The following is a 115343-nucleotide window of genomic DNA, read 5'->3' on the forward strand; positions in this document are numbered from 1 at the left end:
TACTACACCACAGCGGATTTTTTGACTCAAAAGCACCGTCATCTCAAGCCCGCGGCATGTTCTTCCTTTCTCCGCCCATATCCGCCGCCCATCGTGCATATGGTATAACAGAGAGGAGAGAAGACCCCATGTTTCCACGCTACCGTCAAAAAACGATCCGAGCCAGAGCTGGGGTGGCGGTTCTCACTGCCGCCGCCGTGTTGGTGGCGATTTTGACCCTGTTTCTTTCGAACGAACGAAATGAGGCGAAGGAAATCGTGGACACGTTTTACCGCTATGAACAGGCAGGGGATTTTGGCAGCTCTTGGGAGCTGTTTCACCCGCTTATGAAAAAGAAATTCCCAAAAGACGTCTACATCCAGCGCCGCGCCCACGTCTTTATGCAAGACTTCGGCGTCGAGACGTTCGACTACCGCATCGATGAGGTGGAAAACCTGTCGTCATGGTCGATGTCTGATGAGAACAAACCGCTTCACGACGTGTATCGCGTCCGCGTCATTCAGACGTTCCATAGCGCTTTTGGCGTGTTCGAAATCCATCAAGACGTCTTCGTCGCCACAGAAAAAGGGGAAAAGAGCATTTTGTTCCCTTACCGCCCGTAACCCCCAACATCGATGCGGCCCCGATATCGAACGGGCGCCGCTTTCACCGCTCCTTCCATTCCTCGATGATCTCAAGCGTCCGATTCATGCCGACATTGTATATCAACAGCTTAAGCAAGTTTTCCCGCTCCTCTTTCGTAAAAAAGAGATCGCCGTCAATGATCTCAAGCGGGACAGGGGAGAGCTCGGCATACAGCTCATCATCAACCTTCTGTCCTTCCGGTTTTAGGACAAACGTTCTCATTCGCGCCATCCTCCTTTTTCACCTACACGTTTTGACAAGAAACACCCGTTAGGCAACGCTCCCTGTCAAGTATAGACTAACGCACAGCGCGTTCATGCGCCTAGCAGCCGCACTGTATTCCCATGCCATGCACATGAGACGCTCTTCCTATTGCAGCAACCTCATCCGAATCTTCTCATACACTAATGTATCATCAATCGGAGCTATTTTCTCCATCCAGCGAAAAAAAGGAGCGAAATGCCATGTACAAACATATCGTCAAACGCGGGGAAACGATCGCCTCCATCGCCCGCGACTACCGCACATTCTGTTGAGGCGCTCCTTCGCGCCAATGGTTTGACCGCCGCGTCCGTCATCTTTCCCGGGCAGGAGATCGTCATCCCCCACCTTCCGCCGAAAGGATCGATTCCCTACACGATCCACATCTCGATCAGCCGCCGCCAGCTGACGTTAAAACACCGGGGACGAACGATCCGCACGTATCCGATCGGCGTCGGGAAAATGGTCACCGCCACGCCTGTCGGCGATTTTGTCATCGTCAACCGCCAGCCAAACCCGGGCGGTCCGTTCGGCGCCATGTGGCTCAGCTTATCCAAAGTCCATTACGGCATCCACGGCACGAACGACCCGTCCTCGATCGGCAAATACGTATCCAAAGGCTGCATCCGCATGCACAACAAAGACGTGCTCGAACTCGCCTCCATCGTCCCGAACGGAACAGAAGTGTTTATCCGGCCGTGAGGGCAAAACAGCGTCATTCATCCGTCTGTTCTGAGTCACAACCCGTTTTATTTTTCAAGAAGATGTCATTCACTCCCACCGAACGAACACCGTGTTTCCGCTCACGATGGCAGCTGACAATCGATCGGGCAAGTAGTATAATTAGGTCGAAAGCGAATGGAGTGAAGACGATGCCAGGCGGGATCTCGCATCACGCCAAAGACATTTTGTTCAAGTCGCTGAGCGCATTGTACCAAAACCAAGCCCTCGATGTATACGGACTTCACGGACTCCCACGGATCAAAGCACTGCTTCCAAACGAATTTCCGTCTGTACGGGCGGATGAACGGCGCGCCGACACCGTGTTTCTTCTCGAAGACGATTCCATTTTGCTTCTGGAATACGAAAGCAACGAACGATTTCTCGACAACCATTTAAAGTATCTTGATTATGCCTGCCGCATCCTTCACACATACTATCAACAGGAAAAACGAATCCGCCCGATTCGCATCGTTGTGATCTACACAAGCGATGTCACGACCGCCCGCGAACGGCTTGACGCCGGCGATGTGTTTCTTTCATCCAAAGCGGTGTTGCTTGGCGAATTCAACGGCGATGCGATTTTCCATGCCATTGAAGAAAAAGTCCACAACGGCGAACCGCTCACTCCGGAAGAAACGATGAAACTCATCCTCGTGCCGCTCATGCACACCCGCTTCGACCGGCAAACGATGATCGAAAAAACGATCGAACTGGCGAAAACGATCGACGACGAACCGAAACAGCTGCACATCATCGCCGGCGTCCTGACCGCCACAGACAAATTCATCCTATTTCGCGCAGGAGACTCCCACTTCAACGACCAAAGGGAGTAAGTGGGAGAGGAATGCGCGTTCCCCCTTTCTTTTGTGGTATGATAGAATAAAGACGTGGAGAAAACCGTTCAATCAAGGCACTCCAATAACGGCTGCTCGATGTATGGAGTTGGTTGCAGGAAACGTTGTAACCGTAAAACATCGAGCGTAGGTCTGTCTGTTGTGTGTGGAAGCCAAGTACTGCCAACAGACACACCGAGAGAATCGGTAACGATGCAGGCATGACCTGCGTCGTTGGGTAGTCGTCAACCTGCCCCCTGATGCAACCCCAAATCAAGGAAGGAGGACGAAGTCCGTTTGCACTTCTGGGGAGTTGCAAGCCCCCACTTCAAGCGTTAGCGAAGTGGGGGTAGTTGACCGACCGGTCATACGCCGAAAAAGTAAAGGAGTGGATCAAAATGAACAAAGTGTTTCGCCTGTTAGTCGAAGAACTTGAACAAGAAAGAGAAGAAAGTGATGCAGGAAAAAGAACAAGCGGTTAAGCAAGCCGAAAAACAGAAAGCCATTGAAATCGCCAAAAACTTCCTTGATGTCTTGTCCATCCACGAAGTGGCGAAACGGACCGGCCTGACCGTCGCCGAAGTCGCCGACCTTGCAAAGGAAATGGACAAATAGGCAGCACAAAAGAGCCGCAACCGCGCGGCTCTTTTCATCCTCCCTTTGCTGCTTGGCAAGATCTCAATTTCTTTTGTTTCCTTTTTTTCTTTTGTTTCTCCAGCCAAAATAGTATAATGGATATAAACATCAAGGAGGAAAAGAAAAATGAGTACTTTGTCCCGCAAAACAGAAACCCGAAAGACAGCCCCCCCACCTCTTCACGAAACTGTACTAAGCGACAACGTTCGACGTTATGTAGAATTGGTCCAACAGTCGCTTGAACTTGAGAAGCGAAAAAAAGAAATCTATTCCAACCTAAGCGACCAGGAAAAACAGAGCGTACGGCATATTCTTACCGAAATGGCGGAACAAACAATTCCAGATGATCTCCATGTCCGCGATGTGGCTCTTCTGCTTGATGTCACGCCGCAAATGGTGCGCCGTTATTGCGCAGAAGGAAAAATCGAGGCTTACCAACGGCTTGGAGACAGTGGAAAATGGATCATCCCGGCCGCACAGTTTTTTCACCACCCAAACTGGCCTTCATTTCTCCAAATGAGAGAACAGCTGAAAAGCCAGTCGATTCGTATCGCGGAAAAAATGGAAAAAGAGTTTGGAGAATAGGAGAAAGTTCTTCATGAGCGGAAACGGCACGGAAACAAAAGCATATTTGCTGGATACAAACGTATTCCGATACAAGTCAAGCCCATCTGCCCACACGAACCACAAAAAAGCCGCCAAGCGTTTTTGGAAAGATGTTTTGCAGGAAGTTCGCCATGAAGAGGCTGTGCTCTATATCCCTAAAGAAGTCATCCGAGAGCTTGAATTGCAATCCTACACACTTGGCGAAAAGGAAAGGCAACGGATCTCGGAATTGTTGGAAAATATAACGATAATGATTCCCGATTGGACAACTCCCGATATGGAACATCAAGTAAGGAAAATGGTGGCTTATATTCGCTCTGAATACCAGAGGAAAATCAATGCCATGAGAGACATGGAATACGGCAGCGTGTCTGATGCCCGTATCCTGCTAACCGCTTGGCAATACGACTGCATTCTCGTCACAGCCAATATAAAAGATTTTGCGCTTTATCCTCTTCTGTTTCCTCAACACGAACATAGACTGCTTAATCTTTTATCAAATGATTATATCATCATTTCCCCGAGCATATATGACACCATTCATCATGACCCAATATTCACGGGCATGCTCCAAGAATTGAATGACTTCATCAACAGATGATTTAGACCGCATCGTCTTCCTAAAAGCACAACAAAGTCATTTCTCTATTTGGCCGGTCGCCAATGGCAAACCGCAGAGCCGATCAAAACGAAACAAGCATTCCTTGTTATCACTTCCTCCCAGAATGATGTTCCTGATGCCGGAAACAACAAAGCGAATCGGCCTGACCGTCGCCGAAGTCGCCGATCTCGCGAAGGAAATGGACAAATAGGCAGCACAAAAGAGCCGCAACCGCGCGGCTCTTATCACTGGTCTTTTCCCTATGGCTCTTGGCGTGTGGAACAAGCAACAGTCGGACTTTTCCCTTGGCCTTTGGCCGCCAAAGCGAGCGCACGTCCTAGTGTGTCAATCCCTCTACTCGCCGCTTGCCAATCTCTGACGGGCCTCATCCGTTAACAACAAATACGGACGGCGTTTCCCCTCCTCCTGGCGCATCACTTTCTCCGTCCACGGGTGAAGCAAAAACAGCCCTAACTTTAGACGGGATTCCGGGTCCACCATTTTTTGCCGCACGCCATCTTCATGGGCGATGAGTTTTTCAATCACGTTGAGCATCGCCTTCTTGCTTAGAAACACTTCCTTTTCCTTCGAACTCAAGCGCACGGTAATCCCTTCATCGGAAAACGAGACGACGCGAAACGCTTCCTTCCCTTTGAACGTCGATACGACTTTTCCTTCGTACAGTTCAACCAACAACGATTTCCACATGTTCTCGGCAAACGTTTGTCGATCCATCCGTTTCACCCCCTATCCTTCTTTGTCCCTCATTCCATTCGCCCCATCCGCACCGCTCGAACTGAACGAACGCCGAACATCCGCCAATTGCAACGCCAGTTTTTCCAATTCATCAGCGCAAACGATCGCTTCCACAAACCGCTTCGGCAGCTGGCTGTATCCGATTTCCAGCCCTTTCAGTCCTCCCGCAATGGCTGCAATCGTATCGCTGTCTCCACCCATATTCGCCGCCGAAATGACGACATCTTCGAACGAGTCACAACGGAGCAGCCAATGCAGCACCCACCCCATCGTATGGACGACATACCCGTCAGGAGGGTAGACAGGCGTCACCATAAGCAGCGGCTCATAACGGGTATGCTCCACTTCTTTCCGAATCGCCTTGGCGAGCGGCTCTCCTTGAAGCACCCGAAAGGCGACGCGGTTGTAAATCAGGCACGCCTCTGTCGCCCGTTCGTCCGCATGCGTCATGCGGGAATGCAAAGCCGTTATTTCTTCCATCTTCTCTTGGTCCGCATATGCCAGCGCGATCGGCAAACAGCGCATCAGTGACCCATTGCCTGCACATCTTCCCCCTAACTCCTCGCAAGCCTGCACCGCGGCTGAAAACCAGTCGCCCTGATACCGCCTCAACACCGTGCGGATGATGATGCCGACATCGGGCGGGTCAGTCTCGTACCACCGCCAAAACTCTTCGCCAATGTCATGAATCGGGCATGTCGGATCGCGAATAATCCCCCGCGCCACCGCGATCGTCATCGCCGTATCGTCCGTTACTTCCCCGGGCTTCAAGTCAAGGAAACCGCCGCCAATGATGTCCGTCACCTTTCCATACTTACGGCGGACGTCATCAGCGCTCATAAACTCCGTCGTCGCCCCAAGCGCATCCCCGATCGCCACCCCAAACAAGCCACCTTTGATTCGATCCAGCACCCTGCAGGCTCCCCCCTTCTCTATGTGTCAACTACCCCCACTTCGCTAACGCTTGAAGTGGGGGCTTGCAACTCCCCAGAAGTGCGAGCGGACTTCGTCCTCCTTCCTTGACTTGGGGTTGCATTAGGGGCAGGTTGACAACTGCCCAACGACGCAGGTCATGCCTGTGTCGTTCCTTCAACGATGTACTCTATTCCTTTTCGTTGAAGGTTCATAGCACCAATGCGGTCATCGTTTAAGGTGTATCCGCATGTTCGACAACAAAAGGTGTGTGTACGCTTGTTTCGATTGGCTTTTTCCGTATGACCACACTTTGGACATGTCAAAGAGGTGTAATGCGGAGCAACCACCATCACTTTTGACCCATGCAAACGTGCCTTATACTCTAACATTTGACGGAACTGATAGAACGCCCACGATACAGTTTCATATCGGTCATGGATACGTACACGTTCTGTTTTTTCACGAATGCCTGTTAAATCTTCTAATACAAAAAGGGTACGTTCTCCATATTGACGAACGAGTGCCTTCGTGACAGCATGGTTCACATCCGTCATCCAACGGTTTTCTCGTTGTCCGATTGTTTTCAACTTCCGACGCGCAGAAGCCGTCCCTTTTTGCTGGAGGGTTTTTCGCATTCGTTTGTACTTCGCCCGCATATGCTTGATTTTTCGTCCGTTAAAAAAGGTAGTTTTCCCTTGCGAATCATAAGCTGCTGCAAGAAAGTTAACCCCTACATCGACACCGACCACTTGGCGAATGTTGTGTTCATCTACGGTCGGAATTGTTTTAGTCATGGGAATGTGCAAAAAGAATTTGTTATGCTTATAGACGAGTTTGGCTGTGCCAAACGTCCATGAGCCATCAAAATATTGTTCCATGCCTTTTGGTTCGAATGGCACTTTGATTCGTCGCGTATTGACAGAAAATAACCCTTGAACAATGGAGTAATCTCGATTCCAAACGAGATCATATTCAGGCTTTTTAAAGCGAACCAATGTCCATTCATGACCATTGCTTTTTAGGGAACGGTATCTAGCGATCACCGTTTTAATCACAGATTGCGCCATTTGTGAACGCAAAGCGTAGTTTGATCGAAGTAGACGATAGGTCATGTCGTGTAACTTGGCTTGTGCAAGCACTTTTGTGTCAAAAATCACAACAGATACAGCGTTGCACGCTTGTCGATAAGCGGAAAGGGTGGCTTTCAATACTTCTGCTTGTTCCGCTGTTGGGTAAATTTTTATTTTGGCTGTTAACGTCATGTCCATTTGTCTCACCTCTCTTTCACTAAATATATTTAATATATTATATCACCTCCCCCACTTACTCCCTTTGGTCGTTGAAGTGGGGGTCTCCTCGCCAAAGACGATGAACGGCCTCAATTGTCAAAACCATCGATTGCGATCCATCGCGGTTGCACACCACACTGCCCTAAAGGTCTTCAGGCCGACGTCAAGTTATTCCCCGGATTCCCGTCCGGATTCGTCCGCTCATAGCCGCCGCCCTGTTCCTCGGTCAAGTTCACATCAGTATTCCCGTCGCCGTCGCGCCAATATCCTTCAATCCACTGCCCGTCACGCCAATGTCCTTCCACCCAGTGTGGGCGGACATGATGCGTTCCCGGACTTTCGTCTGACTCGACGGCCGCAGCTGCTTCAAGGGACGCGGAACTGACCAGCTGACTCTGAACATCTGCACCATGGGTTTCCAAGTTCACATCTTCACTCCCCTCGACCCCATCACCGTAGTCTGCCCCATCGATCATGTCGACAATTCCTACGGCCAACGTTCCGATCGCCGCCGTTTTGGCGATGCTGGCCAGCCCGTTTTGCACCTTTTGGACGTCATCATCGCGCATCCCCTCATACACTTCCTTGCCGCTTTGGTATGTATGTTTAGCGGTCTCATATACGCCTTTCGCCGTGCGTGAAATCGACTGGCCGATGCTCTCGATCCCCCTCTCAATCTTCGCCTCGTCCTTTTGGATAAGGCCGGAAGCCGTATTCCACACGCCGTCGACTGCCTGGCCGAACGTGTCGCCAGCGAACTCAGACGCCTTTTTCACCCCGTTTCCGACCTCTTTGAGAAAGCGGCTGTCCGCCAGTTCGCCGACTGCGTTTACCGCCCCTCCAATCAATGCCCCTGTTGCTTTCCCTGCTAATCTGCCAAGTTCCCGAAACGCACTCAATGAAGTTCCCTCCATGTCCGTCGATGTAGATGTCCGTTGTTTAATTTCGACCTTTTTCCTCAGAACCCTTTTCCTTCCATAAAATTTTTAAGAACGAAGGCCCAGGACATAGAGACTTCCCAGCATTCCGGTGTTGACTAGTTCACAGATTTTTTCCCATAAATAAACCGCCCTGTCATCAGGACGGATTTCCCGTTGGCATATGGTTCGTTATACGATGTTCGTTTCCATAGATTCGCCAATCCCTCCTTTTAAAACTGTGTGACATCATCGCTCAACACGGAAAAAAATCAAGGCGTTATACAAAAAAGAGCGCTTTAGACATTATCGAGAGTTTGGTCATCATGCCGGTGTCGTAAGAAATTCCCGCCTCATACCATGAAAAAAACCTTCTATAGGGAAGGTGTATTTGGCATGCCTATCTTTATATATTCTCACGGTCACAGCCTCCAAAGATGAAAAGTGAAGCCTTGGAGCTACTCGCTCCAAGGCTTCACTTGATGGCTATGCAGGGGCCCTCATTTCCCATCACCATGATCCCGTTTCCGCTGGCGGCACCATTTCCGGATCTTTTTCAATTCCCGCTTGACGTTGATCATCTCATTATGTATTTTTACCCAGTCTTTTTCCCCCAACAATCTTAGGTCGATCATTTTCAAATGATCCCATGCTCGTTGAACCGTTTGTTCATCATAATTCCCAGGGTTAGTAATGATGTCTAAAAGCCTCTCCTTCGTATTGCCTAAACTTCTTATGATTTCTTTTAAATATTCTATTTCCATTTGTCTGCTGTCCAGCAGCCAATGTATCTGTTCCTGTTTTTCCATCAAGCTTTCCCCCTTTGATCTCCCCGCGGATACGTCGTTCCAAGGCATTTACCAAAAAAGATCCTAAAGGTCCTTTTCCTTGAAATATAAACCAAAACCTCTCCCCTACAACATCCGCCCATCCCGTTCACTCCACTTTCTTGCCCATCACCCGCTCGATCATCGCAAGCAGAGCCAGCCTTCTTTTTTCAAAAAACTGGTCAAAATCATCCGCTCTTATGGATGTCACATCAATGACATGCGTTTGCAGGATGTCATCCAACACCGTTGCCGAAATGCCGTTCCTCTCCTCCAATTTCTTCAAATATACACTTGGAGCATCACGGCCAATCATCCGATTCGTTTTATAGGACAATGGAGTTTTATTCATAATACAATCGTACTTCGCTTTCTCAATCCCTCGTTTTTCACAATAGTCACGAGGGAAAATATGGTGAATATCAATCGATTCGCCGTAATACGTCTGAATATCAATCGGCACCCCAGATAAGAAATCCCGCGCCCCTTCCCTCATGAGCAAGGCGTGCAACCCTTTATAAGCGGCGCTGTTTCGCGTGCGCAGCGTGAAGAGACGGTCAGCGGCGAAATGGGCATCCCGCACCGTCGTCGGCTCCGCACCGCCGCGAATCCATTCGACGACTTCCACCACGTCACGGGCAATCCGCGTCTCCGTCGCTCCTCCGTATAGTTCACCCAATACGCCACACCAATACCAGCGGGCAATTTGATCACGGACATGGACATTATGCGCTTCTTTCCCTAGTTCTACAAAAATGGCTGCCAGCGGGATCAACTGAGTGCCGTACGGCAAATCTCGCGCGGAAAACACATGCTGCTCATGCAAAAATTGAGCCGCCTGAATAAACCCTTCCGTCACCCGATCCGCCCATCTTTGGTAATCCGCCAACGTCAACTGCAAGATGTCGCGCCGCTTGCAACTGACCGCCACGCCGTCCCCCGCTTTTCGTCGATTGTACGTGGCCAACAACGCAACTGCCTGCAGGAAGTCGGTGCTGCTGATATCGGCCAACACTTTGTTGTAAATTTCTCCAGATCTCTTTAATTTCGCTTCCTTCTCTTCCCAATCATCCCTTAGCTTGAAATCTTCCGCCGCAAATGTGGCGGTAAGAAGCTCGAAGACGGTCAGAGAGACGCCCCCCGTGTTTACATTCTCAAACACTTGGCAAACCGCTTCTTTCGGAGTCGGCTTCCGAAGCATAATAACAGGCACTTGATATTGCTGAAAACGAGGAAATACATCCATCATGAGCTTTTGCCATTTCAACGACCGTTCCGCAAGCCTCGCTGGATCCGAAAAATAGCGCGTCTGCCACGCCAACAACCCCGCAGGATCGAAAAGCAAATTCACCGGAAGCATTCCCGCTTCGCATTCTTTCTCCAAGTCAGAACAATCAAGAACAACCCTCCCTCCCGGCCCGCGAATGATTCGATCTTCCGGGACGCTGACAATCGTTTCTTCCCGCTCGACGCTCGGATCTAACATTTTGTCAATGTCAATATAGTAGAACCGTTTGATTGCCTTGTCTCTCTTGTCTCTTGTCGCTACAGGCGCTTTCAATTTCAATGATTGAAACAACGCCGTCAGCCGCTGTTGACCGTCAAGAATCAGCCGTTCCGGTTCCACTTGGTTCACGTTATCGACCCCTTCGATCGGCCTTGAGGCAAAACGGACATTCGGATTTCCCGTCTGGAGCATCATCACCGCACCGATCGGATAAGAGAGAGAAACACTGATCAACAGATTTCGAATCCGCTCGTCATCCCAAACCCAGCCTCTCTGAAAATCAGGAAGCTGTGTTCGGCATTCTTGAATGCTCTCAAGCAAATCAAGCAAACTTTCGACCGTACTGTCAAACGTGGTAATCGTGCTCATATCCTTCCCCCTCGTTTCATGAAAAACCCTACACTTCCATACGATTTAATCGACCAATATGCCATCATCCAATGCATATTCCTGTTGCTTTCCAAAAAACACTTTATTCTTTCGACAATGGCATTCTTGTTCCTCCTGCCGCGCAACGTTTGGCAGAAACATCCCCCAGCCAACGAAAATTCGTAATTGAATATAGACACAAAATATTGTATATTTATAAACATACAATGACGACTGATCGCGAGGGATCCCAATGCAAATCGACCATGCCGTCACGAGCGATGTCAAAGACATGCACGCGCTCATCCAACACTATGCAAAAAAAGGACTCGTGCTGCCCCGCTCGCTGCTGTCCATCTACCAGCACTTGCAATGCATGTATGTCGCCAGGGAAAACGGTCAAATCGTCGGCACCGCCGGGCTGCATATCCTAGGGCACGATCTCGGGGAAGTGCGTTCGCTCGTCGTATCTCCTGACCATATGGGGAAAGGAATCGGCCGCCTGCTCGTTGACCATATTGCGAACGAAGCGGCCAGACTCGGGGTGAAGCGGTTAATATCCTTTACTTACCAAGTCGAGTTTTTTCGAAAATGCGGGTTTGAGATCGTAGATAAATCAACACTGCCGGAAAAAGTGTGGATTGATTGCGTCAACTGCCCGAAACTGGACTGTTGCGATGAAACGGCGATGATAAAATACATTTGATCCCCCTCCCACCCGCATGGCGGGAAAGGAGGGAGAGCCCTTGGAAAAACCTTTTCCCTTCGCTGTTTCGTTCTCCATACCCTTCACTAGAAAAGCGAATGTTCGAAACTGACAAGCCATCTTTTTTATGCCCTGAAGTTCCGCGGCTGCGCAGAACGGTTGTGTTCGTTTTGCATCAAACATCAGCCCTGCCCCCCCATTCAGGAGGAGATAATGCGCGTTTGTTTCAATTGTTCAATCAAATGTTGCACCTCATATTTTGCAACCTTTGCATAATATACAAAAAATAACGAAAATATTCACATAAAATCAAGTCCTAATGTTTATGTCAAATACGGCTCCCATCCAGTGCACTTAAGCTCTAGAAAATAGAACCGCTTTGCCCCCGGCTCGTGCGCCCCAGCCGCATTAAAGTAGCGAAAGATGATATAGTTGAGTCCATGCCAGAGGCAAAATCGGCCAAAACTAATGGATTTGTTCGTTAATCATATGAAAATTAATATTCACCGGTGTGAACTACCCCCACTTAATTTTCTAGCGAAAATTTGAAGTGGGGGCTTCCAAAGAAGTTTGACTGCTTCAAGCAATCCTTATTCTTTGAGGCGTGTCCACTTCGCCGCTAGAGCATAAGACACTCAGGTCTACAGCTTTACTTTTCTTTAAGATGTTTAATGCGCCATTGACATCAGCATTAATTAGTTCAGGCATTTCATATTTGTACTGAATCTCAAAGAACCTGGCATGATGCTTAGGAATGATTTCAATCTGCTTAATCTTTTTGTCCAGTAACACAGGCGGAATCGTTATCGTGATAGGCTTGTGAGTCTTTTTAAATAGGCGAGAATACGGTATCGTGAATTTGTTGCCGTCTATACGAATCTGGCCAATGATCAGTGAATGAAAGCCATCTTTTTTAAGATATTTTGGAATACTGATAGCCTTGTGGTCATATTTTCCTTGTTTGGCAAGACTGATCAAACCAAAGAAAGATTTAAAGGCTTCATTGACCTTTTTTAAAATTTGCTGTGCCATGTTGCTGTTTAACAGCTTATAGTTTTCGTTAGTTTTTGCAAGATGATAGTTTTTCTCATAATTAAGAAATTCCTTGTGTTCAAAATAGTATTGTCTGACATGGTACAATCCGACGTTGTACATGTTCTTGGCAATATGGCACAGTTCTCGAAGAGTCAAGTATTCTTCTTTGGTCAAACCATTTAGCTGTTGTTTGATACAAAAATACATTTTTTTCACCTCCCATCTAAACTATATTATACTATATTTTACTGAATCTATCCTATTTTCAGCAAAATATAGTTAAGGCGATTCATCTCCCACTTACTCCGCTTCGCTTCGTTGAAGTGGGAGTCTTCTCGCCTAATTAAGATAAATCGGCCCGGAAACACGATTTCGATACGCTTGAATTTGTTTCGGACTACATGTGCAATAGCGCGTTCTTGAGCCTAAATATCCACACGGACACGGATTCATCGCCCCAAGCAAAATAAAGTCCGCAGGATATGTCACCGTCGACGAAATACGGCTAATCGTCACTTTCCCCGTCTCTAACGGCTGGCGAAGCATATCCAGCGTCTTTTTCGCAAATTCCGCCATTTCATCGAGAAACAAAACACCGCGATGTGCCAGCGACACCTCGCCAGGCTTTGGGTGCGTTCCCCCGCCAAGTGACATACTCCCACCACCTACGCTTCGCTTAGAGGTGGGGGCTTCTCGGGTAATCCCATCTCATGATGGGAAGTTGACCGAGCGATCCCCGTGTGCCCCACGGTTCGAGGACAAATTAGACGATCGCCAATCGTTTCATGCCCTCATGTTTGATATTGATGGCCGCATTGACGTCCCTGTCGCTCTCGAATCCACATTCACAACGGAATGTCCGTTCAGAAAGCGATAGAGACTCCTTGACTCGACCGCAACACGAACACGTTTTGGACGAGGGGAACCATTTGTCGATTTTGATCAGCTTCTTCCCCTGTTCGGCCAGCTTGTACTGAAGGAAAGTGGTGAACATGCCCCAGCCGTTGTCATGAACGCCTTGACCGAAATGGAGGGCTTGTGACATCCCTTTCATGTTGAGATCTTCGATGACCACGCAATCATACCGTTTCGCTAATTTGTGCGACTCCTTATGCAGAAAGTCCTTGCGCTGGTTGGCAATTTTCTCATGCAGCTTCGCTACTTTCAGACGCTGTTTGTGCCAACGATTCGAGCCTTTCTTTTTACGAGACAATTTACGCTGTTCTTTCGCTAATGTTTCCAATGCTTTGCGATAGAATCGAGGATAATTGGCTCTCTTACCCTCGCTATCGACATACAACGTACTCATGGAAAAATCAAGCCCAACCACCGTTTGTACTTCTTTTGGGGCAGGTTGATGTTCGTACTCTGTGAGAATAGAAATATAGTATTTTCCTGTTTTGGTTTTCGTGATCGTACAAGACTTGATGATATGGTGGGCAGGGATCTCCCGATGTTGCTTGAGCTTGATCCATTTCAGTTTGGGCAGCTTGATATAGCCATCTGAAAGCTTGATGTTGCCATTTACCATATTTGTGGTGTACGACTGTTTCGCCTTGCGGTTTTTGAACTTGGGAAATCCAGCGCGGCCAGAAAAGAAGTGTTGAAATGCTTTCTGCAAATTCAATTGGGCGTTTGCCAGCGCAAGGCTGTCCACTTCTTTTAGCCAAGGAAACTCCTTTTTGTACTTGGCAGGGGTCGGACATGTTTGCTGTTTCAAGGATTCTTGATCGTCCTTGAACTTTTCAAACATTTGTATGCGCTCTTCAAGCATTTTGTTATACACGAAACGGACACAACCGAAGGTTTTGGCGAGCAGTTGTTCTTGTTCTTTTGTTGGGTATAGACGGAACTGATAGGCTTTGTTTGCCATATCGACACCACATCACTTCATACCTTGATTTTCGATATATTTTTTCTATAACTGATTATATTGTAATACACAAAAAAGAGACAATTTTAGGCTATACCTAACCGAAATTCATCTCCCACTTTCACTTCTTTTAGAAGTGGGAGACTTCTTTCGGAAAGATGTTAAAGAAACCGATGAAGCGGAATGATGCGGATGACGAAAAGGCGGATGGCCGCTCTCGATTTTTTCCCCTGCCAGCTGGTACAAACTGATCACCTCTAACTGCGCATCATGAGTAAGGCTCGGCAAAATCGTCGGAAACGTTTCCGCCAACAAACTTTTCCCGCACCCAGGCGGTCCAACCATTAACACGTTATGTCCGCCTGCCGCTGCGATCTCTAATGCTCGCTTTGCTTGATGATGGCCAATAATCGATTGAAAATCCCGATGATGCTTTCGCGGGGAGTCTATGATTTCAGGAGTGCGAAAAGCTGGGGATAACGAAAGAACACGTTGTCCTTGCAGATATTGCACCGTTTCTTCCAATGTCTGAACAAAGATACAATCGAGATCTTTCAAATGATGAAACGGAAGTGTGGGATCATACGGAAGGTATACTTTTTGAAAACCGAGCTTCTTTGCTGCCAATATCGCTGGAAGCATGCCATCCACCGGCTGAATCGCTCCATCCAACGATAACGAACCTAAAAACGCTGCATCGGGGGAAACCGGCGCTGTCAGCTTGCCCATTGCCTTCAAAATCCCAATCGCCATCGCCAAATCAAACATCGGGCTATGCTTTTTCCGCTCCGGCGGAGACAAATGAACAACAAGCCTTTTATCAAAAAAGTCGCATCCGAAAGCATAAAGCGAAGCAAGAACACGTTCCTTTGCCTCTTTCACCGACGCATCCGGCAACCCAACAATCACCATCGCCGCAATCCCAGGCACCTCCTGCACCTCCACCTGCACCCGATACCCTTCCAACCCCCTCAACCCAATGCTTAAAATCTTCACCGTCACTCATCCATCCCTCCCAATCACAGAACATTAGTTCTCACCTATCATTGTAATACCCTTCCATTTATCCTTCAATTACCAATATTTCGACAAATTTCGGGTGGTGACAGGCACCAAACCCAATCCGTTCGCCTCGGTCGATAAACACGCGCACATCCAAACAGCTTGTCTTGCCATCTTCCATTTCTTTCGCATATACAGAAATACAAACGCTCCATTCGTATTTCTCGTCGGTCCTTGTATTTCTCTTTCTGCACGGCCAAAGAGGTGAAGGATACCGTACACAAATATATTCGTTTTTATAACCGCCAACGTTTCCAAAAGAAATTAAACAACCTGAATCCTTATAAATATAGGACTCAGGCTGCTTAAATGTGCTTTTTTATCCCTGTCTACTTGACAGGGGATTCTTCAGAATTAGGTTTCCTTTTGAAAAATACGAAGTAAAACCGAGTTCTTATCGAATTCATATCCTACCTCATCTTGTTCTTAAAATTCTCTATTAAGGATTTTGCGGAATCGGATAGTGTTGCACTTTCCACAGTAGTTACTAACATTCCTGGAAAATAGTTTTGATAAATCTCCATTTTTTCTAACCATCTTTTGTCATAACTCTCTACGCCAATCATACCTAGATGCTCCCAATATATTTCCTTATCCCCTAGGTAGATAGTAAAATCAGGCTCAATCCATTTATCTTCGTCATAAAACAATTTCTTTTCGTATTCGTATTTTATGTTCTCTTGGTACAGCATATTAGCAATGATTACTTCCGATTTTGACCTTACATAATCGCCTTTTAATGTCTTGTATATTTTATTTACTTTATGCTTAGGGACTCCGAGATATAAGCCAATTTCTTGATGCAGTTCCTTCGAGGATACGTACCCATCCAGTAAATATGTTAAATAGTCAAGAAGCCCGTGTTTATACTTTCTTTTCTCCTCAATAGAGAAAGCCAGTTCTTCTAACTTGTCTTCCGGAAGGTTTTCAAAGTGGTTTCTAACAATCAAACACTTGTCGAAGTTCTTGGATAGCTTTGCTGTCCCATTTAATACCGAAGCGTATACAAGATCATTTATATAGCTTGGCGCTAAACCGCTCTTCTTAATTACACTAATGGTTCCTTTAGTTTTGGTACAATCATACAGCTTTTTTAGTTCCTCAACACGAATGTCTGTAAGCATTTTTAGGTTTGTGAATCCTTTAGACTCGATTGTTATGAAATGATGATCCAAAAAGTAAGGAAGACACTGTTGTATCTCTTCATCATCAAAGTATTGTAGTGTTTTAATTCCTTTTTCATTATTGGTAATCTTCTCATAAACTTTCTTGAGTTGTTCAATGGTTGGTAACGATTTATCGATAAAATGAGACTTTCTTACCTCTATATTTTTATTCGTGTACAATACATAAGCAATAGAAGCTTGACCGTCTCTCGCTGCCCTGCCAACTTCCTGATAGTACTGCTCTACTGATTCCGGAATCATAAAGTGGATCACAACCCGAATATCAGGTATATCAATTCCCATGCCAAAAGCATTTGTTGCGAATATAACGTCGATTTCTCCTTTTTTATATGAGCGAATAATTTCTTGTCTTTCTTTTGCAGACATTTCACCGTGAAAATGAGCGGCTTTATATCCTTTTTGAATCGCTTTTTCTGTTAATTCCTCGGTGCCCCTTTTATAGTGTTTTCGATAGATATAGACTAACACTTTTTCATGTTTATGTATTTGCAATAACTGCCAAAGCTTTTCTTCTTTCTCCTCTTCATTCGTAAACTTCAAAACTTTTAATTCAATCTCAGATCGAATCAGCAAATCGTTTTTAATAACATTATTGTTAGTAATTTTAAATTGCATGCATATGTCCATAATTTCTTTCGCATTTAATGTTGCTGTCAATCCTAGGATTCTCGGCCACTCTTCCCCTTTGTAAATATTGTTTAAAAAGTCTGGTATCCTTTTATAAAAAGGGCGGAAACTGAAGCCCCATTGACTCACACAGTGCACTTCGTCAATTGCAATTAACTTTATTTCATTTCTTCTTGATTTGATGCAGTATTCAAAGAACCCGTCCGTTGAAATTCGTTCCGGACTTACGAATATAAAATCAGGAGTGATTTCCTTATGATAAAACTTCTTGAGCATATCCGTCTGTTTATTAGGGGATACTCCTCCATGAATAGTTAAAACTTCATAACCATGCTCTCTAATTTTATCAGCTTGTTCATCGATCAAAGCAATTAACGGGGAAATAACAATTGTAATTCCATTTAAAGCCAAACCAGAAAGCCAATAAATAAGGGATTTTCCGCCACCAGTTGGCATAATACATAGAGTATTACCACTTTCCACTACATTTCTTACTACATCTTTTTGGAAATCTTTCAATGAAAATTGATTAGCAAGTTTAGGGAAGAAACGTTCATACAAACGATCCACATCAATAGTAGCCATCACTCTCATCCTTCACCTTCGCTTTTAGAAAGTCAATCTCTTCCGCATGATTTTGGGCAATAAAACTGAGAAAAGAATTTAAAATTACATATCGGTATTCACTGCTGATATTCACACCGTACTTAACCGCTTCCTTCTTTAATAGTAAGTACACCTTCAGAGCATAGAAGGCAAACAAGTCGTAAGGATAAAAGTAGTTTTGCTGTGTCGTGCCCTCTTCTACATTAATCATGAGAAACTCAGAGTCTTCGACACAGCCGAACGTTTTTTTGCTCGTTAAATACCATAATGCCCAAATAGCCTCTCTGCTACGATTAGGAAACGCAAAAGGGAAAAGCTTATAGAGCATATGGCTTTTAATACCACCTCCAATTACACCAGATACGGTGTAATCTTCCCTGTCCAAATCAGAATAATCCTAATTCCCTAACATCATCAATTAATTCATATTGATCCGCTTTATATACATCCTTCACATATCTTTGCGCGAAATCATATAGGTTCTTTACTACCCTTAGCATGTCATTCGGATCGGCTAGTGCAAAAGCCTTACGGAACTTGTCTAATTCTGTCGCTTTTTTATTTTGAAGAGTTGCGCGTATAATAGGACATTGGTTTTTCAATACACTATTTTTAAAGTAGGAAGGATCGTCTTCATATTCTTCTAGCGCATCTTCATCGAGTATATCTAGGTAACTCTGTCTGTCTTTATGAAAAGACTCTATACTTTCTTTTACAATGTTGCGAAACGATTTTGCATAATCCTTCCTTCTCCTTTCTACAACTTGACTGCGGCTGCCAAAATGTTCTGCAAGTTTTATAAAATTTTCATTTGATAGCACCCGACCGGCTTCCGTTTCGATGAACTTTTCAAAATAATGTGGGAAATTACTTCTAATTTCACACAAAACTTGCTCAATATGATCTTTTTCGTAACAAATATCTTCAATGTGGTTTGGAAAATACATCGTTAATTGTTCCCTCCCAATGCTATTACCGTACAAAAAGATGAAGAAGCAGTCTATTAGCATCACTGAATACCAATACTACTCCCTACTTGCTAGTTGTTGACGCGCTTGCGCTTTCAATCGCAAATACGAAACGTTTGTCTCACCTTTCAACCACTTCACCTTCTCCGTCCATGGAAGGAGAGAAAGTAATCCTAACTTTAACCGCTATTTAGGGTCGACCATTTTTGACGTACGCTATCTTCATGAGTGATTAACTTTCGGATTGCATTCATCATGTCCGTTTTACTGAGAAACACCTTTGTCCTTCAATGTCAGACTCACGAGAATTCACCCATCGGAAAAGGAAGCGATTTGAAACGTTTCTTTTCCTTTAAACGTGGAAACCATTTTTCCTTCATAAAACTTGTCTAAAAGTGCTTGCCACATTTTTAAGACCATTGACTGCTTATTCATTTACTTCCCCTTCAACATCAATGGAAGCCCTGTATTTCTTTTCGACAGCCGTTTCCTATATTCCTTTCCTATCAAGCATTTTTTGTGAATATTTGACTGTTACTTATGTACTATCTAACCAACATAATTTGCCGACCGTTTTTAACTGAGGATAAGCCCATTTCAGCTCTCTATTATTAAACGTACCGAATATTCGGTTAATTTAAGACAAAAAATAACCAGGCCTCCCTCACCATAAGGGCGGCCTGTCTTCCTTACGCGTTGTGGCTATGCCACTTCCACGCGCTTGCAATAATCTCCTCAAGCGAATATTCCGCTTTCCAGCCAAGTTCTTCGTAAATTTTTTGCGAGGAAGCGACAAGGCGCGCCGGGTCGCCCGGGCGGCGGTCAGTATATTCAATAGTGGCTTTGCGGCCGGTGACTTTTTCACATGTTTCAATCACTTCTTTGACGGAATAGCCTAAGCCGTTGCCAAGGTTGTAAATGGCGGTTTTCTTTTTGCCTGACAATAAAGCTTCCAGCGCTAAAATATGCGCCTTCGCTAAGTCGGTGACATGGATATAGTCACGAATGCATGTCCCGTCTGGTGTATCATAGTCCGTACCGAAGACGGAAATTTTGTCGCGCTGGCCTAACAAATGCTGCAAGACAAGCGGAATCAAATGTGTTTCCGGGTTATGGTCTTCGCCAATTTCCCCCGACTCGTGCGCCCCAGCCGCGTTAAAGTAGCGAAGGACGACATAGTTCAAACCATACGCAGAAGCAAAATCCGCTAAAATTTGTTCGATCATCAACTTTGAGCGGCCGTACGGATTAATTGGATTTGTTGGGCAATCTTCCGTAATCAATTTGACATTCGGAATCCCATACGTCGCCGCGGTTGACGAGAAGATAAAGTTTTTCACATTATACTTTAGCATCGTCTCTAGTAACGTTAAGGTAGCGGCAACGTTGTTTTGATAATACTTCAGCGGATTCACCACCGATTCGCCGACTAAGCTGTTCGCCGCAAAATGCATGACGGCTTGAATCGGGTATTTTTCAAAAATCGGTTCAAGGTCCGCTTTGTTCCCTAAATCCCCTTGCACAAACACCGCGCGGTCATCCACTAAATAGCGATGACCAGTCGATAAGTTATCAAGCACAATTACTTGCTCTTTTTCCACTAACTCTTTCACTAAATGACTGCCGATATAACCGGCTCCGCCGACAACGAGAATCATATACAATCCCCCAATTATACATTAACGATTTGATGGACCATCGTCATTACTGCGTTTTCTAATTCGGTAACAAGTTCTTCGCTCTCTTGTAACGATGTTCCTCTCACGCCAAAGTAAAACTTCGCTTTCGGCTCTGTGCCTGATGGACGCAAACAGAACCATGCGCCATTCGCAAGATGATATTTCAACACGTTCGAACGAGGCAAGTCAATCGTCTGTTCTTCCCCAGTCGCCACGATGGTACGCTTGCTTATCAAATAGTCTTCGATCGCGACAACGCTAACGCCAGCGATTTCTTTCGGCGGTTCTTTGCGGAAGGCCGCTAAAATGTTCGCGATTTGCTCGGCGCCATCTTTTCCTTTTAACGTTAGCGAGCGCAATGATTCACGATAGTAACCGTATTTTTCAAAAATCTCTAATAACCCTTCATACAATGTTTTTCCCTGCGCTTTATAATAAGCCGCCACTTCTGCGGCAAAAATCGCCGATTGCACCGCATCTTTGTCGCGGACAAAGTCGCCGATTAAATAGCCATAGCTTTCTTCATAACCGAATTGGAACGTGTATTCTTTCGTTTGTTCAAACTCGTTAATTTTCTCACCAATAAATTTAAACCCTGTTAACGTATCAATTGTTGGCAATCCATAATGCTCGGCAATCGCGCGGCCGATTTCCGACGTCACGATCGTTTTCACAACGACACCGTTTTTCGGCAAAATTCCTTTTGCCTGCTTTTGTGATAATAAATATTCCAGCATCAACGCACCCATTTGGTTGCCTGTTAAAACGACATATTCACCATCTAAATTTTTCACCGCGACACCAAGCCGATCCGCATCCGGGTCGGTCGCCATTAAAATGTCGGCATCGATTTTTTCACCGTATTGAATCGCTAATGCAAACGCGGCATGCTCTTCCGGATTTGGCGAGGCAACAGTGGAAAAGTTCGGGTCTGGAAGTTCTTGTTCTTTTACCACCGTCACGTTTTCAAAACCAAATGCTTTTAAACCAGCGCGGACTAACTTATTGGCTGTGCCATGCAAAGGAGAAAAAACGATTTTTAACTCTTTCGCCACTTTCGCAACCATTTCTGGATTGAGTTGAATCGTTTTTAATTGCTGAAGGTAGGCTTCATCGATTTCTTCGCCGATATAGGTAAGCAATCCGTTTTCCAGAAGTTCTTGCTCGCTTGCTACTGCAACCGTCAATTCATTTTCGACCGCATTGACGTATTGAATAATCGCATCCGCCACAGCTGGCGGGATTTGTCCGCCATCTTGGCCATACACTTTAAACCCGTTATACTCCGGCGGATTATGGCTTGCGGTAATGACAACACCGGCAAACGCCCCAAGATAACGAACCGCAAACGACAGCTCTGGCGTTGGACGAAGCTCTTTAAATAAGTACGCTTTAATCCCATGCTTCCCAACCGTCTTTGCCACTTCCAACGCAAACTCCGGCGACTTATGGCGGGAATCATAAGCAATCACGACACCGCGCGCTTTCGCTTCTTCGCCTTGTTCAACGATGTAACGAGCGAGTCCTTCCGACGCTTTGCGAATGGTATAGATATTCATTCGATTCGTACCGGGACCAATTTCCCCGCGCATCCCGCCTGTGCCGAATTCTAAGTTTTTGTAAAAGCTATCTTCAAGAGCTTTTTCATTATGCTGCATGGAAATCAATTGTTGTTTCAATTCTGCATCTAGCTCTGGATAGGAAAGCCATTTTTCTACTGTTGCTTTATATGGCATCTTTCTGTCCCCTCCTTTGTTGTTTACGGATGTGATACAATTCCTTTGATTTGAAACGTTCCAATTTGAATAAAAGAGAAGAACGTATCGGAAAACGCAAAATCAGTCATAAATAAATAAATAAACTGTAGATGAGCAAATTTGCTAACATAAATTTACAAACTAAACAAAAAAGGAGACATGAACCCGATTCCTTGGTTAGAATAGATGTGCTACCAACTACCCACAAGGAGGTTCATGTCTCATGAATAGATTAGCACATCATCAAGGAATCCACAAGTTTTTCATGACGCTGGGATTGGCGCTTTATTTCTCGAAGCCGGTCATCAAGCATCTCGTTCATCTTGTCGACGCCTTGACGACCAAGGGATTTTCGGGGACATTGACGGATGTCCGGTACTGAAGTTTTCATCCGAATCATCGAACCACGCTCAGCCACTTTTTCACGAAAAGCCCTTGGAACGAGGAAAAACTGCTTGAGAAGCTTCAGGAGTGGGTTCTTCGCCAGATCGAACGCCTGGCCAAACGGACGAATCAACCCCTGTTCCTTTCGATTGATGATACCATTTGCCAAAAAACGAAGCCTTCGTCACGGGCAACGCACGCCATTCAAGGGTGTGACTGGCATTTCTCTCACAGCGATCATCAATTGGTCTGGGGGCATTCGCTTGTTTGGCTGATGGTGCACACCTTCACGCAAGCGTTTCCGTTCGCCTTTCGTCTGTATGACAAGACATCGGGAAGAAGCAAAATCGACCTGGCGATCGAGATGCTTTCCTCGCTCAAGGGGAAGCGGGCTCAGCCGGTGTATGTGCTCGTGGATTCATGGTATCCGTCCCAAGCGCTCATCGAAGCCTGTCTGAAACAAGGATTCCATGTCATCGCCATGCTCAAGACGAACCGGATTCTCTACCCGAAAGGTATCGCCATCCAAGCGAAGGAGTTTGCCCGCTATATCGAGCCAAATGACACCCGCCTCGTCACGGTGGGGAACGAGCGCTATCGTGTCTACCGCTACGAAGGCGCGCTCAACGGTCTTGATGACGCGGTGGTGCTGCTGGCTTGGAAGGCGGATCGACCGATGACGCCGGATCATCTCCATGTCATATTGAGCACCGACCGGGAGCTGAGTGACGAAGACATCTTGCGTTACTATGCCCAGCGCTGGACGATCGAATGCTTTTTCCGGCAGGCAAAAGACCAGCTGAAGCTCGATGGGTACCGTGTTCGCCACGTTCGGGCGGTGAAACGGTATTGGGTCGTGGTGCTGTTAGCCTGCGTATACAGCATCGCGGAATCTCAACAAGACATCTCTTCCGGCCTGGAGCTTCTTCGGTCTCGGAAAGGGCACAGCGTCGTCGAGTTCATCTATGACGCCGCAAAGCAAGATATTCCCATTGATGTGATCAAAAAACAGCTCCGTATCGCGTAAGGGGTACCCTGTTTGTCTCTCTAACCATGGAAATTATTGTAATGAAAAATGCTCATCTACAGTAAATAAATATAAAAATACACACAACTAAACAATAGGCTTTCAAAAGGGAGACCGATCGCGTGATTTCTAATTTTATCACAGAACATGTTTTTTAACGAATAATCCTCTTTTTTACATGTTTTATCTCACATTTCGCACCCTAACAAGGTCAAAACAAAGGATTTTTTATTTAGTTTTTCAGAATAACTTTTTGACCAACACGACGAGCGATGGCTATCCTTTTTTTACCATCGCTGGTCGTTCCGTATGACGTTACACGTAAATGCTCTCATCCAGCCCCAACCCCTGCAGAATCCTTCGTTGTTCAGGGGTGAGGGAGCGATCCAGTGAGCGTTGGATGCGTCCATCCGGCAGCTTGAGGAGGACGACGTTCACATATTGAAACAGCTGAAAAATCGCCTGCCCCGTCGGTCGGGTCAGCTTGCGGCCTCCGGCGCCCTTTAATGGGTGTTCGGGTGTGATGAACTGGCGCACCCGGCGCTGAAAGACGCGGTAAATGGCCAAGGCCAAGAGAAACAAATAGCCCAATACCGCAACTCGTTCTGGCTTTTTGACATAGATCTCATCCGTGAAAAAAGGGTCTTTCAAAAAAGCGAAGTTCATTTCCACCGAGATCTGCCCTTTATATAGCTTCAAGATCTCTTGGGCATCCATTTGTTGGCCCTTCCATTCCTCCGGAACGGTCGTGACGAGGACAAACCGGGACGCTTTCCGTCTTGCCTGTTCCCACGCGTTTTGGTCGAATTCGACGTCAAGGCGCAAGAGATACCGCGTCTCCATCTCGGGTTCCGCCCCTTTTTTCGGCCGTCCGCGCCGTTTTTTCGGGCGTACGATCTCTTCGACCGCGGCCTTGACCTGATGAAACCGTGGGCGAAGGGACGCCTTGAGGGACGCCAAGGCTTGTTCGGCATCTTCCCGGCAGGAGAAGGGGTGACGCTCCCAACGGGCTTGTTCCTCGCGAAGAAGCTCCGCTTCTTTGGTTCGTTCTTTTTCGAGCGTCTTTCCTTTTCGCTGGTCGAGCGCACTCGATTCGACGACGATCAGCCGAACGGGGTGGCCTTCATAGGTGGAGGATGTTTCCCATACCCGATACGTGGCGCCGTTTCTCTCCGCCAGGGTAAAGGGTTCGCTCCACGGGATGTGAGGCGAATCGGCCTCCGCGAATGCCCGTTTCACGATCCGAAGCGACGAAGGGCCTCGGGTGATCAAAAAGGCGTTGGCCGCTTTGGTTTGCGCCAGAGTGTCTTTTGTCATCGCGGCGGAATCGGCCACGTAAATCCATTCGTCTTCCATCTTGGCTTGTTTGAGCTGTTCGTGGACACGGGACAGCACCTCCGGATTCCACGTTTTGTCAGGCAGGTTGCCGTCGTGCACATCGCCGTAAAACGGGATGCCGTCCTCGTTGCCGACCAGTCCGAAGCCGATCTGTTTTTGCCAACGATGATGGCGGTTATAGCCATGTGTGATCTGCAAAGCCTCTAATGAGGCCGATTCATACGCGCCGTAAACCGTCTTGTCCGTCGTATCGGCGTGAAAGGCTCGGAGGGAAAGGCCTTCTTTGCGATAAATGTGAATCAAGCAAGTGCTGATCACCTTGTGAATATCGGCCTCATACAAGCGGTCGAGATGACGAGCCAACGCATCGTCGTTCAACCAGGAAGGATGGAGATCGGGACGGATGAGTTTCTCACAATCGACCTCCTGAGCCCAATGTTCCAAGTGAACAAGGGCTTGCCGGCCGTCAAACAGATTGTAGATGATGGCCTGAACGGCATCGCTGACTCGAGTCTGGCACTGTGGATCAACGGGAACGAGATGGTCAATCAATTGGGGCAGGCCCAGTTTCTTGAATAGGGCACTTATTATATTCAAATAATCATTACGATAGACCTTTTTGACTTGAACGTTCATGAGAGAAAAACTCCTTCACTTTCCTTGTGTGTCAAGGATTCATTCGACATCGGAACGAAAAAATCCTCCCGATTTTCGTTGGGAGGGTGCGAAATGTGAGTTTTATTTTAGTACATTGACCCATTTTCTTTACTCGAAGCATTTTATTGACAGAACGTTCTCCTATTCTCCAAAAAACAAGCTGAAACTATTTTTTAAATCCTATTATCCTTGTAACACAAGATTGGCTTTTCTTTATAGAACGTGTTGCAAAACGCATAACGAATGCATAAATGCACATAAAAAATCCACCACCTTGGAAATCATATACAGTGACCAAAACCAACTACCAAGGGGTGGACACTATCATGATTTCCAATTTAGTGATCGAACATGCACTCATGGGTGAAATAGATCCTCTTTTAGAGGCATTATTTCGATACATCGACCAACTTTCTTTTCTGGAAACACCGTATGTGACAGGAAGACCCCCAGTGTCTAAAAAGGCACTACTCAAATGTTTCTTTTTGAAAACCTACTTCGCGATGGATTCTTTGCGGCAGTTGGTGAACATCCTCCACCGGTTTGGTTATTTCCGACGGATTTGTGGACTTCTGGAGGTTCCTCATCTGTCTACTTTTTCACGAGCCAGTCAATGGTTTCAAGAACAAGGATTTTCCGATTTGAATGCCCAACTTCTAAACGATTTAGGCGTTCAAAAACCAAAAGTAGTGATGATCGATAGTACGGCTCTTCGAAGCAGCCTGTATGATTCCCAAGCAAAGTGGGGCATGTCGACTCGGTACCACTGGTTCAAAGGATATAAACTGCATCTGTGTACCACCACGGAAGGGATCATTTTATCCCATGTTTTGACTACCGCCAATCGAAATGACGCAGCAGTGGCACCGAAACTGCTTTCGTCTCTGCAAGGATGGGACATCGAGTTTGCACTTGGTGATGCCGCCTATGACAGTGAACAGATCCGTAAAACAGCCGAGCAATTGGACATCTTTTTTGTTTCCCCGATTAACCGACGCAATAGCGAGGAACGAAAAGATGCCTATGGTCGTGTGATCCCCGTACTTCTTGAAAACTCGATTTGGGAAGTGGCTGTTTGGTCTCCGTAGCACCATCGAACGAGTATTTAACCAATTAAAGGTTAATGGGTTGGAACAACCTCGGTGGTACGGGCTTCATCGCTATCTATTACATGTGCAATTATGCATACTCATCCATAATTTTGAGTTTTTACTCTAGTTTTGCAACACCATCTTTATAGAATAATGAAAAAATGGCTGTTTCGAGTCCACAATACGAATGAGCATATTAGATTGGATACTAAGCTTGAACTACCACATTAGTTGAGGTTACATATATTTATACATGCTTATCGGCAATTTTGAGTATTGATTTTGGTTTTACAACACCATAACACCATATTAGATTTTAAAGAGATCTATTTTTTATAACCTACAAATTACACTATCAGGACAAGATATATTTAATATTTAATTTCTTTACTACTTCAATAGTTTTTGGTGAAGGATTAACTAAAAATATTTTATTTGAAATTTTCATTATGTGAATATCATCGTGGTGATCTGTATACAATGTATCGACTTCTTTTATCTTTAACTCATTTAATATAGAATATACATTTTTAAGTTTAACTTCTCTTATATTTTCCTCCCATTCTTCTCCTAAATTCATGGATGTTGCACAGCAATAATCAAAACCATATTTTTCTGCAATTCTTTTTGCATAAATCTCAGGAGCTGCAGTAGCTAGAATCCAAGTTTCACAACAATTTCTTTCTTTTAGTCTATTTATAATATCTTCATTAGTATACATAGTAATAATCCCTATAAAATGATCCATATCTAGAACATCATGAACTCTATTGGTAATTTTTATTATTTTATATTTTAATTGACTATGAGAGATTTGACGTAATACTCTTAGCAAGACATAATACAGAATTTGCAAAGCTAACAAAGGCCTTTTAAATACTAATTGCATAAACAAAAACTTCATCCAAACATGAAATGTATTTTTATTAATTAAAGTAAAATCTAAATCGACCACAATACATTTATTCACTTTTTCTCAACCCTTTAAAATCTTTAGACCAAGGGAAACGAATTAATACCCTTTTATATAAAGAATAATCTGGACTTATATAAGGATTAAGGTGGGTAACTGTTAAAACCGCAGTACGCACGTCTAGACTATTATTAACACTTAAAATATTTTGCTTAACATCAATCATAGTTTTTCCGCTATCAATCGCATCGTCTATTAATAAAACTCTTCGGGACTTTAGTATTTGTTTTTTAAGTTCTTCGGATAGCTCAATTTTACGGTTAGAGATATAGAATTGCTCTTTCTTTTGAAATACCTCTGATATATATATTTCGTATATTCTTAAAACGTCTAATAGAAGATAAGGCATTAAACGAGATAATTTATCAAACATTAATCTTTTCTTTACTTTTGTACCTTTTCTCTGTAAAACAACTTCGTTGTAATTACAGTCAACAAAATAATCCATCTGTTTAATGTATTGAGCTACATACGCTCCTCCTGTTTTAATTCCAATTATAAGATCTGGCATCCACCCTGAATTTTCAATCATTCTTCCTAATTGTTCACTTTTTTCTCTTAAGGATTTTTCATTTAAGGTAATTACCTTTAACATAAATTGATTACCACATCCTATTAAGTATTCTCTCCCATTGTGAGCAAACATTTTTGATTTCAAATCTTTCTACCTTATTTTCTTCTGATTGTAAATTTTTTGCATCAAATTTATAACTTCTCGTTAAATAAGACTTAATGCTTCTTGCCATAACATCAACATCTTCCGGCTCAATTAGAATACCGTATCGTCCATCTTCCAATATTTCCCTAGGACCAGCCGGACAATCAGTTGAAATAACGGGTAAATCTAGACCCAAGGCTTCAATTAGAACCGTAGGTAACCCTTCGTATCTAGAAGATAGTATAAATACATCACTATTAGCCATAATAGGATAGGGATTAACAAAACCTGGAAGGATGACATCATCTTTTAGATTTAAATCCGACACCATATCTTCTAAATATTTTCTCATAGATCCTTCACCAAGGATTACTAAAGTACCTTCTAGTCCCTCTTTTTTTACCTTAGCAAAAGCTTTTAGTAAGAGGTCAAAACCTTTTTGATATTCTAATCGCCCAACAGAAAGTAATATAGGTTTGCTTTCTATAGATTTAAACCATTCTGGTAAATTTCCACTTGCCAATTCTCTAATTTTACTAAAATCAACAGGATTATATATATATGATACTTTATTTGCAAACTCCGGGAATAACGATTGAATTGACATTTTCGCATCATTACTAACAGTTACAATTCCGTCCATATTTTTGTATAAAATTTTAGTAATATTTTTATATATTATCCTTTTTAAAAATGGAACACTTTGTAAATAATAACCTAAATGTTTATGAACCCAACCAATAACCGGCTTATTACATAAACGTGCAGCCCAAGTAGCAAAAAAATGACCTTTAAGCTCCAAAGCCCCAACAACAATATCTACCTCTTTTACCGCAATTAGCAACTCTTTAAAGATTTTAAAGAAATTCAAATACAAAGATTTTTTTCCTTTAATTCCATACTTTAGATTAATATTCTGTGGAACATTATTGAGGTATTCCCCAGAATACCTCAATAAAAAAAGAGTAACCTCAAATTTATCTTTATTTATATTTCTCACTAAATCGAGTGTTACTCTTTCGGCTCCTCCACCTGATAAGTCAGGTAACACAAATAAACATTTAGTTCTTTTTCGGGTTTGAGGTTTCAAATTTTAAACTCTCCCTTTCTATAAAACTCAGTGTACTTACAAAAAAGAAAAATATGACAATGTATACACTCGCAAACCAGTCGAGAGAAAAAAACAAACCAAAAACGCCTAGTAAAATGTAATAAACTAAAGCATCAGCTAGTGTTTTGACTATTTTTTGTTTTTTTGTATCAGACAAATTTAACGATACATTATGCCAACGTTGAATTAATCTCTTAATATAGAAAGCAATATATATAAAGAACACTACTCCGTATTCAGCTAATAGACCAAATATCGAGGATAATACAGGAAACCAGCCACTTGATACAAATATATTATATTCAAAATTGTGAGTAGCCCATTCAGGCATATTTTTGAAAATATAATAATCTAAATATCCTCTTCCGACTCCAATAAAAAGGTTTTCCTTTATAGTTTGAATTAACGCTAAAGTATTCCCAAATCTATTAGCAGTTGAAGCCACATCAAAATCGGCTATTTTATTGAGATAAACACTAAAAATATCCCCAAAATATAAATTTTGATTTCCATATCCGTAAAATATTAAAGGTAATAATAGTATAAAAGCTAATAATACTAATTTCCTTATAATTGACGCCTCCCTAAACCAAAGGAGTAGGATTAGTGCAGCCATTATTAGTCCTAAGCTTGTTTTACTCATGGCTAGTATAATCAGTATTAAAGCTAGAAATACATAAATACTTATCAAACTCTCTCGCTGGGTAAAAATATTAAACCTATTCTTTACAGAGGAGACTAAAAAGGGAGCAAAAATTATTGATAAAAATAAAGCGTTTGTCGAAGCTTCCTCTGTTAAGCCATTAACACGCTGGGTAGTTTCAACATAACTACCATTCACATAAAATCTATGCACTTCTTCTCCAGGTAACTCAGGTCCCCAACGAGCTTCAATAGTTGAAGCTATAAAGTTAACCGGTACTTCAAAAATGTTTGGAAAAAAAATATAAAATAGTTGAATATATGAAACTACCAAAGCAAAAATTAAAGCAATTTTTCCACCTCTTAAAAATTTATTAATTGCATTATAGGAATTTATAGTTAATCTCATTCCAAAGTAGTAAATAGTAATAGACAAAATAAATACAATTAAAGCAATATATTGCCTGATAATATTATAATCATATTGAATGATATCAATACGGTATGAACTAATAAGCATTGCACAAAACTGAATTATAAAAAGGACACCTAAAAAAATTACCCATCTCTGAGTTAGAATTAATTTAGGGATTTTTCCTTTTGATTTAATAATATATAAAATTATTAAAAGTATAAAAAAATAAAATTGTATATGTTTACCATGGTAAAAAGGTACAGAATCAAAAAAACTTTTAAACAAAGTTGATATGGGCCAAAGGAGATACTCAAGCATTCTAGTCACCTATTTAATAAGGAGATTTTATAAATCCCTGAACTAGTCCCCTCAGAACTACGCTAACACTTTTAAATGAAAACTTATTTCTCAATAAAAAGTTAATTATATTTTTTGTAAGAATTGCACTATAACGAATTTTTTCATAAGAAGTCCAAGCATCGCTTTTTAGTATCATCCAAATTTTGTTTCGAACTTCAAAAAAGAATCGATCCGCTGAAGCCTCAATTGGAGAATATTTTGTAACCGTCTTATGTGTTACAACACTCTTAGGAACTAAAAAGCCATTCTCTTCCTTCAAAATTCTACCGGTATACTCAACATCATCATTCCAAATAAAATATTTTTTCATTGGAAAACCATACTTCTCAATTGCATATGAATTTATTAATACTGATACAAAGGAAACAGATCTCAATGGTAATAGACCATATTCTAAACCGAGAAAAATTTGATTCCAATTTCTTCTTTTGATTTGTGGGAAGTTCATTGGATGAGGATCGCCATCTATCCAATTAACCCGACTTCCTAGTATTAATGGGTTTACATCTTCTTTTTTTAATAATTCATTAGCATTCATTAGCTCCTCTAAAGCATTGCTAGAAGGGATTGTATCATCATCCATAATCCATAACCACTCAAAATTTTCCCTATATCCTATTTTTAAACCTTCGTAGAAACCACCAGCTCCACCTATATTTATTTCAAGACGGATATAACTAATTTTTGGATTATCTAATAGCCCTTTTTCTCTCAGAATATACTTGTGTTCCATCTGTACTTGCATTATCTATAACTATTATTAAATCTATTGGAAATGTTTGATTTAATAAAGACTCTAAACACTCTATGAGAAGATTTTTCCTATTATAAGTTACTACAACAGCTGCTACTTGCCTTTGACTTTTCATAACTTCTCTCCTATTTTTCAAACATATTATTTTAACAGTAAAGGTTATCATTATTAACTACATTAAATACTCAATTTCACTGTGTATAGGTTTTTGCTGAGTAGCTGTTAATATCATTGAACTTAAAAATAGTAGATTTTTTATAAAACCATGGTATAAAATACCTTTTAAAATATTAAACTGCCTTATTTATTCTTTCTTCGAAAACTCTTAATGCCTTAGCTACAACCATATCCATATCATAATATTGGTACTCTGCTAAACGACCAATGAAAATTAAATTATCATATTTTCTTGCTTCTTCTTTATACAGTCTATATAGTTCCAAGTTATTTTCATTCTTAATCGGATAATAAGGAATATTTTCCCCTGGAATATACTCTTGAGAAAACTCTTTTACAGTTGTTGTTTTATCAGAAGATTGATTTGTTAAATGTTTAAATTCCGTTATCCTTGTAAAATTATAATCGTTTGGATAATTGACAGTTCCTACTTCTTGTACTTGTTCTTGGTTAAATTGTTCAAACACAAAGTTTAATGAGCGATAAGGTAATTGTCCAAACTTATAGTCAAAGAAATAATCAATTGGACCAGTATAAATAATTGGCCCACGAAATTTTTGCCCGAATAAATTTGCTTCACCTGTTTCAAAATTAAATTGCAGTACCTCTTTGTAATCCGTGTTTAGTAAAATCTTAATATTTCCATGATCTAGCATTCTTTCGAACAGTTTGGTGTATCCTTCCTTCGGCATCCCTTGATAAGGATCTTGGAAGTAGCGGTCATCCCGACTAATGTATACAGGCACCCGTCCTGTGACAGAAGGATCTAACTCTTCTGGCGTAACGCCCCATTGCTTTGTTGTGTAACCAAGAAACACTTTCTCATATATATAATCGGCTAAAAACTTCAGATCTGTATCTTCCACTTCACGCAATTTTAAGATAGGTACTTTTTTATTATAACCAAAATTTTCGATAAGTTTCTTCTCTAAACGTTCAGCTAAATTTTTAGGGAATACTTGATTAATAGAGTTTAAATTAAACGGAATTGGTACTTTTTGTCCATCAATAACCCCAAGTACTTTATGATGATATAAATGCCAATCCGTAAAATTTGATAAATAATCCCAGACTTTTTTTACTTTCGTATGAAAAATATGAGGTCCATAGTTATGGATTAAAATACCTTGACTGTCATACGAATCATACGCGTTTCCTCCAATATGGTTGCGTTTTTCAATCATTAATACCTTCTTATTTAATTGTGTTGCAATTCGTTCTGCTAGTACGCTACCGGCAAATCCTGTTCCAATAATCACATAATCAAACATGTTTACCCTCCAGAAGTTTAATTCCTTTCGAATGTAAATACATAAACATTGTCAAAGTAACAAAAAACTCCGAAATAGTGACACCAAAAGCTGTTCCTATATGTTTAAACGCAGGTACCAAAATGATAGCTAAGAAAACATTTAATATGCTAGCCAGCATTAAAATATTTGAGAAAGCTTTCTTGTATCCTAGATTCAACATTGTTTGGATGCCGAAAATGTTACTCAATCCTATTATAAATGGTAAAAAAGCAATAATTTTTAGTACTATAATAGATTGCTTGTAATTATCTCCTAAAGCAATATCTATTATGTTTTCCGTTAATACAAAAATCATTAAAGATATTAGGAAAGTACAACCACCGACTATCAAAAGAATTTTTTTTATAAAGATTAGCCCTTTCTCACGGCTTTCTGACATTAATCGGCTGATATAAGGATAAATCGCTTGTGAAATTGGATTGATAATCCCAGTTGCAGCATTTATTATTTTTTCAGCGCTTGCATAATATCCTACAACTGTATTATTAGTAAATAAACCGAGAATAAATGTATTGCTAACTGTATATAAGCTAATAGCTACTGTAGAAATAAATACATGCCACCCTTCTTTTAATTGGTACTTAATATCGCTCCAACTAGGGTATACAAAATTTACGCCAAAAGTTCTTTTTATCATGCCTAAAGATATGAATCCAACTAGTATGGTCCCGAGAGAGTTAAGCAATGGAACAAATAGGATATCATTGCGCTGCTTTACTAACAAGAAAATGCCTATCGTAAAAATTGTTTTAGCAATGATATTAAGAATAGTTATATACCTCATTTTTTCTATTCCCTGGAAAAACCAAATAGGGAAAAGAACGTTACCGATAACCATTCCGAATGTTACTAGATATACTAGTTTATGGTTTTGAAATTTTGGGAATAACAAGATCAATAAACAAAGTATAAAGAAACTTATTATCATAAAGAATAACTTAATAGTCATCACCGTACTAAAAATACTTTGAACTCTTTTTTTATTATCTCTATAAATCGCAATTTGATTTGTAGCAGATAGATTAAATCCATAGTCAACTAAAATAATAAAAAACTGAATGAATGATTGAGCAAACGCCACTAATCCGTAGTTGTCTGGACCTAAAACCCTCACTAAATAAGGTAGTGTAAGCAAAGGAAGTATATAATTTAGCCCTTGCAAAGTTGCTAAAGATAGAAAGTTTTCAAATAATCTTTTTTTATCGGACATACATACTTTTCCCCTATAATCAATAAGCTCCCTTTCTTAGAAGGACCATGAACACTGTTTTTACGAGAATCACTATATCTAAAAACAACGATTGGTTATATACATAAAATAATTCCACTTCTACTCTTTCAGGATACCCGACTTCACTTCTTCCACTTACCTGCCAATAACCTGTAATTCCTGGCTTAACTGATAAAAACTTTGAAACCTCTCTTCCGTATTCTTTTAGTTCTTCTTCAACCACTGGTCTCGGTCCAACCAAACTCATTTCCCCTTTTAACACGTTAATCAGTTGGGGAATTTCATCAAGACTCGTTTTTCGCAAGAAGCGTCCTAAATTTGTAATTCTTGGATCTTCATGCGGTTCTAGCTTATAATTGTTTCTTAAATATTTTTCATACAGTTCTTTATCTGCTTTCAGTTTTTCCTCTGCATTGACGATCATGGAACGAAATTTATAAATATAAAATCTTTTTCCGTTTTTTCCTACACGAACTTGTTTGAAGAAAATTGGTCCTTTCGAGTCACCGAATAAATAGAAGATGCTGATAATCAAAAAAAGTGGACTTGTTAAAACAAGTCCAATGATTGCCCCGACAATATCGATTGTTCTTTTCGTAATAGCGTATAGTTTAGATGTATTTTCTAAACTTTGAAAGGAAGTGTATTCTACTCTTTGATTAGAAACGACCGCTTCCTGCGCGATATTCGACTTTGCCAACTCCCCGGTCCTCCTTTTATTTCTCTTCTACTTTCAGATCATTTAGTACTCTCTCCATGAATTGAATAAGATCTTCTCTTAACTCATCATGTTGCAACGCAAACTCAATCATCGTCTTAATAAACCCGATCTTTTCACCGACGTCGTAGCGCTTGCCTTCGAATTCGTAGGCAAAGACGCGCTGGATTTCGTTTAGCTTTTGAATCGCGTCGGTGAGCTGGATTTCGCCGCCGGCGCCGGCTTCTTGTTTTTCAAGGAATAAGAAGATTTCCGGTGTAAGTATGTATCTTCCCATAATGGCTAAGTTGGACGGTGCGGTGCCGGGCGCTGGTTTTTCGACGAATTGGCGGACTTGGTAGCGGCGTCCGTGCTGCTCGAGCGGATCGATGATGCCGTAGCGGTGTGTTTCGTTGTCAGGTACTTTTTTGACGCCAATCACAGAGCTAAGTGTTTGTTCGTATTGATCGATTAATTGTTTTAAACACGGCGTTTCCGCTTGGACGATGTCGTCACCAAGCAGAACGGCGAACGGTTCGTCGCCGATAAAGTTGCGCGCGCACCAAACGGCGTGGCCGAGCCCTTTCGGTTCTTTTTGGCGAATGTAGTGAATGTCGACTTTCGATGGCTCTTTTACTTTTTCGAGTAAGTCGTATTTGCCTTTTTGAATTAAGTTTTGTTCAAGCTCAAAAGCGTTGTCGAAATGGTCCTCGATCGCGCGTTTTCCTTTTCCTGTGACGATGATAATATCTTCGATGCCAGAGGCGACCGCTTCTTCGACGATGTATTGAATCGTCGGTTTATCGACAATCGGAAGCATTTCCTTAGGCATCGCTTTCGTCGCTGGCAAAAATCTTGTGCCGAGCCCCGCTGCTGGAATGATCGCTTTGCGTACTTTTTTCATGGTACGTAACCCCCTATGTATAGTTGGCCCCTATGCCCCCGCGCATCGGTGCAACGCTGGCTGCGCCGATGCGCCGATGCATATGGGCATAAAAACAGCCCCTTTTCGGGACTTAGTTTGGCATTTTTGATTTCAGATTCAAGATTTCTTTTTCATGATCGATCAGTTTGTCAAACATCACATCGGATCGGCGCTGCAAGTACGAGACGGTGACATCGACGGATTTTCTTATGCTGGTGACATCGTTTAAAATGAGTGCTTGATTGTGTTTGGAAACGCGCAGCTCTTCGAGGATTCGCTCTTGCATCTGCTTCATGCCGGCCATCTCGTGTTCTAGTGTTTGTTGGCCTTGTTGCAGCTGGGTGATGTCTTTTTGAATTTGGAAAACCGTCGTTTCCAATGTCCGTTGGCCTTCTTGCAGTTGGGCGACATCACGCTGCAACGCATTCTGGCCTTCTTGCAACTGGACAATGTCTTTTTGAATTTGAGAAACCGTCGTTTCCAATGTCCGTTGGCCTTGTTGCAGATGAATGACCTCACGCTGCAACGCCTTCTGCCCTTCTTGGAGCTGGGCAACGTCCTTTTGAATTTGGGAAACCGTGGTTTCTAATGTCCGTTGACCTTCTTGCAGTTGGGTGACTTCCTTCTGAAGCTGGGATACATCTTGCTGCAGCTGCGATACGTCTTGACGAATGTGCCCGACTGCGCCTTCCAACCGTTCGAGCCTGTCGTGGACTGGTTTCAGTTCTTCTTGCAAGACGGAACGAAGCAATTCTTTCAGCTCTTGGCTCATGGCTTCACCTCCTTGACGCCATTATAGCATGGCGCGGCAGGGAAACGTTACAACGTGTATTCTCCTTGTCCGGAGTCATTCAGTGGAATGCGTTGATGAGGAACTTCATGCCCCAATTCGAGGTTATTCATCCTCTCCATCCTCTTCCCCGATCTGGAATGCATACGTCTCTTCATTCAACTGCCAAATGACTTCATTGAACGTTTCCGCCGGAAAGCCGTTTTCGGTCGGAATGAGCGGCGTGATGATCGTGTCTTGGCCTTGCATGCGGAACTGGTACGCCCTCACCTTTTTCGGATCAATCGCGTCCTCATCGACATAGCCATACGTTTTCATCAACTGTTCTCTCTTTGGATGCTGGTGAAGTTTGATCAAATTGTTCACCTGTTGGAACAAAATATCGCTATGGGTGGTCAACCACACCGGCATGCCTCGGTTGGCCAACTTGACAAGCGCTGTCGCTAATATGCGCTGGACGCGTGGATGCAGATGCGCTTCTGCCTCTTCAAAAAAGAGTGAACGGTACGTTGCTTTTGATTTTAAAAACAAAATGAGCGGCGACAGTTCAGTTACAAGCGACGATGTGACGTATAACGGCAAGCGCTCTTGTTTGCCTTGTGGGCAATAGTAGAACGATGGAATCGGTCCTTTTTCTTGGTCCATGGTTCCGTTGGCAATCTCGGTTTCAATAAATCGTCCGATGTCCGCATATTTCGACTGTCCGCTTTCCTCCAAACGCAACAACGCTTGCAAGAATCGATAGACAGGCAACGTGAAGTCAAGGGATGGTTCCTCATGTTCTTCGTTGATCATCCGTTCCATCATCTCTTGCACCAGCGCCTTGTAAGACAACATGAACCCTGTTCTCGAAGCGGGCAAATACAGCGCTTCGCCAATGGCCCGCCCTTGGATGCCGCCTTGTCTGGATGGTGGGTAAAACGGCGATGTAAGTCCATCCATCAGCAAATTCCACGTAATGTATTGAGCCATGCGATACCGCTCTGTCGCTTGTCCCTTGCTTCGATCCGTATACGGGATGCGAATATAGTGTTTCCCCGTCGAAAAACGAGCGCCTTGGAGCGAATCTTTCTTTTCAAAGATGATTCGCAGCGGTTCAGAACGGCGGTACCGCTCGATGCTTAACGAACCGATCGGGATTTTGCGCCGAAAAATCGTTCGAACCAACTCGCTTTTTTTGTTTCTGAGAACATCATTAAACCATTGGACAAACAGTTGCGCTTCACGGTCTTGGATGAGGCAGTCATCGCCGATAGACGATTCAAGAAAGCGATCGATTTCCTTGTACGTGGACGTGTTCGGAGGGTCTTTTGGAAACAGCTTGCGCCCCTCGGACAACACCCCCCAAAGAAGCGACATCAGATAGCTTTTCCCACTGTTGTTGTCGCCGACAAACAACATCAACGGGGCAATATCGATTTCCCCCTGTTTGATCTTTCCGAATCGCTCAACCTTTAACGCCCAAGTTTGTTCCATGCGCGTATCGCCTCTTTTCACAGATTACGGATCCTCTATCTTTCTATTATAAACGATACGCCTGACTCATAATCACTGAATTAGATAAAAACGAGTGAAAAATCGGGCATCTAACCCGCCCTCACACCACACCCTCGACGACGGGCGTCTAAGGTGGTAGGACCGTCATCGTCCCCACCCACGGCATGGCCGAGTGCCTCCGTTGATAACGGTAAGGAGACATCACCGAAAATGAGTTGAAAACAAGAACGGAGCGGCCCGTCTTTAAGACAAGCAAATCATTTATGCGAAGCTCTTGCCGCATAAGTCAAATGATCTTAAAGAAAGGGCCGCCTTTATATATGAGCAGGCTTACGTCACTCATCGACATCGTTGTCGATCATTCCACAACTATCGAGGCCATATTTCGACAACGAAAGGGCAAAAGAAAAGGCATATGTCCTATACAATGTTATATCATCATTTCATTCAAAAGAGTCCTAGAAACTTCTTCTTTTTTTTCACCCGCTTCGGTTCGTCGCGGAACACGGCTTGGCCGCGGACGAGCAGTTCGGCGTTTTCGCGGAAGTAGTAGAGCGCCTCGGTGCCGAATTCTTTGCGGACCGTTTCGTACGCCGCGCGCAGGCGGAACGGGCGGTTCGTGATGTTATGGGCGTCGGAGGCGATGAAATGGGCCAAGTTCGCCTCGATCAGTTGGAACGAGAACGTTTTGATTTTCTTGCCGAAATGGCCGGTGACGCTGGAAGCGGTCAGCTGGGCCAGGGCGCCGCGTTTGACGAACTGGTACAATCGCTCGGGCTGCTCGATGATTTCGGCGTTTCGCTCCGGGTGGGCGATGATCGGGATGAGCCCGTTCACTTGCATGTCAAAGAGCAGCTGTTCGGCGTATTTCGGCACGTGATCGGGCGGAAATTCGATTAAGATATACGGTGTATCGGCGAGCGTCATCACCTCGTGCCGATGAAAGCCATCCAAAAGATCGCCGTGCAGGCGCACTTCCTGGCCTGGCAGGACGGTCAAGGCGATGCCGCGCCGTTTCAATTCGTCGTTCAGCTCCGCCGCCAATGACAAGACGGACGATTTCGGGTTGTCATAGACCCCGTTTCGGTGATGGGGAGTGGCGATGATCGTCGCAATCCCTTCGCTGGCTGCCGCTTGCGCCATGGCGATGGCGTCTTCCATCGTGGCCGCCCCGTCATCGAGGCCAGGCAGAACATGGCTATGGATGTCGATCATCGTCACTCCTCCTCGCTTTTCCGTTCTACTAAACAACTATTATGGTAACATAGGAAGAATGAGCTATCAATAGACGGAAAGTGTCGAATGTTGTCGAAGTGGAAATAAAATTCCACCGGTTGAGGATAGGAGTGGCAACCGTTCTGCTTGTCTTCCAGTTGTTTTCTGAGGCAAAACGGTCTATAATCGAAGTGTTGTGAGACATTTTTTATGATAAAGGAAGAGTACCGATGCGAACAAAACGGCGAAAAAAGAAGAAATGGATCCGCTGGCTGGCGGGGCTGTTCGTTGTGTTGCTTGCCGGGATAGGAGTGTTTGCCTATTCCGTTTACCATCATGTGAAACAAACGGCCAATGAGATGCATGAACAAGTAAACTGGAAGTCGGAGAAGCGCCAAGAAGAAGTGTCGTTCGAACGGAAAACGCCGATTTCGATTTTGTTGATCGGTGTCGATGAACGGAAAGGGGATAAAGGACGCGCCGATACGCTCATTGTGATGACGGTCAATCCGAATAAACAATCGATCGAAATGGTGAGCGTGCCGCGCGATACGAGAACGGAGATTATCGGAAAAGGGACGAAAGATAAAATCAACCACTCGTACGCCTTTGGCGGAGTGGAGATGACGATGGCGACGGTTGAGCATTTCTTAGATATTCCGATTGACTATTACATTAAAGTCAACATGGAAAGCTTCCGCGACATCGTGAATGCCGTCGGCGGGGTGACGGTGAACAACCCGTTCGCGTTTACGTATGAAGGGACGCACTTTCCGAAAGGCGAGATTACGTTAAACGGCGATGAAGCGTTGAAATATTCGCGCATGCGGAAAGACGACCCGCGCGGCGATTTCGGGCGCCAGGATCGGCAGAAGCAAATTATTCAAGCGATTATTGAAAAAGGGGCAAGCTTCTCGTCGCTCGCAAACTACAGCGATGTGCTGGCGGCGATTGGGAAAAACATTAAGACGAATTTGACGTTTGACGAGATGAAAAACATTCAGGAAAATTACAAAGACGCCCGCAAGCAAATTAAGCAGCTTCATATTACCGGACAAGGAACGAAAATTAACGGCATCTATTATTTAGTTGTGCCGGAGAGCGAGCGTCTGGCGATTTCGAATGAATTAAAAGAGCATTTGGAGCTGAAGGCGACGGCGTCGCGGTAAATGAGGCGCGCACCCATATCGGGTGCGCGTCTTTACTTAGCAATAAAGTATTTCGCCAAGGCCTCGGCCCATCGTTTGGCGCCTTCTTTCGTCGGCAAGTCGCTGTCCGGGTCGATGAAGGTGGCGAATTCGTCGCTTTCATCATCCGGCCAGGCGGGCCAATGATCGAGGTATGTATAGCCGTTCTCTTTGGCGAACGCTTGCAAGGCGGCGACTTGTTGGGGGTAGTACGTCGCATTGGCGATCGGGTTCGGCGGCTGCAACATCACGACCGCGTTCGGGGCCGCATTTTTCAGTTGCCCGATCATCGCTTGAATATGTTCGAGCGAATCGTCGATCGTGACGACTCCGTTGTCGTTTAAGAGAAATGGTTCTAGCAACACAAGGTCGGGTTGTTCCTCCGCCCAGTCGGCGGCGATGCGCTGTTCGTCGGCATCGGCTGTGGTGAACCCTTCATATTGATAGACAGTGATATCGAACACGCCCTTTCCGTATGCTTCGTCGAGGGCTTGTTTGAATAAATCAGGCCAACCGCCTTTCTCCGGAGTGGACTCCGAACCGGCGATCACGAGGCGGATCGGGCGGTTTTCGTTGACCGCCTGTTTCATGACATGTTGTGCTGCGGCGGGCAGTTGCTTGGCGCGGGCGAGCACCGTTTCTGCTTTATGGGCCATTTCGTCTTGTTTGGACGTCGTTTCCATTTTGGCGCGCGCCTCTTTTACTACCGCGGCGATATTTTGTTCCCAGTAGAAATGGCTCGCGACGATCAAAGTGAGGCAGGCTGCGGCGACAATGACAATCAACACAACGTTTTTCAACCGTTCTCTCCCCCTTCGTTTCTCTATCGCATGAACGGCTTCCCGCGCGCTGGGGAAGCCGTTCGTTGTTACTTGTATTGGTAGTAATAATAATGCCCGCCGTCGCGATGTTTCCGCTTGTTCAAGACGACGCCGAGCAGCTTGGCGTTCGCGGCTTCGAGCAGCTCTTTCGCCTTGACGGCCGCCTCGATTTCCGTTCCCCCGCTTTCGATGACGAGGACGGTGCCGTCGCATTGGTTGGCCAGCACTTGTGCGTCCGTTACCGCCAAGACAGGCGGGGTGTCGAAGATGACAAGGTCGAACGTCTCGTACAATTGTTCGAGGCATTGGGCCATTGCGTTCGAGCTAAGGAGCTCGGCCGGATTCGGCGGGATCGGGCCGGAGGTTAAGATCGACAAATGGTCGATCTCGGTCACCTGGCACGTCGGCAACAGCGGCGCCGAGCCCGTCAAAACGTTCGTTAATCCCATGTAGTTGTTTAACCGGAAGGTGTAATGGACCGTCGGTTTGCGCAAGTCGGCGTCAATGAGCAATGTCTTTTTTCCTTGCTGGGCGAAGGCAACAGCCAGATTGGCTACTGTCGTCGATTTTCCCTCACCTGGTCCAGTCGATGTTACAATAAGCGAGCGAAGCGGGCGGTCGATGAAGGAAAATTGAATGTTCGTCCGAATCGTCCGATATTGCTCGGCAATGGGTGATTTTGGATCTTCCGCTGTAATTAAGCTTCGTTCCAATCGTTTGAATTGTTGACGGTTGCTACGAGCCAATGGTTTCACCTCTTGTCTTCATGACGGATGGCTTCCCTTTTGCTTCGGTTTGTTTTGGATTCATCATGCTTACTGCCCCGAGCACCGGCAAGCCGAGATGTTTTTCGACGTCAGCTTCGGTTTTGATCGTGTTGTCCAAGTACTCGAGCAGGAAGGCGATCCCGACGCCGGTCATGAGGCCGACGACAAAGGCGATGGCCATGTTCAGCAATGGCTTCGGTTTGACTGGGGTTTGGTTTTCTTTCACTTCCGCTTTCGAGAGAATCGTCACGTTGTCGATGTTCATGATTTTGACGATTTCGTTTTTGAACACTTCGGCTGTTTTGTTGGCGATGTTCGCCGCCATGGCCGGATCGGGATCTTGGACGGTGACGGAGAACACTTGCGAGTCTTTTTCGCTTGAGACTTGGATTTGTTCGTTCAGCTCGTCGAGCGTCTGGTCAAGGTTTAACTCGTTTTTCACTTTTTCCAAAATGGTTGGACTTTTGATGATGACGCTGTACGTGTTGATGAGCTGCACGTTCGTCTGGATTTCGTTGAAGTTGTAGAACTGCTGCTCCGATTTCGCCTGGTTGACGAGAATTTGTGTCGATGCCTGGTAAATCGGCGTTAATAGAAAATAGCTGACCACACCGCTTACAACGGTCGCCAGCGCGGTGATCAAGACAATAAGCCAAAGCCGTTTGCGCAACGTTTCGAACAGTTCGCGCAAGCTGATTGTTTCTTCCATTGTGTACCCCCTAATCCCTCTCATCGTGTCGTTTACGGACGAATCCTAGAACATTATATCGAAAATAGGCGAATATATCTAGAAGAAATTGGTGCTAATTTGCGCCAAATAAAAAGGCCGCCTTGATTGGCAGCCCTTTTTTCGTTATTCATCTTTATTGTCTTTGTCGTTCGCATCCCGCGGGTCTTCAATCGGGTCTTCGCGGTCCGGAACCGTATCGCGCTCATCGTCGCCCGGTCCGTTGTTCGTATCGTCTCCCGGCGGGAGTTGATTGTTTTGGTTGTCGTTCAAATCGGTATCGCGGTTGTCCGGGATGCCGTCATTGTCTTTGTCGTTGTCGACGTTATCGTTTTGGTTGATGTCATCAGCCGGGTTCATGTCTCGGTCGTTGACATCGTTTTGGTTGTTTGGCGGCGGCGGATTGTTGTTGTCGCGGTTCATATTGCATCCAGCCGCTAAAAAGAGGGCGACAAGAGCGCTGAACAGCCGGATCAGCAATGCTTTTTTCTTCATCCTATCTGCTCCTTTCTATTGGTTGTGGTGACCTTATGTAAGGCCGGTCCTTGTTTATCTTTCCCAGAAAGAAACGTTTCATTCGTTCGCTATATAGCGCAGCCGACAAAAAACGCGCTCCCCCGAAGGAACGCGTTTTGTTCAGTCAGCTCGTTTGTCGCCAAGAGCGAACATCAACTCCGTTTCGCAGACAAGCTCGCCGTCGACGGTGGCGATGCCTTTGCCTTTGCCGATGGCGCCGCGGGCGCGGAGGATTTCGACTTCCAAGCGGAGCTGGTCGCCCGGCTTGACTTGCTTTTTAAAACGGCAGTTGTCGATGCCGGCGAAAAAGGCGAGGCGGCCCCGGTTTTCCTCGCTCTGCAGGAGGACGACGGCGCCGACTTGGGCGAGCGCTTCGACGATCAACACGCCAGGCATGACCGGGTATTCGGGGAAGTGGCCGGCGAAATAGGCTTCGTTGGCGCTGACGTTTTTGATGCCGACGGCGCGCTTTCCTTCTTCGATTTCCAGAATGCGGTCAACAAGCAAAAACGGATAGCGGTGCGGGATGATCGCTTGGATTTGTTGGATGTCAAGCATAGAAACACTCCTTTTTCATGATCATCAAGACGATGACGCGGCGAGGTGCTGCTTACGTCCCTTTTTCGACAAAGTCGAGGATGTGCTGCCACGTCGAGGGGCGGAACACGTCAAGCCACGCTCCGTCGCCGATGGCGCTGTAGCCAACGACCGCGCCGGCGGCGAGGCTTAAGGCCATCAAGGCGGCGACGATGATGAGCCGAAGCCCAATCCGGATGAGCCGGGTGCGCGCGAAACGGCGCGGCTTGGCGCCGCCGCTTTCGGCCGGTTCGACCTCGGATGGCGGTTCGTTCGCTTTGTCCGCCGGTTGTTCTTCCGGCAAGGCAGCGGCCGCGCCGATGTCGGGCGGGCTGGCGGCGGAGCGTTGCTGTTTTCGCCGCGCAACGCGGGAGAGCGGCTCGTTTTTCGTTTCATTGCTCATGGCGATCTCTCCTTATGAGGAGCGCAAGTTGTTGATGATCCCGAGCATCTGTTCGGAAATGGAAACGGCGCGGGCGTTCAGCTGATAGGCGCGGTTGGTCGCGATCATGCCGGTCAATTCCTCGCCGAGGTCGACGTTCGATTGCTCGAGAGCCCCTTGTTTCATGGCGATGTCGTTGCGCAAGGCGCCGTTCAATTCCCGCGCGGCGCCGGGGACATCCGGCAAGGTGAAGACGTTGTCGCCTTGCGCTTCGAGAAGCTGCGGACGGTCAATGGCGGTGACGCCAAGGTTCACGCGGGCAACAACCGCACCGCTGGCATCAGTGGCCGTCAGCGTCCCGGTTGGGGAGAGCTGAAAGCCGGTTGTGCCGGTGGGAAATTCGATGGGCCGATTCGCTTCATCGAGCACCGGGCGACCGTCGCTTGTCACGAGGGCAAGACGCCCGTCCATAGGAGTGACAGAAAAGTTGCCAGCGCGGGTGTAGCCGATCGTTGTGTCACCGTTGGCATTGGCGACTTGAACGCGAAACCATTGGTTGGCGGCGGTGAAGGCGAAATCGAGCGCGCGGCCGGTCTCGACGAGCGTTCCTTGAGCAGACACAAGCATCGTCGAGGCGAGGCGCGCCCCGTTGCCGTAACGCACGCCAGGCGGCGTTTGGCGCGGCGCTTCGTCGTTCGGCAGACGGTCGACTTGCTGGGCGAGGAGCTCAGCGAAGCTCGCTTCGCGCCGTTTAAAGCCGACGGTGTTGCTGTTGGCGATGTTGTGGCTGATCGTATCAAGCCGCTCTTGCAAGGCGTTCATCGTGTTGGCGGCGGTGAGCATCGAACGAAGCACGGGCTTGTCCTCCTTTTGTCATCATTTCAGGCGGCCGACTTCATTGACGGCCTTGTCCAAGCTGCGGTCGTACGCTTGGATGATTTTTTGGTTTGCTTCAAACGTTCGGTAAGCCGCGAGCAAGTCGGTCATCGTCCGCTCAACGTCCACGTTCGACCGTTCGAGAAACCGCTGCTTGACGGTATACGTGACATTGCCGGGCGCCTGCGGCAACGGCCCTGCCGTGCTGCGGAACAGGCCGTTTCCTTCCTTCACCAATGTTTGCGGGTTGGCGGCGAAGACGACGCCGAGGCGGGCGATTTCCCGGTTTCCGGCGATGATCGTCCCGTCGTCGCGGACGGCGAACGTTTCATTCGGAACGGCGATGCGCTCGCCGTTGCCATCGAGCACATACCAACCGTCTTGCGTGGTGAAATAGCCGTCCGGGCTCACGGTGAAATGGCCGTTGCGCGTGTACCGGATGTCGCCTTGGCCGTTTTCGACGGCAAACAAGAGCGCCCCGCGCTGCCCGCTTGCCGGGTCGACCGGGACTTGTCCATCGACTAAGGCTACATCAGTGGAGAGACCGGTTTCTTTAATATCCCCTTGGCGGAAGTTCGGGATGAGTTCTTGCATATAGACACCCGTCTGGAGCGGCCCGATCGCCGTTTGCGTCAGAATGGCGCGCGGCGGGGCGGTCGGGATCGGCTCGTCCTCGAGGCGGCTCATCAACAGTTCCGGAAACGCTCTCATCGCTCCTGCATCAGCTTTGTATCCCGGCGTTTCGGCGTTCGCCAAGTTGTTGGTCAGCATCTCGACGCGCCGCTCCTGGGCGAGCATGCCGCTCGCGGCGGTATACAATCCTCTTAGCATGACAGCTCCCTCGCTTGTCCATGAAAATTCGTGGCAGAAAGCCGCTGCCGGCGTTGGCGGGCGGCTTGTTGATTCCATTATAGGCGGGCGGGGGCGGCAGCCGCATCCCCTGCTTTTCCTTTTTTACACCAACTGCGATTTCGGCGCGCGGTCGATGTTCTCAAGCATCAGCCCGGTGCCAAGGGCGACGCAGTCCATCGGATTTTCGGCGATGAACACCGGCAGCTTCAGCTCTTCGGCAAGCAACTGATCGATGCCATGCAAGAGGGCGCCGCCGCCCGTTAAGATGACGCCTCGGTCGATGATGTCGGCCGACAGTTCCGGCGGCGTGCGCTCGAGCACGCTTTTCGCGGCTTGTACAATCAAGGACACCGGCTCGCGAAGCGCCCGTTCGATCTCCTCCGAACGGACGGTGATCGTGCGCGGCAGTCCGGTGACGAGATCGCGGCCGCGGACGTCGATTTCTTCGGTCCGTGCGCCTGGGAATACCGTTGCGACTTTGATTTTAATCTCCTCGGCCGTTCGTTCCCCGATGAGCAGCTTATATTCGCGCTTGATGTAGTTTAAAATTTCCATATCGAACTTGTCCCCGGCCATTTTAATGGAAGAGGCGGTGACAATGTCCCCCATCGAGAGAACCGCCACGTCGGTCGTGCCACCGCCAATATCAACGACCATGTTTCCGCACGGCTGAAAAATGTCCATTCCGGCGCCAATGGCTGCGACTTTCGGCTCTTCCTCCAAGTACACTTTTTTGCCGCCGCTTTTTTCTGCTGCCTCTTTGATCGCTTTCCGTTCGACCGATGTCGTGTTCGTCGGGCAACAAATCAAAATGCGCGGTTTGGCGAAAAAGCCTTTTAGGTCGAGCTTGCTTAAGAAATGCTTCAGCATCGCTTCCGTAATGTCAAAGTCCGCAATGACGCCGTCTTTGAGCGGCCGAATGGCAACAATATTCCCAGGAGTACGTCCGACCATTCGTCGTGCTTCTTCGCCGACTGCGAGCACTTTGTTCGTGTGTTTATCAATCGCCACGACGGACGGCTCATTGAGCACGATGCCTTTGCCTTTGACGAAAATGAGGACGTTCGCCGTGCCTAGGTCAATGCCGATATCTCGTGAGAACATACATGCTCCTCCTTGCCTCTGCCCTAAAATCATTCCTAATAGATTATTCTACCATATTTGCCCCCCGGAATGATACTGTAAACGGCAGATGGCAAGGAAAAAGTCAGTTGTTTTTCACCGCTTGCTTTTTGTACTTCTTCTTCGTCGCTTCACCGCCGCGCAAATGGCGGATCGATTTATGGTAATCGAGGATTTGCTTCACTTCTTGGGCCAGCTCCGGATTGATTTCCGGCAGCCGCTCGGTCAAGTCTTTATGCACGGTGCTTTTCGACACGCCAAACTCTTTCGCGATGACGCGAACGGTTTTCCTCGTCTCCACGATATACTTGCCAATCTTGATCGTACGCTCTTTGATGTAATCGTGCACACCACTCGCCCTCCCTAGGTTGGATGTGAGAAGTGAGAAGTGTGAAATGAGACTCGTCTTGCCACTGATGAGCGCCGCTTTCGTTGGATGTCTTGGAAGCGTCTTCGCCGCGTCGCTTGCCGGTTGTGAACGATCCCCACCTCAACCACTCTCATTGCTGTTCAATTTGTAACATTTTATTAGACAAAACGGGCATATATACCAGAAATATCAAGGCGGACAACGGTTTTTTCACAATTTTTTTGCGGTTTGTAACGGAGGGGAAATGGGAAACGACTATATGTATAGAGAGGAAAAAAGGAGGAGCTGGCATGGGCAAAGGAAAAATGATCGGCGTCGCAGCCGTGTTGGCCGGGGTGGCGGCGGCGAGTGCGCTGTTTATGTATAATAGCGGCAACGAGCGCCCGCAGGCGAAAGATGATTTGCTTGGCCCCGCTCCAGCGGGCAAACCAGCGCCCGCAGGCGGGAAAGGGATCATCGCCGGAACGTTGGAGCCGTCGCTCACATACGAAAAGCAAAACGATGCTTACGTGTTTACGTTTACGGTCAAAAACCAAACGGAGCGCGTGCAAACGGTGACGTTCACGAGCTCGAAAAAGTATGACTACATTTTGTACCGCGATGGCCAAAAGGTGAAGCAGTACAGCGAAGGGAAGATGTTTGCACAAATTTACGAAGAGCGCACGTTAAAACAAGGGGAAGAACTGTCCTTTCAGGAAACGTTCCGCGGCCTGGAGCCCGGAACGTATACGCTTGAGTGGTGGCTCGCCGACCAAAACTGGCCGAACGCGCGGGCGAAAGTGACGTTTACGGTGCAATGAGGCTTCGGGCGAATGACAAGTCAAACGGCCGGCCGCATGCGGCGCATGCCAAACGCCGCTCGTGCCGAGTTGGCCAACAGCCCGGTGAGAGAGGGCGCCCGTTCGCCTGTCAACGGCAACAATGACGACAAGAGGGATGCTTCCGTCACTGTGAGGAAGCATCCCTTCCATCTTTCTTTAGCCATAGAGGCCATTCATGGCGAGAGAAACACCGCCCCGTACACGAGCGCCAAGGCGATGACGTACGCCGGATGGAGGCGCCATTTGCCGAACATCAACAAGGCGCTGGCGGCAGCGAGACACACCATTTGGACGAGCCCGGCTCCTTCGTACGACTCGCGAAAAAAGTCGATCGCCATGATCCCAAGCATGACGGCGATCGCCGGGCGGATGTAGGCGGTGAGCCGCTTTACTTGCGGCGCGTCTTTCCATTTGTACAAGAGCTGCAAAAGAGCCATCAGCAAAATAAGCGACGGGGCGACGCTCGCAAACACGGCGACGGCGGCGCCAAGAATGCCGGCTTGTTCATAGCCGATATAGCCGGCCATTTTCGTCGCGATCGGGCCGGGCAACGAGTTGCCGATCGCCAGCACTTCACTGAATTCATTGACCGTCATCCACTGATAGCGATCGACGACTTCGTGCTCGACAAGCGGGATGGACGCCGGGCCGCCGCCATAGCCCAAAATGCCGGGCCAAAAAAAGGCGAGAAACAGCTGCCAATAAATCATGACGACGCCCTCCTTTCTCCGCCTTTGTCTCTATCCGCCGCCTTGGGCTTGCTTCGGCCGACAAACGCCGCCACCAGCAAAATGGCAACGACAAGCGCCGGATGAAGGCCGAGCCACTGCAAGGCGACAAAGCAGGCCAACAGGAGCAGAGCGGCCGGCCAAATGCCGAGGGCGGCGCACGCCTGCTTGGCGAACTGCCACGTCATTTCCGCCAACATGACCGCCACGACCGGCAACACCGCTTTTGTCATCCCGGCAACCCACGGCGTGTCTTTGAACGACGACAGCGCGGCCAGCAGCACGATCATCAGCACGACCGTCGGGGCGGTCGTCGCCAAGACGGCGTTCACTAAGCCGAGCGCGCCGCCGACACGGTAGCCGATATAGCCAGCGAGCTTCGTCGCGATCGGGCCAGGCAAGGCGTTGGCAATGGCGAGAATTTCCACAAACTCTTCATCGGTCATCCACCGGTATTTTGTCACCACTTCGGCGCGCACGAGCGGGATCGAGGACGGCCCGCCCCCGTACCCGAGCATGCCGACGCGGAAAAAAGCAAGAAATAAATGCCATTGGTTCATCGAAGTCATCCCTTTATCGTGAGTCTCACCAAGCGGCGACCGCCCCGTCCGTGCGCGGCTCCGTCCCGGCGGCAAGCACGCCGGTGTCAGGATCGCGCCAAATGATTTGTCCGCGGCCGAACGGACCTCCGTCTAAGGCAAAGCGAATGTCATGCCCTTTGCGTGCGAGCGCTTCGGCGATATGGCGCGGGAAGTGCGGCTCGACGAGCACCGTTTTTCCTTCCATCCACTGCCAGCGGGGCGCATCGAGCGCCGCTTGCGGGTTCAAGTCAAAATCGATGGTGTTCATGATCACTTGCAAATGCCCTTGCGGCTGCATAAATCCGCCCATGACACCGAACGGGCCGACCGGCGCGCCGCCTTTGGTCAAAAAGCCGGGAATGATCGTATGGTACGGCTTTTTCCTTGGCGCCAGCCCGTTCGGATGGCCTTCATCAAAGGCGAAGTTATGGCCGCGATTGTGCAAGGCAATGCCCGTTCCTGGGACGACGAGGCCGGAGCCGAAGCCCATGTAATTGCTTTGAATATAGGACACCATATTCCCTTCGCCGTCGGCGGCGGCCAAATAGACCGTGCCGCCTTTGGGCGGCGTCCCCGGCTCCGGCGTGAGCGCCTCCGCGCCGATTTGCGCCCGGCGCATGGCGGCAAACGACCCCGACAACAGCTCGTCTGGGCTGCAGCTCATATAACGGCGGTCGGCGATGTACGCTTTGCCATCGGCAAAGGCCAGCTTCATCGCCTCGATTTGCCGGTGGTGCGTCTCGACATCCGGGACGCTTGGCACGTCAAACCCGCTCATGATGTTGAGCGCCATCAACGCGACAAGCCCCTGCCCGTTCGGCGGAATTTCCCACACTTCATAGCCACGGTAGGAGACGGAGATCGGCTCGACCCATTCCGGTTCGTACTCGGCGAGGTCGTCCGCCGCCAAAAAGCCGCCGTATTGCTTCGAGAAGGTGGCGATTTTTTCCGCCAGCTCGCCGCGGTAAAAGCTTTCCGCCTCCGTTTCGGCAATGGAGCGGAGCGTCGCCGCATGGTCCGGAGACGCCCACACTTCCCCGATCTTCGGCGCGCGGCCGCCCGGCGCAAACGTCGCAAACCACGAGGCGAACTCCGGCCCGTTCAGCGCTTCTTTGTACACCCGATAAGCGTTCGCCCAGTATTTGCCCAGCACCGGCGATACTGGGTAGCCGTTTTCCGCATAGGCGATCGCCGGAGCGAGCGTTTCGGCAAGCGGCAGGCGGCCAAAGCGCTTCGCCAGCGCCGCCCACGCCGCCGGCGCACCCGGGACCGTCACCGGGGCGAAGCCGTATTTCGGCATCTCCGTATAGCCGCGCTCTTTCAACGCTTCGATCGAGATCGCTTTTGGCGCATAGCCGCTCGCGTTTAATCCGTACAGCTTCCCGTCTGTCCAAACAAGGGCGAACGCATCGCCGCCGATGCCGTTCGACGTCGGTTCGACAACCGTTAAGCAAGCAGCCGCAGCGATCGCCGCATCGATGGCGTTGCCGCCTTTTTTCAGCACCTCAAGCCCCGCTTGCGCCGCGAGCGGCTGCGATGTCGCCACAACGCCGTTTTTGGCGAACACCGTCACTCGCTGCGATGGGTATGGGTGGTATAGGTAGTCCATGGCCGGTATGTCCCTTTCTTTTGTTAAGTAAATTGAATCAAGTTCTTAACAAACGGAATATTTCCTCTTTCCATCCATTTTAAAAGAAAACGGGCACTATTTCCAGCTTTGTTTGGCGAAATAGGTCTAATATTTCGAAAAATTTTGCTGCTTCATGGCCGCTACAACTTCAACCCCGTCCGGCTCTTGAAGCGGCGAAGCAAAATATGACTCTCCACTCTCGTGATGCCTTCTAACGCATACAGTTCATTGTTGATGAATTTTTCGAGGGCGGCAAAGTCTTCGACAAGGACGTGCATATGGAGCGTGCTTGGGCCGGTCATTTGGTAGCAGCTCGCCACGTTCGGATTCTCCGCCAGCTTTTGCGCCACTTCGACCAAATACGCCGGCTCGCAGTCAACCTCGAAAAACGCCGACACTTGTTTGCCGAATTTCTCCGAATTGATGACAACGGTAAACTTCTCAATGACGCCGTGTTTGACGAGCTGGTTGACCCGCTCGCGGACGGCGACACGCGATAAGTTGAGCTTTTTGCCGATGTCGACGTACGACATGCGGCCGTCTTCAATCAACAGTTCCAGAATTTTGCGGTCAATGTCGTCTAGTTTCACTGCCTTGTCACCTGCCTGCGCATCCATTTTTCTATCATTATATCGGTTGAAGCGGTGCGTGGGAAACCTTTTCTTTCCGTTGCGCTCCTCTTGAACGAGAAAAAGACCCTTCTGTTTGTCTTGCAAACAGAGGGTCTTTTCCTTTTGTCAGGCGCTATGTCGATCAAGCTCTCGCCATGCCGATCGAGGCATTTGGCGTTTTGTAGGAAGACGTGTCATCATGTTGGTCTTGCTCATGGTCGCTTGGCGCCGTTGTGTTTTCGTCAGCCGGCGTTTGTTCGGTTTCCTTGGCCGGGCTTTGTTCACTCGGCGCGGTTTCGTCGCTTGGCGTCACGTTCTTCTCTTCGCTTGCGTTGGCGTTATCTGTTCCGGCGTTGTCTTCGGCTTTGTCGGTCAAGGCGGTCAACGGTTTGTCGATATAGTCGATCGGGTTGACCGGTTTGCCGTCTTTGCGAATTTCAAAGTGGACGTGGATGCCTGCTTGTTTGTTAAACTCGCTTTGCCCTGCCTTGCCAAGCACTTCGCCTTGTTTCACCGTATCGCCTGCTTCCACTTTCACGTCGGCAAGCGATTGATAGACGGTCGTGACCCCTTGTTCATGATTGATTTCCACAACGTAGCCTAAAATCGGGTCTTTTTCCGCTTTCGTTACCGTGCCGCTTAATGCAGCCGTAACGTCAAACGTTTTGCCGTCCTGGCGCACAAGGTCGATCCCTTGGTTCGGATGGTACGTATGATCGTAAAAGACGAGGGCTGCTTCCTGTTCTTGTTCTGATGCGTTGTCATCATAGAACGGTGTTTTGACTTGCACGGCGTTCGGGTCAAGCACAGGCATCGCGATGTTTTCGACCGCTTCATTGACCGGAACAGCCGGGTTTTCCTGCTGGGCGGTGCCGTTTTTCGCGACGTTGTCTTCGCCCGCGTCCTCTTGTTTGCCCGCTTGGAACCAAAGCGCGCCCGCGACGATCAACGCCGCGCAAGATAGATAAATAGCCGGAAATACCCAACGCTTGCGGAAGAAACGCTTCAGCGACGGTTGTTTTTGTTCCTCTCTCATGTTCATCACCTCAGCAACCATTTTGAACAGAAAGAGGAAAAGATATACACGCCGAACACCATTTTTTTGCTTATTTTTTGATATTCTCCCGCATTTTATGCAAAAAAAAAATCGGGGCAGACGCCCCGTCATTGTTTGGCGGTCAACTTGTTCAAAAAGGCGGTCGCTGAAGAGATGCGGACGCCGCGGTAATAATGTTTCACGATGTCGGCGTACGTTTTTCCTTCTTGGGCCATAAAATTGGCGCCGTATTGGCTCATGCCGACGCCATGGCCGTAGCCTTTCGTCGTGATGATGATGTCATCGCCTTTCCGCACCCACGTAAAGTCGGTCGACGGCAAGCCGAGCCGTTCACGAATTTCGCGGCCCGTGAACGTCTTCCCGCCGATTTTCACCTCTCCGACGCGGCGGCCGGGCGTGCGCGATAAAATGACGCCGACGGATCCGTCTTTTGGCAGCGCGATCCCGAGCCTCCGCTCAAATTCGGCGACAGACATCGTTTTTCGCTGATAAAACTTCGGGGATTGTTTGTCCCATGGGCTGGCGACGCTTTTTAAATACGGGATATCGTTTTGCCAGTACGCTTCGGAATTTTCCGTATAACCGTTGCTTGTGGAAAAGAAGAGCGCTTCAATCGGTTCGTTGTTGTACGTTAAAATTTGCCCGCGCGTATCCAGAACCGCTTTGGTCACTTTTTTGATCTTCCAGTCGTAATCGCTTCCCCATAACTTCCGCAGTTCGTCATCGCTGTAATACACTTGGTGCGCCACTGTGTCGGTCACATTCGCCCCTTGCGGCAGGCGGAACGGCTGGTTGGCGAGCATCTGTTTGACGATGTACGTTCGCGCCGTTAAGGCCTGCGCCTTTAACGCCTCGAGCTCAAATTCAGCCGGCATTTCCGCCGCCACCACCCCGATGACGTACTGTTCAAGGGGGATTTTTTCCACGCGCTGTTCTTTGCTTCGGTAAACCGCCACGTCAATGGACGGCCCTTCGGCTGCCTGCGAACGCTGGAGTTGTTCGTGCTTCTGCAACTGTTCCGTCAATTTCGCCACCTTCCCGTCGTAAAACGGCAGGACAAGCGCTGCGGGAATGACGAGGATGGCCACAAACAGGCATAGTGCAAGTACCATTACCGGTTTCAGTCGTTTCACCATAGCCGAGCCCCCAATATGCATTTTCTAAGCCCAAGCGGACATGATCAACCAATGCCTGCATGGCTTCAGTTCGTTACTTATAGTTATGGGCTCGGACAAGTATATATGACTGTTTTCTTTCGCGTCTCCTCCCGTCCTGGAACGGGCGGATGCGCGCCCTCCTCCGTGCAGCTGAAAGCGGAGAGCCGGCGTTGGCCGGCCAGGCGGGGCGAGAGAATGCAAAAAACGACCATTCCCCGCCGAAACAGGCAGTTCACGGTCGTTTTTTCGCCATTATCCGTTCCATTCGATCGCTTGGATCGGGTCGAGTTGTTCTGTTTCTTCCCGAACGCGTTCAATGTCAGCGCCAAGCGCGGCCAGTTTTTCATGAAAGCGGACATAGCCGCGGTCAAGATGACGAAGCTCGGTCACGCGCGTGTAGCCGTCCGCCGCAAGTCCAGCCAAAATCAAAGCGGCGGCAGCGCGCAAATCGGTGGCCGCTACTTCAGCGCCTTGCAGCTGGCACGGACCGTTAATAATGACAGAGCGCCCTTCAATTTTAATATCAGCGTTCATCCGGCGGAATTCTTCCACATGCATGAAGCGGTTTTCAAAGACGGTCTCGGTGACCATGCTCGTGCCTTCCGCTTTTAACAGGAGCGCCATCATTTGCGATTGCATGTCAGTTGGAAAACCTGGGTATGGCATCGTTTTAATGTCGACGGCTTTCAACGTTTCCGGACCGATGACGCGCACACCGTTTTCTTCTTCGATAATCGTCACGCCCATTTCTTCCATTTTGGCAATGAGCGAACTTAAATGCTCGGGAACCGCTCCTTGCACGAGGACGTTGCCGCCGGTGATGGCGGCTGCCACCATAAAGGTGCCAGCTTCAATGCGATCCGGGATGACGGTGTGGGACGTGCCGACAAGCTCGTCGACCCCTTCAATGCGGATTGTGCCAGTGCCGGCGCCGCGCACTTTGGCGCCCATCGCGTTCAAAAAGTTCGCCAAATCGACAATTTCCGGCTCTTTGGCGCAGTTTTCGATCACGGTTGTACCTTCCGCGAGCACCGCGGCCATCATAATATTTTCCGTTGCCCCAACGCTTGGAAAGTCCAAGTATACTTTGGCGCCGCGGAGACGGCCGTTCACTTCTGCATCGATAAAGCCGTTGCCGACTTTCACGGAGGCGCCCATTGCTTCAAATCCTTTTAAATGTTGATCGATCGGGCGCGAACCAATGGCACAGCCACCCGGCAAGGCGACGCGGGCTCGGCCGTTGCGGGCCAACAGCGGCCCCATGACGAGCACGGAAGCGCGCATTTTCCGCACATATTCAAACGGCGCTTCCACCGTCAGCGGAGCGGTCGCATCGACCGTTACCGTATTGCCGGCGATTTGCACATCGGCGCCTAAATAGCGGAGCACCTCACTGATTGTATATACATCGGAAAGAGCAGGCACATCATGAATCGTACTAGTTCCTTTTGTCGCTAATAAGGTGGCAGCGATGACGGGCAAAACGGCATTTTTTGCGCCTTCCACTTTGACGGTGCCGCTCAACCGGTTTCCGCCACGGACGATGATCTTTTCCAAGGTATTCCCCTCCGCGTCCAATTTCTCTATATTAATATTCAATGGTAATGATTGGGGTTCCAACAACGACGCGCGTCTTGCCGCCCAATCTTTCCCTCAAGGCGAGTTGCAGGTTGATCGGCTGTTGCTTGGCGGCCGGGAGAACGTTCTTCCACTGCCCAGTATATGCAGACAGGGAAACGAATGACTCTTCCCGCAGCCACTCGACCGGTTTCGCTTGAAAGTCGCGCACCAGCCGAGAAGCCTGATCGAACAAACCACCTTTCATATTACCATTGAACTCGCCTTCAATACAAGCATAAAATGTAGGGTCGTTCACAAATAGGCCGTTCGTCTTCATTTGAATGCGGCGTGCTGCTTCTTTCCACCCAATCCGGCTCCATTTGGGGCCCGTTGCTTCATAGAGGATATACGTTTGCGGCGTACCGTTTGTGACGGTCATCACGAGCTGGATTTGTTCTTGGAAGAAGGCGTGCTCGTTTTTGCCGATCGCTTTTTGCCAATGTCCGCTTTTGGCAAACGACCAGTGAAACGAACGATATGTTTGTTTCAATTCCGCCATTTTTTTGAAAAAGTCCGCATCATTTTGAATATCGTGGGCATACTCTCTTGTGTAAATGACCCAGCGGCCAAGCGAAGCACCGTGTTGCGCCAGCGTGTGCGCCATCGTTTCCATCGGTTTTGACCATTCGTCCCCCTGCGCGCCTTCCGTCCGGTATTGCCAGGCGGCGAAAAACAGGCTGGCCAGCATGAGCGCCAACAGCCATTTCATCCGGTTTTTTCTCATCTTCGTTCCCTTCCTCTCCTTACTTGTTATTGTTGCCACCAGGACAGGGAACATACGTCCAAAAAATCGACAACCGGCGATTTTTGAAATCGTTTTCATGCATAAAAATAGAGTGGACGGATCGTCCACTCGGCCGAAAAAGACCCGGCCACCCATGCAGATCAATGGCGCCATATGGAAGATGCGTCGGCAGCGCGCGGCCGATCGCATAGCCTGTTGCGGCCAAAACGAGCGTGTCGGCGGCATGAAGCCTGCCCTGCCGCGGACGGGGCGCTGCTAGTCGCGAAACAAATACGGCAAATCGGTCGACCATGCCCAATAGTCGAGGAAAAAGTTCGCAACCGTTGAGCCGATCGCAATCGTCAATAAAATGTACAGCAGCCGCCCTTGGACGACGCGGTTCGGCTTCAGAAGCACTTCAAGCCGGACAGCTTGCAGCGTCCACCACGTCACCGCCATGAACACTAAATGAATGATAATCGACAGCAGCGCCTGTTGACCGATGATGGGCATCACCGCGCTCCACCTCCTCCTAAACCATGCAAACGTCCCCCATCCTCTTGATGAGGCGCTTTCCCCTCTGTTCAACAAAAAAGAGGAGAGGGTTCCCTCTCCCCTTATTGTACCGTTACGGCAAAAAATCGCCAAAGTGGCCGAACTGGGCGAGCACATCGTAGGCAAGCCCCGGCATCCAGCCGATCACCAGCGTTCCGAGCGCGCATACGACGACAGCGGCCGACAGCCCGGCCGGCAGCCGGCCAAGCGGCGCGAGGGAAGCCGGACGGAAAAAGAGTTGAACGAGCAAATTGAAGTAGTATACATACGAGATCACCGTCGTCACCGCCATCACCGCCGCGAGCACGTAATGGCCCGGCTCGGTGACGACAAGGCCGATGAACAAATAGAGCTTGGCGATAAAGCCGGCCGTCCCCGGAATGCCGGCGAGCGAGAGCAAGAACAGCCCGAGGGCTGCAGCGAGCAGCGGGCGATGGCGGTACAAGCCGGACAGCCCATCGAAATCATCGGAGCCGGTCTGGTGCGCGATATGCGCAACGATGGCAAACGCCCCGATGTTCATAAACACATAAGCGAGCAAGTAAATCCAAAGCGAATCGATCATCGCCCACGACATCGCGGCAACCCCGGCGAGCAAGTAGCCGGCGTGGGCGATGCTTGAATAGGCGAGCAGCCGCTTTAGGCTCCGCTGCCGGAGCGCTACAACGTTGCCGACGATCATCGTCAATCCGGCCAAAACGGCGATCACCGGCTGCATCGACAACAAGAGCGACGACGGATCCCGACCGGCAGCCGGCGCGGCGGCAAACATCGTCACAAACAGGCGGAGCAAAAGGATGAAACCCGCCGCTTTCGACACGACGGCAAAAAACGCTGTCGCCGGAACCGGCGCCCCTTCATATACATCCGGCGCCCACATATGAAACGGAACGGTCGCCAGCTTAAACGAAACGCCGATCAACAAAAGGAGAAAGGCGAAACCGAGCACGTACGGCTCGTTCGTCTCTTGCAGCCGGCGCGCAATGTCGCCCAGGTTTGTCGTTCCAGTCAAACCGAACACATAGCTCATGCCAAACAGCATGATAGCGGTGGCGATGCCGCCGTTAATGACGTATTTGAGCGCCGCCTCGTTGGACGCCGTTGCCGTTTTGCGCAAACCGGCCAAAATGTAAGACGAGACCGTAAGCAGCTCGATGCTGACAAACAGCGTCAACAAATCGCCGCTTGAGGCCACCATCATCGCCCCAAGCAAGGCAAACAGCATCATGTAGGCAAATTCGCCGCGGTAGCGGCCGCCTTCTTTCGGCTCCCAATCGACGACCAGCAGCAAGGCGAGCGCTCCTCCAGCCAGCAGGATGAGCTTGAATGCCTTGGCAAACCCATCGAGCCGGAACGTATCATGCAAAATCGAAACCGGATCGGCCGGAATCATCGCCGCCGTCGCCGCCAACGCAATGACAGCGGCAGCCGCCGCGCCCCAGGCGAGCGGGCGGCGGCTTCTTTCGCTCGGCATCGCCAAATCGATCAACAACAGCACAACCGCCGCCGCAAGGATGACCCATTCGGGCGCCATCATGCCCCAATTTGCCTGCCATACGTCGTTCATATCGATCAACCTCCTAATCCGTTCATCATCGTCTCAAGCGCGGCGGCGAGCGGCGCCGCCAACAGCTGCGGATAGACGCCAACCGCCACAATCAAAGCGACGAGGATGAACGCTGGCACGGCTTCTTTTGCGCGCAAGTCGGCAGCATCCCTTTGCGCTTCACGCAAACTGGGCGCCTGCGGCTCACGAGTGCGGCCGAACGTAATCTCAAGCACGGCCCGCAGCGAATAGACGGCGGCAAAAATCAGTCCGAGCGCCCCGGCGGCCGCCAACGCCGGCTTCGTGGCAAACAGCCCGAGAAAAGCGGTGAATTCGCCGACAAATCCGGCAAGGCCCGGCAAGCCGAGCAAGGCGAGCGCGGCGGTTAACAAGTACCCGGAAAAGACCGGCATCGCTTTCGTCAGCCCTCCAAGGCGGTTCAGTTCGGTCGCCCGCATCCGCTCCGTGAGAATGCCAACGAGCAAAAACGACAAGGCGGCGATCAGTCCGTGGGCGACCGATTGAAAGACCGCTCCTTGGATGCCGGCTTCATTGAGCGCCCCGAGTCCGACGAGCACCACGCCCATGTGCGACACGCTTGAATAGGCGAGCACATGTTTCAACTCGCTCTGCCGGAGCGCCAACAGCGCGCCGTACAATACGTTTATGACTCCCACCACCGCGATGGCGCCAGCAAACGTGCGAAACTCGTCCGGAAACAAGCCGATCCCGAAGCGGATCATCCCGTACGCCGCAATCTTCAACAGCACCCCGGCGTGAAGCATGACGACCGGCGGCGGCGCTTCGACGTGCACGCGAATGAGCCAGCGGTGAAGCGGAACGGCCGGCAGCTTGACGGCAAACGCCAACAACAGCCCGCCAAGCAGCCAATGCCGCCCCTCTTCGGTGAGCGGGGCGATCAGCTGCCCTTGAGCGACCGGGTTATGTAACATCTCACGGAGCAACGCGAAGTTTGCGGTCCCGGTGCGGGCGACAAGGACGGCGATCACAACAAGCAGCAGCGCCGAGCCGAGCCCGTTATACACCAAGTAGCCGTAGGCCGCCCGTTCGCGCTCAAACCCGCCCCATTTGCCGACAAGCAAAAACATGGCGACAAGCGTCACTTCGAGGAAGAGGAAAAACCAGATGAAATTGGCGGCGGCAAATACGCCGAGCATGCCGATCTCCAATGCGAGCAGCCACATAAAATATCCTTTTTTCTCCGCTTTGACCAACAAGGACGCGGCAGCCGCCAAAGTCGCCAACACGGCGGTCAAGACGAGAAACACAAGCGCCAGCCCATCGATGCTGAGCTCATAGCGGATCACATACGCTGCATCCGTTAAAAACGGAAGGTTGGCAAGCCGCACCCAATCGTGCGCCTCATCGAGCTGCTCAAGGCGAAAGCCGCGCCCCGACTCGATGAAGGCAAACAGCGCCAAAAAGAGCGGCGGCACGGTGGCGGCGGTTCCGAGCCATTGAATCGTTTTCGTATCCGTTTTGCGGACAAACGCTAATAAAAGGATGCCTAACAGCGGTGAAAAGACAAGCAGCGATAAAAAGATCATAGCCAGTCTCCCCCTGTCAACGCGAAGATGACGACCAAAATCGCCAATCCGGCCACCGTCACCGCTCCATACGTCTGCGCTTGCCCGTTTTGCCCGCGCGAGCCGGCGGACGCAGCCGAGCCGACGATGCCGGCGGCAAGCCGGGCGAGCCCTTCTACAAGGAAGCGGTCGACATACGCAAGCAGGCGGCTAACGAATGACACGAACGCCACAATCGTCCACCGGTATAGTTCATCGATGTAATAGCGATGGCGCAACAATTCATACGTGTGCGGAGCGCGCGCCGACAGCCAGTCGCGCGGCACTGCCCGCTTCCCATACATGAGCCAGGCAAGGAAAATCCCGGCGAGCGACACAATGGTCGCCACCACCGCGATCCATCCTGGCGCCGCTTCATGATGGTAGGATCCGTCCGTCAGCCACTCGCCGAGAAACGAACCGAACCACGGCGTTTGAATGTACCCAGAAGCGACCGACAGCACGCCGAGCACCGCCATCGGCCCGACCATGGACGCCGGCGCTTCATGTGCCTCGCCTTGATGACGCGCCGGCCCGGCAAAGACGAGGAAAAAGAGCCGGAACATATAAAACGACGTCAACAATGCGGCCGCAACCGCGAGCCAAAAGAGGAGGCGCGGCCCGTTCGTCCAGGCGGCGGCCAAAATTTCGTCCTTGCTGAAAAAGCCGGCAAACAGCGGAACGCCGCTGATCGACAGCGCCCCGACCAAAAAGAGCGGCGCGGTCCACGGCAGCCGCCGCCAAAGTCCGCCCATCTCTTCGATGTTTTGCGTATGGACGGCGTGAATGACGCTGCCGGCGGCCAAAAAGAGCAACGCTTTAAAAAAGGCATGCGTCGTCAAATGGAAGATGGCGGCGACATAACTGCCCGACCCGAGCGCGAGCATCATATAGCCGAGCTGGCTGACGGTCGAATAGGCGAGAACGCGCTTAATATCCGTCTGCACCAATCCGATCGTCGCGGCAAAAATGGCCGTCACCCCGCCGACCACCGCGACGGTCATCATGGCTGCCTCGCTTGCTTCATAAAGCGGAAACAACGCGGCGACGAGGTACACCCCGGCCGCCACCATCGTCGCAGCGTGGATGAGCGCCGACACCGGCGTCGGCCCTTCCATCGCATCCGGGAGCCACGTATGGAGCGGAAACTGCCCGGACTTGCCGATGGCGCCAATAAAAATGAGAATAGCCGCAAGAGTCGTCATTCCCGGCGACAGCGTGCCGTCGCCGACAGCGCGGAAAATGTCGTCGTAATCGAAGCTTTTCGTCTGCCAAAACAAGAGCAGCATGCCGATGAAAAAGCCGACATCGCCGACGCGCGTCATAATGAACGCTTTTTTCGCTGCTGCCTTCGCTTCTTCTTTGTCATAATAGAAACCGATCAGCAAAAACGAGCCGAGCCCGACGAGCTCCCAAAACATGTACGCCTGCAGCAAGTTCGGCGACAGCACAAGCCCAAGCATCGCAAACGTAAACAGCCCTAAGTACGCATAAAAGGTCGAAAACCGCTCGTCTCCCGCCATATACCCTTGCGAATAAATATGGACGAGCCAGCTGACAACCGCAACGACTGCGAGCATCCAGGCGTTTAACGCCGTAACGGAAACCCCGGCTGTGAGCGTCACGTCGCCGACGGTCATCCATGTCCAATTCACCTCATGCGTCGTCCCGCCGAGGCGGTCGGCGAGCACACCAATGGCCGCCAGCATCGACAGCAACGTAGCCGCGATGCCGACATAGGCGCTCGCTTTCCCCCATTTCCGCCCAAACAACAGCAGCAAGACAAATGAACAAAGCGGGAAGAGCGGCACAACCCAAGCTAGGTTCATCATCGTTCCCCATCCCCTTTTCTAATGTTTCAATGAATTGGCTTCATCGACTTGAACCGTCTTCCGGTTGCGGTAAAAAGCGATGAGCGCCGCCAAGCCAACGGCTGCTTCCGCCGCCGCCACGGCGATCGCAAACAGCGCGAATACATGCCCGTGAACGCCGGGATGGGGGCCGTATTTGGCAAAAGCCACGAAATTGAGGTTGACCGCGTTTAACATCAGTTCAATACAAATGAGCACAATGACCGTATTTCGCTTCGTCAGCGCCCCATACAAGCCGATGCAAAACAAGATGAGCGCCAACGCCAAGTAAGCCGATAACGTCATTCGTCCCCCGCCTCCTTGCCGTCTTTTTTCGCCAGCACAATCGCCCCGACCAAGGCGACGAGCAAAATGACGGACACGATTTCAAACGGGACTGTGTAATACGAGTACAGCCATTTGCCGATCTCCCGTGCGTTGTCGCCGGCGAGTGCGCTGCCGTCGGCGCCGAAATCGAGGCGGCGGATGCCGAAGTAGACGGCAAGGCCAAAGGCGATAACCGAGATGGCGGCAACAGCCCGATGCCAGACGCCGCCGGTCGTTTGGCGCTCCGTGTCGTCGGCGTGATGGCGCGTCAACATGATGGCAAACAGCATGATGATCGTAATGGCTCCCGAATAAATCAACACTTGCACGACAGCGACGAACTCGGCCGACAGCAGCACATACAGCCCGGCAATGCCGAAAAACGTCGTGACGAGGGCGATGACCATATGGACGACGTTTGTCAGCTGGAGCATCGTCACCCCGCCGGCAATCGCCGCGAGGGCGAGCAGGAAAAAGGCGATGTCGGTTCCGCTCACGGCTTATTCTCCCTTCTTACGTTCGTATCGTTTTCATCCAGCCAGGCCAAATCTTTGTACAACGCATCGCGGCTGTATTCGGCGAGCTCGAAGTTGTTTGTCATGACGATCGCTTCCGTCGGACACACTTCAGTGCATAAGTCGCACAAAATGCAAATTTCGAAGTTAATATTGTACGTCTCAATCACTTTTCCTTTTTTCGTCGGATCCGGATGCTTCTTCCCAGTCAGCTGGATGCATTCGGTCGGGCAAATGTTCACGCATTGGTTGCAGACGATGCATTTTTCCGGATAAAATTTTTGAATGCCGCGAAACCGGTCCGGGAGCGGGAGCGGTTCGTGCGGGTAATCGTACGTCACTTTTTCACGCGTCAGCTCTTTTAACGTATACGCCAATCCTTTCATTAATCCGATCATCGGTCTCCCCCTCTCATGGGAACATGGCGTTCCGGCATAACCGTCCCCTAAAGCGCAGGGCGGCCATGCACATCAGCGCGGCTGCCTCCTTGCCTAAGCCGGATTGGGCCTCGTCCGCTTTTCGATTTAGAAGGCCGGTGACAAACTGCTGTCACGAGCAAATCAACGGCATTTCGCCAAAAAAGAAGGCTGATTCCACAGTTTTTCTCTAATTGAGAAACAGGTGGAGCTAGCAGTATTTTGTACTAAATCACCAACCTCTTAGAAAAACCACGACTTGATCAGCGCCGTCAGCACAATGTTGACGAGCGAAAGCGGAAGCAACACTTTCCAGGCGAACTCCATCAGCTGGTCGGCGCGCACGCGCGGAAACGTCGCCCGAAACCAAATGAGGACGAAAACAACTGCACAAAATTTCAACGCAAACCAAACCGCTCCGGGAATCCAGCCGAGAAACGCGACCGGATGCCAGCCGCCGAGAAACAAAATCGTGATCAGCGCCGCCATGGCAAACATGTACACATACTCGGCAAGCATGAAAAACGCCCATCGGAATCCCGAATATTCAACATGAAACCCTGCGACAAGCTCGGACTCCGCCTCCGGCAAGTCAAACGGCGTCCGGTTCAATTCCGCCACCGCTGCCACAAAGAAAATCAAAAAGGCGAGCGGTTGGGCGAAAATGAACCATAGATCGTCTTGCGCTTTCACAATGTCCACTAAGTTCATGCTTCCGGCCAAAAGCACGACGCCAAGCGCTGACATGACGAGCGGAATTTCATACGAAATCATTTGCGCCGCCGCGCGCATGCCGCCAAGCAGAGCGTATTTGTTGTTCGACGCCCAGCCGCCGGCGACAACGCCGATGGTCGTCAAGCCGGAGACAGCGATATAATACAGAAGGCCGACGCCGATATCGGCGAACCGGAATGAATCGGTAAACGGCAATACCGCCAGCACCATAAACGACGGCGTAAAGGCGATGATCGGCGCCAACACGTACAGCGGACGGTCGGCTGCTTTCGGGATCGTATCCTCTTTCAAAAGCAGCTTCAACACATCGGCAACGGTTTGCAACAGTCCGAAGCGGCCGCCGACCTGGTTCGGGCCGATGCGCCCTTGCATAAACCCCATCACTTTCCGCTCGGCCAAAATGCCGTATGTGACAAACCCGAGCACGACCGCCAAAAGCAACGCCCCAAGCCCGAAAAACAGGGCGATGTTCGACCAACTTGGCGTCGATTCAAGCCATTGCTCCATCATCCATCGACCTCCCCGAGCACAATGTCAATCGACCCGAGAATGGCAATGACATTGGCCAAGTTTTGCCCTTTGAGCAACTTCGGGAGTATTTGCAGATTGTAAAACGACGGACGCCGGAATTTGAGGCGGTACGGCTCCTTTTTGCCGTCGCTCGCAATATAGCAGCCGATCTCGCCGCGCGGCGCCTCGATGCGGACGAACGTCTCGCCCGGCGGCGCTTTTATGATGCGGGGCACTTTTCCCATGATCGGCCCCTCAGGCGGAAATTGCTCGCACGCCTGCTCGATGATGCGAAGCGACTGCTCAATTTCCGCCATCCGGCATTCATAGCGGGCAAGGCAGTCGCCGCCCTCGCGCACCGGCACATCAAACTCAAAGCGGTCATAGATTGAATACGGTTCATCTTTGCGCAAATCCCATTTGACGCCGGTCGACCGCAAGTTGACGCCGCTGAGCGAATAGCTGATCGCTTCTTCTTTCGTATACCGCCCGACGCCTGTTACGCGCTCGCGGAAAATTTCATTGCCGGTGACGAGGTCGTGGTAGCCGGCCAATTTCTCCCGCATGTACGGGACAAACTGCTTCACTTTGTCGATCCAACCGTCCGGCGCGTCCCATTTAACGCCGCCGATGCGCATGTAGTTGAACGTCAGCCGCGCCCCGGACAGCTCATTTAATAGATTAATAATCATTTCGCGTTCGCGGAATGCATACAAAAACGGGCTTGTCGCACCAAGATCGAGCAAATACGTCCCCCACCAAACGAGGTGGCTGGCGATCCGCCCGAGCTCCATCGCAAGAACGCGCAAATACTCGGCCCGCTCCGGCACTTCAATGCCCATCATCGTTTCGACCGCATGGCAAAGCACATAGTTGTTCGTCATCGCCGACAAGTAGTCCATCCGGTCGGTGTACGGGATGATTTGCGTGTATTGCAGCCCTTCGGCGATTTTTTCCGTCCCTCGATGCAAGTAGCCGATGACCGGCGTCGCCTCTTGAATGATCTCGCCGTCAATTTTTAAAATGAGGCGGAACACCCCGTGCGTGCTCGGATGCTGAGGGCCGACGTTTAAAATCATTTCTTCTGTGCGCAGCATCATCTACACCTCCGCATCATACGGCTCATAATCTTTGCGCAGCGGATGTCCGACCCATTGTTCGCCGAGGAAGATTCGAATCAAGTTCGGGTGTCCGCGGAAACGGATGCCAAGCAAATCGTACGCCTCGCACTCCGGCCAGTTCGCCCCCGGCCAAAGCGGGACGAGCGAATCGACTTCCGGGTTGTCGCGCTCGATTTTGACTTTCAACGCCACCGGCTGCCGGTTCGGATAGGAATACAAATGGACGTACACTTCCATGTGCGTCTGAAAATCGGTTCCGTGCAGCTCGGACAAGTAGTCAAACCGGAGCTGTTCATTGTATTTTAAAAACTCGGCTACTTTGTAGTACGCCTCTTTGGGAACAACAAGCGTCGGCACGTCTTTCGCCAGCCGGTTGATGTATGCATCCTCGAGCACGTCCGAACCGAGATGCTCATGAATGATGCGGACATATTTCTCAAGCAGCGGATCGTTCGGCGATGGAGCGGCATACCGTCCGGTTCCTCCGTCAGTTTCTTCGGCCTTTGTCCGGGCGGCCGCTGCCGCTTTTTGTTTCGCCCCCTCATCGCCAGCGCCGCCTTGTTGCTTCGCCAAGGCCGCCGCCCGCGCTTTTGCCGCGGCCGCAGCTTTCGCTTTCGCCGCGGCGGCCGCTTTTTGCTTGGCTAGCTCGTCATCGTCGCCCGACGCTTCAGCGGCTTTTTGTTTGGCTAATGCAGCAGCTCTCGCCTTCGCGGCCGCAGCTGCCTTTTTCTTCGCCAACTCAAGATCATCCTCCGCACCGCTTTCCGCCGCCTCGCGCTGTCTCCGCAGTTCCGCCGCCCTCGCCCGCGCTTCTTCCGCCGCTTTCTTCTTCGCCGCCTCAAGGTCGTCCCCGGCCCCCGCTCCCGACGCCGCCGCCTCGCGCTGACGACGCAGTTCGGCCGCTTTCGCCCGTGCTTCCTCCGCCGCCTTTCTCTTCGCCGCCTCAAGGTCGTCCCCGGCCCCCGCTCCCGACGCCGCCGCCTCGCGCTGACGACGCAGTTCGGCCGCTTTCGCCCGCGCTTCTTCCGCCGCTTTCTTCTTCGCCGCCTCAAGGTCGTCCCCGGCCCCCGCTCCCGACGCCGCCGCCTCGCGCTGACGACGCAGTTCGGCCGCTTTCGCCCGCGCTTCTTCCGCCGCTTTCTTCTTCGCCGCCTCAAGGTCGTCCCCAGCCGCCGCTCCCGACGCCGCCTCGCGCTGACGACGCAGTTCGGCCGCTTTCGCCCGCGCTTCTTCCGCCGCTTTCTTCTTCGCCGCCTCAAGGTCGTCCCCAGCCGCCGCTCCCGACGCCGCCTCGCGCTGACGACGCAGTTCGGCCGCTTTCGCCCGCGCTTCTTCCGCTGCTCGTTTTTTCGCTGCTGCGAGATCTTCAGCTGATGCCGGCTGCGCTGCATCCGTCTCTTTGTTTGCCGGTTGGGTGGACAAATCCGAAGGCGCTTTCACACCGTCGTCAGGGACGCTGTCGGATGACTTGGCTTGTTCAGCTGCTTGCCTGGCGGCGAGCTTTTCGCGCGCCAACTGCTTCGCCCGTTCCGCCGCTTCTCTTTTTCGCTGGGCCAAATCTTTTTCCTCATCCATCGGTTACAACACCTTCTTCCCTGTTTTGGCTTCAAGGCGAATTTTTTCTTTTAATTTATGAATGCCGTAAATGAGCGCCGCAGGGTTTGGTGGACAGCCAGGTATGTACACGTCAACTGGGACGATTTGGTCAACCCCTTTGACGACGCTGTATGATTTCACATACGGGCCGCCGGCTGTCGCACACGAACCCATGGCGATGACCCATTTCGGTTCGGGCATTTGGTCATACAACCGGCGCAAGAGCGGCGCCATTTTTTTCGTCACCGTGCCCGAGACAATCATGACGTCTGATTGCCGCGGCGAGGCGCGGAAAAACGAACCGAACCGGTCGAGGTCGTAATGGGCGCCGCCGACCGCCATCATCTCGATAGCGCAACAGGCAAGGCCGAACGTCAGCGGCCAGAGCGAATTGCTGCGCGCCCACCCTTTTAACTGCTCGAGCGTCGTCAAAAAAACGTTGCGCTTCACTTCTTCCATTTCCGCTTGCGAGAAGCCATCCCATTTTACATCCATCGTAACACCTTCTTTTTCCAAGCGTAGATCAAACCAATGGCAAGCAAGAAGATGAAGATCACCATTTCAATCAAGGCAAACAGGCCGAGCTGGTCGTAAACAACCGCCCAAGGATATAAAAACACCGTCTCGACGTCAAAAATCACAAATAGCAAGGCAAATAAATAATAGCGGACTTGAAACTGGATGCGCGAGTCGTGAAAGGGTATGTTACCGCTTTCATAGGTCGTTGCCTTCGCCTCGTCCGGCACATGCGGCCGCAACAAGCGTCCAACCGCAAGCGCCCCGATCGGCAGCAACACCCCGAGGCAAAGGAAGACGAAAATAATCAAATAACTGTTCGCATAGACGTTGCTCAACACGCTCGCCCCCCTTCCGGTTTACTACATACGTATGGTGTTAATGATGAAATTTTTCAATAATTCCTTCGATTTCATTATAACATTTATATCCAGCCGTGTCAGCAAAACTTCAAGTTAACACTGTCAACACTGTATCCATTCATGTAAGCGCTTCATCTTTGTTGAAACGACGGAATGCGAGGAACGAAAAAAGAGAGAGCGTTTGCCTCTCTCCTTGACGGACGATTCTTCCGTTTTCATCAAAAAAAGCAGGGGAAAAACTCCCCTGCTTTTTACTTCATTTCCGCAACGCTCAAACGGTTCATGGCGCGTTTTAACGCCAGTTCGGCCCGCTTGAAGTCGATGTCATCCTGCTGGCTTTGCAGGCGGCGCTCCGCCCGCTCTTTCGCCGCTTTGGCGCGGAGGACGTCAATGTCCTCCGCCCGTTCGGCGGCCTGAGCCAAAATCGTCACGTTGTCCGGGCGGACTTCGATAAAGCCGCCGCTGACCGCCACGTAGTCGGTTTTGCCGTCTTTTTTCAAACGGGCGGCGCTGATCTCGAGCGGGGCGACAAGCGGGATATGCCCCGGCAAAATGCCGAGTTCGCCGCTTTTCGCCTTGACGCTCACCATCTCAACATCGCCTTCGTACACCGGGCCATCAGGAGTGACGACGCTCACGTGGATCGTTTTCATTGTCCAATCCCCCTATCCCGGGTCACACTTCGACACCCATAGCTTTCGCTTTTTCTACCACTTCTTCAATGCGGCCGACTAAGCGGAACGCATCTTCCGGAAGATGGTCGTATTTGCCCTCCAAAATTTCTTTAAAGCCGCGCACCGTTTCTTTCACTGGCACATACGAACCCGGTTGGCCCGTGAATTGCTCCGCCACGTGGAAGTTTTGCGACAAGAAGAACTGGATGCGGCGGGCGCGGTGGACGACGAGTTTGTCTTCATCAGACAGTTCATCCATCCCCAAGATGGCGATGATGTCTTGCAATTCTTTATAACGTTGCAGCGTTTGCTGCACTTTGCGGGCGACTTGGTAGTGCTCCTCGCCGACGATTTCCGGCGCCAGCGCGCGCGACGTCGAGGCGAGCGGGTCAACGGCCGGATAAATCCCCATCTCCGCGAGCTTCCGCTCCAAGTTCGTCGTCGCATCCAAGTGCGAGAACGTCGTGGCCGGAGCCGGGTCTGTATAGTCGTCGGCCGGGACGTAAATCGCTTGAATCGACGTGATCGATCCTTTCGCCGTCGACGTGATCCGCTCTTGCAATTGGCCCATCTCCGTCGCCAATGTCGGTTGGTAACCAACGGCCGACGGCATGCGGCCTAACAGCGCCGACACTTCCGAACCGGCCTGCGTGAAACGGAAGATGTTATCGATAAAGAGCAACACGTCTTGGCCTTGTTCATCACGGAAGTATTCGGCCATCGTCAAGCCGGTCAAGGCGACGCGCATCCGCGCCCCCGGCGGCTCGTTCATTTGCCCGAACACCATGGCGGTTTTGCTGATGACGCCGGAGTCTTTCATTTCATGGTACAAGTCGTTTCCTTCACGCGTCCGTTCGCCGACGCCAGCAAAGACGGAAATCCCGCCGTGCTCTTGGGCGATGTTGTGGATGAGCTCTTGGATCAAGACCGTTTTCCCTACGCCGGCGCCGCCGAACAAACCGATTTTTCCGCCTTTAATGTACGGGGCGAGCAAGTCAACGACTTTAATCCCGGTTTCCAAAATTTCGACTTCGGTCGCCAATTCCTCGAATTTTGGCGCCGGACGGTGAATCGGGTCGCGGCGGGCGTCAGCCGGAATGTCGCCTTCGAGGTCGATCGGTTCGCCCAAGACGTTAAATACGCGGCCGAGCGTCACTTCGCCGACCGGCACCGAAATCGGTGCACCGGTATCGATGACTTCCATGCCGCGGATGAGGCCGTCTGTGGACGCCATTGCGATCGTCCGTACTGTATCATCGCCAAGGTGCAAGGCGACTTCCAATGTCAAGTCGATGTCGACTTCGTTTTCGTTGCGCGCTTGATGTTGAATTTTCAGGGCGTTGTAGATCGCCGGCAAGTGGCCGTTCTCAAACTTGACGTCTACAACCGGACCCATGACTTGGATAACGCGTCCTCTTGTCATCGTTTTCCCTCCTAACTTGCTAGTCCGCTATTGCAAGGCGTTTGCTCCGGCGACAATTTCCGTAATTTCTTGCGTAATCGCCGCTTGGCGAGCGCGGTTGTAGGAAAGCGTCAATGTGCGAATGAGCTCGTTCGCATTGTCCGTTGCGTTCTTCATCGCCGTCATGCGGGCGGCGTGTTCGCTTGCTTTTGCATCGAGCAATGCGCCGTAAATGAGGCTTTCCGCATACTGCGGCAATAAGACGTCCAAAATTTCTTCTTGCGACGGTTCAAATTCGTACACCGTGCGCTGCTTATTCTCCGCCAAGTCAGTGAGCGGCAGAAGCTTCCGTTCCGTCACCTCTTGCTGGATCGCGCTCACGTAATGGTTGTAATACATATACAGCTCGTCAAACGTACCGTCGGCGAATAACCCAACCGTTTTGCGGGCGATTTCTTTAATATCGGCAAACGACGGCTGGTCCGGCAAGCGGGTGATGTCGAGAATGACCGGCATGTTCCGCTTGCGGAAAAAGCTCAACCCGACGCGGCCGATGACGATGATCGCATATTCGTCCGGAGAAGCATGGCGTTTTTGGATCGTTTGGTACACGAGGCGCAGCACGTTGCTGTTGTACGCGCCAGCCAGACCGCGATCCGACGTGATCACGAGATACCCGGTCTTTTTCACCGGGCGCGAAACGAGCATCGGATGCGAAGCCCCCCCGGCGCCAAGCGCGACGTTGGCCACGACTTCTTGAATTTTCTCCATATATGGAACGAACGATTTCGCGTTTTGCTCCGCTCGGTTCAGCTTCGACGTCGAGACCATTTCCATCGCTTTTGTAATTTGGCTTGTCTTCTTCGTCGCATTGATGCGCGTTTTAATATCGCGTAACGATGCCAAAGGTTTCACCACCTTTTTGCTGCACGGGTTCTAACAGGCGTGAGGGGGCGATATGCCCCCGCCGGCCTTATTGTGAAACGACAAACGTTTTCTTGAACGCTTCGATCGCTTGATTGAGATCGTCTTCGTTCGGAAGATCTTTCGTCGTGCGGATGTGCTCAAGCAAGTGTTGGCCGTTTTGGTCGAGCCACAAGTAAAACTCTTTCTCGAAACGGCGCACATCTTCAACCGGAATGTCGTCCAAAAAGCCGCGCGTCAATGCATAGATGATCAACACTTGTTTTTCGACCGGGATCGGCTGATGCAAATCTTGCTTCAGCACTTCGACCGTGCGCGCCCCGCGGGCGAGCTTCGCTTGCGTCGCCTTGTCGAGGTCGGAGCCGAATTGGGCGAACGCCTCCAGCTCACGGTAAGCGGCCAAGTCCAAACGGAGCGTCCCGGCTACTTTTTTCATCGCTTTGATTTGCGCTGCCCCACCGACGCGCGAAACGGACAACCCTGCGTTGATCGCTGGGCGGACGCCGGAGAAGAACAAGTCCGATTGCAGGAAAATTTGCCCGTCCGTAATCGAGATGACGTTCGTCGGAATGTACGCGGAAATATCGCCCGCTTGCGTTTCGACGAACGGAAGCGCAGTCAACGAACCGCCGCCTTTGGCATCGCTCAATTTCGCTGCGCGCTCAAGCAGGCGGGAGTGCAAGTAGAAAATATCCCCCGGATACGCTTCACGGCCCGGCGGGCGGCGAAGCAAGAGCGACAATTCACGGTATGCCGCGGCTTGTTTCGATAAATCGTCATAGACCACTAACACGTGTTGGCCTTTATACATGAAATACTCGCCCATCGCCACACCGGCATACGGCGCCAAGAACAAAAGCGGAGCCGGCTGCGACGCCGAAGCGGTGACGACGATCGTATAGTCGAGCGCGCCGTGTTTGCGGAGCGTTTCGACAACGGTGCGGACCGTCGATTCTTTTTGCCCGATGGCGACATAAATACAAATCATGTTTTGGTCTTTTTGGTTGATGATCGTGTCAATGGCGACGGACGTTTTCCCCGTTTGCCGGTCGCCGATGATGAGCTCGCGCTGGCCGCGGCCGATCGGCACGAGCGCGTCGATCGCTTTAATCCCGGTTTGCAGCGGCTCATGCACCGATCTCCGGTCCATAACGCCCGGCGCCGGGCTCTCGATCGGGCGCGTTTCGGTCGTTTCCACCGGGCCTAAGCCATCGACAGGCTGGCCGAGCGGGTTGACAACGCGGCCGATGAGCGCCTCCCCGACCGGCACTTCCATGATCCGGCCTGTGCGGCGCACTTCGTCTCCTTCTTTGATGCCGGTATACGGCCCTAAAATAACAATCCCGACGTTGTTTTCTTCCAAGTTGAGCGCCATGCCCATCACGCCGTTGGCAAATTCAACAAGCTCGCCGGACATGACGTTATCAAGCCCATGAGCGCGCGCGATCCCGTCGCCGATTTGGATGACGGTGCCGACATCGCTCACTTGGATTTGCGATTCGTAGTTTTCAATCTGCTGCTTAATGAGCGCGCTGATTTCTTCCGCTCTAATGCTCATGCCTTTCACCCCTGTCTCCAAATGTTAACCAATGAGCTGCCGCTGAATCCGTTCAAGCTGCCCGCTGACGCTGCCGTCATAAATGCGGTTGCCGATGCGCAGCTTCACGCCGCCAATCAGTTCCGGGTCGACGATATTTTCAATGTGGAGCGTTGCTTTGCCAACCTTTTTGGCAAACACGTCAGAAAGCGCCTGCAGTTCTTCGTCCGTCAACGGGCGCGCCGAATAGGCGATCGCTTCAGCGATGCCGCGCGCATCGTTGGCAAGGGCGATAAACTGGTCGGCCAGTTCAGGCACAAGGCCGAAGCGATGGCGCTCAAGAAGAAGCAAAAGCGTGTTTTGCACCGGAGCAGAAACGCCGGCGAACACTTCACGAACAAGCGCTTTTTTCTTTTCTAAAGAAAGATTCGGGTTGGAAAGAAGCGATAAAAACTCGCCGTTTTCCGCCAACGCTTGGCGTACGGCGCGGACGTCTTCCTCGATCCGGTCAAGCTGCTGTTGTTCGAGCGCGATTTGGAACAAAGCGGATGCATACCGTTTGGCGATCACTTCTTGGTTCATCGCGCTCCTCCTGCCTCTTGAACGTCTTTGATGTACGCTTCGATCAGCTTGCGTTGATCTTGCTCGGTCAGCTCTTTTTCAATCACTTTTGAGGCGATCAAGACAGACAACGACGCCACTTGTTCGCGGAGCGCGGCCATTGCCTGTTCTTTTTCGCGCTCGATTTCTTGTTTCGCCGTTTCTTTTACCCGTTCCGCTTCCGCACGGGCCGAGGCGACGATTTGTTCTTTCTGCTCTTCGGCAAGCTTGCGCGCATTTTCGATGAGCGCTTGCGCTTCTTGACGCGATTGCTTCATCAGTTCACGCTGCTCTTCAAGCAGTTTTTCCGCTTCTTGGCGGCGTTTTTCCGCTTGGTCGATTTCGTTCGCGATATGCTCCTCGCGCTGTTTCATGACGCCCATAAGCGGTCCCCATGCAAACTTGCGGAGCAAAATCATCAGCAAAATGAAAGCGACAAGCTGAAAAATGATGTCCCCGCTATTGACCGCCCCAGCAGTTGCGCCGAGCGCCCATGTTTGTCCTGGTGCCAACATGTTTCGTTCACTCCTTTCGGCCTTATCTCCTGACCGGACATTCCTTTCGCGCAACTATGCATTAGGTGAATATACAAAAACTGATACATATACATAAAGCAATGGCGAAGGTTTCCAACTAATCTTCGCCATTTATTTTTTAATCTTCCATGTTGTGGAAGGCGCTTGTTAACATTCCGTTAACAAGCGCTCCTCATCCGTTATTGTCCTTGCACCATAAACGCGATAACCACCGCGATGATCGGAATCGCCTCAACAAGCGCAACCCCGATAAACATTGTCGTTTGCAACATGCCGCGAGCTTCCGGCTGGCGTGCAATTCCTTCAACTGTACGAGAAACGATTAAACCGTTGCCGATACCCGCGCCGAGCGCGGCAAGACCAATAGCGATTGCTGCAGCTAATACACCCATCTGTGAAATCCTCCTTATTGATCAAAAGTTGATATTTAAAAAAAATATTATCATTAATGGTCATGGCTGACTTTATGCGCCATATAAACCATTGTCAACATTGTAAAAATAAACGCTTGAATAGCCCCGACGAAAATACTGAACGCCTGCCATACCATCGTCGGAATGATCGCGGCGATCGTTCCGCCAACACCTGTAGCCAAGCCGCCGACAAGCAATGCAAGCAAAATTTCGCCGGCAAAAATGTTTCCATAAAGACGAAGACCGAGCGTCAATGTGTTGGCAAACTCTTCAATGATTTTAAGAGGAAACATAAACCACATTGGGCTCGTAAAACCTTTTAAATACTCGGAAACGCCGCGCAACTTAATGCCATAATAGTGGGAAAGGGCTACAACCATCATGGCCAGCGCCAATGTAATGGCCGGGTCAGCCGTCGGTGATTTCCACCATAGTTCATCATGGACAACGACAGAAAATGGAAGACCTAACATATTAGCGACAAATACATACATGATCAACGTTAAGCCAAGTAAATGGAAGCGTCCCCCTGTCTCCCAGTCCATGTTGCTTTTGATAATTCCTTTCACAAAATCGACAACCCACTCCAAAAAGTTTTGCAAGCCTGTTGGTTTCATGGAAAGGTTGCGCGTCGCCGCAATGGCGATAACCAGCACGATGACACAGGTGATGGTCACCATTAATACGTTGGCCAAGTTAAATGTAAGGCCAAACAGTTCGTAAAGCGGCGCCTTATGATCCACCAATACTCACCTCGCTTTCTACACAGCTGATTAGTCATTATGTAAAAAATGATTTGCTACCAATAGGATATATGGGGTGGCCAAGCCGATGACGACCGGCATAACGGACAAATGTTGGGGATACCGGGACACAAACAGCGCAACGGCGGCAGCCAGCGCAAATCGAATCATGGTCCCAAGCGAAGGAGGGCGCCGTCCCTCGGCCATCGCTTCTCCTGCTTTTATGACACGCCGGGCCAGCAAGCGAATGCTGTACAGCCCTGTTGCTGTTCCAATGAGCAAACTAAAAAACCACGCTTCATAACTGGTCAATATCCATCCTACCGCATAACCCACCATTAGCACCGACGATTGCTTTTGTATTCGTTTTATGATCCTATCAATCATTGCTTCTTATTCCCCAAAAAAACGCCGAATTGTTTTCAGCGTGGCGAACACTCCCGCTGCTAAGCCGAGCAACAAACCAATAACAAGGAAAAGCGGTTCACTGTCCAATTGTCGGTCAACCCATCTGCCGCCAAATAAACCAACTAATGTACAGCCGACTAGCTGTGATGTGATCGCTGACATCAAGCCGATGGCCCGAAAAGGATGACGGTTATTTTTTTTCATAATGGTTACCATACCTCGCCCGTTTAGACCAGAGATCATTTCCGACAGTGAAAACCTTCTCAATCTACCCCTTGTAAGCATACAATACCGCTTGGTCAATGTCAATGTGTTCCCACATAAAACATCATTCACACAGAGCAAATATTAATAATTTGTGACAATTTCTCATTTTCTTTTCACAAAAATGGTGTATAATGATATATTTTTGTTTTTGGACACTTCCCTGCCTACAGCAACCGACTCACTCTGGACGCGTCCCTGTTTCGATGTCGAAAGAGGGGCCCCGTTTGGACGCGGCCCCCTCTTTCGACCGTACAGGCAACGGCCTGCTTCGGGTTATTTCGTGCCAAACAACCGGTCGCCGGCGTCGCCAAGGCCGGGGACGATATAGCCGTGGTCGTTCAGCCGCTCATCAAGGGCAGCGATGTAAATGTCCACATCCGGGTGCGCGGTTTCCACCGCTTTAACCCCTTCCGGCGCGGCGATGAGGCACATGAACTTAATGCTTTTTGCCCCTCGCTTTTTCAGCGCTTCGATCGCCGCCACCGCCGAGCCGCCGGTCGCGAGCATCGGGTCGACGATGATGAAGTCGCGCTCCTCGACATCGCTCGGCAGTTTGACGTAGTATTCGACCGGCTTTAACGTTTCCGGATCGCGATACAAGCCGATATGGCCGACTTTCGCCGCCGGGATGAGCTTCAAGATGCCGTCGACCATGCCGATGCCGGCGCGCAAAATCGGGATGACGCCGAGCTTTTTGCCGGCAATCACTTTCGCTTTCGCTTTGCTGACGGGGGTTTCGATCTCGACTTCCTCAAGCGGCAGATCGCGCGTAATTTCAAACGCCATCAACGTCGCCACTTCATCAACCAGCTCGCGAAACTCTTTCGTGCCGGTGTGCTTGTCGCGAATATACGTCAATTTATGCTGGATGAGCGGATGGTCAAACACATACACTTTTCCCATAAGTCATCTCCTCTTCCGTATGTATGCGGTACACTTCTATACATTCTACTGGAAAACGAGCGCCTGTTCAACTGGCGAACGAATGAAAAAGGCATACCGCCAGGCTGATGCGGCGGTATGCTTTCATTTGCCCCATTTTTAGTCTTGGTAGAGCGGGAATTTTTCCGTTAAAGCCGCGACGCGTCGGCGCGCTTCTTCAAGCGCCTGTTCATTGTCCGTGTTTTTCAGCACAAGACCAATAATGGCGGCGATTTCGTCCATTTCTTCGAGGCCAAAGCCGCGCGTCGTCACCGCAGCCGTGCCGATGCGGATGCCGCTCGTGACAAACGGGCTTTCCGGATCGTACGGAATGGTGTTTTTATTCACTGTAATGCCAACTTCATCCAACACTTTTTCCGCCGTTTTTCCGGTCAGCTGCTGCGGGCGCAAATCGACAAGCAATAAATGGTTGTCCGTGCCGCCGGATACGAGGGTGAACCCTTCGTTTTGCAGGGCGGAGGCAAGCCGTTTGGCGTTATCGACAACGCGCTTCGCGTACGCTTTAAAGTCGTCCTGCAACGCTTCGCCGAACGCCACCGCCTTGGCGGCAATGACATGCATCAGTGGCCCACCTTGAATGCCAGGGAAGATCGATTTATCGATTTGTTTCGCAAACTGTTCTTGGCATAAAATCATCCCGCCGCGCGGGCCGCGCAACGTTTTATGCGTCGTCGTCGTGACGAAATGGGCGTACGGCACCGGGTTCGGATGGAGACCTGCCGCAACAAGACCGGCAATATGGGCCATGTCGACCATTAAATAGGCGCCGACTTCATCGGCGATTTCCCGGAATTTGGCGAAATCGATAATGCGCGGATAGGCGCTCGCGCCGGCGACGATCAGCTTCGGCCGATGAAGGCGCGCTTTCTCGCGCACGTCGTCATAATCGATGACATGGGTTTCCGGGTCGACGCCGTATGCGACAAAGTTGTATTGCACACCGCTGAAGTTGACTGGACTGCCGTGCGTCAAATGGCCGCCGTGCGACAAATTCATGCCAAGCACCGTGTCGCCGGGTTTCAGGACGGTGAAATAGACGGCCATGTTCGCCTGCGCCCCCGAATGCGGCTGGACGTTCGCATGCTCCGCCCCGAACAATTGCTTCGCCCGCTCGCGCGCCAACTCTTCGACGATGTCGACGTACTCGCAGCCGCCATAATAGCGGCGGCCCGGATAGCCTTCCGCGTATTTGTTCGTCAGCACCGATCCTTGCGCTTCCATCACCGCGCGGCTGACAAAGTTTTCCGAGGCGATGAGCTCAATCTTGGCATGCTGCCGTTTCCGCTCTTGCTCAATGGCCGCAAACACTTGCGGATCTTGTTGTGGCAAGTAGTTCATCAATAGCTCCCCCTTATGCGAAATCAGTGAATATTCGTTTTTATTTTATCAGCTTCAGCTAGGCAAGTTCAAAGGAAAAATGAATGAAATTGTTAGAAAGAACAGAAATTGTTCGGGTTTTCTAACGTATAGACGGCGCGGGCGCCACCGATCAGCTTTGGCCGCGTCTTCGCCAGCGTGACGTACGCATGGCCGACATGTTTCACCGAAACACGCACTGGGACGGCGACCGGTTTTAGATGCATGCCGATCAACGTATGCCCGATATCGATGCCGGCATCGGCGCGGACCGCTTCGACAACAACGGGATCTTCCAGCTGCCGGTAGGCATACGCGGCCATCGCTCCGCCCGCTTGCGGCACTGGGATGACGGACACGATCTCGAGGCCATGGACACGCGCCGTTTCCCGTTCGACGACGAGCGCCCGATTCAAATGTTCGCAACATTGAAAGGCGAGCTCGATCCCCGTTTCGCGCCGCCATGCATCAAGTTCAGCAAACAACATGGCTGCCACATCCGTCGACCCGGCGGTGCCGATTCGTTCACCGAGCACTTCGCTCGTGCTGCAGCCGACCACCACGATCTGGCCGCGGCCAAGCGGCGCCTGCCGGCGAAATTCGCGCAAAATCGTTTGCCATTGCTGCTGCCATTCGGTCAATCGTGCGTCCATGTTCCCCCTCCTTCTCTTCGGGCGCGCTGCAAACGCCCGCTCATTCCGCCCAAACAGCCAAGCCTCGACCGTTTCTTAGCGTCCGTTTTCATACTCGGCGATTTTGCCGATCCGCCGCGCGTGGCGGCCGCCTTCAAATTCCGTTTCGAGCCACGCTTTGGCAATTTCGCGTGCCAATCCCGGCCCGATGACGCGCTCGCCCATCGCGAGGATGTTGCTGTCGTTATGCATGCGCGTCAGTTTGGCGCTGTAGACGTCATGGCAAAGAGCGCAGCGCACTCCTTTTACCTTATTGGCGGCGATCGTCATGCCGATGCCGGTGCCGCAAATCAAAATGCCGCGGTCAAATTCGCCGCGCGCCACTTTTTCCGCGACAGGGAGCGCGTAATCCGGATAATCGACCGATGTTTCACAATCGCAGCCGAAATCGGTGTACTCGATTCCCATTTCATCCAACAGTGCTTTAATTTCCTCACGAATGCGAACTCCACCATGGTCAGAAGCAATCGCAACTTTCATCACGTTCGGGCGAGGAACCCTAGGCTTCGCCGTGATAGCGAAAGCCAGGGAGGAATCGCCCTTCCTCCTTTCGATAAATCATATTTGCCTGTGCATCAACGGGTGCGAAACCGGGCGACAGCCGCCTGCAATTGTTCGGCCTGTTCCACCAACTCGCCAGCCAGCTTATGCACATCGTTGATCGATGCAGCCTGCTCCTCGGTCGCCGCCGCCACTTCGAGCGCGCCGGCGGACGTCTGCTCAGCAATCGCCGCCACTTCTTGCGTTTGCGCCGCGGCCCGCTCCATATGCCCCATTTGACGCTTCGCCAGCTCAGCGATGTCATGGACGGCGCGGATCACTTCATCAGCTGAGGCCGCCATGGCCGCAATGGCCTCATTCGTGCGCTCCCCTTTCGCCGCCTCAGCGTTGGCGGCGGCCACCTGCTTGTCCATTTGCGCCACCACACGGGCGACTTCATTTTGAATGTTGCCGACCAGTTCTGCGATTTTCTTGACCGCCTTGGCGCTCTCATCCGCCAGCTTGCGCACTTCCTCGGCGACGACGGCAAACCCCCGGCCGTGCTCGCCGGCGCGGGCTGCCTCAATGGAAGCATTGAGCGCAAGCAAGTTCGTCTGTTCGGCGATGTCCGCGACAAGCAACGTAATGTTGCCGATTTGATTGGCGTGTGCTTCGAGCTGCTTGACAGCCGCCCGCGACCGTTCTTGATCGTCAGCTAGCTGATCGATGCCGCTAATGAGCGAATCGGTGATATCGCGGCTTGCCTTCAGCGTTTCGGCCATCCCATATACCGACTGTTCCGCTCGCTCGGCTGTTTCTTTGACTTGCACGGCGATGGCAAGCACATCCTCGGCCGCCGCAGCCGCTTCTTGGATCGCCTCGGCCGAAGACGCCGCCCCTTTGGAAATGTCGTCAATCGTCGCCGCAATATCGCGTGCACGGCTTGACGCTGTTTCGGACGCCTGCCTCATTTCTGCTGTCTTTTCCGTCGTGCGCGCTGCGCTCTCTTCCACATTGGCGACGACGGCGCGCAAATGGCCGAGCATCCGGTTGAACGCGACAGCCAGCGAGCGGATTTCATCATGGGAAGAGGGCAGCGGAACATCCTCATCGATATGTCCTTCTGTCGCCTTTGCCGCCGCTTCCTCGAGCCGTTGCAGCGGCCTTGTAATCCAGCCAGCGGCCAAATAGGCAAGCACTCCGGACCAAAAGATGCCAAGGAGCAGCACGATCATCGTGAACACGCTTTTGTTCCATGAGGCGAACCACTGATCATACAAAACGTACAAGAAAAAGGCGCTCGTTGAATACGTGATCAGCGCCAACGCTGTCGTAAAAACGATGAGCTTCAGGCGCAAACCGAACCGATGACTTGTCCCCCCCATTTGTGTTCCCCCTCACTTCTCAACCTCGTTGTTCTGTTTGCAACTTTTCCGCCAAGCGGTCAATGAGCGTCTCCAGCTCATCGCGCGCCGCCCGGTACACTTCAATCGGCCCGCCGAACGGATCGGCGATGTCGCCGTCTGTTCCCGAGACGAACTGCTTCAACGTAAACGTTTTGTCCTTCGCTTCTGGGAAACGCTCGACGATCATGTCTTTATGGCCGGATGTCATCGCCAGCACGTGCGTCGCCCAGTCGATATGCTCTTTTTTCAGCTGCGAGGAGCGGTGGGCCGCTTCGATTCCTTTTTCCTTCAACACCATCTTGGCGTGAACCGACGCCTCGCTCCCTTCCGCCGCAAACACGCCGGCCGATTTCACCTCGACGCCTGGCAGCTGCTTATTCTCCAGCAGCGCAGCGGCCATCGGGCTCCGGCATGTATTGCCCGTGCAAACGAACAAAATGCGATATGGCATACAACCACCTCTTCACATCAATGACTTACCATCAATATACCATAGGGAAAAGAGCAAAAAAAGCTCTTCAACGCAACACGTACTTGACAAGCAATGCGGTTTTCTGCGCAAGGATCGGCAAAAAGTGCTGATTTTTCCTTACAACTCACATTTCGCACCCTCTCGACCAAAATCGGGAGGATTTTTTCATCCCGGTGTCGAATAGGTCCTTGACACACAAGGAATGCAAAGGAGTTTTTCCATCATGGACGTTCGAATTCGGGCGATTTATGAAAGTTCCTATTTGAATATAATAAGTACCATTTTCAAAGATCTTGGCCTCCCTCAGCTGATTGACCGGCTGGTTCCGGTGGATCCTCAATGCCAAACCCGAGCCAGTGATGTGGTCGGGCTGCTTCTCTTGGATATCTTGAGCGGCCGGCAAGCCCTCGTTCATTTGGAACGGTGGGCGCATGACATCGACTTGCCCAAGCTGATCCGGCCAGGATTGGATCCGTCTTGGTTCAACGACGATGCCATTGCTCGCCATTTGGACCGGCTGTATGAGGCCAATATCCATCAAGTCCTGTCGTCTTGCCTGGTGCAAATCTACAAGAAAGAAGGCCTCCCTCTCCGTGTCTTTCACGCGGATACGACGGACAAGACGGTTTACGGTGCGTATGAATCCGATTCGTCGGATGGGTTGCACATCACCTATGGCTATAACCGCCATCATCGCTGGCAAAAACAGATCGGCTTCGGCTTGATCGGCAACGAGGACGGCATTCCGTTTTACGGCGATGTGCACGACGGCAACGTGCCGGACAAAACGTGGAATCCCGAGGTGTTGTCGCGAGTCCATGAACAGCTGAAGCAAGCGAAGATCGAAGACGAATGGATTTACGTGGCAGATTCCGCTGCGATGACGAAGGACACGCTGGCGCAAACGAAAGCCGCCAACGCCTTTTTAATCACGAGAGGGCCGTCGTCGCTCCGGATTGTCAAAACGGCGCTTTCGGAGGCGGATGCCCAACCCGATTCGGCGTGGAGCGCCCCCTTTGCGCTGGCCGAGAAAAACGGCGCCACGTACCGGGTATGGGAAACGGCCTCAACATATGAAGGCCAGCCCGTACGGCTGATCGTCGTCGAATCGAGTGCGCTCGACCAGCGAAAAGGAAAAACACTCGAAAAAGAGCGGGTCAAAGAAGCGGAGCTTCTTCGCGAGGAACAAGCCCGTTGGGAGCGTCATCCTTTCTCTTGCCGGGAAGACGCCGAACAAGCCTTGGCGTCCCTAAAGGCATCCCTTCGTCCCCGGTTCCATCGAGTGGAGGCCGCGGTCGAAGAGATCGTGCGTCCGAAAAAACGGCGTGGACGGCCGAAAAAAGGGGCGGAACCGGAAATGGAGACGCTGTACACCCTTCGGCTGAGCGTGGAATTCAACCAAGACGCGTGGGAGCAGGCGAGACGGAAAGCGTCCCGGTTTGTCCTCGTCACGACTGTTCCAAAGGAATGGAAGGGCCAACCCATGGATGCCCAAGAGATCTTGAAGCTGTATAAAGGGCAGATCTCGGTGGAAATGAACTTCTCCTTCCTAAAAGATCCGTTCTTTACGGACGAAATTTACGTCAAAAAACCGGAACGAGTGGCGGTGTTGGGCTATTTGTTTCTGCTGGCCTTGGCCATTTATCGCGTCTTCCAGCGCCGAGTGCGTCAGTTCATCACACCTGAACGCCCGTTAAAGGGCGCAGGAGGCCGGAAATTGACCCGGCCAACCGGACAAGCGATTTTTCAATTGTTTTGGTATGTCAGAGTCGTCCTGTTGGAACTGCCGGATGGGCAAATCCAACGCAGGCTGGGGAAACCGCTCACCCCTGATCAGCGAAGGATTCTGCAAGGATTAGGGATGGATGAGAGCATTTACTTGTAAAGGTTATACGGAACGACTAGCGATGGTAAAAAAAGGATTGCCATCGCTTGTTGTGTTGGTCAAAAAGTTATTCTGAAAAACTAAATAAAAAATCCTTTGTTTCTACCTTGTTAGGGTGCGAAATGTGAGTTACAAGCGTAAATAGGGTATTGTTCAGAAAAAAGCAAGCGCAACTTTTGGCGAAGAGGCGCAAAAAAGCAGGCAGTCCGCCTTTTTTCGCTGAAGGAAAACCGCCTGCCGCCGTTTATAGAAAAAGCAACTTGAGCCCGAACGCCAGCAAAATGCTGCCGCCGAGCGCTTCGCTGTACGAGCCGAGCCATTGCTGAAAATGACGGCCGACAAAGAGCCCAAGCCATGTCAGCACCGTGCTGAACAGGCCAAACAGCAAAATCGTCACCATCGTCCGCGCTCCGAAAATGCCGAGGCTCAGCCCGACGGAAAAGCTGTCGAGGCTGACGCTGAACGCAAAAAAAAGCAGCCCGGCGCCGTGCGGAAATAGTTGCGACCCGTCCTCCCGCTGGAACGAAGCCATAATCATCTGCGCGCCCAGCCATAGCAACAGCACCCCGCCCGCATATGTCGCGATGCTTCCAAACTCGCGCGACAACAAACGGCCGACCAACATGCCGATTAGCGGCATTACAATATGAAATAACCCGATCGTCACCCCGATATAAAAAATTTGCCGGAGCCGAAGGCGCAGCAGCCCCATCCCTAGGGCGACCGAAAAAGCATCCATCCCTAACGCCAGCGCCATCAGCGACAGGGCGATGATCTCGCCGATTAACGCGCCCATTTCTCTTCCCTCCCGGACTGGCCTTACTGCTAGCATATGCGCGTCCGGAGCTCTTTAGAAGCGGCGCGTGGCCCAGCCGCTTCCTGCCAACCCAAAGGCGAATGGCGGCGTTGTCCCGCCCTGCACGCCCACGGAACGGCCGCAGCCCGGCAAAGCAGCGATGGACAAAAAAACGACGATTTCCAAAGGCCGTTGCAACCGCCCTTGAAAACCGTCTCCATTTTGTTGCAAGCCGCGCGGATGAAAGATAGACCGCCCCCAAACCGTCTCCGTTTTGTTGCCGGTTCAGCCCGGCGGCGCCGCTTTTTCTCGCCTGCCGGCCGCGTCATCCATCATCTAGCCGCTGATCACGCGCCCCCCGGCCGCTTTGCGCAGCCGGTTCATAATCGCCGCGCCGAGGCCTTCTTCCGGAAATGCCTCGCTATAAATGAGGTCGACGTTCGTTTCATCAAACCGACGCAGCGTGTCATACAGGCGATGGGCGACGGTCGGCAGCTCGCGGCGCGTTCCGCACGCCAGCACGACATCGGCCGCATACCGGTCCTTGTTTTCCTCGGTCGTCAACACGCCGACCGTTTTCCCTTCCGCCCGGCTTTCGTCCACGAGCTGCTGCAAAAACGCCGGTGGGCCGGCGACAATCCAAAGCGGCGCTTTCGGGGCATAATGCGTATATTTCATGCCGGGCGCTTTCGGCGCTGCCTGTTCGTCCCCGCCGCCGGCCGCCTCGGCGACATGACCAATCACTTCGCTTAACATTTCTTTTGTCACCCCGCCCGGACGCAAAATCACCGGCACGTCCCCGCTGCAGTCGAGCACGGTCGATTCCACGCCAATGCCCGTCGGACCGCCGTCAATCACCCCGGCGATTCGCCCGTTTAAGTCCGCGAGCACGTGCGCGGCTGTCGTCGGGCTCGGCCTGCCGGAGCGGTTCGCGCTTGGAGCGGCAAGCGCCAGACCGCTCGCTTCAATCAAGGCGAGGGCGAGCGGATGGTCCGGCATGCGGACCGCAACGGTCGGCAGCCCGGCCGTCACTCGCTCGGACACGGCCCCCGCTCGTTTCGGCAAAACGAGGGTGAGCGGCCCCGGCCAAAACCGCTCCATTAACGTTTTCGCCATCGGCGGGATCGAGGCCGCTACCGCCTCCGCTTGCGCACGGCTGGCGACGTGGACGATGAGCGGGTTGTCGCTTGGCCGCCCTTTGGCTTCAAAAATTTTCTCCACTGCCGCCGTATTGGCGGCATCCGCTCCTAAACCGTACACCGTTTCGGTCGGAAACGCGACTACTTCCCCCGCCTGCAGCCATTCGGCCGCCTCTCGTATTTGTGGATAAACTTGCTGTTTATCAACAATATTATCCACAATCCAAACACGTGTTTTCAATCGTTTCACCTTCTCCATCGCCGTGATTCATCTTGAAAATGGCGGATTTTTTTACAAGCGTCAGATCGCCGCCCGATTTCTTCCCACAGTTATTCACAAATTGTGAATAAACTTGTTGTTTTTGTGGATAACTTTGTGGATAGATGCTTATGGAATGAGATGGCTGAGCCATTCTTTGAAGAAAAATTTGACTTCCACCGGCTGTTCCGGCTCGGCCATGACGACGAAGGACGATTCTTGATCATCCGTGTCCCCTTTGTCCTTCTCGCCATCCGCATGGATGGACGGAACGGCGCGATCTTCGGTTTCCGCCATCGCATCCCTCTCCTCTTTCGGTTCGTCCTGCTCGATGGCCTGCTCGCCGCTTCGCATCGCCTCAGCTTCCGCTTCGGCGGCCTCGCTGTTTTGCGTCGACCCGGCTTCCATTGACCGGACGCTCTCAGCCGACACCGGTTCATTCGTTCCGGCAGGCGATCGGTTCGCCGCCATCATGACGGCATCGCTGTTGGAAAAATCGAGAAAACAAAGCGGCGGAAACAAGACGCACCACCAGTTTGCCCCTTTTCCTTCCCCGAGCGTAATGAGAAGGGCATCATACGTGCCGGCTGGATACACATAATTGCCGTACACTTTCGTCGGAAACTGAACTGAGCCAAACTGCACATGGTACGACTGGCTGCTTTGCTCTTGGCGAAGCACGCGGGCGACTGTTTGCTCGATCTCCGGCAAGTGCGAGCGGATGACGCGCTTCGCTTCGTCCACCGACGTAAGCTCCGCCACCCAGCCGTTGATTTGCGCATTGACCGCATCGCGCACTTTTCGCTTTAGCTGTTGGTCTTTGTCGGCGTCACTGTTCGCCAAGATGCGCAGGCGAATCGCCTCATCGGGAATGGCGACAACGGCGTTTGCCCCGGCGTTCGTCTGCTGGCCGTACAAGTGAACGAGCACACCTGTGATTAATAGAGTGATATATAAACAAATCGCGAGCGAATGTCCCTTGATCACCATGATCGGCACCGTCCTTTCATCTTCCATTGTGGACGGCGCCGCTTCATTTTAAACCTATCAATCTAATTTTTTTCTTGTCATATATACCATCCGCTCTTTGCCGTTCAAATCAACGGCGACCTCAATCTCAGCATCTGGAAACGCTGCAGCCAAGAGCGCCGCCACCGCTTTTCCCTGCCCGGCGCCGATTTCAAATGCCGCGAGCGAAGGGACACCGAGCACAAGCGGGAGCTCGCGGGCAAAGCGGCGGTAAAAGTCAAGCCCATCGCGGCCGCCAAACAGCGCCGTATGCGGCTCATGCTCTTTTACGACAGGCGAAAGGACCGCCGCATCCATCTCCGGGATGTACGGCGGGTTGGACACGACAACATCAACCGTCTGTCCGCCTTGTATAAACGGCTGCAGCAAATCGCCGCATCGAAATGCGACGCGCGCGCCAAGCCGTTCGGCGTTTTCCTTGGCGACAGCGAGCGCTTCTTTGGAAATGTCGGTGGCGGTCACGGACAGCCGCTCGTTTTCAAGCGCCAGCGTGATGGCGATCGCCCCGCTGCCGGTGCCGACATCAACGACATCGATCCGTCGGCGGCCGGCAAACAGGCGGGGAAGGCGCTCGAGCACCCCGAGCACAAGCTCTTCCGTTTCCGGACGTGGGATCAACACGTGGCGGTTGACGAGAAACGGCCGGCCATAAAACCATTCATAGCCAATCAAATATTGAATCGGCACATGCTCCATCGCATGGCGACGCACATCGGCCGCAAACCGTTCGTACAACGCTTCCTCAACCGGCTCCCGCCAACGGGCGAACAGCCCGGCCCGATCGACGGCCAAATGATGGCACAGCAGCCACTCCGCCGCCCGTTCTTCTTTTCCATGGGCGCGCAAAAAAGAAGAAGCCCAGGCGAGGACTTCGTGGACGTTACGACGCATCGTTCGCTTGCTCCAATTTTTTCGCCTGATCGTCCAAAATGAGCGCCTCGATAATTTCGTCGAGGTGGCCATCGAGCACTTGATCGAGCTTTTGGATCGTCAATCCGATGCGGTGGTCCGTGACGCGGTTTTGCGGGAAGTTGTACGTCCGGATGCGCTCGGAACGGTCGCCGGTGCCGACTGCCTGCTTGCGCGTTTGGTCATATTCGGCGCGCGCTTCTTGCTGGTACTTGTCATAAATGCGGGCACGCAATACTTTCATCGCTTTTTCTTTGTTTTTGATTTGCGATTTTTCGTCTTGGCACGTGACAACAATGCCGGTCGGAATATGGGTGAGGCGCACGGCCGACATTGTCGTGTTGACGCTTTGCCCACCCGGTCCGCTTGAGGCGAACGTGTCGACGCGAATGTCTTTTTCATTGATTTCGACTTCGATTTCTTCCATCTCCGGCAGGCAGGCGACCGTCGCCGTCGACGTATGGATGCGTCCGCCTGACTCCGTTTCCGGGACGCGCTGGACGCGATGCGCGCCGTTTTCAAACTTGAGCTTCGAATATGCGCCTTTTCCGTTGACCATAAAAATGATTTCTTTATAGCCGCCGAGGCCGGTCGGGCTCGCTTCGATCACTTCCGTCTTCCACCCTTGCGATTCCGCATAGCGCGTATACATCCGGTACAAGTCGCCGGCAAACAGCGCTGCCTCTTCACCGCCGGCGGCCGCGCGGATTTCCATAATGACGTTTTTCTCATCGTTCGGGTCTTTCGGCAAAAGCAGCACTTTCAGCTTTTCAACGAGCGCCTCTTCCCGTTCTTCCAGCTCGTCAATTTCCTCTTTCACCATCTCCCGCAGCTCCGGATCGAGCTTTTCCTCAAGCATCGCCTTCGCTTCCGCGAGTTGGTCGCGAACCGATTTGTATTCACGGTACGTTTGCACCGTTTCCGCCAAATCAGCCTGCTCTTTCGAATAATCACGCAGTTTTTTCGGATCGTTGATGACTTCCGGATCCATTAAAAGTTCATTCAGCTTCTCATACCGTTGTTCGACAGCTTCCAACCGGTCAAACACATCACTCACCTCTGTTTTTTCCACACAGTCTAATTTCAAATTATATCATGAAAAAAGGCCAAACAAAAACTCCCGCTGTTCGCAAGCGGGAGCTTTTAGTTCAAGCGCACAACAATTTCGTACGTCGGAATCGCTTTTGTCAACAATTTGTCGATGCGGCTCGCCTCGCGCCGCCGCTCTGCAGCAGACAACTCATCCGGCACATCGACGGTGACATACATATTGCCGCCGTGAAACCAAACGGAAACGGGGCGATAGTCGGTGTGCCGCTCGATCAGCTGCATTGCTTTGCGCGTATCGGCGCGCTGATTTTCGCTTCCTTCGGTCAAACTGATGAAGTTCGGATTTTGCCGCGTTTTTTCCGGATCGTCAAAGTTGTTGTACAAGTCGCGGTCGGCATCGATTTTCGGCCGTCCGTCCGTCATCAGCCGCGTGCCGTTTTTGTCTTCGCTTTGCTGACGGTAGGACGGGTGATCCGGGTTGAGCGAGCAGGCAGAAAGAAGCAAAACAACCCCTAACAGCCAGATGCGTTTCATCATTTCGCCTCCCTGCTGTTAGGATGTCCGCAACAGGCAAGAATATGTACGCCTTCATTCGCCTGCCCGTTCGGAAAGCGGGCGGCCGTACCATTTGTTCGGTTTGCCCGGCACTTCATGGTGATGGCGGCAGCGCGGTTCGTACGCTTCGCTGGCGCCGACCAAAATGACCGGATCATCATAAGAGGCAGGCGCCCCGTTAATGAGCCGCTGCGTCCGGCTGGCCGGGGAGCCGCACACCGTGCATACCGCTTGCAGCTTCGTCACCGACTCGGCGATCGCCATCAGCGCCGGCACCGGCCCAAACGGTTCGCCGCGGAAATCTTGATCCAACCCGGCGGCGATGACGCGATAGCCGCGGTCGGCGAGCGTTTGGACGACGTCGATAATGTCATCAGAAAAAAATTGCACTTCATCGATGGCGACGACATCGGTGGCGGCGGAAATGTAACGAAACATTTCCGCCGGCGTCGCGACCGGAATGGCGATCACCGAATTGCCGTTATGCGACACGACGGCATCTTCGCGGTAACGGTTGTCGATCGTTGGTTTGAACACCTTCACTTCCTGTTTGGCAAACTGAGCGCGGCGGATGCGGCGGATCAGCTCTTCCGATTTGCCGGAAAACATGCTGCCGCAAATGACTTCGAGCCAGCCGGACTGCGTCATCACGTACATCGGGCCCTCTCCTTTCGCTCCACACTGTCATCGAAACGATGAGCGCCCCTGCCAGGCCAGGCCAAAACGGCCGGGGCGCCCTGGCGACAGGGGCCGTCCATCTGGTTTCACGAAAAAGCAGGCAAGCGGTGCGCTTGCCTGCTTTCGTCCGTCCTTGATTACTTAAGGCCGTATTTTTTATTGAATTTATCGACGCGGCCCGCTGCCGAAACGAATTTTTGTTTGCCCGTGAAGAACGGATGGCATTCCGAGCAAATCTCAACGCGCAGTTCGTCTTTGACCGAACCGCTTTCGAACTCGTTTCCGCATGCGCAGCGGACGATTACTTTTTTGTACGCTGGATGGATCCCTTGTTTCATCGTTTTCATCTCCTTCCGCCCTGTATCTCATCGAAACAGAGTTATTCGTTCGTGCGGGCTCAGCCAAGCCAAGACTTCTCCCGGTTTGGCCGGGCGCCGCGCATGGAACGACCGGGGCTTCGCGGAAGCGGCCCGGCCGGTGCAGACGGTTCATCGTATGAACACATCGATGTTGGTCCAAACACACATGTTAAGATTATAACAGCTTTTCCGCTCATTTGCAACGGGCGATTCCCGACAAATTCCGCCAGCTTGTTATAGGCGAAGCGGGCCGCCGTTTCTCCATTCTTGCTCAAGCAGCGCGAAAAACTCTTCGTTTGATTTTGTGCGGCGCAGTTTGTTCAAAAACCGCTCGATAAAATCCGGCGAGTCGGCCATCGTTTTGCGAATCGCCCACAGTTTTTCTAAATGTTCTTTCGGGATGAGCAGCTCCTCTTTGCGCGTCCCGGAGCGGCGAATGTCGATGGCCGGGAAAATGCGGCGCTCGGCGAGCGAGCGGTCGAGATGGAGCTCCATGTTGCCCGTCCCCTTGAACTCTTCGTAAATGACGTCATCCATGCGTGACCCGGTGTCGATGAGGGCGGTCGCCAAAATCGTCAGGCTGCCGCCTTCTTCAATGTTGCGCGCCGCGCCGAAAAAGCGCTTCGGCCGATGAAACGCCGCCGGATCGATCCCGCCCGAGAGCGTGCGCCCGCTCGGCGGAATGACCAGGTTGTACGCGCGGGCGAGGCGCGTGATGCTGTCCATCAAAATGACGACATCGCGCTTATGTTCAACAAGCCGCATCGCCCGCTCCAAGACGAGTTCAGACACCCGGATATGGTTTTCCGGCACCTCGTCAAACGTCGAGCTGACGACTTCTCCTTGCACCGACCGCTCAATGTCGGTCACTTCTTCCGGCCGCTCGTCAATGAGCAAGACGATCAACTCGACATCTGGATGGTTCGTCGTAATGCTGTTGGCGATTTCTTTCAGCAGCATCGTTTTCCCGGCTTTCGGCGGCGCGACGATCAATCCGCGCTGGCCGAAGCCGACCGGCGCGATCAAGTCGATGATGCGGGTCGACAGCTTGTCCGGGGTCGTTTCGAGCTTCATTTGCCGGTTCGGATAAAGCGGTGTCAACGCCGGAAAGTGGACGCGTTCCTTGGCGATTTCGGGGTCTTCGCCGTTGACCGCTTCGACATGAAGCAAGCCGAAGTAGCGTTCGTTCTCTTTCGGCGGCCGCACCTTGCCGGATACTTTGTCCCCATTGCGCAGATCAAAACGGCGGATTTGGGAAGCGGAAATGTAAATGTCTTCCGAGCTCGGGGAATAGCCGACCGGACGTAAAAAACCGAATCCTTCCGACGGAATGATTTCGAGAACGCCTTCCATGAACGAGAGGCCGTCTTGTTCGGCACGCGCTTTCAAAATGGCAAAAATAAGCTCTTTTTTCGTCAACTTGCTGTAATAAGAAATTTTGTATTGCTTGGCGAGCTCATACAGCTCTTTGAGCTTCATGTTTTCTAAAGCCGCTAACGTTAATTCCATTTTGACACCACACTTTGCAAAGTTTCCTATTCTCCCATCGTGTTTGTTCGGGCATCGTTCGACAGGCGAAGGGATCTCATTTCGTATAAGAAGATAGTCAACTACCCCCACTTCGCTAACGCTTGAAGTGGGGGCTTGCAACTCCCCAGAAGTGCAAACGGACTTCGTCCTCCTTCCTTGACTTGGGGTTGCATCAGGGGGCAGGTTGACGACTACCCAACGACGCAGGTCATGCCTGCATCGTTACCGATTCTCTCGGTGTGTCTGTTGGCAGTACTTGGCTTCCACACACAACAGACGGACCTACGCTCGATGTTTTACGGTTACAACGTTTTCTGTAACCAACTCCATACATCGAGTAGCAGTTATTGGAGTGCCTTTATTGAACGGTTTTCTCCACGCCTTTATTCTATCATACACAAAAGAAAGGGGGAACGCGCATTCCTCTCCCACTTACTCCCTTTGGTCGTTGAAGTGGGAGTCTCCTGCGCGAAATAGGATGAAGGCTGAAATGAAGTAGAATGGCAGAGCTTATTTTTGCATAAGCAACACGACTATTTTACCCTTTTTTCCGCTTTTTAATCAATCTTTTTTTCGTTCCGGGCAAAGCGGCGCCTCTCGATGCCGGCGCCGCCAAGACGGATGGAAAGGAAAGCCGCGGGATTGTTGTCGTTTGATTCCAATGAGCGGTGTAGGCGCTCCGGCCCGTCGGCGGAACGTCTCACTTAATGACCAAATTCGGTTTTTTCTTCAAGCTGTGCCGCCCTTCGATAAAGCGGACGGTGCCGGATTTGGCGCGCATGACGACCGAGTGGGTGAGGCCGTACGCCCCCTTGAGCTGAACGCCGCGCAACAGTTCGCCGTCCGTGACGCCGGTGGCGGCAAAAATGGCGTCGTCCCCTTTCACCAGGTCGTCCATGCGCAGCACTTTGTTGACGTCAATGCCCATTTTCTTGCAGCGCTCGAGCTCGGCCTCGTTTTGCGGCAGCAGTTTTCCTTGCAGCTCGCCGCCGAGGCATTTTAACGCAACCGCCGCGAGCACTCCTTCCGGCGCACCGCCGGAGCCGAACAAAATGTCGACGCCGGTATGGTCGAACGCCGTGTTAATGGCGGCGGCGACATCGCCGTCATTGATGAGCTTAATGCGGGCGCCGGCTTCACGCAGCTCATGAATGAGCCGCTCATGGCGCGGACGGTTGAGGACGATGGCGACGACGTCTTCAATATCCTTATTTTTCGCCTTCGCCACCGCTTTTAAATTGTCGATGATCGGCGCCTCAATATCAATCATGCCGACCGCTTCCGGGCCGACCGCGATTTTCTCCATGTACATATCGGGCGCATGAAGCAAATGGCCGTGGTCGGCGACCGCGACGACCGCCAAGGCGTTCCAGCCCCCGGACGCGACGATGTTCGTACCTTCGAGCGGGTCAACGGCGACGTCAACGCGCGGGCCGTAGCCGTTGCCGAGCTTCTCCCCGATATACAGCATCGGCGCTTCGTCCATCTCCCCTTCGCCGATGACGACCGTCCCTTTCATCGGCACGGTGTCAAACACATCGCGCATCGCTGAAGTAGCGGCCTCATCAGCTTCATTTTTTTTTCCGCGACCCATCCAGCGGGCGGCGGCGAGCGCCGCCGCCTCGGTCACGCGCACGAGCTCCATCGATAAGCTTCGTTCCATCGCTGTTCTCCCCTTCCCCTTTGCTGTTGGACTATCAAACATTTTTCACTTGCTCGATTTCTTCATCCGTCATTTTTTCGCGCCAAATGGCGGCGCCGAGTGCGGACAGCTTCTCGACTAAGCCGCTGTAGCCGCGGTCGATATGCTCGACGCCGGTAATTTCCGTCACCCCATCAGCCATCAGTCCGGCAATCACAAGCGCGGCCCCGGCGCGCAAATCGCTCGCCTTCACTTTCGCCCCTTGCAATTGGACCGGGCCGGTGACAATGGCCGAGCGGCCTTCCACTTTTACGTTGGCGTTCATGCGCCGCAGCTCATCGACGTGTTTGAAGCGGGCGCTGTAAATGGTATCCGTGACGATGCTTGTGCCGTTCGCTTTTGTCAATAAGGCGGTAAACGGCTGCTGCAAATCGGTTGGGAAACCGGGGTAGACGAGCGTCTTGACGTCAACCGCTTTCAAAACATCAGAGCCGCAGACGAGAATTTGGTCTTCTCCCGTCTCGACGCGCACGCCCATTTCGCGCAGTTTGGCCGTCAGCGATTCGACGTGCTGCGGGATGACGTTGTCGACGACGACTTCATTGCCCATCGCTGCAGCGGCAATCATGTACGTGCCGGCTTCAATCCGGTCCGGAATGATGGCGTGGCGGCAGCCCGATAATTTTTCGACGCCGTCGATGCGGATGACATCGGTGCCTGCGCCTTTAATTTTCGCGCCCATGTTGGAGAGCAGCGTCGCCACATCAATGATTTCCGGCTCTTTTGCCGCGTTTTCGATAATCGTCCGCCCTTTGGCGCGCACCGCCGCCAGCATGATGTTGATCGTCGCGCCGACGCTGACGACGTCCAAAAAAATGCGGGCTCCGCGAAGCTCCTCAGCGCGCAAATAGATGGCGCCCTGCTCGTTCGTGACGGTGGCGCCGAGCGCTTCAAACCCTTTAATGTGCTGATCGATCGGGCGCGGTCCGAGGTGGCAGCCGCCCGGCAGGCCGACGACCGCTTTTTTGAAGCGTCCGAGCATCGCGCCCATCAAATAGTATGAAGCGCGCAGCTTTTTCACCTTTCCGTTCGGAAGCGGCATGGAAACCATGTTCGTCGGGTCGATGACCGCCTCCTTGCCGTCAAATGAAAACGAACCACCGATTTCTTCGATCAAGCTTCCTAAAATGCGCACATCGGAAATGTCCGGCAATCCTTCGATCGTCACCGGCGACTCGGCCAAAATCGCTGCCGGAATCAAGGCGACCGCGCTGTTTTTCGCACCGCTCACTTTGATTGTTCCCTGCAGCCGATCCCCGCCGATGATTTTGATTTTATCCATCGTCGTCTCCCTTCTTTGCTCGGAAGTGGCTTCACCTTTCGGATGAGAAGACAAGGCCGGGCGGGCTCAGCACCCCACCCCGGGCCGGGCGGGGTGAGCCCGCTTGCCTTTAGAGGCAAACGCCTTATTTTCATTGTTGCCGATTCCAGTCGGCAAGAAACTTCTCGATTCCTTGATCGGTGAGCGGATGGTGGAACAATTGCATCAGCACTTTGTACGGGACGGTGGCAATGTGCGCCCCGCGCAACGCTGCTTCCGTCACATGGTGCGGGTGGCGGATCGAAGCTGCGATGATTTCCGTTTCGATGCCGTGAATGTTGAAAATGTCCGCAATCGTGGAAATGAGCTCTAAGCCATTATGGCCGATGTCATCGAGGCGGCCGAGGAACGGAGAAACGTATGTCGCGCCGGCGCGCGCCGCCAATAGCGCCTGGTTGGCGGTAAACACGAGCGTCACATTCGTTTTAATGCCTTTTTCGCTGAACGTTTTTACCGCTTTTAACCCTTCCGGCGTCATCGGCACTTTAATGGTAATGTTCGGAGCGATTTTCGCCAGCTCTTCTCCTTCCTCAATCATGCCGGCCGCATCGGTCGAAATGACCTCGGCGCTCACCGAACCGGAGACGATGGATGTAATTTCGCGCAGCCGGTCATGGAACGAAACGTTTTCTTTCGCCACTAAGCTCGGGTTGGTCGTGACGCCGGCCAAAATGCCGAGCTCATGGGCGTGTTTAATTTCTTCCAAATTGGCGGTATCAATGAAAAATTTCACTACGTATCCCTCCTTGTCATTATTTGGACGCAGGCAGGCAAGCCCGGGTGACGACCGAAAGCTGCCTGCCAGGCCGATCTTGCCGTTTGCTCGTTATTGCGCCGCTTTTCCGGACGAGCCGAATTCGCGCATTTTGCCGATGACCGTCGCTTTGATCGCGTCGCGGCCCGGACCGATAATTTTGCGCGGATCGTAGACGTTCGGGTCTTTGGCAAGCAGTTCACGGACCACTTTGGTAAAGGCGATTTGGTTTTCCGTATTGACGTTGATTTTCGATGTGCCAAGGGAAATGGCGCGCTGAATTTGTTCAGTTGGAATGCCGGTGCCGCCGTGCAAAACGAGCGGAATGCCGGTCAAATCGCGGATTTGCTCCATTTCGGCAAACCCGAGCTTCGGCTCCCCTTTGTACGGGCCGTGCACCGAACCGAGCGCCGGAGCAAGGCAGTCGATGCCTGTCCGTTTGACAAGTTCTTCACATTCTTTCGGATCGGCGTAAATGACGCCTTCGCCGATGACGTCATCTTCCTGCCCGCCGACAATGCCGAGCTCGGCTTCAACCGAGACGCCGCGCGCATGGGCGTACTCTACGACTTGTGAGGTAATGCGGACGTTTTCCTCAAACGGATGATGGGAGGCGTCAATCATGACCGAGGTGAACCCAGCATCGATCGCCGCTTTGCATTTTTCAAAGCTCGAACCATGGTCAAGATGGATGGCGACCGGAACGGTGATGTTCATGTCTTCCATTAAGCCTTTTACCATGTTGACGACCGTTTTAAACCCGCCCATGTAACGGGCCGCCCCTTCGGAGACGCCGAGAATGACCGGTGATTTTTCTTCTTCGGCGGCCGCTAAAATCGCTTGCGTCCATTCCAAGTTGTTGATGTTGAATTGGCCGACCGCATATTTGCCGCGCAGCGCCTCGTTGAGCATCTCTTTCATCGATACTAACGGCATGGTTACATCCTCCTTAGTTGATCGTCGTCTTTGTCGCCATGGCGAAACATAGGCCGACAGGCGCAAAATGCATCTACGTTAATAAGCATACCAACTTGCCGGCAAAACAGCAACCATTCCCTTCGTTAGTGCAGCTGACACAAAAAAGAGCTTTACGAAGAAAGATGGCTTTTGACGGCGGCGCGCAAGTCGTCGATGTCAAATGGCTTGGCAAAATGCATGAGCGCCCCAAGCTCTTTCGTTTCCTGAATCATATCCAGCTCGCCGTACGCGGTCATAATGATCACTTTGATGTCCGGGTCGATGTCTTTGAGCCGCTTTAAAATTTCAATGCCGTCCATGCCGGGAATTTTCATATCGAGAAGCACGAGGTCGGGATGGTGTTTGCGGACGATTTCCAACGCCTGCATGCCGTTGGCCGCCTGATAAGTCACGTACCCTTCCCGCTGAAACACTTCATTTAACAAGATGCGGATGCCGTACTGGTCGTCGACGATTAAAATTTTGTTGCCCACATTTATGCACCTCTATTCCCTGTTTTCTCCCTATTAATGTTTCGCATTTCCCGAACGTATTTCCTGCTTGCTTTTCGGATCATTTACGGATTTTGTATAATAGCGGCGAAAGGAGGCCAAATGATGAAAATTTTGGCGACGCAAACGATCGGGCTGCTGCAAAAAATCGCGGCGGACGAGGAGTGGGCGCTTGAGGACGGGGCGCGCCTGCTCGCCCAGGCGGTCGTCGGCGACGGGCGCATTCTGGCTGTACGGAGCAGGCGAATTGGACGCGGTTGTCACCGCCGCGCTTCTCGGTCCGGATCGGCTGCCAAAGGCGGCGCGCATCGAATCAAGGGAAGCGGGCGATTGGAACGAAACGGACCGGGCGCTCGTATTCGCCCGTTTTTCCAACGACAACGAAGCGATCCGCCTCGTGGAACAGCTGCAGGGGCACGGCGTTGATACGGTCGCCGTCTCAGCGCTCGTCAAAGACGAGCCGGGCTTGGCAGAGCTGGCCGCTGTCCATATCGACAGCAAACTGTCCCGCCCGCTCGTGCCGACGGAAGACGGGCGTCGCATCGCCATGCCGACCGTGACCGCCGCTTCGTTCATCTACTATGGGCTTGTCGTGTTGCTTGATGACATTTTGCAAGAATATGCCTAAAAAGAGAGGGTGTCCCGTTGCGTTGGGACACCCTCTTTCTTGCTGCGCCGCCGGAGGCTATACCGTCCCCTTGCCTAGGGCGGCATATCCTTCTTTTGATTGCAGCGCCGCTTTGACAAACTCGCGGAAGAGCGGCTGCGGCCGCGTCGGGCGCGAGGTGAATTCAGGATGGAACTGCGCGGCGACAAACCACGGATGGTCTTTCAGCTCGATGATTTCCACAAGCCGTCCATCCGGGCTCGTGCCGGAGAAGACGAAGCCATGCTCTTCTAATAGATGGCGGTATTGATTGTTGAATTCATACCGATGGCGATGGCGTTCGTAAATGACTTCATCGCCGTACGCAGCGTAGGCGAGCGTTCCTTCCTGCAGCTTGCACGGATACAGGCCGAGGCGAAGCGTGCCGCCTAAATCTTCAACATCCTTTTGCTCTGGAAGCAAGTCGATGATCGGATGCGGCGTATTCGGGTCAAACTCGGACGAATGGGCGCCAGACAACCCGACAACATGGCGGGCAAATTCAATCGAGGCGAGCTGCATTCCTAAGCAAATGCCCAAAAACGGCACGCGCTGCTCGCGGGCGTAGCGGATCGCCTCAATCTTCCCTTCGACCCCGCGGTCGCCAAACCCGCCCGGAACCAAAATGCCGTCCGCGTCTTTCAGCAACTCCGCCACATTGTCGCGCGTGACGTGCTCCGCATTCACCCATTGGATCTCAATGTCTGTATCAAATGCATAGCCGGCATGGCGAAGGGCCTCGACGACCGAAATGTAGGCGTCCGGCAGTTCAACATACTTGCCGACGAGGGCGATTTTCGTCGTTTTCGATAAGTTGCGCACTTTCTCGACGAGCGCTTTCCACTCCGTCATATCTGCTTCACGGCAGTTGAGGCGCAAATGTTCACAGACGATTTGATCGAGCTTTTGTTCTTGAAGCATAAGCGGCACCGCATAGAGCGTGTCCGCATCGCGCGCCTCGATGACCGCTTTCGGATCGATGTCGCAAAAGAGGGCGATTTTCTCTTTCATTTCCTGCGGCATCGGCATTTCCGTGCGCACGACGATGACGTTTGGCTGAATGCCGAGGCTGCGCAGTTCTTTCACGCTGTGCTGCGTCGGCTTCGTTTTCATTTCCCCGGCTGCCTTGATGTATGGCACAAGCGTGCAATGAATGTACATGACATTTTCGCGGCCGACGTCGCTTTTGATTTGGCGGATCGCTTCCAAAAACGGCAACGATTCAATGTCGCCGACCGTGCCGCCGATCTCCGTAATGACGACATCGGCGTTCGTCTCTCTTCCGGCCCGGAAGACGCGCTCTTTAATTTCGTTGGTAATGTGCGGAATGACTTGCACCGTGCCGCCTAGGTAATCGCCGCGGCGCTCTTTGCGGATGACGGCGGAGTAGATTTTCCCGGTCGTGACGTTGCTGTATTTGTTCAAATTAATATCGATGAACCGCTCATAATGGCCTAAGTCCAAATCCGTTTCCGCGCCGTCATCGGTGACGAACACTTCGCCGTGCTGATACGGGCTCATCGTTCCCGGGTCGACGTTAATGTACGGGTCGAACTTTTGAATCGTCACGTTCAGGCCGCGATTTTTCAAGAGCCGCCCGAGCGACGCAGCTGTGATCCCTTTCCCGAGCGAAGAAACGACACCGCCCGTCACAAAAATGTATTTCGTCATTTTGTCTTCCCCCTTGCCGAAGTTACAATAACAGTGTTTGCGAAAGGGCAAATAAAAAAACGCTCCGCTTACCATATGTAAGGGAGCGACTGATGAATTCGTCCATTTTTCAAGAGCCCAACACACATTGTACCGAATTCCTCAAACAAAGTCAAGCGGTTATTCGTCTTCCTCCGCTTCCTCGAGATCCAGCTCTTCGTCAAGCGGTTCATCGTCCAAATCAAACGGTTCGTCGTCGAGAATGTTCTCATCGTCAAAAGCAACGTCTTCGTCCAGATCGAATTCCTCGTCTTCGAGCAGCTCTTCGTCGTCAAGCTCGAGCTCTTCCTCATCGTAGTCACCAAGATCGTCGTAATCGAGATCCTCTTCGTCAAGCAGCTCTTCGTAATCATCGTATTCATCATCAAGCGCTTTTTTCTTCTTCTTCGGCTTGACGATCGTCACCGTTTCGTCTTCCGTCTGGTCAAACGGATACCACGCACGCAGCCCCCAGACGTTTTCCCCAACGCAAATAAACCGCCCGTCGATGTTTAAATCGGTATAATATTGGGCAAGCCGCGCGGCGATGTCGTCTTCCGCCATGCCGGTTAATGCCGCGGCTTCGCGGACGATTTGGTCGAACGGCAGCGCCTCGCGCTTGTCAAGCAAAATGAGGTTCGCCAGTTCGACGAACGACATCTCCTGCAATTCCTCTGGCGAGTATTGCTGCTGCAGGCTCAAGTTCAGCACTCCCCTTCTATATAATGAAACAAATGAATGCAAGTGGAATACATACCATTCATTATAAACAAATTGTCGGGGTTTATGCTACATATTTGGCGAAAAAAGCAAAAGAGAGCCGCCCCTGCAGGCGGGACGGCCTTCGTTCCTCTTGATCCGGCGTCTCTTCCTTTTCTCCTCTTGGCAACGTTTGCGCCGTTCTACATATTCCGCCGGTATTGCCCGCCGACTTCGTACAAGGCGCGGGTGATTTGCCCGAGGCTGGCGACTTTCACGGTTTCCATCAATTCTTCGAAAATGTTGCCGCCGCTTGTCGCCACTTGCTTCAGCCGTTCGAGCGCTGGACCGGCTTTGTCTTTATTCCGCTCTTGGAATTCGCGCAAATTGCGGATTTGCGTCTCTTTTTCTTCATACGTCGCCCGGGCGAGCTGGATGTTGTTCAGCTCCTCCTCTGACGGCGGATTCGGGTTTAAGAACGTATTGACGCCGATGATCGGCAGCTCGCCGCTATGTTTTTTCGTTTCGTAATAAAGCGACTCGTCTTGAATTTTGCCGCGCTGATATTGCGTCTCCATCGCCCCGAGCACGCCGCCGCGGTCGTTCAACCGTTCGAACTCTTGCAGCACCGCTTCTTCCACTAGGTCGGTCAGCTCTTCGATAATGAACGACCCTTGAAGCGGATTTTCGTTTTTCGCCAAGCCAAACTCTTTTGTAATAATGAGCTGGATCGCCATCGCCCGCCGGACCGACTCCTCGGTCGGTGTGGTGATCGCTTCGTCATAGGCGTTCGTGTGCAACGAGTTGCAGTTGTCGTAAATCGCCAACAGCGCCTGCAGCGTCGTGCGAATGTCGTTAAAGTCAATCTCTTGCGCGTGCAGCGAACGGCCGGACGTTTGAATATGGTATTTCAGTTTTTGGCTTCGTTCGTTGGCGCCGTATTTTTCGCGCATGACGACCGCCCAAATGCGGCGCGCAACGCGGCCGATGACCGAATATTCCGGATCGAGGCCGTTGCTGAAGAAAAACGACAAGTTCGGCGCAAAATCGTCAATGTGCATGCCGCGGCTCAAGTAATACTCGACATACGTAAAGCCGTTCGCAAGCGTAAACGCCAGTTGCGTAATCGGGTTGGCGCCGGCTTCGGCGATATGGTAGCCGGAAATCGACACCGAATAATAGTTGCGGACGCGGTGCTTGATGAAATACTCTTGGATGTCGCCCATCATTTTCAAGGCAAAGTCGGTTGAGAAAATGCACGTATTTTGCCCTTGGTCTTCTTTTAAAATATCGGCTTGCACCGTGCCGCGCACCGTTTGCAGCGTATACGCTTTCACTTGTTCGTACTCTTCCGGCGTGAGCGGGCGGCCAAGCTCGGCCTCTTTTTTCTCGACTTGCTGGTCAATCGCCGTGTTCATAAACATCGCCAGCAAAATCGGGGCCGGGCCGTTGATCGTCATCGACACCGAGGTGAGCGGATCGCACAAGTCAAATCCTTTGTACAGTTTTTTCATGTCATCGAGCGTACAAACGCTGACGCCGCTTTCGCCGACCTTGCCGAAAATGTCCGGCCGGTAGTCCGGGTCTTCGCCGTAAAGCGTCACCGAGTCAAACGCCGTGCTGAGCCGTTTCGCTTTGTCTTCTTTGCACAAATAGTGGAAGCGGCGGTTTGTGCGCTCCGGCGTCCCTTCGCCCGCAAATTGCCGTTTCGGGTCTTCGCCTTGGCGCTTGAACGGGAAGACGCCGGCTGTATACGGGAACGAGCCGGGGACGTTTTCTTTATACACCCAGCGCAAAATTTCCCCGTAGTCTTTGAATTTCGGCAAGACGACTTTCGGAATGTCCAAACCGGACAACGTTTTCGTCGTCAGTTCGGTGACAATTTCTTTGTCCCGCACTTTTGTCACGAATGTCTTCGCCGCATATTTCGCTTTCGTCTCTTCCCATGTCGCCAAAATGCGCTTCGATTCGGGCGTCAGCTTCGCTTCGTAATCGGCTTTGAGCGTTTCGAGCGCGCGGATCACGTCTTCAGCTTCGTCCCGTTCCTTCGCCGCTTCGATGGCCCCTTCGATTTGGAAGAGGCGTCGGGCCACCTCGACTTGCTGCTCGGCGCGGCGGTGGTACGAGCGGACCGTCTCCGCGATTTCGCGCAAATAGTAGCGGCGCTCATTCGGGATGATGACGTTATGCTTTTCAACGTTGGCAACGGTTTTCAAATTCGTCTTCCAGTTCGTTCCCGTTTTCCGGTTGATCGTATCGACAAGTGCGACAAAAAGCGTATTCGTGCCCGGGTCGTTAAACTGGCTGGCGATCGTGCCGTATACCGGCATTTCCGATAGATCGCGGTCAAACAGCTGATGGCTTCGTTGATACTGCTTCTGCACTTGCCGTTTTGCATCTTCCGAGCCTTTGCGTTCAAACTTGTTAATGGCGATCAAATCGGCGTAATCGATCATATCGATTTTCTCAAGCTGCGTTGGCGCTCCGAATTCGCTTGTCATCACATACATCGAAACGTCGCACACTTCGGTAATGGCGGCATCGCCCTGGCCGATCCCGCTCGTTTCGACAATGACGAGATCAAAACCAGCCGCTTTGACGACCGAAATGGCGTCGCGGATCGCCGGCGACAGCTCAGAGCGGGAATGGCGCGTCGCAAGGCTCCGCATATAGACGCGCGGCGAATGGATGGCATTCATCCGGATCCGGTCGCCTAACAGCGCCCCGCCCGTTTTTTGTTTCGTCGGGTCGACGGACAAAATGGCGATTTTGATATCCGGAATTTCATTTAAAAAGCGGCGCACGAGCTCATCGGTGAGCGAACTTTTCCCCGCCCCGCCCGTGCCGGTGATGCCGAGGACCGGCACACGCTTTTCCATCGTCTTCACTTGCGCAATCGCTGCTTCAGCGGCGGCCGCCGCCTCATCCGTCGCCTCGGCGCGGTACTCGCACAGCGTAATGAGCCGGGCGACCGCTTGCACATCGCCGGATGCCAGCCGCTCGATTTCATCGGTCACCGCCGTGACGGTCGGAAAATCGCATTCTTCAAGCATGACGTTAATCATTCCTTGCAGGCCGAGACGCCGTCCGTCTTCCGGCGAAAAAATGCGGGCGATGCCATACTCGTGCAGCTCCTTGATTTCGCGCGGGATGATGACGCCGCCCCCGCCGCCGTAAATGCGGATATGGGATGCGCCCCGCTCTTGAAGCAGGTCATACATATATTTAAAAAACTCCATATGCCCGCCTTGGTACGAGGAGACGGCAATGCCTTGCACGTCTTCTTGAATGGCGGCGTTGACGATTTCTTCGACCGAACGGTTATGGCCCAAATGGATGACCTCGGCGCCGCTCGCCTGCAAAATGCGGCGCATAATGTTGATGGACGCATCATGGCCGTCAAACAAGCTGGAAGCCGTGACAAAGCGGACGTGGTGTTTCGGGCGGTAAATATGCGCCATTCTCTCTCCCCCTTTGGTTTACACTTGCTGTTTTTCCATAATCCCCTTTAACAAAAACTCCGTCTGCAGTTCAATATATTCTTCGAGCGTATACATTCTCCGCAGCGCCCAACGGCGGAACGCCCACATTTGCCCGAGCACGATGATGTTGTGGGCAAAGAGGCGAATTTCGCTTTCGGAAAGCTGCAGCGCCCCGCTTTCCACGCAGGTGCGCAAAATATGCTCAAAAATGGCTGTCATGTCAAGCTCTTTATTGAGCACGTATGGAAGCGATTCTTTGCTTAACGCCTTTAATTCTTGGTACATGACAAGCACTTCGTCGTCCAGTTCATCAACGACGCGAAAATAATGGGCGATCGCACGCCGCAGCCCTTCCAATGTGCCATGGTGGCTGCCAAGATCTTGCTCGGTCCGCTCCCGCACCTCGTCGTAAATGCGGTCGCACACTAAATAGAGGACGTCTTCTTTTTTTCGGATGTACTCATAAAGCGTGCCGATGCTAAATCCGGACGCTTTGGCGATCTCCCTTGTCGTCGTTTGGTGGAAGCCTTTTTGTTTAAACAGCGAAATGGCGCCTTTAATCATTTCATTGCGCCGTTTTTTCACAAGCTTTTCGTCTTTGACTGAGGCGATTACTTCCCGCTTTTTCATGACCGGTTCCTCTCCCCCCTATCCCCGTTTGGCGGCGAAGCGGCGCCCGCTCCCCCCGCCGTTGGTGCGGGCGCTAAGAGTGCAAAGCGGAATGGACGGCTTCGCCAGTCCATCGATGTGCCGAGCGGTGCGCAAACGGCGGCCAGCCGCCGCGGTGCCGCTGAACAGAGGCGCGGCGTTAATCGCGCGTCAACGCGCGCGAGATGACAAGACGCTGAATTTCCTGCGTTCCTTCGTAAATTTGCGTAATTTTCGCATCGCGCATAAACCGCTCAACTGGATAGTCTTTCGTGTAGCCGTTGCCGCCGAAAATTTGCACCGCCTCAACGGTCACTTTCATGGCTGTGTCGCCGGCAAACAACTTCGCCATCGCCGACGCTTTGCCGTACGGCAGGCCGTTTGACTCAAGCCATGCCGCTTGATACGTCAAGAGCCGCGCTGCTTCAATCGCCGTCGCCATATCGGCGAGTTTAAAGGCGACGCCTTGCTGCTCGGCAATCGGTTTGCCAAACTGGACGCGCTGCTTGGCGTAATCGACTGCGGCGTCAAGCGCCCCTTGAGCGATGCCGACCGCTTGGGCGGCAATGCCGTTTCGGCCGCCGTCAAGCGTCATCATGGCGATTTTAAACCCTTCTCCTTCTCGGCCGAGCAAGTTTTCTTTCGGGATGCGGCAATCTTCGAAAATCAGCTCGGTCGTCGGCGACGAACGGATGCCGAGTTTCTTTTCTTTTTTGCCGATTGAAAAGCCCGGCGTCCCTTTCTCGACGATAAAGGCGCTGATTCCTTTATGCCGCTTTTCCGGGTCGGTGACGGCAAAGACGACGTAAATTTCCGCCTCGCCGCCGTTGGTGATCCATACTTTCGACCCGTTTAACACGTAATGGTCGCCGTCTTTTACAGCGCGCGTTTTCATCGACGCGACGTCAGACCCGGCCCCCGGCTCGGACAGCCCGTACGCCCCGAGCTTTTCCCCGGTCGCCAAGGCGCGCAAATACTTCTGCTTTTGCTCTTCCGTGCCGAACTTGTAAATCGGCCAGCTGGCGAGCGAAATGTGGGCGGAGAGCGTCACCCCGGTTGAAGCGCAGACGCGCGACAGTTCCTCAACGGCGATGACATACGCCAAATAGTCGCTGCCGATGCCGCCGTACTCTTCCGGCCACGGAATGCCGGTTAAGCCGAGTTCCGCCATTTTGTTGAAAATGCTGCGGTCAAACCGCTCTTCTTCATCGCGTTCAGCGGCTGTCGGCGCCACTTCGTTTTCAGCAAATTCGCGCACCATTTTTCGCAGCATTTCATGTTCTTCGCTTAGTTGAAAGTTCATCTTTCCATTCCCCCGTTATTGTATAGTCAAATAGAGCTAGGAATAGAGCTTTCGCATCTAGTTTGGATTGGTTCATCAACATGCCTGACTACAAATGCTTGCTGATGACGATGCGTTGGATTTCGCTCGTTCCTTCGTAAATTTGCGTAATTTTCGCATCGCGGAACAGCCGCTCGACGGGATAATCTTTCGTATAGCCGTTGCCGCCGAAAATTTGCACCGCCTCAACGGTCACTTTCATGGCTGTGTCGCCGGCAAACAACTTCGCCATCGCCGACGCTTTGCCGTACGGCAGGCCGTTTGACTCAAGCCATGCCGCTTGATACGTCAAGAGCCGCGCTGCTTCAATCGCCGTCGCCATATCGGCGAGCTTAAAGGCGCCGCCCGCCTCGCCGCCGCATGCATGGCTTAGGCGGTTCAACGGCATATAGGCGAAACCGATTGCCGGCTGATGCCGCCGCGCTTATTCGTACGTGTAAAATCCGCGGCCTGTCTTGCGGCCGAGCCAGCCGGCTTTGACATATTTGCGCAAAAGCGGGCACGGGCGGTATTTGTCATCGCCAAACCCTTCGTGAAGGGTTTCCATAATGTACAAGCATGTATCCAGGCCGATAAAGTCGGCGAGCGTGAGCGGCCCCATCGGATGGTTCATGCCGAGCTTCATCACCTCATCGATGGCTTCCTTCGTCGCCACCCCTTCATATAAGGCATAAATGGCTTCGTTGATCATCGGCATTAAGACACGGTTGGAAATAAACCCTGGAAAATCGTTCACTTCGACCGGCACTTTGCCGAGCTTCCGGGTGACCGCCTCGATCGTTTCGTATACGTCATCCGCTGTCGCCAAGCCGCGGATGATTTCGACCAGTTTCATGACCGGCACCGGATTCATAAAGTGCATGCCGATCACGTTCTCCGGCCGCTTCGTCGCCGCTGCGATTTCCGTGATCGGCAGCGACGACGTATTCGAGGCCAGGATCGCCTCCGGGCGGGCGATTTCGTCGAGCTCCGCAAACAGTTTCGTTTTCACATCCATGTTTTCGACGACCGCCTCAATGATGAGATCCGCTTTGGCGGCATCACGCAGGTCGGTGGAACGGACGAGCCGCGACAGCGCGGCGTCTTTGGCTTCGGCTGTCATCTTGCCTTTTTCCACTTGGCGGCCGAGCAGCTTGTCGATAGTGGCCATCCCTTTATCGAGTTGGGCTTCGCTAATGTCGTATAACAACACGTCATAGCCGGCGACAGCGCATACTTGGGCGATGCCTGACCCCATTTGTCCGGCGCCGACGACCATAATCGTTTTGACGTCCATCACTCGATCCCCCTATATAAAATTCGCAAACGCTCTTGTTCGTTTATTGGCTCCGTCCCGGGACAACGCAGATCGCAAACTAGCGGCCGCAGCGCCCAAGGAGGCGGCAGGCCATCCATATTCCAAAACCGCGGCCGCCCCACCGCCAAGCAAACCGCCTCCTGTATGGCGACAACGCCCTCAGGCGGCATGACGCGTCACGCCTCGCCCCGCTGGCGCGCGGCCGCGATGACGCGGCAGGCCATGCTTTATACTTCGATTAAGATGGCGTCGCCTTGGCCGCCGCCGCTGCAAATCGCGGCAATGCCCAGCCCTCCGCCGCGGCGCTTCAACTCATGGGCGAGCGTCAAGATGATGCGCGCGCCGCTCGCGCCGATCGGATGACCGAGGGCGACAGCGCCGCCGTTGACGTTTACTTTTTCCGGATCAAGCCCGGCGATTTGAATGGCGGCAAGCGCAACCGCGGCAAACGCTTCGTTCACTTCGAACAAGTCAATGTCGTCAACGGTCTTTCCTGTTTTGCGGAGCAGTTCGTTGATGACAAGCCCCGGCGTTTTCGGGAAATCTTTCGCCTCGACGGCGATGGCCGTGTGGGCGACGACCGTCGCCAGCGGCTCGAGCCCCTCGCGGGCGGCGCGCTCCTGGCTCATCAACACAAGCGCGGCAGCGCCGTCGTTGACGCCTGGGGCGTTCCCGGCCGTGATCGTGCCTTCGGGATCAAACACCGGTTTCAGTTTCGCCAACGCTTCAAGCGACGTATCTTTGCGCGGCGCCTCGTCGCGTTCAACGACAAGCGGCTCACCTTTGCGCTGCGGAATCGAAACCGGCACGATTTCTTCCGCCAGCCGCCCGGCTTCGATGGCGGCAATGGCGCGCATATGGCTGCGGTACGCCCACTCGTCTTGCGCCTCCCTCGTAATGCCGAGCTCTTTCGCCGTATTCCCGCCGTAGACGCCCATATGAACGCCGGTGAAGCTGCACGTGAGGCCGTCATACACCATTAAATCTTTCACCGTGCTGTCGCCCATCCGCAGCCCCCAGCGCGCTTTCGGAAGCACATACGGGGCGTTGCTCATCGATTCCATCCCGCCGGCGACGATGATATCAGCCTCGCCTAAACGGATGAGCTGATCGGCAAGCGTCACGGCGCGCATGCCGGACGCGCATACTTTGTTCACCGTCTCGGTGCGGACGTGCCACGGAATGCCGGCATGGCGCATCGCCTGCCGCGACGGAAGCTGCCCTTGTCCGCCTTGCAAGACGGTGCCCAAAATGACATGATCAACTTGTTCGGCGCTCACGTTGGCGCGGACAAGCGCCTCTTTGACGGCGACGCCGCCGAGCTCAGGCGCTGACAGCGCTTGCAAGGCGCCGCCCAATTTTCCAAACGGGGTGCGCACCCCGCTCACAATCACTGTTTTCCCCATGGTTCCTTCTCCCCCTTTTTCGAATAAGAAAGCGATTACAAAACACAGACTGAACGCTCGCTCGATAGCAGTGCGAAAGAGAAGGCGTACCGCTGTACACCTCCCCTTTCATTATACTTATTATTTTAAAAAATATAAATTGTCTATGCAATTATTTTTATGATGCGGCTTCTTCTTTTTCCTCGCCAAACACCGATTTCGCCAACAGTTCGGCGACATCGTACGTCGCGACGCGATCTTCCACTTCCTTCGCTTTCGTGCCGTCCGACAGCATTGTCAAGCAGTACGGGCAGCCAGAGCTGATGACCGTCGGATTGACAGCAAGCGCCTGCTCGGTGCGAGCGACGTTGATCCGGTTGCCGGTCGTCTCTTCCATCCACATGAGGCCGCCGCCGGCTCCACAGCACATTCCTCGCTCGCGGTTGCGCTCCATTTCAACAAGCTCGACGCCCGGGATGGCGCGCAAAATTTTCCGCGGTGCGTCATAGACGTCATTGTAGCGCCCTAAGTAGCACGAGTCATGGAACGTAATGCGTTCATTTACCGGATATTTTGGCACCAAGCGCCCTTCTTCAATGAGCTTGGCGAGCAATTCGGTATGATGGTACACTTCGGCGTCCAGTCCGAAGTCCGGATATTCGTTTTTGAACGTGTTGTAAGCGTGCGGGTCGATTGTGACAATTTTCTTGACGCCCGCTTTTTCAAACTCGGCGATATTGTTCGTCGCCAGCTCTTGGAATAAAAATTCATTCCCTAACCGGCGCGGCGTGTCGCCCGAGTTTTTCTCCTTGTTGCCTAAAATCGCAAATTTGACGCCTGCTTCATTCAGCAGTTTGGCGAAGGCGAGGGCGATTTTTTGGCTTCGGCTGTCATACGACCCCATCGAGCCGACCCAGAACAAATACTCGATTTCCTCTCCTGCTTTCGCCGCCTCTTTGACGGTCGGCACATGCACATCATCGCGCAGCTCACGCCAGTTTTCCCGCTCTTTCCGGTTCAAGCCCCACGGGTTGCCTTGACGTTCGATGTTCGTCATCGCCCGTTGCGCATCCGGATTCATCCGCCCTTCCGTCAACACGAGATAGCGGCGCAAATCGATGATTTTATCGACGTGCTCGTTCATGACCGGGCATTGGTCTTCACAGTTGCGGCACGTCGTACAGGCCCAAATCTCTTCTTCGGTGATGACGTCGCCGATGAGGCTCGGCATTTCAATCGCCGCCGCCTGCTCGGATGCCGCAGCGAACGCCAGCTGGTTGCCTTTCGTGTTTTTAAAGGCGAACACAGGCACCCACGGGGCCCGCGACGTGACGACCGCCCCTTTTTCGGTCAAATGGTCGCGCAGCTTCAAAATCAAATCCATCGGCGACAACATTTTCCCCGTGCCGGTCGCCGGGCACATGCTCGTACAGCGGCCGCACTCGACACAGGCGTACAAGTCGATCAATTGCTTTTGCGTAAAATCTTCAATTTTGCCGACGCCAAACGACTCTTGGCTTTCGTCTTCAAAGTTGATCGGCGAAAGCTTCGGCCGCGTCAGCCGGCTGAAAAAGACGTTGATGGGCGCCGCAATCAAGTGGGCGTGCTTCGACTGCGGAACGTATACAAGGAACGTCAGCAAAATCAACAGATGCACCCACCAGGCGATAAAGAAGAGCACCGCAGCCCCCGTTTCGCCGACCCAGGAAAACGCGGCAGCAATAAGCGAGGCGACCGGTTCGCTCCATGTCGCTTCCTCGCCATGCCAAATCATGCTCATGCCGTTGCCGAACAGAACCGACAACATCAACCCGCCGATGAAAATCAAGACGAGTCCGGCTTTAAAATCGCGCTTTAAGCGGACGAGCTTTTCAATATAGCGACGGTAAAAAGCGGCAAACACCGCGATCAAAATGAGCAGGGTGACGATTTCCTGGAAAAACGTAAACCCTGGATACAGCGGCCCAAGCGGCAAATGCGCCCCCGGCGCAAGCCCTTTGATGATAAAATCGATGGCGCCAAACTGAACGAGAATAAACCCATAGAAAAAGACGACGTGAATGATCCCGCTTTTTTTGTCCTTAAGCAGCTTTTTCTGGCCAAACACGTTGACCCAAATGTTACGCAGCCGCTCATTCACTTTTTCATCAAACTCGACCTTTTTGCCGAGCTTAATGTACATCGCCCGCGTTTTTACGGCATATGCAAACAAGTAAATTGCGTAAGCGGTTACAAGCAAAAACGCGAGCCAGTTCACCAACAATAAGGCGTTCATCTTCTCTCCCCTTCCTCCACTTTTCAGCGAATGTATTGCCATAACAAAAGAAATTTTCAGAATTATACTTACGTCTATTTTACAAATGAATGAGCGTTCAGTCAATAGCCTTTTTATGAGAATTTTGCCGTTGCCGGGCCCGTGCAGCGGAACGTCAAGCAGCGAAGAACGCGGACAGGGCGGAAGCGGGTGTCCGCTCTGCTATTTTTGCGCGTTGTAGGACACATTAATAAGTACTGAAGCGACGCACAGGAGGGAAAAATATGCTCATCATTGCCGTTATTGTGATCATATTCGCACTCGTTTATCTTGATAACAAGCTTGGCCGGCTGATCCTCCGCAACGGGCGCAAAAAAGTCGTGTACCCAAAGCGGCGGAGCGATATGGCCTTGTATGTGAATGGACGGCATTTATTTGCCGATTATTTTGCCGAGCTGCGCCGCGCCCGCGATCATATCCATATTTTGTTTTATATCATCAAGCATGACGAAACGACGGCGCCATTTTTCCAACTTTTAAAGGAAAAAGCGGCGGAAGGGGTGGAAGTGCGCTTGTTGACGGACTGGGTCGGCAGCTTCGGGTTGCCGAAAACGCTCATCCGTTCGCTGAAGGCAAGCGGCGTCGAATTCGCCTACGCCCGCCCGCCGCGCTTTCCGTTTTTCATTTACCGCCTCAACCGCCGCAACCACCGAAAAATTACGGTCATCGATGGAAAGGTCGGGTATATGGGCGGTTTTAACATCGGCCGCGAATACAGTGGAAAGGACGCTAACATCGGAGAATGGCGCGACTATCACTTAAAAATCAGCGGAGAAGGGGTGCACGACTTGCAAGAACAATTTTTGCACGATTGGGAGGAGGCGACGGGCAAAACCGTCGCTGACAAACGCCGCTACTTCCCACCCCTTCACGCCGGCGCCATCCGCCACCAGCTTGTCGCGACTGAGGGCGCCGCGCTTGAAGAGCAGTATATCGATGCGATCCGGCAGGCAAAACGAGAAATTATGATCGGCAGCCCCTACTTTATCCCGAGCCGGCCGTTGTTTGACGAGCTTATGCGCGCGATCCGGCGCGGGGTGCGCGTCACGGTCATTGTGCCGCTGCGGGCGGACCATTTATTTGTCCGCGAGGCCGCTTACCCGTATTTTTATCAAATGCTGAAGGCCGGAGCGCGCATTTACCGCTTTTACCAAGGATTTTACCACGCCAAAACGATTGTCGTCGATGAGGAATGGTGCGATGTCGGCACCGCCAACTTTGACCGGCGCAGTCTGTTTCTCAACGGCGAAATCAACTGCTATGTATTCGACCGCGCGTTCACGCAGGTGGTCAAGCGGGCGATCCAACGCGACCTGACGCGCGCCGAGCCGCTGACGCTCGATTTTTGGCGGAAGCGTTCGCTCCTTGACCGCGGCAAAGAATCGATTTCCCAGCTGATTTCCGCCTGGTTGTAGGCAACACGAAAAAAGCCGGCGATGTTCATCACCAACCCGCCTAACAGCGGCTTTCCCCGAGGAGGAACTTGGCAAAATCAGCTTTTTTCGTGCAAAACCCGGCGCTTGGACGAACGCCCGGACAAAAGGGCAAAGGAATCCCAGCCGAAACCGCCAAACAAAAAACCCGGCCGGCTCCATGTTGGCGATGTGAGATCGCTGCGGGCGCCGGCCGGGATTGAATCAGTTGGCCATCCTGTATCTTCTATTCATTTCCAAAACAATGTCAACCATTGAAACAGCCGCATCCCAAGATACACTCCAACAATGCCGGCAATGCCAGCCAACGCCGGAGGGGCCGGAATCGGCAGGCGGAACAGCGTGAACAAAAAACCGACAACGATGCCGGTGACAAGCGACAGCACCACTTCTTTCACAAGCAAATCCTCCATCGTTGTTTTTCCTTATGATGCCCAGACAAAAAGGGAAGCAGTCGCTCCCCTCCTTTGTTGCATCTGTTACATTTGTTCCGGGGCGGAAACGCCGATCAACGCCAACGCGTTTTTCAGCGTAATTTGCACCGCCTTCACCAACGCGAGGCGGGCTTTCGTTTTTTCGATGTTGTCCAAATCAAGCACTTTTTCCGCGTTGTAGAAGCTATGGAGCGCCGAAGCCAGCTCAAACGCATAGGCGGTGACGCGGTGCGGCATCCGCTTGAGCGCTGCCTCGGCGACGACGTCCGGGAAGTCGCCGAGCACTTTGAGCAGCTCGATTTCTTTTTCCGTCTCCACTAAATGATGCAAAGCGAGGTCGCCTTCGTACGACACGTTTTGCTCTTCCGCTTGGCGGAGAATGCTTGAGACGCGGGCATGCGCGTATTGGACGTAGTAAACCGGATTTTCATTCGACTGCGACACGGCCAAGTCCATGTCAAAATCCAAATGCGTATCGCCCGAGCGCATCGCAAAGAAATAGCGGACGGCATCGACGCCGACTTCTTCCATCAGCTCGCGCATCGTCACCGCCTTGCCGGTGCGCTTGCTCATTTTGACGCGCTCGCCGTTTTGGTATAAGTTCACCATTTGGATGATTTCGACTTCGAGCGCCTCCGGATCGTAGCCGAGCGCGGCGATCGCCGCTTTCATGCGCGGAATGTAGCCGTGGTGATCCGCTCCCCAAACGTTAATCAGCTTGGTAAATCCGCGCCGCAGCTTGTCTTGGTGGTAGGCGATGTCCGGAAGCAAGTACGTATACGTGCCGTCCTGCTTAATTAAGACGCGGTCTTTGTCGTCCCCAAACGCCGTCGAACGGAACCATGTCGCCCCGTCCTGCTCGTAAATGTAGCCGCGCTCGCGCAAAGTGGAAAGCGCTTCGTCGATTTTGCCGCTTTCATAAAGCGATGTTTCCGAGTACCAGACGTCGAACGGAACACGGAATGCGGCCAAATCTTGTTTAATTTTGTCGAGCTCATAACGAAGGCCGTATTCGCGGAAGAAAGCAAGCCGTTCCTCTTCATCGGCGTGGACGAACCGATCGCCATATTCCTCAGCAAGTGTTTTGCCGATTTCGACAATGTCGTCGCCGTAATAGCCGTCCTCCGGCAACGGCATATCGACACCGAGCGCCTGGAAATAGCGGGCTTCGACCGATTTCGCCAAGTTGTAAATTTGCTTGCCGGCGTCGTTAATATAGTATTCGCGCGTCACGTCAAACCCGGCTTTCGCCAAAATGTTGCAAAGCGAATCGCCGACCGCCGCGCCGCGGGCATGGCCCAAATGCAAGTCGCCGGTCGGGTTGGCGGAGACGAACTCGACTTGCACTTTTTCCCCGTTGCCGACGTTCGATTCGCCATACGCTTGTCCCGCCTGCAAAATCGCCGGCACGACCGCCGTCAAATAGCGGTTGTCCATGTAAAAGTTAATAAATCCCGGACCCGCCACCTCAATGCGCGCCACCGATACGCGCTCGCGATCAAGCTGCCCGACGATGGCTTCGGCAATCGCCCGCGGCGGCTTTTTCGCAATGCGGGCAAGCTGCATGGCGATGTTCGTCGAGTAATCGCCATGCGCCTTGTCGCGCGGCACCTCCAGCAAGACGTCCGGCAGCTCATCAGCCGAAACGAGCCCGGCTTTCACCGCCGCTTGGCGAATTTCTTCTTTCAGCTGTTCTTTCATTTGTCCGACAATGTTCATCGGCTTATACCCCCTTAAATGTCAACGTCAACGTATGGCGTCCGCTCCGCTCGTTTTGCAAGAAAAGCTCGTAGGAGAGAAAGAGCCGCCCCCGCTTCCGCTTATCGTCATAGTGAAATTCGATCGCATCCGTTTTCGCCGCCATCGCCCACCGCCCAAACACCGTTCCGTAATGGCCCGGCGTTTCTTGCCGGCGGCGGAACGTTTGCCGCATCTCGACCGCTCCGGAGCGAAGGATGGTCACCTCGTCAGGCGCGATTTTCACAATGTTGTTCACCCGCCCGAGTTCGTTTTCCTCCTCAAACTGCAAATAGCCTGTTTCCCCTTTTATGTAATACACCCCGTCCGCCTCAAGCACAACCGTCTCTTGGCGCGGACCGTCGCGAATGACAGCCACTTGGCGGAGGCGCGCCGGGATGCCGTTTGTTTCCTTCATATCGATGAACACACCTTTGCGAACAAACAGTCATAGTTTATAGTATAATGAACTGTTCCGCTCCATTCAAGAGGGGACAAACCCGATGGCAGATTTCCGCTCCAGTGGGCAAAAAAAAGGGGCTGGCCCAAAAGGTTGTTTTTCCTTAAACAAAACACAACATATCGTTATCTTAATGATTGTTTTATGCCTACATACGGTAATAAGAAAAGGTGTCCCGATCCTTTTGGGACACCCTCTGTTCCATCGGTATTTTATGATGACGCCCGAACATTTTTTAACACGTTAATAGCAAAAAGAATGACACCTATCACGACGAGCACCCCACCAATCGCTGTCACCGGCACGAACGCTTCGTTGCCGTAAACGACGAAAATGAGACCGATCATCATGACCGGCAGGCCGATATTGTGCAGCCAGAAATGCACTTTCGCCCATTTCGTCGCCGCCGCTTGTGGAAATAAATGATAGATGATGCCAGCAAGCGTCAAGGCCGTCCAGCCAAGCAAGTTGATATGGACATGGACCGGGGTCAGCGCAAACGAATGGGTCATCGACATGCCAAGCCCCATACAGACGCCAATGACAAAGTACACAACGGAAATTTTGATCAGCTTCACGCCCATCTTCATTCCCCCTCTCCTTTTTCTGTAAATACATTAATTATTACGCTCCGTACGCTCATATTCCTGCATCTTTTGTCCCACCAAAGAAAAAAGCACCCTCGCAAACTTGCGATTTAGGCGCTTTTTCTCATTTTTCACTTCCCTACCCAACCAAGCAGCATTTCCCGCACAAGCTTGCTCGCCGTATTGGCCGTTTGTTCGGAGTGGTCGTAAATCGGCGCGACTTCCACCAAATCGGCGCCGACAACGCGGACGTCGGAGCGGGCGATCTCATGGATCGCGGCTAGCAGCTCTTTCGATGTAATGCCGCCGGCATCGACCGTTCCCGTTCCGGGGGCATGGGCCGGGTCAAGCACATCGATGTCGATCGTCACATACACCGGGCGGCCGGCGAGCTTTGGCAACACGGAGCGGAGCGGTTCAAGCACCTCAAACTTGGCGATGTACATACCGTTTTCTTTCGCCCACTCAAACTCCTCTTTCATCCCGGAACGGATGCCGAACGAAAAGACATTCGTCGGGCCGAT

113 protein-coding genes and 8 pseudogenes (1 of these 121 running past the window's edge) are annotated in these 115343 nt (G+C 51.4%); 15 read left to right on the forward strand and 106 right to left on the reverse strand.

All coding sequences use genetic code 11. The annotated features are described in order from the left end of the window. Nucleotides 1-128 precede the first annotated feature (128 nt). Nucleotides 129-602 carry a hypothetical protein gene (locus tag ACR1UW_RS00745; protein ID WP_498934286.1) on the forward strand — a complete coding sequence of 158 codons (474 nt, stop codon included), beginning with the start codon at nucleotides 129-131 and terminating at the stop codon, nucleotides 600-602. A gap of 43 nt (nucleotides 603-645) precedes the next feature. Here the strand turns inward: ACR1UW_RS00745 and ACR1UW_RS00750 are convergent, their stop codons facing one another. Continuing rightward, a complete protein-coding gene (locus tag ACR1UW_RS00750) occupies nucleotides 646-846 on the reverse strand; it encodes a hypothetical protein (RefSeq protein ID WP_033009117.1) in 201 nt (66 codons plus the stop codon). A 242-nt stretch (nucleotides 847-1088) separates the two neighbouring features. On the opposite strand from ACR1UW_RS00750, the pseudogene ACR1UW_RS00755 reads away from it, so the two are divergent. The 5 genes and pseudogenes from ACR1UW_RS00755 to ACR1UW_RS00775 all read left to right on the forward strand — a co-directional run bounded on the left by ACR1UW_RS00755 (nucleotide 1089) and on the right by ACR1UW_RS00775 (nucleotide 4284). Beyond that, nucleotides 1089-1587 (forward strand): annotated as a pseudogene (locus ACR1UW_RS00755) (L,D-transpeptidase family protein). A 170-nt stretch (nucleotides 1588-1757) separates the two neighbouring features. Then, nucleotides 1758-2396 (forward strand): annotated as a pseudogene (locus tag ACR1UW_RS00760) (RpnC/YadD family protein); the annotation flags it as partial. A 501-nt stretch (nucleotides 2397-2897) separates the two neighbouring features. Beyond that, entirely contained in the window at nucleotides 2898-3056 is a 159-nt protein-coding gene (locus ACR1UW_RS00765; protein WP_498934288.1) for a hypothetical protein, read from the forward strand. A gap of 147 nt (nucleotides 3057-3203) precedes the next feature. Next, a complete protein-coding gene (locus tag ACR1UW_RS00770) occupies nucleotides 3204-3662 on the forward strand; it encodes a MerR family transcriptional regulator (RefSeq protein WP_013524778.1) in 459 nt (152 codons plus the stop codon). Between the two features lie 13 nt (nucleotides 3663-3675). Beyond that, nucleotides 3676-4284: a DUF4411 family protein gene (locus ACR1UW_RS00775; protein WP_498934290.1), complete on the forward strand. Its 609-nt coding sequence runs from the start codon at nucleotides 3676-3678 to the stop codon at nucleotides 4282-4284. Between the two features lie 354 nt (nucleotides 4285-4638). Here the strand turns inward: ACR1UW_RS00775 and ACR1UW_RS00780 are convergent, their stop codons facing one another. The 6 genes from ACR1UW_RS00780 to ACR1UW_RS00805 form a co-directional block, all read right to left on the reverse strand. Then, a complete protein-coding gene (locus ACR1UW_RS00780) occupies nucleotides 4639-5019 on the reverse strand; it encodes a hypothetical protein (protein WP_061580898.1) in 381 nt (126 codons plus the stop codon). Nucleotides 5020-5031: 12 nt separating this feature from the next. After that, complete coding sequence (locus ACR1UW_RS00785; RefSeq protein WP_061580899.1) at nucleotides 5032-5952, reverse strand: ADP-ribosylglycohydrolase family protein; 921 nt, start codon at nucleotides 5950-5952, stop codon at nucleotides 5032-5034. Nucleotides 5953-6110: 158 nt separating this feature from the next. Continuing rightward, nucleotides 6111-7223 carry an RNA-guided endonuclease InsQ/TnpB family protein gene (locus ACR1UW_RS00790; protein ID WP_498934292.1) on the reverse strand — a complete coding sequence of 371 codons (1113 nt, stop codon included), beginning with the start codon at nucleotides 7221-7223 and terminating at the stop codon, nucleotides 6111-6113. Between the two features lie 173 nt (nucleotides 7224-7396). Then, nucleotides 7397-8143 carry a hypothetical protein gene (locus ACR1UW_RS00795; RefSeq protein WP_498934294.1) on the reverse strand — a complete coding sequence of 249 codons (747 nt, stop codon included), beginning with the start codon at nucleotides 8141-8143 and terminating at the stop codon, nucleotides 7397-7399. Nucleotides 8144-8661: 518 nt separating this feature from the next. Beyond that, a complete protein-coding gene (locus ACR1UW_RS00800; protein ID WP_061580554.1) occupies nucleotides 8662-8970 on the reverse strand; it encodes a hypothetical protein in 309 nt (102 codons plus the stop codon). 127 nt (nucleotides 8971-9097) lie between these two features. Next, nucleotides 9098-10864, reverse strand: coding sequence for a GmrSD restriction endonuclease domain-containing protein (locus ACR1UW_RS00805; RefSeq protein ID WP_498934295.1), 1767 nt, complete (start codon nucleotides 10862-10864; stop codon nucleotides 9098-9100). Between the two features lie 253 nt (nucleotides 10865-11117). On the opposite strand from ACR1UW_RS00805, the gene ACR1UW_RS00810 reads away from it, so the two are divergent. After that, nucleotides 11118-11570 (forward strand): N-acetyltransferase, encoded by a 453-nt coding sequence (locus ACR1UW_RS00810; protein ID WP_498934297.1) that lies wholly within the window; start codon nucleotides 11118-11120, stop codon nucleotides 11568-11570. Nucleotides 11571-12200: 630 nt separating this feature from the next. Here the strand turns inward: ACR1UW_RS00810 and ACR1UW_RS00815 are convergent. The 4 genes and pseudogenes from ACR1UW_RS00815 to ACR1UW_RS00830 all read right to left on the reverse strand — a co-directional run. Next, nucleotides 12201-12812: pseudogene (locus ACR1UW_RS00815) on the reverse strand (nuclease/transposase family protein); the annotation flags it as partial. Nucleotides 12813-12953: 141 nt separating this feature from the next. Next, nucleotides 12954-13253, reverse strand: a pseudogene (locus ACR1UW_RS00820) (ATP-binding protein); the annotation flags it as partial. Nucleotides 13254-13368: 115 nt separating this feature from the next. Beyond that, nucleotides 13369-14478 (reverse strand): RNA-guided endonuclease InsQ/TnpB family protein, encoded by a 1110-nt coding sequence (locus tag ACR1UW_RS00825; protein ID WP_063193317.1) that lies wholly within the window; start codon nucleotides 14476-14478, stop codon nucleotides 13369-13371. A 108-nt stretch (nucleotides 14479-14586) separates the two neighbouring features. Then, nucleotides 14587-15480: a magnesium chelatase domain-containing protein gene (locus ACR1UW_RS00830; protein WP_498934299.1), complete on the reverse strand. Its 894-nt coding sequence runs from the start codon at nucleotides 15478-15480 to the stop codon at nucleotides 14587-14589. A gap of 234 nt (nucleotides 15481-15714) precedes the next feature. On the opposite strand from ACR1UW_RS00830, the gene ACR1UW_RS00835 reads away from it, so the two are divergent. Beyond that, complete coding sequence (locus ACR1UW_RS00835; protein ID WP_498935347.1) at nucleotides 15715-15849, forward strand: IS3 family transposase; 135 nt, start codon at nucleotides 15715-15717, stop codon at nucleotides 15847-15849. Between the two features lie 101 nt (nucleotides 15850-15950). On the opposite strand, the gene ACR1UW_RS00840 is transcribed toward ACR1UW_RS00835, so the two are convergent. The 6 genes from ACR1UW_RS00840 to ACR1UW_RS00865 all read right to left on the reverse strand — a co-directional run bounded on the left by ACR1UW_RS00840 (nucleotide 15951) and on the right by ACR1UW_RS00865 (nucleotide 22343). Continuing rightward, nucleotides 15951-17939 carry a RecQ family ATP-dependent DNA helicase gene (locus ACR1UW_RS00840; RefSeq protein WP_498934301.1) on the reverse strand — a complete coding sequence of 663 codons (1989 nt, stop codon included), beginning with the start codon at nucleotides 17937-17939 and terminating at the stop codon, nucleotides 15951-15953. Beyond that, on the reverse strand, nucleotides 17926-18345 hold the full coding sequence (locus ACR1UW_RS00845; RefSeq protein ID WP_498934302.1) for a hypothetical protein: 420 nt from the start codon (nucleotides 18343-18345) through the stop codon (nucleotides 17926-17928). Before ACR1UW_RS00845 ends, ACR1UW_RS00840 begins: the two co-directional genes overlap by 14 nt. 1 nt (nucleotide 18346) lies before the next feature. Beyond that, on the reverse strand, nucleotides 18347-18907 hold the full coding sequence (locus tag ACR1UW_RS00850) for a hypothetical protein (protein WP_498934303.1): 561 nt from the start codon (nucleotides 18905-18907) through the stop codon (nucleotides 18347-18349). Nucleotides 18908-19237: 330 nt separating this feature from the next. Beyond that, entirely contained in the window at nucleotides 19238-19363 is a 126-nt protein-coding gene (locus ACR1UW_RS00855) for a hypothetical protein (RefSeq protein WP_276521820.1), read from the reverse strand. Nucleotides 19364-19617: 254 nt separating this feature from the next. Further along, nucleotides 19618-20586: a UDP-glucose 4-epimerase GalE gene (gene galE / locus ACR1UW_RS00860; protein ID WP_498934305.1), complete on the reverse strand. Its 969-nt coding sequence runs from the start codon at nucleotides 20584-20586 to the stop codon at nucleotides 19618-19620. Between the two features lie 14 nt (nucleotides 20587-20600). Beyond that, on the reverse strand, nucleotides 20601-22343 hold the full coding sequence (locus ACR1UW_RS00865) for a phospho-sugar mutase (RefSeq protein ID WP_498934306.1): 1743 nt from the start codon (nucleotides 22341-22343) through the stop codon (nucleotides 20601-20603). Nucleotides 22344-22587: 244 nt separating this feature from the next. On the opposite strand from ACR1UW_RS00865, the pseudogene ACR1UW_RS00870 reads away from it, so the two are divergent. Then, nucleotides 22588-23775: pseudogene (locus tag ACR1UW_RS00870) on the forward strand (IS701 family transposase). A 315-nt stretch (nucleotides 23776-24090) separates the two neighbouring features. On the opposite strand, the gene ACR1UW_RS00875 reads toward ACR1UW_RS00870, so the two are convergent. Then, the gene (locus tag ACR1UW_RS00875) at nucleotides 24091-25749 is read right to left on the reverse strand and encodes an IS1634 family transposase (protein ID WP_498934309.1); all 1659 of its coding nucleotides are present in this window, start codon (nucleotides 25747-25749) and stop codon (nucleotides 24091-24093) included. Nucleotides 25750-26096: 347 nt separating this feature from the next. On the opposite strand from ACR1UW_RS00875, the pseudogene ACR1UW_RS00880 reads away from it, so the two are divergent. Then, nucleotides 26097-26988, forward strand: a pseudogene (locus ACR1UW_RS00880) (transposase). Nucleotides 26989-27216: 228 nt separating this feature from the next. On the opposite strand, the gene ACR1UW_RS00885 reads toward ACR1UW_RS00880, so the two are convergent. The 13 genes from ACR1UW_RS00885 to ACR1UW_RS00945 form a co-directional block, all read right to left on the reverse strand. Further along, complete coding sequence (locus tag ACR1UW_RS00885; RefSeq protein ID WP_498934311.1) at nucleotides 27217-27831, reverse strand: haloacid dehalogenase-like hydrolase; 615 nt, start codon at nucleotides 27829-27831, stop codon at nucleotides 27217-27219. Continuing rightward, nucleotides 27824-28492 (reverse strand): phosphoribosyltransferase, encoded by a 669-nt coding sequence (locus tag ACR1UW_RS00890; protein WP_498934313.1) that lies wholly within the window; start codon nucleotides 28490-28492, stop codon nucleotides 27824-27826. The genes ACR1UW_RS00885 and ACR1UW_RS00890 overlap by 8 nt, the downstream gene beginning before the upstream one ends. Then, nucleotides 28437-29582 (reverse strand): glycosyltransferase, encoded by a 1146-nt coding sequence (locus tag ACR1UW_RS00895; protein WP_289668267.1) that lies wholly within the window; start codon nucleotides 29580-29582, stop codon nucleotides 28437-28439. Before ACR1UW_RS00895 ends, ACR1UW_RS00890 begins: the two co-directional genes overlap by 56 nt. Further along, nucleotides 29554-30978, reverse strand: coding sequence for a hypothetical protein (locus ACR1UW_RS00900; RefSeq protein WP_289668268.1), 1425 nt, complete (start codon nucleotides 30976-30978; stop codon nucleotides 29554-29556). Before ACR1UW_RS00900 ends, ACR1UW_RS00895 begins: the two co-directional genes overlap by 29 nt. Before the next feature lie 13 nt (nucleotides 30979-30991). Continuing rightward, nucleotides 30992-31753 carry a glycosyltransferase gene (locus ACR1UW_RS00905; RefSeq protein WP_498934315.1) on the reverse strand — a complete coding sequence of 254 codons (762 nt, stop codon included), beginning with the start codon at nucleotides 31751-31753 and terminating at the stop codon, nucleotides 30992-30994. Beyond that, complete coding sequence (locus tag ACR1UW_RS00910) at nucleotides 31710-31940, reverse strand: glycosyltransferase (RefSeq protein ID WP_498934317.1); 231 nt, start codon at nucleotides 31938-31940, stop codon at nucleotides 31710-31712. Before ACR1UW_RS00910 ends, ACR1UW_RS00905 begins: the two co-directional genes overlap by 44 nt. Before the next feature lie 124 nt (nucleotides 31941-32064). Next, nucleotides 32065-33222: a UDP-galactopyranose mutase gene (glf, locus tag ACR1UW_RS00915; protein WP_498934318.1), complete on the reverse strand. Its 1158-nt coding sequence runs from the start codon at nucleotides 33220-33222 to the stop codon at nucleotides 32065-32067. Beyond that, complete coding sequence (locus ACR1UW_RS00920; protein WP_498934321.1) at nucleotides 33215-34474, reverse strand: flippase; 1260 nt, start codon at nucleotides 34472-34474, stop codon at nucleotides 33215-33217. Before ACR1UW_RS00920 ends, glf begins: the two co-directional genes overlap by 8 nt. Before the next feature lie 19 nt (nucleotides 34475-34493). Next, entirely contained in the window at nucleotides 34494-35096 is a 603-nt protein-coding gene (locus ACR1UW_RS00925) for a sugar transferase (RefSeq protein WP_498935349.1), read from the reverse strand. A gap of 115 nt (nucleotides 35097-35211) precedes the next feature. Next, nucleotides 35212-36096, reverse strand: coding sequence for a UTP--glucose-1-phosphate uridylyltransferase GalU (gene galU, locus ACR1UW_RS00930; protein WP_498934322.1), 885 nt, complete (start codon nucleotides 36094-36096; stop codon nucleotides 35212-35214). 112 nt (nucleotides 36097-36208) lie between these two features. After that, nucleotides 36209-36889, reverse strand: a complete 681-nt coding sequence (locus ACR1UW_RS00935; RefSeq protein ID WP_498934323.1) for a hypothetical protein — start codon at nucleotides 36887-36889, stop codon at nucleotides 36209-36211. Nucleotides 36890-37012: 123 nt separating this feature from the next. Further along, the gene (locus ACR1UW_RS00940) at nucleotides 37013-38383 is read right to left on the reverse strand and encodes an AAA family ATPase (RefSeq protein ID WP_020756702.1); all 1371 of its coding nucleotides are present in this window, start codon (nucleotides 38381-38383) and stop codon (nucleotides 37013-37015) included. A 468-nt stretch (nucleotides 38384-38851) separates the two neighbouring features. Beyond that, on the reverse strand, nucleotides 38852-39619 hold the full coding sequence (locus tag ACR1UW_RS00945; protein WP_498934324.1) for a tyrosine-protein phosphatase: 768 nt from the start codon (nucleotides 39617-39619) through the stop codon (nucleotides 38852-38854). A 230-nt stretch (nucleotides 39620-39849) separates the two neighbouring features. Between ACR1UW_RS00945 and tagU the strand changes: the two genes are divergently transcribed. Continuing rightward, entirely contained in the window at nucleotides 39850-40788 is a 939-nt protein-coding gene (gene tagU, locus ACR1UW_RS00950) for a polyisoprenyl-teichoic acid--peptidoglycan teichoic acid transferase TagU (protein ID WP_033011800.1), read from the forward strand. A gap of 32 nt (nucleotides 40789-40820) precedes the next feature. Here tagU and ACR1UW_RS00955 read toward each other — a convergent pair whose 3' ends face one another. The 10 genes from ACR1UW_RS00955 to spoIIID form a co-directional block, all read right to left on the reverse strand. Further along, nucleotides 40821-41606: an SGNH/GDSL hydrolase family protein gene (locus ACR1UW_RS00955; protein ID WP_033011798.1), complete on the reverse strand. Its 786-nt coding sequence runs from the start codon at nucleotides 41604-41606 to the stop codon at nucleotides 40821-40823. Between the two features lie 68 nt (nucleotides 41607-41674). Next, on the reverse strand, nucleotides 41675-42382 hold the full coding sequence (locus ACR1UW_RS00960; RefSeq protein ID WP_080729654.1) for a polysaccharide biosynthesis tyrosine autokinase: 708 nt from the start codon (nucleotides 42380-42382) through the stop codon (nucleotides 41675-41677). Next, a complete protein-coding gene (locus tag ACR1UW_RS00965; protein WP_033011796.1) occupies nucleotides 42363-43103 on the reverse strand; it encodes a YveK family protein in 741 nt (246 codons plus the stop codon). The genes ACR1UW_RS00960 and ACR1UW_RS00965 overlap by 20 nt, the downstream gene beginning before the upstream one ends. A 144-nt stretch (nucleotides 43104-43247) precedes the next feature. Then, the gene (locus tag ACR1UW_RS00970; RefSeq protein ID WP_033011795.1) at nucleotides 43248-43616 is read right to left on the reverse strand and encodes a hypothetical protein; all 369 of its coding nucleotides are present in this window, start codon (nucleotides 43614-43616) and stop codon (nucleotides 43248-43250) included. A 141-nt stretch (nucleotides 43617-43757) separates the two neighbouring features. Next, the gene (gene fabZ, locus ACR1UW_RS00975) at nucleotides 43758-44195 is read right to left on the reverse strand and encodes a 3-hydroxyacyl-ACP dehydratase FabZ (RefSeq protein WP_033011793.1); all 438 of its coding nucleotides are present in this window, start codon (nucleotides 44193-44195) and stop codon (nucleotides 43758-43760) included. Nucleotides 44196-44247: 52 nt separating this feature from the next. Then, the gene (locus tag ACR1UW_RS00980) at nucleotides 44248-44616 is read right to left on the reverse strand and encodes a DNA-directed RNA polymerase subunit beta (protein WP_033011791.1); all 369 of its coding nucleotides are present in this window, start codon (nucleotides 44614-44616) and stop codon (nucleotides 44248-44250) included. Nucleotides 44617-44628: 12 nt separating this feature from the next. Next, on the reverse strand, nucleotides 44629-45450 hold the full coding sequence (locus tag ACR1UW_RS00985; protein ID WP_498934327.1) for a flagellar hook-basal body protein: 822 nt from the start codon (nucleotides 45448-45450) through the stop codon (nucleotides 44629-44631). 21 nt (nucleotides 45451-45471) lie between these two features. Further along, complete coding sequence (locus ACR1UW_RS00990; protein ID WP_033011788.1) at nucleotides 45472-46302, reverse strand: flagellar hook-basal body protein; 831 nt, start codon at nucleotides 46300-46302, stop codon at nucleotides 45472-45474. 123 nt (nucleotides 46303-46425) lie between these two features. Further along, entirely contained in the window at nucleotides 46426-47427 is a 1002-nt protein-coding gene (locus ACR1UW_RS00995; RefSeq protein WP_033011787.1) for a rod shape-determining protein, read from the reverse strand. Nucleotides 47428-47530: 103 nt separating this feature from the next. Next, the gene (gene spoIIID / locus ACR1UW_RS01000) at nucleotides 47531-47794 is read right to left on the reverse strand and encodes a sporulation transcriptional regulator SpoIIID (RefSeq protein ID WP_008880665.1); all 264 of its coding nucleotides are present in this window, start codon (nucleotides 47792-47794) and stop codon (nucleotides 47531-47533) included. 311 nt (nucleotides 47795-48105) lie between these two features. Between spoIIID and ACR1UW_RS01005 the strand changes: the two genes are divergently transcribed. Then, nucleotides 48106-48615, forward strand: a complete 510-nt coding sequence (locus ACR1UW_RS01005) for a BsuPI-related putative proteinase inhibitor (protein WP_033011785.1) — start codon at nucleotides 48106-48108, stop codon at nucleotides 48613-48615. A gap of 20 nt (nucleotides 48616-48635) precedes the next feature. Here the strand turns inward: ACR1UW_RS01005 and ACR1UW_RS01010 are convergent, their stop codons facing one another. From ACR1UW_RS01010 to ACR1UW_RS01190, 37 genes are all read right to left on the reverse strand, one after another. Next, the gene (locus tag ACR1UW_RS01010) at nucleotides 48636-48764 is read right to left on the reverse strand and encodes a hypothetical protein (RefSeq protein ID WP_255407700.1); all 129 of its coding nucleotides are present in this window, start codon (nucleotides 48762-48764) and stop codon (nucleotides 48636-48638) included. Nucleotides 48765-48809: 45 nt separating this feature from the next. After that, nucleotides 48810-49346 (reverse strand): chromate transporter, encoded by a 537-nt coding sequence (locus ACR1UW_RS01015; protein ID WP_033011782.1) that lies wholly within the window; start codon nucleotides 49344-49346, stop codon nucleotides 48810-48812. Beyond that, nucleotides 49343-49924: a chromate transporter gene (locus tag ACR1UW_RS01020; protein ID WP_033011780.1), complete on the reverse strand. Its 582-nt coding sequence runs from the start codon at nucleotides 49922-49924 to the stop codon at nucleotides 49343-49345. Before ACR1UW_RS01020 ends, ACR1UW_RS01015 begins: the two co-directional genes overlap by 4 nt. A 25-nt stretch (nucleotides 49925-49949) precedes the next feature. Beyond that, nucleotides 49950-51554, reverse strand: coding sequence for a gamma-glutamyltransferase family protein (locus tag ACR1UW_RS01025; protein WP_033011779.1), 1605 nt, complete (start codon nucleotides 51552-51554; stop codon nucleotides 49950-49952). Between the two features lie 161 nt (nucleotides 51555-51715). Further along, nucleotides 51716-52165: an Lrp/AsnC family transcriptional regulator gene (locus ACR1UW_RS01030; RefSeq protein ID WP_015376050.1), complete on the reverse strand. Its 450-nt coding sequence runs from the start codon at nucleotides 52163-52165 to the stop codon at nucleotides 51716-51718. 163 nt (nucleotides 52166-52328) lie between these two features. Continuing rightward, complete coding sequence (gene spoIIQ, locus ACR1UW_RS01035) at nucleotides 52329-53222, reverse strand: stage II sporulation protein SpoIIQ (RefSeq protein ID WP_498934333.1); 894 nt, start codon at nucleotides 53220-53222, stop codon at nucleotides 52329-52331. 128 nt (nucleotides 53223-53350) lie between these two features. Beyond that, a complete protein-coding gene (gene spoIID / locus ACR1UW_RS01040; protein WP_033011776.1) occupies nucleotides 53351-54379 on the reverse strand; it encodes a stage II sporulation protein D in 1029 nt (342 codons plus the stop codon). A gap of 273 nt (nucleotides 54380-54652) precedes the next feature. Then, entirely contained in the window at nucleotides 54653-55957 is a 1305-nt protein-coding gene (gene murA / locus ACR1UW_RS01045; RefSeq protein WP_033011774.1) for a UDP-N-acetylglucosamine 1-carboxyvinyltransferase, read from the reverse strand. A 31-nt stretch (nucleotides 55958-55988) separates the two neighbouring features. Beyond that, nucleotides 55989-56744: a YwmB family TATA-box binding protein gene (locus tag ACR1UW_RS01050; protein ID WP_033011772.1), complete on the reverse strand. Its 756-nt coding sequence runs from the start codon at nucleotides 56742-56744 to the stop codon at nucleotides 55989-55991. A gap of 276 nt (nucleotides 56745-57020) precedes the next feature. Further along, on the reverse strand, nucleotides 57021-57260 hold the full coding sequence (locus tag ACR1UW_RS01055) for a DUF1146 family protein (RefSeq protein ID WP_033011771.1): 240 nt from the start codon (nucleotides 57258-57260) through the stop codon (nucleotides 57021-57023). 112 nt (nucleotides 57261-57372) lie between these two features. Next, nucleotides 57373-58866 (reverse strand): NADH-quinone oxidoreductase subunit NuoN, encoded by a 1494-nt coding sequence (gene nuoN / locus ACR1UW_RS01060; protein ID WP_033011770.1) that lies wholly within the window; start codon nucleotides 58864-58866, stop codon nucleotides 57373-57375. 5 nt (nucleotides 58867-58871) lie between these two features. Beyond that, nucleotides 58872-60413 carry an NADH-quinone oxidoreductase subunit M gene (locus ACR1UW_RS01065; RefSeq protein ID WP_033011768.1) on the reverse strand — a complete coding sequence of 514 codons (1542 nt, stop codon included), beginning with the start codon at nucleotides 60411-60413 and terminating at the stop codon, nucleotides 58872-58874. Further along, nucleotides 60410-62263 carry an NADH-quinone oxidoreductase subunit L gene (gene nuoL / locus ACR1UW_RS01070; protein ID WP_033011767.1) on the reverse strand — a complete coding sequence of 618 codons (1854 nt, stop codon included), beginning with the start codon at nucleotides 62261-62263 and terminating at the stop codon, nucleotides 60410-60412. Before nuoL ends, ACR1UW_RS01065 begins: the two co-directional genes overlap by 4 nt. An 18-nt stretch (nucleotides 62264-62281) precedes the next feature. After that, nucleotides 62282-62587, reverse strand: a complete 306-nt coding sequence (gene nuoK, locus ACR1UW_RS01075; RefSeq protein ID WP_033011766.1) for an NADH-quinone oxidoreductase subunit NuoK — start codon at nucleotides 62585-62587, stop codon at nucleotides 62282-62284. Next, nucleotides 62584-63105 carry an NADH-quinone oxidoreductase subunit J gene (locus ACR1UW_RS01080; protein ID WP_033011765.1) on the reverse strand — a complete coding sequence of 174 codons (522 nt, stop codon included), beginning with the start codon at nucleotides 63103-63105 and terminating at the stop codon, nucleotides 62584-62586. Before ACR1UW_RS01080 ends, nuoK begins: the two co-directional genes overlap by 4 nt. Beyond that, the gene (nuoI, locus tag ACR1UW_RS01085) at nucleotides 63102-63521 is read right to left on the reverse strand and encodes an NADH-quinone oxidoreductase subunit NuoI (RefSeq protein ID WP_025949605.1); all 420 of its coding nucleotides are present in this window, start codon (nucleotides 63519-63521) and stop codon (nucleotides 63102-63104) included. Before nuoI ends, ACR1UW_RS01080 begins: the two co-directional genes overlap by 4 nt. A 261-nt stretch (nucleotides 63522-63782) precedes the next feature. Then, nucleotides 63783-64784, reverse strand: coding sequence for an NADH-quinone oxidoreductase subunit NuoH (gene nuoH / locus ACR1UW_RS01090; protein ID WP_033011763.1), 1002 nt, complete (start codon nucleotides 64782-64784; stop codon nucleotides 63783-63785). Continuing rightward, the gene (locus ACR1UW_RS01095; protein ID WP_033011809.1) at nucleotides 64781-65881 is read right to left on the reverse strand and encodes an NADH-quinone oxidoreductase subunit D; all 1101 of its coding nucleotides are present in this window, start codon (nucleotides 65879-65881) and stop codon (nucleotides 64781-64783) included. Before ACR1UW_RS01095 ends, nuoH begins: the two co-directional genes overlap by 4 nt. A 3-nt stretch (nucleotides 65882-65884) precedes the next feature. Further along, complete coding sequence (locus ACR1UW_RS01100; protein ID WP_498935351.1) at nucleotides 65885-67111, reverse strand: NADH-quinone oxidoreductase subunit C; 1227 nt, start codon at nucleotides 67109-67111, stop codon at nucleotides 65885-65887. A 372-nt stretch (nucleotides 67112-67483) separates the two neighbouring features. Continuing rightward, nucleotides 67484-67996, reverse strand: coding sequence for a NuoB/complex I 20 kDa subunit family protein (locus tag ACR1UW_RS01105; RefSeq protein WP_033010828.1), 513 nt, complete (start codon nucleotides 67994-67996; stop codon nucleotides 67484-67486). Beyond that, nucleotides 67987-68355 (reverse strand): NADH-quinone oxidoreductase subunit A, encoded by a 369-nt coding sequence (locus ACR1UW_RS01110; RefSeq protein ID WP_033010835.1) that lies wholly within the window; start codon nucleotides 68353-68355, stop codon nucleotides 67987-67989. Before ACR1UW_RS01110 ends, ACR1UW_RS01105 begins: the two co-directional genes overlap by 10 nt. Nucleotides 68356-68630: 275 nt before the next feature. Then, entirely contained in the window at nucleotides 68631-69032 is a 402-nt protein-coding gene (locus ACR1UW_RS01115; RefSeq protein ID WP_063210980.1) for a F0F1 ATP synthase subunit epsilon, read from the reverse strand. 22 nt (nucleotides 69033-69054) lie between these two features. Continuing rightward, on the reverse strand, nucleotides 69055-70476 hold the full coding sequence (atpD, locus tag ACR1UW_RS01120) for a F0F1 ATP synthase subunit beta (RefSeq protein WP_025039365.1): 1422 nt from the start codon (nucleotides 70474-70476) through the stop codon (nucleotides 69055-69057). Between the two features lie 27 nt (nucleotides 70477-70503). Next, nucleotides 70504-71361, reverse strand: a complete 858-nt coding sequence (gene atpG / locus ACR1UW_RS01125) for an ATP synthase F1 subunit gamma (protein ID WP_011232826.1) — start codon at nucleotides 71359-71361, stop codon at nucleotides 70504-70506. A 67-nt stretch (nucleotides 71362-71428) separates the two neighbouring features. After that, nucleotides 71429-72937 (reverse strand): F0F1 ATP synthase subunit alpha, encoded by a 1509-nt coding sequence (gene atpA, locus ACR1UW_RS01130; RefSeq protein WP_044745368.1) that lies wholly within the window; start codon nucleotides 72935-72937, stop codon nucleotides 71429-71431. Between the two features lie 24 nt (nucleotides 72938-72961). Continuing rightward, nucleotides 72962-73498 carry a F0F1 ATP synthase subunit delta gene (locus ACR1UW_RS01135; RefSeq protein WP_044745369.1) on the reverse strand — a complete coding sequence of 179 codons (537 nt, stop codon included), beginning with the start codon at nucleotides 73496-73498 and terminating at the stop codon, nucleotides 72962-72964. Then, entirely contained in the window at nucleotides 73495-74031 is a 537-nt protein-coding gene (atpF, locus tag ACR1UW_RS01140) for a F0F1 ATP synthase subunit B (RefSeq protein WP_050367977.1), read from the reverse strand. Before atpF ends, ACR1UW_RS01135 begins: the two co-directional genes overlap by 4 nt. Before the next feature lie 200 nt (nucleotides 74032-74231). Next, a complete protein-coding gene (gene atpE / locus ACR1UW_RS01145; protein WP_033010834.1) occupies nucleotides 74232-74444 on the reverse strand; it encodes a F0F1 ATP synthase subunit C in 213 nt (70 codons plus the stop codon). Between the two features lie 53 nt (nucleotides 74445-74497). After that, nucleotides 74498-75208: a F0F1 ATP synthase subunit A gene (gene atpB / locus ACR1UW_RS01150; RefSeq protein WP_033027747.1), complete on the reverse strand. Its 711-nt coding sequence runs from the start codon at nucleotides 75206-75208 to the stop codon at nucleotides 74498-74500. A gap of 30 nt (nucleotides 75209-75238) precedes the next feature. Then, on the reverse strand, nucleotides 75239-75595 hold the full coding sequence (locus tag ACR1UW_RS01155; RefSeq protein WP_033008385.1) for an ATP synthase subunit I: 357 nt from the start codon (nucleotides 75593-75595) through the stop codon (nucleotides 75239-75241). 6 nt (nucleotides 75596-75601) lie between these two features. Next, nucleotides 75602-75820 carry an AtpZ/AtpI family protein gene (locus ACR1UW_RS01160; protein WP_033008425.1) on the reverse strand — a complete coding sequence of 73 codons (219 nt, stop codon included), beginning with the start codon at nucleotides 75818-75820 and terminating at the stop codon, nucleotides 75602-75604. Between the two features lie 336 nt (nucleotides 75821-76156). After that, nucleotides 76157-76786: a uracil phosphoribosyltransferase gene (gene upp / locus ACR1UW_RS01165; RefSeq protein WP_033008386.1), complete on the reverse strand. Its 630-nt coding sequence runs from the start codon at nucleotides 76784-76786 to the stop codon at nucleotides 76157-76159. 138 nt (nucleotides 76787-76924) lie between these two features. Beyond that, entirely contained in the window at nucleotides 76925-78163 is a 1239-nt protein-coding gene (gene glyA, locus ACR1UW_RS01170; RefSeq protein ID WP_033008387.1) for a serine hydroxymethyltransferase, read from the reverse strand. A 92-nt stretch (nucleotides 78164-78255) separates the two neighbouring features. Beyond that, nucleotides 78256-78834, reverse strand: a complete 579-nt coding sequence (locus ACR1UW_RS01175; protein WP_033008389.1) for a TIGR01440 family protein — start codon at nucleotides 78832-78834, stop codon at nucleotides 78256-78258. A gap of 75 nt (nucleotides 78835-78909) precedes the next feature. Beyond that, nucleotides 78910-79353, reverse strand: a complete 444-nt coding sequence (gene rpiB / locus ACR1UW_RS01180; protein ID WP_033008391.1) for a ribose 5-phosphate isomerase B — start codon at nucleotides 79351-79353, stop codon at nucleotides 78910-78912. Between the two features lie 95 nt (nucleotides 79354-79448). After that, nucleotides 79449-80738: a methyl-accepting chemotaxis protein gene (locus ACR1UW_RS01185; protein ID WP_100659057.1), complete on the reverse strand. Its 1290-nt coding sequence runs from the start codon at nucleotides 80736-80738 to the stop codon at nucleotides 79449-79451. A 19-nt stretch (nucleotides 80739-80757) separates the two neighbouring features. Further along, nucleotides 80758-81210 (reverse strand): low molecular weight protein arginine phosphatase, encoded by a 453-nt coding sequence (locus ACR1UW_RS01190; protein WP_033008394.1) that lies wholly within the window; start codon nucleotides 81208-81210, stop codon nucleotides 80758-80760. 244 nt (nucleotides 81211-81454) lie between these two features. Between ACR1UW_RS01190 and ACR1UW_RS01195 the strand changes: the two genes are divergently transcribed. After that, the gene (locus ACR1UW_RS01195) at nucleotides 81455-83116 is read left to right on the forward strand and encodes an IS1634 family transposase (protein WP_011232459.1); all 1662 of its coding nucleotides are present in this window, start codon (nucleotides 81455-81457) and stop codon (nucleotides 83114-83116) included. Between the two features lie 244 nt (nucleotides 83117-83360). Here the strand turns inward: ACR1UW_RS01195 and ACR1UW_RS01200 are convergent, their stop codons facing one another. From ACR1UW_RS01200 to ACR1UW_RS01265, 14 genes are all read right to left on the reverse strand, one after another. Further along, nucleotides 83361-83912 (reverse strand): manganese efflux pump MntP, encoded by a 552-nt coding sequence (locus tag ACR1UW_RS01200; protein WP_047819134.1) that lies wholly within the window; start codon nucleotides 83910-83912, stop codon nucleotides 83361-83363. 336 nt (nucleotides 83913-84248) lie between these two features. Then, a complete protein-coding gene (locus tag ACR1UW_RS01205; protein WP_498934344.1) occupies nucleotides 84249-85310 on the reverse strand; it encodes an L-threonylcarbamoyladenylate synthase in 1062 nt (353 codons plus the stop codon). A gap of 129 nt (nucleotides 85311-85439) precedes the next feature. Beyond that, nucleotides 85440-86327, reverse strand: coding sequence for a stage II sporulation protein R (spoIIR, locus tag ACR1UW_RS01210; protein ID WP_289643404.1), 888 nt, complete (start codon nucleotides 86325-86327; stop codon nucleotides 85440-85442). Nucleotides 86328-86357: 30 nt separating this feature from the next. Beyond that, the gene (gene prmC / locus ACR1UW_RS01215; RefSeq protein WP_033017325.1) at nucleotides 86358-87230 is read right to left on the reverse strand and encodes a peptide chain release factor N(5)-glutamine methyltransferase; all 873 of its coding nucleotides are present in this window, start codon (nucleotides 87228-87230) and stop codon (nucleotides 86358-86360) included. Further along, entirely contained in the window at nucleotides 87220-88296 is a 1077-nt protein-coding gene (gene prfA, locus ACR1UW_RS01220; RefSeq protein WP_033008402.1) for a peptide chain release factor 1, read from the reverse strand. The genes prmC and prfA overlap by 11 nt, the downstream gene beginning before the upstream one ends. 95 nt (nucleotides 88297-88391) lie before the next feature. After that, nucleotides 88392-88832, reverse strand: a complete 441-nt coding sequence (locus tag ACR1UW_RS01225) for a hypothetical protein (protein WP_033008404.1) — start codon at nucleotides 88830-88832, stop codon at nucleotides 88392-88394. A gap of 54 nt (nucleotides 88833-88886) precedes the next feature. Further along, nucleotides 88887-89510 (reverse strand): thymidine kinase, encoded by a 624-nt coding sequence (locus ACR1UW_RS01230; RefSeq protein WP_033008406.1) that lies wholly within the window; start codon nucleotides 89508-89510, stop codon nucleotides 88887-88889. A 158-nt stretch (nucleotides 89511-89668) separates the two neighbouring features. Next, on the reverse strand, nucleotides 89669-89869 hold the full coding sequence (rpmE, locus tag ACR1UW_RS01235) for a 50S ribosomal protein L31 (RefSeq protein ID WP_008880715.1): 201 nt from the start codon (nucleotides 89867-89869) through the stop codon (nucleotides 89669-89671). 255 nt (nucleotides 89870-90124) lie between these two features. Beyond that, nucleotides 90125-91399, reverse strand: a complete 1275-nt coding sequence (gene rho, locus ACR1UW_RS01240) for a transcription termination factor Rho (RefSeq protein WP_033008408.1) — start codon at nucleotides 91397-91399, stop codon at nucleotides 90125-90127. 721 nt (nucleotides 91400-92120) lie between these two features. Beyond that, a complete protein-coding gene (gene glpX, locus ACR1UW_RS01245) occupies nucleotides 92121-93083 on the reverse strand; it encodes a class II fructose-bisphosphatase (protein ID WP_498934348.1) in 963 nt (320 codons plus the stop codon). A 34-nt stretch (nucleotides 93084-93117) separates the two neighbouring features. Next, nucleotides 93118-94404, reverse strand: coding sequence for a UDP-N-acetylglucosamine 1-carboxyvinyltransferase (gene murA, locus ACR1UW_RS01250; protein WP_033008412.1), 1287 nt, complete (start codon nucleotides 94402-94404; stop codon nucleotides 93118-93120). Between the two features lie 130 nt (nucleotides 94405-94534). Beyond that, nucleotides 94535-95176 carry a fructose-6-phosphate aldolase gene (fsa, locus tag ACR1UW_RS01255; protein WP_033008413.1) on the reverse strand — a complete coding sequence of 214 codons (642 nt, stop codon included), beginning with the start codon at nucleotides 95174-95176 and terminating at the stop codon, nucleotides 94535-94537. A gap of 93 nt (nucleotides 95177-95269) precedes the next feature. Further along, on the reverse strand, nucleotides 95270-96133 hold the full coding sequence (locus ACR1UW_RS01260; protein WP_033008415.1) for a class II fructose-bisphosphate aldolase: 864 nt from the start codon (nucleotides 96131-96133) through the stop codon (nucleotides 95270-95272). 152 nt (nucleotides 96134-96285) lie between these two features. Further along, the gene (locus ACR1UW_RS01265; protein WP_033008416.1) at nucleotides 96286-96648 is read right to left on the reverse strand and encodes a response regulator; all 363 of its coding nucleotides are present in this window, start codon (nucleotides 96646-96648) and stop codon (nucleotides 96286-96288) included. Nucleotides 96649-96771: 123 nt separating this feature from the next. Here ACR1UW_RS01265 and ACR1UW_RS01270 point away from each other — a divergent pair. Then, nucleotides 96772-97294: pseudogene (locus tag ACR1UW_RS01270) on the forward strand (DUF2529 domain-containing protein). A 57-nt stretch (nucleotides 97295-97351) separates the two neighbouring features. Here the strand turns inward: ACR1UW_RS01270 and pyrG are convergent. The 9 genes and pseudogenes from pyrG to ACR1UW_RS01315 form a co-directional block, all read right to left on the reverse strand. After that, complete coding sequence (pyrG, locus tag ACR1UW_RS01275; protein ID WP_033008419.1) at nucleotides 97352-98983, reverse strand: CTP synthase; 1632 nt, start codon at nucleotides 98981-98983, stop codon at nucleotides 97352-97354. A 159-nt stretch (nucleotides 98984-99142) separates the two neighbouring features. Beyond that, a complete protein-coding gene (gene rpoE / locus ACR1UW_RS01280) occupies nucleotides 99143-99703 on the reverse strand; it encodes a DNA-directed RNA polymerase subunit delta (protein ID WP_047819137.1) in 561 nt (186 codons plus the stop codon). Between the two features lie 200 nt (nucleotides 99704-99903). Then, on the reverse strand, nucleotides 99904-103161 hold the full coding sequence (gene icmF, locus ACR1UW_RS01285) for a fused isobutyryl-CoA mutase/GTPase IcmF (RefSeq protein ID WP_050367984.1): 3258 nt from the start codon (nucleotides 103159-103161) through the stop codon (nucleotides 99904-99906). 18 nt (nucleotides 103162-103179) lie between these two features. After that, nucleotides 103180-103812: a TetR/AcrR family transcriptional regulator gene (locus tag ACR1UW_RS01290; RefSeq protein WP_033010752.1), complete on the reverse strand. Its 633-nt coding sequence runs from the start codon at nucleotides 103810-103812 to the stop codon at nucleotides 103180-103182. Nucleotides 103813-103990: 178 nt separating this feature from the next. After that, complete coding sequence (locus ACR1UW_RS01295; RefSeq protein WP_033010751.1) at nucleotides 103991-105133, reverse strand: acyl-CoA dehydrogenase; 1143 nt, start codon at nucleotides 105131-105133, stop codon at nucleotides 103991-103993. A gap of 88 nt (nucleotides 105134-105221) precedes the next feature. Continuing rightward, nucleotides 105222-105524: pseudogene (locus tag ACR1UW_RS01300) on the reverse strand (acyl-CoA dehydrogenase family protein); the annotation flags it as partial. A gap of 72 nt (nucleotides 105525-105596) precedes the next feature. Beyond that, nucleotides 105597-106448, reverse strand: a complete 852-nt coding sequence (locus ACR1UW_RS01305; protein ID WP_050367986.1) for a 3-hydroxybutyryl-CoA dehydrogenase — start codon at nucleotides 106446-106448, stop codon at nucleotides 105597-105599. Nucleotides 106449-106696: 248 nt separating this feature from the next. After that, nucleotides 106697-107875 (reverse strand): acetyl-CoA C-acetyltransferase, encoded by a 1179-nt coding sequence (locus ACR1UW_RS01310; RefSeq protein WP_033010747.1) that lies wholly within the window; start codon nucleotides 107873-107875, stop codon nucleotides 106697-106699. A gap of 157 nt (nucleotides 107876-108032) precedes the next feature. Further along, entirely contained in the window at nucleotides 108033-110129 is a 2097-nt protein-coding gene (locus ACR1UW_RS01315; RefSeq protein WP_237420984.1) for a (Fe-S)-binding protein, read from the reverse strand. 263 nt (nucleotides 110130-110392) lie between these two features. Here ACR1UW_RS01315 and cls point away from each other — a divergent pair, with 263 nt between their 5' ends. After that, nucleotides 110393-111583 (forward strand): cardiolipin synthase, encoded by a 1191-nt coding sequence (cls, locus tag ACR1UW_RS01320; RefSeq protein ID WP_237420985.1) that lies wholly within the window; start codon nucleotides 110393-110395, stop codon nucleotides 111581-111583. A 248-nt stretch (nucleotides 111584-111831) separates the two neighbouring features. Here the strand turns inward: cls and ACR1UW_RS01325 are convergent, their stop codons facing one another. From ACR1UW_RS01325 to speB, 5 genes are all read right to left on the reverse strand, one after another. Then, nucleotides 111832-111999 carry a XapX domain-containing protein gene (locus ACR1UW_RS01325; protein WP_033010756.1) on the reverse strand — a complete coding sequence of 56 codons (168 nt, stop codon included), beginning with the start codon at nucleotides 111997-111999 and terminating at the stop codon, nucleotides 111832-111834. Between the two features lie 81 nt (nucleotides 112000-112080). Next, the gene (argS, locus tag ACR1UW_RS01330; protein ID WP_033010744.1) at nucleotides 112081-113754 is read right to left on the reverse strand and encodes an arginine--tRNA ligase; all 1674 of its coding nucleotides are present in this window, start codon (nucleotides 113752-113754) and stop codon (nucleotides 112081-112083) included. A gap of 4 nt (nucleotides 113755-113758) precedes the next feature. Continuing rightward, complete coding sequence (locus ACR1UW_RS01335) at nucleotides 113759-114190, reverse strand: YwiB family protein (RefSeq protein WP_033010742.1); 432 nt, start codon at nucleotides 114188-114190, stop codon at nucleotides 113759-113761. A 254-nt stretch (nucleotides 114191-114444) separates the two neighbouring features. Continuing rightward, entirely contained in the window at nucleotides 114445-114822 is a 378-nt protein-coding gene (locus ACR1UW_RS01340) for a hypothetical protein (protein WP_011232870.1), read from the reverse strand. A gap of 128 nt (nucleotides 114823-114950) precedes the next feature. Next, on the reverse strand, nucleotides 114951-115343 hold the 3' end of the coding sequence (speB, locus tag ACR1UW_RS01345) for an agmatinase (protein WP_049624641.1). It continues 483 nt past the right edge of the window; the window shows 393 of its 876 coding nt (coding positions 484-876); its start codon lies off the right edge, out of view — the gene reads right to left on this strand; its stop codon occupies nucleotides 114951-114953.

Source organism: Geobacillus lituanicus, from assembly GCF_050994965.1.
Taxonomy (GTDB): Bacteria; Bacillota; Bacilli; order Bacillales; family Anoxybacillaceae; genus Geobacillus; species Geobacillus stearothermophilus.

Excerpts from the sequence above, each read along its gene's own strand:
- ACR1UW_RS00775 (WP_498934290.1), top strand. The coding sequence starts at position 3,676 with ATGAGCGGAAACGGCACGGAAACAAAAGCATATTTGCTGGATACAAAC.
- ACR1UW_RS01135 (WP_044745369.1), bottom strand. The coding sequence starts at position 73,498 with ATGAACCAAGAAGTGATCGCCAAACGGTATGCATCCGCTTTGTTCCAA.
- ACR1UW_RS00900 (WP_289668268.1), bottom strand. The coding sequence starts at position 30,978 with ATGCTTGAGTATCTCCTTTGGCCCATATCAACTTTGTTTAAAAGTTTT.
- ACR1UW_RS00940 (WP_020756702.1), bottom strand. The coding sequence starts at position 38,383 with ATGGAACAAACTTGGGCGTTAAAGGTTGAGCGATTCGGAAAGATCAAA.
- nuoN (WP_033011770.1), bottom strand. The coding sequence starts at position 58,866 with ATGAACGACGTATGGCAGGCAAATTGGGGCATGATGGCGCCCGAATGG.
- prmC (WP_033017325.1), bottom strand. The coding sequence starts at position 87,230 with ATGCGTCGTAACGTCCACGAAGTCCTCGCCTGGGCTTCTTCTTTTTTG.
- ACR1UW_RS00920 (WP_498934321.1), bottom strand. The coding sequence starts at position 34,474 with ATGTCCGATAAAAAAAGATTATTTGAAAACTTTCTATCTTTAGCAACT.
- ACR1UW_RS01105 (WP_033010828.1), bottom strand. The coding sequence starts at position 67,996 with ATGGATGTAAAATGGGATGGCTTCTCGCAAGCGGAAATGGAAGAAGTG.
- ACR1UW_RS00970 (WP_033011795.1), bottom strand. The coding sequence starts at position 43,616 with ATGAAGAAAAAAGCATTGCTGATCCGGCTGTTCAGCGCTCTTGTCGCC.
- ACR1UW_RS01095 (WP_033011809.1), bottom strand. The coding sequence starts at position 65,881 with ATGCTGCGCACAGAAGAAATGATTTTAAACGTCGGCCCTCAGCATCCG.
- galU (WP_498934322.1), bottom strand. The coding sequence starts at position 36,096 with ATGAAAAAAGTACGCAAAGCGATCATTCCAGCAGCGGGGCTCGGCACA.
- fabZ (WP_033011793.1), bottom strand. The coding sequence starts at position 44,195 with ATGCTTGACATCCAACAAATCCAAGCGATCATCCCGCACCGCTATCCG.
- ACR1UW_RS00810 (WP_498934297.1), top strand. The coding sequence starts at position 11,118 with ATGCAAATCGACCATGCCGTCACGAGCGATGTCAAAGACATGCACGCG.
- pyrG (WP_033008419.1), bottom strand. The coding sequence starts at position 98,983 with ATGACGAAATACATTTTTGTGACGGGCGGTGTCGTTTCTTCGCTCGGG.
- atpD (WP_025039365.1), bottom strand. The coding sequence starts at position 70,476 with ATGACAAGAGGACGCGTTATCCAAGTCATGGGTCCGGTTGTAGACGTC.
- tagU (WP_033011800.1), top strand. The coding sequence starts at position 39,850 with ATGCGAACAAAACGGCGAAAAAAGAAGAAATGGATCCGCTGGCTGGCG.
- galE (WP_498934305.1), bottom strand. The coding sequence starts at position 20,586 with ATGATTCTCGTTGTCGGCGGAGCCGGTTATATCGGCAGTCATTTAGTG.
- argS (WP_033010744.1), bottom strand. The coding sequence starts at position 113,754 with ATGAACATTGTCGGACAAATGAAAGAACAGCTGAAAGAAGAAATTCGC.
- ACR1UW_RS01310 (WP_033010747.1), bottom strand. The coding sequence starts at position 107,875 with ATGGGGAAAACAGTGATTGTGAGCGGGGTGCGCACCCCGTTTGGAAAA.
- glf (WP_498934318.1), bottom strand. The coding sequence starts at position 33,222 with ATGTTTGATTATGTGATTATTGGAACAGGATTTGCCGGTAGCGTACTA.
- ACR1UW_RS01340 (WP_011232870.1), bottom strand. The coding sequence starts at position 114,822 with ATGAAGATGGGCGTGAAGCTGATCAAAATTTCCGTTGTGTACTTTGTC.
- atpE (WP_033010834.1), bottom strand. The coding sequence starts at position 74,444 with ATGGGTGTATTAGCTGCAGCAATCGCTATTGGTCTTGCCGCGCTCGGC.
- murA (WP_033008412.1), bottom strand. The coding sequence starts at position 94,404 with ATGGATAAAATCAAAATCATCGGCGGGGATCGGCTGCAGGGAACAATC.
- ACR1UW_RS00825 (WP_063193317.1), bottom strand. The coding sequence starts at position 14,478 with ATGGCAAACAAAGCCTATCAGTTCCGTCTATACCCAACAAAAGAACAA.
- upp (WP_033008386.1), bottom strand. The coding sequence starts at position 76,786 with ATGGGAAAAGTGTATGTGTTTGACCATCCGCTCATCCAGCATAAATTG.
- rho (WP_033008408.1), bottom strand. The coding sequence starts at position 91,399 with ATGGAATTAACGTTAGCGGCTTTAGAAAACATGAAGCTCAAAGAGCTG.
- ACR1UW_RS00855 (WP_276521820.1), bottom strand. The coding sequence starts at position 19,363 with ATGAATAAGCAGTCAATGGTCTTAAAAATGTGGCAAGCACTTTTAGAC.
- ACR1UW_RS00800 (WP_061580554.1), bottom strand. The coding sequence starts at position 8,970 with ATGGAAAAACAGGAACAGATACATTGGCTGCTGGACAGCAGACAAATG.
- ACR1UW_RS00805 (WP_498934295.1), bottom strand. The coding sequence starts at position 10,864 with ATGAGCACGATTACCACGTTTGACAGTACGGTCGAAAGTTTGCTTGAT.
- spoIIQ (WP_498934333.1), bottom strand. The coding sequence starts at position 53,222 with ATGAGAGAGGAACAAAAACAACCGTCGCTGAAGCGTTTCTTCCGCAAG.
- ACR1UW_RS01185 (WP_100659057.1), bottom strand. The coding sequence starts at position 80,738 with ATGGGGGGGACAAGTCATCGGTTCGGTTTGCGCCTGAAGCTCATCGTT.
- ACR1UW_RS01305 (WP_050367986.1), bottom strand. The coding sequence starts at position 106,448 with ATGGACGTCAAAACGATTATGGTCGTCGGCGCCGGACAAATGGGGTCA.
- ACR1UW_RS00935 (WP_498934323.1), bottom strand. The coding sequence starts at position 36,889 with ATGAGCCAAGAGCTGAAAGAATTGCTTCGTTCCGTCTTGCAAGAAGAA.
- atpF (WP_050367977.1), bottom strand. The coding sequence starts at position 74,031 with ATGTTGGCACCAGGACAAACATGGGCGCTCGGCGCAACTGCTGGGGCG.
- rpmE (WP_008880715.1), bottom strand. The coding sequence starts at position 89,869 with ATGAAACAAGGGATCCATCCAGCGTACAAAAAAGTAATCGTCCGCTGC.
- icmF (WP_050367984.1), bottom strand. The coding sequence starts at position 103,161 with ATGGCGCATATTTACCGCCCGAAACACCACGTCCGCTTTGTCACGGCT.
- ACR1UW_RS01335 (WP_033010742.1), bottom strand. The coding sequence starts at position 114,190 with ATGAAGGAAACAAACGGCATCCCGGCGCGCCTCCGCCAAGTGGCTGTC.
- ACR1UW_RS00990 (WP_033011788.1), bottom strand. The coding sequence starts at position 46,302 with ATGCTAAGAGGATTGTATACCGCCGCGAGCGGCATGCTCGCCCAGGAG.
- ACR1UW_RS00745 (WP_498934286.1), top strand. The coding sequence starts at position 129 with ATGTTTCCACGCTACCGTCAAAAAACGATCCGAGCCAGAGCTGGGGTG.
- ACR1UW_RS00980 (WP_033011791.1), bottom strand. The coding sequence starts at position 44,616 with ATGAGCAATGAAACGAAAAACGAGCCGCTCTCCCGCGTTGCGCGGCGA.
- rpiB (WP_033008391.1), bottom strand. The coding sequence starts at position 79,353 with ATGAAAGTTGCGATTGCTTCTGACCATGGTGGAGTTCGCATTCGTGAG.
- ACR1UW_RS01155 (WP_033008385.1), bottom strand. The coding sequence starts at position 75,595 with ATGATTGATAGGATCATAAAACGAATACAAAAGCAATCGTCGGTGCTA.
- ACR1UW_RS01005 (WP_033011785.1), top strand. The coding sequence starts at position 48,106 with ATGGGCAAAGGAAAAATGATCGGCGTCGCAGCCGTGTTGGCCGGGGTG.
- ACR1UW_RS01050 (WP_033011772.1), bottom strand. The coding sequence starts at position 56,744 with ATGAGAAAAAACCGGATGAAATGGCTGTTGGCGCTCATGCTGGCCAGC.
- ACR1UW_RS01315 (WP_237420984.1), bottom strand. The coding sequence starts at position 110,129 with ATGAACGCCTTATTGTTGGTGAACTGGCTCGCGTTTTTGCTTGTAACC.
- spoIIR (WP_289643404.1), bottom strand. The coding sequence starts at position 86,327 with ATGGAAGATGAAAGGACGGTGCCGATCATGGTGATCAAGGGACATTCG.
- ACR1UW_RS01295 (WP_033010751.1), bottom strand. The coding sequence starts at position 105,133 with ATGAACTTTCAACTAAGCGAAGAACATGAAATGCTGCGAAAAATGGTG.
- ACR1UW_RS01225 (WP_033008404.1), bottom strand. The coding sequence starts at position 88,832 with ATGAAACGCATCTGGCTGTTAGGGGTTGTTTTGCTTCTTTCTGCCTGC.
- ACR1UW_RS01230 (WP_033008406.1), bottom strand. The coding sequence starts at position 89,510 with ATGTACGTGATGACGCAGTCCGGCTGGCTCGAAGTCATTTGCGGCAGC.
- cls (WP_237420985.1), top strand. The coding sequence starts at position 110,393 with ATGCTCATCATTGCCGTTATTGTGATCATATTCGCACTCGTTTATCTT.
- ACR1UW_RS01065 (WP_033011768.1), bottom strand. The coding sequence starts at position 60,413 with ATGATCTTTTTATCGCTGCTTGTCTTTTCACCGCTGTTAGGCATCCTT.
- ACR1UW_RS01190 (WP_033008394.1), bottom strand. The coding sequence starts at position 81,210 with ATGCCATATCGCATTTTGTTCGTTTGCACGGGCAATACATGCCGGAGC.
- ACR1UW_RS01260 (WP_033008415.1), bottom strand. The coding sequence starts at position 96,133 with ATGCCGTTAGTATCGATGAAAGAGATGCTCAACGAGGCGCTGCGCGGC.
- ACR1UW_RS00840 (WP_498934301.1), bottom strand. The coding sequence starts at position 17,939 with ATGGCTACTATTGATGTGGATCGTTTGTATGAACGTTTCTTCCCTAAA.
- nuoH (WP_033011763.1), bottom strand. The coding sequence starts at position 64,784 with ATGATGGAGCAATGGCTTGAATCGACGCCAAGTTGGTCGAACATCGCC.
- ACR1UW_RS00910 (WP_498934317.1), bottom strand. The coding sequence starts at position 31,940 with ATGATAACCTTTACTGTTAAAATAATATGTTTGAAAAATAGGAGAGAA.
- ACR1UW_RS00780 (WP_061580898.1), bottom strand. The coding sequence starts at position 5,019 with ATGGATCGACAAACGTTTGCCGAGAACATGTGGAAATCGTTGTTGGTT.
- ACR1UW_RS01205 (WP_498934344.1), bottom strand. The coding sequence starts at position 85,310 with ATGGAGAAGGTGAAACGATTGAAAACACGTGTTTGGATTGTGGATAAT.
- ACR1UW_RS00750 (WP_033009117.1), bottom strand. The coding sequence starts at position 846 with ATGAGAACGTTTGTCCTAAAACCGGAAGGACAGAAGGTTGATGATGAG.
- ACR1UW_RS00995 (WP_033011787.1), bottom strand. The coding sequence starts at position 47,427 with ATGTTCTCACGAGATATCGGCATTGACCTAGGCACGGCGAACGTCCTC.
- ACR1UW_RS00875 (WP_498934309.1), bottom strand. The coding sequence starts at position 25,749 with ATGAACGTTCAAGTCAAAAAGGTCTATCGTAATGATTATTTGAATATA.
- ACR1UW_RS01115 (WP_063210980.1), bottom strand. The coding sequence starts at position 69,032 with ATGAAAACGATCCACGTGAGCGTCGTCACTCCTGATGGCCCGGTGTAC.
- ACR1UW_RS00865 (WP_498934306.1), bottom strand. The coding sequence starts at position 22,343 with ATGCCATATAAAGCAACAGTAGAAAAATGGCTTTCCTATCCAGAGCTA.
- ACR1UW_RS01025 (WP_033011779.1), bottom strand. The coding sequence starts at position 51,554 with ATGGACTACCTATACCACCCATACCCATCGCAGCGAGTGACGGTGTTC.
- atpA (WP_044745368.1), bottom strand. The coding sequence starts at position 72,937 with ATGAGCATTAGAGCGGAAGAAATCAGCGCGCTCATTAAGCAGCAGATT.
- ACR1UW_RS00790 (WP_498934292.1), bottom strand. The coding sequence starts at position 7,223 with ATGGACATGACGTTAACAGCCAAAATAAAAATTTACCCAACAGCGGAA.
- nuoL (WP_033011767.1), bottom strand. The coding sequence starts at position 62,263 with ATGATGAACCTAGCTTGGGTTGTGCCGCTCTTCCCGCTTTGTTCATTT.
- ACR1UW_RS01195 (WP_011232459.1), top strand. The coding sequence starts at position 81,455 with ATGGACGTTCGAATTCGGGCGATTTATGAAAGTTCCTATTTGAATATA.
- ACR1UW_RS00850 (WP_498934303.1), bottom strand. The coding sequence starts at position 18,907 with ATGTATTTTCCAAACCACATTGAAGATATTTGTTACGAAAAAGATCAT.
- glyA (WP_033008387.1), bottom strand. The coding sequence starts at position 78,163 with ATGAACTACTTGCCACAACAAGATCCGCAAGTGTTTGCGGCCATTGAG.
- ACR1UW_RS01015 (WP_033011782.1), bottom strand. The coding sequence starts at position 49,346 with ATGATTTATTGGCAGCTGTTTCTCGCCTTTTTTTGGCCCGGCATTTTG.
- nuoI (WP_025949605.1), bottom strand. The coding sequence starts at position 63,521 with ATGATCGGATTAATGAAAGGATTGGCGTATACGTTAAAAGAGCTGACG.
- ACR1UW_RS00945 (WP_498934324.1), bottom strand. The coding sequence starts at position 39,619 with ATGATCGACATCCATAGCCATGTTCTGCCTGGCCTCGATGACGGGGCG.
- ACR1UW_RS00770 (WP_013524778.1), top strand. The coding sequence starts at position 3,204 with ATGAGTACTTTGTCCCGCAAAACAGAAACCCGAAAGACAGCCCCCCCA.
- ACR1UW_RS01020 (WP_033011780.1), bottom strand. The coding sequence starts at position 49,924 with ATGAACCAATGGCATTTATTTCTTGCTTTTTTCCGCGTCGGCATGCTC.
- ACR1UW_RS01175 (WP_033008389.1), bottom strand. The coding sequence starts at position 78,834 with ATGGACGCACGATTGACCGAATGGCAGCAGCAATGGCAAACGATTTTG.
- ACR1UW_RS00905 (WP_498934315.1), bottom strand. The coding sequence starts at position 31,753 with ATGGAACACAAGTATATTCTGAGAGAAAAAGGGCTATTAGATAATCCA.
- ACR1UW_RS01160 (WP_033008425.1), bottom strand. The coding sequence starts at position 75,820 with ATGAAAAAAAATAACCGTCATCCTTTTCGGGCCATCGGCTTGATGTCA.
- ACR1UW_RS00765 (WP_498934288.1), top strand. The coding sequence starts at position 2,898 with ATGCAGGAAAAAGAACAAGCGGTTAAGCAAGCCGAAAAACAGAAAGCC.
- ACR1UW_RS01290 (WP_033010752.1), bottom strand. The coding sequence starts at position 103,812 with ATGAAAAAGCGGGAAGTAATCGCCTCAGTCAAAGACGAAAAGCTTGTG.
- glpX (WP_498934348.1), bottom strand. The coding sequence starts at position 93,083 with ATGGAACGAAGCTTATCGATGGAGCTCGTGCGCGTGACCGAGGCGGCG.
- spoIID (WP_033011776.1), bottom strand. The coding sequence starts at position 54,379 with ATGGTGAAACGACTGAAACCGGTAATGGTACTTGCACTATGCCTGTTT.
- ACR1UW_RS00965 (WP_033011796.1), bottom strand. The coding sequence starts at position 43,103 with ATGGAAGAAACAATCAGCTTGCGCGAACTGTTCGAAACGTTGCGCAAA.
- nuoK (WP_033011766.1), bottom strand. The coding sequence starts at position 62,587 with ATGACGTTATCGGCTTACTTGGCGTTGGCGCTCATCTTGTTTTGCATC.
- ACR1UW_RS01200 (WP_047819134.1), bottom strand. The coding sequence starts at position 83,912 with ATGGGCGCGTTAATCGGCGAGATCATCGCCCTGTCGCTGATGGCGCTG.